Source organism: Arthrobacter sp. 01L42, assembly GCF_056400005.1.
In genome coordinates this window covers 56335-171677 of record NZ_JBFTSL010000005.1, presented here as the reverse complement: position 1 = coordinate 171677, position 115343 = coordinate 56335, and the positions used below count along the sequence as shown (strand labels likewise).

The 115343-nt window shown below is 68.3% G+C and carries 95 protein-coding genes (2 of these 95 only partly in view); 36 read left to right on the top strand and 59 right to left on the bottom strand.

Annotation, left to right across the window (positions count from 1 at the left end; all coding sequences use genetic code 11):
* The 5 genes from uvrA to AC1DN2_RS06090 form a co-directional block, all read right to left on the bottom strand.
* On the bottom strand, positions 1 to 412 hold the start of the coding sequence (uvrA, locus tag AC1DN2_RS06110; RefSeq protein WP_476849613.1) for an excinuclease ABC subunit UvrA. 2537 nt of this gene lie to the left of the window's left edge; 412 of the gene's 2949 nt are visible here — the first part of the coding sequence; its start codon is at positions 410 to 412; the stop codon falls past the left edge of the window.
* A gap of 67 nt (positions 413 to 479) precedes the next feature.
* Positions 480 to 872, bottom strand: a complete 393-nt coding sequence (locus AC1DN2_RS06105) for a GntR family transcriptional regulator (protein ID WP_476849612.1) — start codon at positions 870 to 872, stop codon at positions 480 to 482.
* Positions 869 to 2710 (bottom strand): ABC transporter ATP-binding protein, encoded by a 1842-nt coding sequence (locus tag AC1DN2_RS06100; RefSeq protein ID WP_476849654.1) that lies wholly within the window; start codon positions 2708 to 2710, stop codon positions 869 to 871. The genes AC1DN2_RS06105 and AC1DN2_RS06100 overlap by 4 nt, the downstream gene beginning before the upstream one ends.
* A gap of 113 nt (positions 2711 to 2823) precedes the next feature.
* Positions 2824 to 4614: an ABC transporter ATP-binding protein gene (locus AC1DN2_RS06095; RefSeq protein WP_476849653.1), complete on the bottom strand. Its 1791-nt coding sequence runs from the start codon at positions 4612 to 4614 to the stop codon at positions 2824 to 2826.
* A 134-nt stretch (positions 4615 to 4748) separates the two neighbouring features.
* Complete coding sequence (locus tag AC1DN2_RS06090; protein ID WP_079549556.1) at positions 4749 to 5528, bottom strand: trans-aconitate 2-methyltransferase; 780 nt, start codon at positions 5526 to 5528, stop codon at positions 4749 to 4751.
* A 156-nt stretch (positions 5529 to 5684) separates the two neighbouring features.
* On the opposite strand from AC1DN2_RS06090, the gene AC1DN2_RS06085 reads away from it, so the two are divergent.
* From AC1DN2_RS06085 to AC1DN2_RS06075, 3 genes are all read left to right on the top strand, one after another.
* Positions 5685 to 8231, top strand: coding sequence for a DEAD/DEAH box helicase (locus AC1DN2_RS06085; RefSeq protein WP_476849611.1), 2547 nt, complete (start codon positions 5685 to 5687; stop codon positions 8229 to 8231).
* Positions 8232 to 8343: 112 nt separating this feature from the next.
* On the top strand, positions 8344 to 8892 hold the full coding sequence (locus AC1DN2_RS06080; protein ID WP_476849610.1) for an N-acetyltransferase family protein: 549 nt from the start codon (positions 8344 to 8346) through the stop codon (positions 8890 to 8892).
* Between the two features lie 19 nt (positions 8893 to 8911).
* Entirely contained in the window at positions 8912 to 10270 is a 1359-nt protein-coding gene (locus AC1DN2_RS06075) for an alpha/beta fold hydrolase (protein ID WP_476849652.1), read from the top strand.
* A 151-nt stretch (positions 10271 to 10421) separates the two neighbouring features.
* Here the strand turns inward: AC1DN2_RS06075 and AC1DN2_RS06070 are convergent, their stop codons facing one another.
* From AC1DN2_RS06070 to coaE, 3 genes are all read right to left on the bottom strand, one after another.
* Entirely contained in the window at positions 10422 to 11450 is a 1029-nt protein-coding gene (locus AC1DN2_RS06070; RefSeq protein ID WP_028276830.1) for a TerC family protein, read from the bottom strand.
* 163 nt (positions 11451 to 11613) lie between these two features.
* Entirely contained in the window at positions 11614 to 13695 is a 2082-nt protein-coding gene (gene uvrB, locus AC1DN2_RS06065; RefSeq protein WP_476849609.1) for an excinuclease ABC subunit UvrB, read from the bottom strand.
* Positions 13696 to 13735: 40 nt separating this feature from the next.
* The gene (coaE, locus tag AC1DN2_RS06060) at positions 13736 to 15037 is read right to left on the bottom strand and encodes a dephospho-CoA kinase (protein ID WP_476849608.1); all 1302 of its coding nucleotides are present in this window, start codon (positions 15035 to 15037) and stop codon (positions 13736 to 13738) included.
* A 22-nt stretch (positions 15038 to 15059) separates the two neighbouring features.
* On the opposite strand from coaE, the gene AC1DN2_RS06055 reads away from it, so the two are divergent.
* Together AC1DN2_RS06055 and AC1DN2_RS06050 are read left to right on the top strand one after the other, a co-directional pair.
* The gene (locus AC1DN2_RS06055) at positions 15060 to 15761 is read left to right on the top strand and encodes an IMPACT family protein (protein WP_476849607.1); all 702 of its coding nucleotides are present in this window, start codon (positions 15060 to 15062) and stop codon (positions 15759 to 15761) included.
* A 4-nt stretch (positions 15762 to 15765) separates the two neighbouring features.
* Positions 15766 to 16395: an N-acetyltransferase family protein gene (locus tag AC1DN2_RS06050; RefSeq protein WP_476849606.1), complete on the top strand. Its 630-nt coding sequence runs from the start codon at positions 15766 to 15768 to the stop codon at positions 16393 to 16395.
* Between the two features lie 524 nt (positions 16396 to 16919).
* Here AC1DN2_RS06050 and rpsA read toward each other — a convergent pair.
* From rpsA to polA, 3 genes are all read right to left on the bottom strand, one after another.
* Entirely contained in the window at positions 16920 to 18395 is a 1476-nt protein-coding gene (gene rpsA, locus AC1DN2_RS06045; protein ID WP_018773018.1) for a 30S ribosomal protein S1, read from the bottom strand.
* Between the two features lie 238 nt (positions 18396 to 18633).
* Positions 18634 to 19920 (bottom strand): GNAT family N-acetyltransferase, encoded by a 1287-nt coding sequence (locus tag AC1DN2_RS06040; RefSeq protein WP_476849605.1) that lies wholly within the window; start codon positions 19918 to 19920, stop codon positions 18634 to 18636.
* Between the two features lie 85 nt (positions 19921 to 20005).
* Positions 20006 to 22900 carry a DNA polymerase I gene (polA, locus tag AC1DN2_RS06035; RefSeq protein ID WP_476849604.1) on the bottom strand — a complete coding sequence of 965 codons (2895 nt, stop codon included), beginning with the start codon at positions 22898 to 22900 and terminating at the stop codon, positions 20006 to 20008.
* On the opposite strand from polA, the gene AC1DN2_RS06030 reads away from it, so the two are divergent.
* Positions 22899 to 23363: a hotdog fold thioesterase gene (locus tag AC1DN2_RS06030; protein ID WP_476849603.1), complete on the top strand. Its 465-nt coding sequence runs from the start codon at positions 22899 to 22901 to the stop codon at positions 23361 to 23363. The genes polA and AC1DN2_RS06030 overlap by 2 nt on opposite strands.
* A 47-nt stretch (positions 23364 to 23410) precedes the next feature.
* Here the strand turns inward: AC1DN2_RS06030 and AC1DN2_RS06025 are convergent, their stop codons facing one another.
* From AC1DN2_RS06025 to AC1DN2_RS05995, 7 genes are all read right to left on the bottom strand, one after another.
* A complete protein-coding gene (locus tag AC1DN2_RS06025; protein ID WP_476849602.1) occupies positions 23411 to 23959 on the bottom strand; it encodes a dihydrofolate reductase family protein in 549 nt (182 codons plus the stop codon).
* A 74-nt stretch (positions 23960 to 24033) separates the two neighbouring features.
* The gene (locus tag AC1DN2_RS06020) at positions 24034 to 24255 is read right to left on the bottom strand and encodes a hypothetical protein (RefSeq protein ID WP_028276822.1); all 222 of its coding nucleotides are present in this window, start codon (positions 24253 to 24255) and stop codon (positions 24034 to 24036) included.
* Entirely contained in the window at positions 24252 to 25457 is a 1206-nt protein-coding gene (locus AC1DN2_RS06015; protein WP_230010221.1) for an inorganic phosphate transporter, read from the bottom strand. Before AC1DN2_RS06015 ends, AC1DN2_RS06020 begins: the two co-directional genes overlap by 4 nt.
* Before the next feature lie 265 nt (positions 25458 to 25722).
* Positions 25723 to 26409 carry a hypothetical protein gene (locus tag AC1DN2_RS06010; RefSeq protein WP_476849601.1) on the bottom strand — a complete coding sequence of 229 codons (687 nt, stop codon included), beginning with the start codon at positions 26407 to 26409 and terminating at the stop codon, positions 25723 to 25725.
* A 103-nt stretch (positions 26410 to 26512) separates the two neighbouring features.
* Positions 26513 to 27382, bottom strand: a complete 870-nt coding sequence (locus tag AC1DN2_RS06005; protein WP_223917390.1) for a universal stress protein — start codon at positions 27380 to 27382, stop codon at positions 26513 to 26515.
* A 33-nt stretch (positions 27383 to 27415) separates the two neighbouring features.
* Positions 27416 to 28732: an erythromycin esterase family protein gene (locus AC1DN2_RS06000; RefSeq protein WP_476849600.1), complete on the bottom strand. Its 1317-nt coding sequence runs from the start codon at positions 28730 to 28732 to the stop codon at positions 27416 to 27418.
* A complete protein-coding gene (locus AC1DN2_RS05995) occupies positions 28729 to 30111 on the bottom strand; it encodes an MBL fold metallo-hydrolase (protein ID WP_476849599.1) in 1383 nt (460 codons plus the stop codon). The genes AC1DN2_RS06000 and AC1DN2_RS05995 overlap by 4 nt, the downstream gene beginning before the upstream one ends.
* A gap of 339 nt (positions 30112 to 30450) precedes the next feature.
* Between AC1DN2_RS05995 and AC1DN2_RS05990 the strand changes: the two genes are divergently transcribed.
* Positions 30451 to 32190 (top strand): long-chain-fatty-acid--CoA ligase, encoded by a 1740-nt coding sequence (locus AC1DN2_RS05990; RefSeq protein ID WP_476849598.1) that lies wholly within the window; start codon positions 30451 to 30453, stop codon positions 32188 to 32190.
* A 43-nt stretch (positions 32191 to 32233) separates the two neighbouring features.
* On the opposite strand, the gene AC1DN2_RS05985 is transcribed toward AC1DN2_RS05990, so the two are convergent.
* The 3 genes from AC1DN2_RS05985 to AC1DN2_RS05975 all read right to left on the bottom strand — a co-directional run bounded on the left by AC1DN2_RS05985 (position 32234) and on the right by AC1DN2_RS05975 (position 40328).
* On the bottom strand, positions 32234 to 33118 hold the full coding sequence (locus AC1DN2_RS05985; protein WP_476849597.1) for a hypothetical protein: 885 nt from the start codon (positions 33116 to 33118) through the stop codon (positions 32234 to 32236).
* 1 nt (position 33119) lies between these two features.
* Positions 33120 to 34829: a multicopper oxidase family protein gene (locus AC1DN2_RS05980; protein WP_476849596.1), complete on the bottom strand. Its 1710-nt coding sequence runs from the start codon at positions 34827 to 34829 to the stop codon at positions 33120 to 33122.
* A gap of 120 nt (positions 34830 to 34949) precedes the next feature.
* On the bottom strand, positions 34950 to 40328 hold the full coding sequence (locus tag AC1DN2_RS05975; protein WP_476849595.1) for a peroxidase family protein: 5379 nt from the start codon (positions 40326 to 40328) through the stop codon (positions 34950 to 34952).
* Between the two features lie 570 nt (positions 40329 to 40898).
* Here AC1DN2_RS05975 and AC1DN2_RS05970 point away from each other — a divergent pair.
* On the top strand, positions 40899 to 43247 hold the full coding sequence (locus AC1DN2_RS05970) for an FdhF/YdeP family oxidoreductase (RefSeq protein ID WP_476849594.1): 2349 nt from the start codon (positions 40899 to 40901) through the stop codon (positions 43245 to 43247).
* Between the two features lie 193 nt (positions 43248 to 43440).
* On the opposite strand, the gene AC1DN2_RS05965 is transcribed toward AC1DN2_RS05970, so the two are convergent.
* Together AC1DN2_RS05965 and AC1DN2_RS05960 are read right to left on the bottom strand one after the other, a co-directional pair.
* Positions 43441 to 43758: a DUF6457 domain-containing protein gene (locus tag AC1DN2_RS05965; RefSeq protein ID WP_028276814.1), complete on the bottom strand. Its 318-nt coding sequence runs from the start codon at positions 43756 to 43758 to the stop codon at positions 43441 to 43443.
* 116 nt (positions 43759 to 43874) lie between these two features.
* The gene (locus AC1DN2_RS05960; protein WP_476849651.1) at positions 43875 to 44864 is read right to left on the bottom strand and encodes a LysR family transcriptional regulator; all 990 of its coding nucleotides are present in this window, start codon (positions 44862 to 44864) and stop codon (positions 43875 to 43877) included.
* A gap of 131 nt (positions 44865 to 44995) precedes the next feature.
* Here AC1DN2_RS05960 and AC1DN2_RS05955 point away from each other — a divergent pair, with 131 nt between their 5' ends.
* Genes AC1DN2_RS05955 through AC1DN2_RS05915 form a run of 9 tightly spaced genes read left to right on the top strand, consistent with a single transcriptional unit; the run spans position 44996 to position 54576 of the window.
* Positions 44996 to 45877, top strand: coding sequence for an FAD binding domain-containing protein (locus AC1DN2_RS05955; RefSeq protein ID WP_476849593.1), 882 nt, complete (start codon positions 44996 to 44998; stop codon positions 45875 to 45877).
* 5 nt (positions 45878 to 45882) lie between these two features.
* Positions 45883 to 46434, top strand: a complete 552-nt coding sequence (locus tag AC1DN2_RS05950) for a (2Fe-2S)-binding protein (protein ID WP_476849592.1) — start codon at positions 45883 to 45885, stop codon at positions 46432 to 46434.
* Complete coding sequence (locus AC1DN2_RS05945) at positions 46431 to 48824, top strand: aerobic carbon-monoxide dehydrogenase large subunit (protein WP_476849591.1); 2394 nt, start codon at positions 46431 to 46433, stop codon at positions 48822 to 48824. The genes AC1DN2_RS05950 and AC1DN2_RS05945 overlap by 4 nt, the downstream gene beginning before the upstream one ends.
* Positions 48824 to 49807, top strand: coding sequence for an XdhC family protein (locus tag AC1DN2_RS05940; RefSeq protein ID WP_476849590.1), 984 nt, complete (start codon positions 48824 to 48826; stop codon positions 49805 to 49807). The genes AC1DN2_RS05945 and AC1DN2_RS05940 overlap by 1 nt, the downstream gene beginning before the upstream one ends.
* On the top strand, positions 49791 to 50441 hold the full coding sequence (locus tag AC1DN2_RS05935; protein WP_476849589.1) for a nucleotidyltransferase family protein: 651 nt from the start codon (positions 49791 to 49793) through the stop codon (positions 50439 to 50441). The genes AC1DN2_RS05940 and AC1DN2_RS05935 overlap by 17 nt, the downstream gene beginning before the upstream one ends.
* Complete coding sequence (locus AC1DN2_RS05930; RefSeq protein WP_476849588.1) at positions 50438 to 51361, top strand: AAA family ATPase; 924 nt, start codon at positions 50438 to 50440, stop codon at positions 51359 to 51361. Before AC1DN2_RS05935 ends, AC1DN2_RS05930 begins: the two co-directional genes overlap by 4 nt.
* The gene (locus AC1DN2_RS05925; protein ID WP_476849587.1) at positions 51354 to 52661 is read left to right on the top strand and encodes a vWA domain-containing protein; all 1308 of its coding nucleotides are present in this window, start codon (positions 51354 to 51356) and stop codon (positions 52659 to 52661) included. Before AC1DN2_RS05930 ends, AC1DN2_RS05925 begins: the two co-directional genes overlap by 8 nt.
* A complete protein-coding gene (locus AC1DN2_RS05920; protein ID WP_476849586.1) occupies positions 52651 to 53439 on the top strand; it encodes an SRPBCC family protein in 789 nt (262 codons plus the stop codon). The genes AC1DN2_RS05925 and AC1DN2_RS05920 overlap by 11 nt, the downstream gene beginning before the upstream one ends.
* 9 nt (positions 53440 to 53448) lie before the next feature.
* On the top strand, positions 53449 to 54576 hold the full coding sequence (locus AC1DN2_RS05915) for an XdhC family protein (RefSeq protein WP_476849585.1): 1128 nt from the start codon (positions 53449 to 53451) through the stop codon (positions 54574 to 54576).
* Positions 54577 to 54781: 205 nt separating this feature from the next.
* Here the strand turns inward: AC1DN2_RS05915 and AC1DN2_RS05910 are convergent, their stop codons facing one another.
* Entirely contained in the window at positions 54782 to 55327 is a 546-nt protein-coding gene (locus AC1DN2_RS05910) for an NAD(P)H-dependent oxidoreductase (protein WP_476849584.1), read from the bottom strand.
* Positions 55324 to 56193, bottom strand: coding sequence for an SDR family oxidoreductase (locus AC1DN2_RS05905; RefSeq protein WP_476849583.1), 870 nt, complete (start codon positions 56191 to 56193; stop codon positions 55324 to 55326). The genes AC1DN2_RS05910 and AC1DN2_RS05905 overlap by 4 nt, the downstream gene beginning before the upstream one ends.
* Positions 56194 to 56402: 209 nt before the next feature.
* Between AC1DN2_RS05905 and AC1DN2_RS05900 the strand changes: the two genes are divergently transcribed.
* Positions 56403 to 57023: an L-threonylcarbamoyladenylate synthase gene (locus AC1DN2_RS05900; RefSeq protein ID WP_476849582.1), complete on the top strand. Its 621-nt coding sequence runs from the start codon at positions 56403 to 56405 to the stop codon at positions 57021 to 57023.
* Between the two features lie 79 nt (positions 57024 to 57102).
* Here AC1DN2_RS05900 and AC1DN2_RS05895 read toward each other — a convergent pair whose 3' ends face one another.
* The 3 genes from AC1DN2_RS05895 to AC1DN2_RS05885 form a co-directional block, all read right to left on the bottom strand.
* Complete coding sequence (locus AC1DN2_RS05895) at positions 57103 to 57366, bottom strand: hypothetical protein (protein ID WP_476849581.1); 264 nt, start codon at positions 57364 to 57366, stop codon at positions 57103 to 57105.
* Positions 57367 to 57547: 181 nt separating this feature from the next.
* Complete coding sequence (locus AC1DN2_RS05890; RefSeq protein WP_476849580.1) at positions 57548 to 58486, bottom strand: AfsR/SARP family transcriptional regulator; 939 nt, start codon at positions 58484 to 58486, stop codon at positions 57548 to 57550.
* Between the two features lie 355 nt (positions 58487 to 58841).
* On the bottom strand, positions 58842 to 59825 hold the full coding sequence (locus tag AC1DN2_RS05885) for a S1C family serine protease (RefSeq protein ID WP_476849579.1): 984 nt from the start codon (positions 59823 to 59825) through the stop codon (positions 58842 to 58844).
* A gap of 184 nt (positions 59826 to 60009) precedes the next feature.
* On the opposite strand from AC1DN2_RS05885, the gene AC1DN2_RS05880 reads away from it, so the two are divergent.
* The gene (locus tag AC1DN2_RS05880; RefSeq protein WP_476849578.1) at positions 60010 to 60513 is read left to right on the top strand and encodes an HtaA domain-containing protein; all 504 of its coding nucleotides are present in this window, start codon (positions 60010 to 60012) and stop codon (positions 60511 to 60513) included.
* A gap of 24 nt (positions 60514 to 60537) precedes the next feature.
* On the opposite strand, the gene AC1DN2_RS05875 is transcribed toward AC1DN2_RS05880, so the two are convergent.
* Positions 60538 to 61287, bottom strand: coding sequence for an ABC transporter permease (locus AC1DN2_RS05875; protein ID WP_459384844.1), 750 nt, complete (start codon positions 61285 to 61287; stop codon positions 60538 to 60540).
* Between the two features lie 166 nt (positions 61288 to 61453).
* Between AC1DN2_RS05875 and AC1DN2_RS05870 the strand changes: the two genes are divergently transcribed.
* Together AC1DN2_RS05870 and AC1DN2_RS05865 are read left to right on the top strand one after the other, a co-directional pair.
* Positions 61454 to 63379, top strand: a complete 1926-nt coding sequence (locus AC1DN2_RS05870) for an alpha-amylase family protein (RefSeq protein ID WP_476849577.1) — start codon at positions 61454 to 61456, stop codon at positions 63377 to 63379.
* A gap of 346 nt (positions 63380 to 63725) precedes the next feature.
* Entirely contained in the window at positions 63726 to 65198 is a 1473-nt protein-coding gene (locus tag AC1DN2_RS05865; RefSeq protein ID WP_476849576.1) for a sensor histidine kinase, read from the top strand.
* Here AC1DN2_RS05865 and AC1DN2_RS05860 read toward each other — a convergent pair.
* Both AC1DN2_RS05860 and AC1DN2_RS05855 read right to left on the bottom strand, forming a co-directional pair.
* Entirely contained in the window at positions 65146 to 65856 is a 711-nt protein-coding gene (locus tag AC1DN2_RS05860; RefSeq protein WP_230008877.1) for a response regulator transcription factor, read from the bottom strand. The genes AC1DN2_RS05865 and AC1DN2_RS05860 overlap by 53 nt on opposite strands.
* 95 nt (positions 65857 to 65951) lie before the next feature.
* The gene (locus tag AC1DN2_RS05855) at positions 65952 to 66197 is read right to left on the bottom strand and encodes a hypothetical protein (RefSeq protein ID WP_230008878.1); all 246 of its coding nucleotides are present in this window, start codon (positions 66195 to 66197) and stop codon (positions 65952 to 65954) included.
* 307 nt (positions 66198 to 66504) lie between these two features.
* Between AC1DN2_RS05855 and AC1DN2_RS05850 the strand changes: the two genes are divergently transcribed.
* Positions 66505 to 66807, top strand: a complete 303-nt coding sequence (locus AC1DN2_RS05850; RefSeq protein ID WP_028276793.1) for a DUF4193 domain-containing protein — start codon at positions 66505 to 66507, stop codon at positions 66805 to 66807.
* 219 nt (positions 66808 to 67026) lie between these two features.
* Positions 67027 to 69318, top strand: coding sequence for a putative bifunctional diguanylate cyclase/phosphodiesterase (locus AC1DN2_RS05845; protein WP_476849575.1), 2292 nt, complete (start codon positions 67027 to 67029; stop codon positions 69316 to 69318).
* A 38-nt stretch (positions 69319 to 69356) separates the two neighbouring features.
* On the opposite strand, the gene AC1DN2_RS05840 is transcribed toward AC1DN2_RS05845, so the two are convergent.
* Entirely contained in the window at positions 69357 to 70304 is a 948-nt protein-coding gene (locus AC1DN2_RS05840) for a cation diffusion facilitator family transporter (RefSeq protein WP_476849574.1), read from the bottom strand.
* A gap of 202 nt (positions 70305 to 70506) precedes the next feature.
* Between AC1DN2_RS05840 and AC1DN2_RS05835 the strand changes: the two genes are divergently transcribed.
* From AC1DN2_RS05835 to AC1DN2_RS05825, 3 genes are all read left to right on the top strand, one after another.
* A complete protein-coding gene (locus AC1DN2_RS05835; protein WP_476849573.1) occupies positions 70507 to 70872 on the top strand; it encodes a cupredoxin domain-containing protein in 366 nt (121 codons plus the stop codon).
* 44 nt (positions 70873 to 70916) lie between these two features.
* The gene (locus tag AC1DN2_RS05830) at positions 70917 to 71327 is read left to right on the top strand and encodes a hypothetical protein (RefSeq protein WP_476849572.1); all 411 of its coding nucleotides are present in this window, start codon (positions 70917 to 70919) and stop codon (positions 71325 to 71327) included.
* 114 nt (positions 71328 to 71441) lie between these two features.
* Positions 71442 to 72278 carry a CDP-alcohol phosphatidyltransferase family protein gene (locus tag AC1DN2_RS05825; RefSeq protein WP_476849571.1) on the top strand — a complete coding sequence of 279 codons (837 nt, stop codon included), beginning with the start codon at positions 71442 to 71444 and terminating at the stop codon, positions 72276 to 72278.
* Here the strand turns inward: AC1DN2_RS05825 and AC1DN2_RS05820 are convergent.
* Both AC1DN2_RS05820 and AC1DN2_RS05815 read right to left on the bottom strand, forming a co-directional pair.
* Positions 72275 to 73777, bottom strand: coding sequence for an FAD-dependent oxidoreductase (locus AC1DN2_RS05820; RefSeq protein WP_476849570.1), 1503 nt, complete (start codon positions 73775 to 73777; stop codon positions 72275 to 72277). The two genes, AC1DN2_RS05825 and AC1DN2_RS05820, sit on opposite strands and share 4 nt — an antisense overlap.
* 28 nt (positions 73778 to 73805) lie before the next feature.
* Positions 73806 to 75245, bottom strand: a complete 1440-nt coding sequence (locus AC1DN2_RS05815; protein ID WP_476849569.1) for a DUF2252 domain-containing protein — start codon at positions 75243 to 75245, stop codon at positions 73806 to 73808.
* Between the two features lie 324 nt (positions 75246 to 75569).
* Here AC1DN2_RS05815 and AC1DN2_RS05810 point away from each other — a divergent pair, with 324 nt between their 5' ends.
* Together AC1DN2_RS05810 and AC1DN2_RS05805 are read left to right on the top strand one after the other, a co-directional pair.
* Positions 75570 to 75899: a carboxymuconolactone decarboxylase gene (locus tag AC1DN2_RS05810; RefSeq protein ID WP_476849568.1), complete on the top strand. Its 330-nt coding sequence runs from the start codon at positions 75570 to 75572 to the stop codon at positions 75897 to 75899.
* Positions 75900 to 75980: 81 nt separating this feature from the next.
* Positions 75981 to 76559: a TMEM175 family protein gene (locus tag AC1DN2_RS05805; protein ID WP_028276784.1), complete on the top strand. Its 579-nt coding sequence runs from the start codon at positions 75981 to 75983 to the stop codon at positions 76557 to 76559.
* A gap of 30 nt (positions 76560 to 76589) precedes the next feature.
* On the opposite strand, the gene AC1DN2_RS05800 is transcribed toward AC1DN2_RS05805, so the two are convergent.
* The 3 genes from AC1DN2_RS05800 to AC1DN2_RS05790 all read right to left on the bottom strand — a co-directional run bounded on the left by AC1DN2_RS05800 (position 76590) and on the right by AC1DN2_RS05790 (position 79454).
* Positions 76590 to 76937 carry a GNAT family N-acetyltransferase gene (locus tag AC1DN2_RS05800; protein ID WP_476849567.1) on the bottom strand — a complete coding sequence of 116 codons (348 nt, stop codon included), beginning with the start codon at positions 76935 to 76937 and terminating at the stop codon, positions 76590 to 76592.
* A gap of 97 nt (positions 76938 to 77034) precedes the next feature.
* Positions 77035 to 78099: a pirin family protein gene (locus tag AC1DN2_RS05795; protein WP_476849566.1), complete on the bottom strand. Its 1065-nt coding sequence runs from the start codon at positions 78097 to 78099 to the stop codon at positions 77035 to 77037.
* A gap of 71 nt (positions 78100 to 78170) precedes the next feature.
* Positions 78171 to 79454: a class I SAM-dependent methyltransferase gene (locus AC1DN2_RS05790; RefSeq protein WP_476849565.1), complete on the bottom strand. Its 1284-nt coding sequence runs from the start codon at positions 79452 to 79454 to the stop codon at positions 78171 to 78173.
* 212 nt (positions 79455 to 79666) lie between these two features.
* Between AC1DN2_RS05790 and AC1DN2_RS05785 the strand changes: the two genes are divergently transcribed.
* Complete coding sequence (locus AC1DN2_RS05785; protein WP_043436051.1) at positions 79667 to 80014, top strand: hypothetical protein; 348 nt, start codon at positions 79667 to 79669, stop codon at positions 80012 to 80014.
* 210 nt (positions 80015 to 80224) lie between these two features.
* Positions 80225 to 80491, top strand: a complete 267-nt coding sequence (locus tag AC1DN2_RS05780) for a hypothetical protein (RefSeq protein WP_476849564.1) — start codon at positions 80225 to 80227, stop codon at positions 80489 to 80491.
* On the opposite strand, the gene AC1DN2_RS05775 is transcribed toward AC1DN2_RS05780, so the two are convergent.
* Together AC1DN2_RS05775 and ligD are read right to left on the bottom strand one after the other, a co-directional pair.
* On the bottom strand, positions 80481 to 80618 hold the full coding sequence (locus tag AC1DN2_RS05775) for a hypothetical protein (RefSeq protein ID WP_164468558.1): 138 nt from the start codon (positions 80616 to 80618) through the stop codon (positions 80481 to 80483). The genes AC1DN2_RS05780 and AC1DN2_RS05775 overlap by 11 nt on opposite strands.
* 67 nt (positions 80619 to 80685) lie before the next feature.
* Entirely contained in the window at positions 80686 to 81711 is a 1026-nt protein-coding gene (gene ligD / locus AC1DN2_RS05770; RefSeq protein WP_476849563.1) for a non-homologous end-joining DNA ligase, read from the bottom strand.
* Positions 81712 to 81781: 70 nt separating this feature from the next.
* Between ligD and AC1DN2_RS05765 the strand changes: the two genes are divergently transcribed.
* Positions 81782 to 82471 carry an alpha/beta hydrolase family protein gene (locus AC1DN2_RS05765; RefSeq protein WP_476849562.1) on the top strand — a complete coding sequence of 230 codons (690 nt, stop codon included), beginning with the start codon at positions 81782 to 81784 and terminating at the stop codon, positions 82469 to 82471.
* A gap of 23 nt (positions 82472 to 82494) precedes the next feature.
* On the opposite strand, the gene AC1DN2_RS05760 is transcribed toward AC1DN2_RS05765, so the two are convergent.
* The 4 genes from AC1DN2_RS05760 to AC1DN2_RS05745 all read right to left on the bottom strand — a co-directional run bounded on the left by AC1DN2_RS05760 (position 82495) and on the right by AC1DN2_RS05745 (position 87885).
* Positions 82495 to 83718, bottom strand: a complete 1224-nt coding sequence (locus AC1DN2_RS05760) for a macrolide family glycosyltransferase (protein WP_476849561.1) — start codon at positions 83716 to 83718, stop codon at positions 82495 to 82497.
* 187 nt (positions 83719 to 83905) lie between these two features.
* The gene (gene hrpB, locus AC1DN2_RS05755) at positions 83906 to 86602 is read right to left on the bottom strand and encodes an ATP-dependent helicase HrpB (RefSeq protein WP_476849560.1); all 2697 of its coding nucleotides are present in this window, start codon (positions 86600 to 86602) and stop codon (positions 83906 to 83908) included.
* A 63-nt stretch (positions 86603 to 86665) separates the two neighbouring features.
* Positions 86666 to 87382: an anti-sigma factor family protein gene (locus AC1DN2_RS05750; protein ID WP_476849559.1), complete on the bottom strand. Its 717-nt coding sequence runs from the start codon at positions 87380 to 87382 to the stop codon at positions 86666 to 86668.
* Positions 87379 to 87885: a sigma-70 family RNA polymerase sigma factor gene (locus tag AC1DN2_RS05745; protein WP_230011359.1), complete on the bottom strand. Its 507-nt coding sequence runs from the start codon at positions 87883 to 87885 to the stop codon at positions 87379 to 87381. Before AC1DN2_RS05745 ends, AC1DN2_RS05750 begins: the two co-directional genes overlap by 4 nt.
* 537 nt (positions 87886 to 88422) lie before the next feature.
* Between AC1DN2_RS05745 and AC1DN2_RS05740 the strand changes: the two genes are divergently transcribed.
* Complete coding sequence (locus tag AC1DN2_RS05740) at positions 88423 to 89094, top strand: hypothetical protein (RefSeq protein ID WP_476849558.1); 672 nt, start codon at positions 88423 to 88425, stop codon at positions 89092 to 89094.
* 130 nt (positions 89095 to 89224) lie between these two features.
* Entirely contained in the window at positions 89225 to 89491 is a 267-nt protein-coding gene (locus AC1DN2_RS05735; RefSeq protein WP_476849557.1) for a hypothetical protein, read from the top strand.
* A gap of 70 nt (positions 89492 to 89561) precedes the next feature.
* On the opposite strand, the gene AC1DN2_RS05730 is transcribed toward AC1DN2_RS05735, so the two are convergent.
* Both AC1DN2_RS05730 and AC1DN2_RS05725 read right to left on the bottom strand, forming a co-directional pair.
* Positions 89562 to 89903 (bottom strand): YegP family protein, encoded by a 342-nt coding sequence (locus tag AC1DN2_RS05730; protein ID WP_476849556.1) that lies wholly within the window; start codon positions 89901 to 89903, stop codon positions 89562 to 89564.
* A 264-nt stretch (positions 89904 to 90167) separates the two neighbouring features.
* A complete protein-coding gene (locus AC1DN2_RS05725) occupies positions 90168 to 90323 on the bottom strand; it encodes a hypothetical protein (protein WP_476849555.1) in 156 nt (51 codons plus the stop codon).
* Between the two features lie 320 nt (positions 90324 to 90643).
* Here AC1DN2_RS05725 and AC1DN2_RS05720 point away from each other — a divergent pair, with 320 nt between their 5' ends.
* A complete protein-coding gene (locus AC1DN2_RS05720) occupies positions 90644 to 91711 on the top strand; it encodes a quercetin 2,3-dioxygenase (protein ID WP_476849554.1) in 1068 nt (355 codons plus the stop codon).
* 116 nt (positions 91712 to 91827) lie between these two features.
* On the opposite strand, the gene AC1DN2_RS05715 is transcribed toward AC1DN2_RS05720, so the two are convergent.
* From AC1DN2_RS05715 to AC1DN2_RS05650, 14 genes are all read right to left on the bottom strand, one after another.
* Positions 91828 to 93069 carry a DUF3500 domain-containing protein gene (locus tag AC1DN2_RS05715; protein ID WP_476849553.1) on the bottom strand — a complete coding sequence of 414 codons (1242 nt, stop codon included), beginning with the start codon at positions 93067 to 93069 and terminating at the stop codon, positions 91828 to 91830.
* On the bottom strand, positions 93047 to 94795 hold the full coding sequence (locus AC1DN2_RS05710; protein WP_476849552.1) for an FAD-dependent monooxygenase: 1749 nt from the start codon (positions 94793 to 94795) through the stop codon (positions 93047 to 93049). Before AC1DN2_RS05710 ends, AC1DN2_RS05715 begins: the two co-directional genes overlap by 23 nt.
* On the bottom strand, positions 94795 to 95640 hold the full coding sequence (locus AC1DN2_RS05705) for a fumarylacetoacetate hydrolase family protein (RefSeq protein WP_476849551.1): 846 nt from the start codon (positions 95638 to 95640) through the stop codon (positions 94795 to 94797). The genes AC1DN2_RS05710 and AC1DN2_RS05705 overlap by 1 nt, the downstream gene beginning before the upstream one ends.
* A 125-nt stretch (positions 95641 to 95765) precedes the next feature.
* Positions 95766 to 96629, bottom strand: coding sequence for an alpha/beta hydrolase fold domain-containing protein (locus AC1DN2_RS05700; protein WP_476849550.1), 864 nt, complete (start codon positions 96627 to 96629; stop codon positions 95766 to 95768).
* A gap of 97 nt (positions 96630 to 96726) precedes the next feature.
* Positions 96727 to 97713, bottom strand: coding sequence for an alpha/beta hydrolase fold domain-containing protein (locus AC1DN2_RS05695; RefSeq protein WP_476849549.1), 987 nt, complete (start codon positions 97711 to 97713; stop codon positions 96727 to 96729).
* On the bottom strand, positions 97710 to 99608 hold the full coding sequence (locus AC1DN2_RS05690) for a glycoside hydrolase family 3 protein (protein WP_476849548.1): 1899 nt from the start codon (positions 99606 to 99608) through the stop codon (positions 97710 to 97712). Before AC1DN2_RS05690 ends, AC1DN2_RS05695 begins: the two co-directional genes overlap by 4 nt.
* The gene (locus AC1DN2_RS05685; protein WP_476849547.1) at positions 99605 to 100624 is read right to left on the bottom strand and encodes an alpha/beta hydrolase fold domain-containing protein; all 1020 of its coding nucleotides are present in this window, start codon (positions 100622 to 100624) and stop codon (positions 99605 to 99607) included. Before AC1DN2_RS05685 ends, AC1DN2_RS05690 begins: the two co-directional genes overlap by 4 nt.
* A complete protein-coding gene (locus AC1DN2_RS05680) occupies positions 100621 to 103308 on the bottom strand; it encodes a family 78 glycoside hydrolase catalytic domain (RefSeq protein ID WP_476849546.1) in 2688 nt (895 codons plus the stop codon). Before AC1DN2_RS05680 ends, AC1DN2_RS05685 begins: the two co-directional genes overlap by 4 nt.
* Positions 103309 to 103314: 6 nt before the next feature.
* Entirely contained in the window at positions 103315 to 105813 is a 2499-nt protein-coding gene (locus tag AC1DN2_RS05675) for a beta-glucosidase (protein ID WP_476849545.1), read from the bottom strand.
* Positions 105814 to 105917: 104 nt separating this feature from the next.
* Positions 105918 to 108245, bottom strand: a complete 2328-nt coding sequence (locus AC1DN2_RS05670; protein ID WP_476849544.1) for an alpha-L-rhamnosidase — start codon at positions 108243 to 108245, stop codon at positions 105918 to 105920.
* Positions 108246 to 108337: 92 nt separating this feature from the next.
* A complete protein-coding gene (locus AC1DN2_RS05665; RefSeq protein WP_476849543.1) occupies positions 108338 to 109345 on the bottom strand; it encodes an oligopeptide/dipeptide ABC transporter ATP-binding protein in 1008 nt (335 codons plus the stop codon).
* A complete protein-coding gene (locus AC1DN2_RS05660) occupies positions 109342 to 111480 on the bottom strand; it encodes a dipeptide/oligopeptide/nickel ABC transporter permease/ATP-binding protein (protein WP_476849542.1) in 2139 nt (712 codons plus the stop codon). The genes AC1DN2_RS05665 and AC1DN2_RS05660 overlap by 4 nt, the downstream gene beginning before the upstream one ends.
* Positions 111477 to 112430, bottom strand: coding sequence for an ABC transporter permease (locus tag AC1DN2_RS05655; RefSeq protein WP_476849541.1), 954 nt, complete (start codon positions 112428 to 112430; stop codon positions 111477 to 111479). Before AC1DN2_RS05655 ends, AC1DN2_RS05660 begins: the two co-directional genes overlap by 4 nt.
* A gap of 62 nt (positions 112431 to 112492) precedes the next feature.
* Entirely contained in the window at positions 112493 to 114049 is a 1557-nt protein-coding gene (locus AC1DN2_RS05650) for an ABC transporter substrate-binding protein (protein ID WP_476849540.1), read from the bottom strand.
* Between the two features lie 250 nt (positions 114050 to 114299).
* On the opposite strand from AC1DN2_RS05650, the gene AC1DN2_RS05645 reads away from it, so the two are divergent.
* Entirely contained in the window at positions 114300 to 115145 is an 846-nt protein-coding gene (locus AC1DN2_RS05645; protein WP_476849539.1) for an IclR family transcriptional regulator, read from the top strand.
* A 196-nt stretch (positions 115146 to 115341) separates the two neighbouring features.
* Positions 115342 to 115343, top strand: a 2-nt sliver of a protein-coding gene (locus AC1DN2_RS05640; RefSeq protein WP_476849538.1) for a hypothetical protein. 295 nt of this gene lie beyond the right edge of the window; a 2-nt sliver of its 297-nt coding sequence is all that appears in the window; its start codon straddles the right edge of the window (only 2 of its three bases are visible, at positions 115342 to 115343); its stop codon lies beyond the right edge, outside the window.

Genomic DNA, 115343 nt, shown 5'->3' with positions numbered 1-115343 from the left:
TGATGGTGCCCACGGTCGAGCGAGGGTTCTTGGACGTGGACTTCTGGTCGATGGACACCGCCGGCGAGAGGCCCTCGATGAAGTCGACGTCGGGCTTGTCCACCTGGCCCAGGAACTGCCGGGCGTAGGCGGAGAGGGATTCGACGTAGCGGCGCTGGCCCTCGGCGAAGATGGTGTCGAACGCGAGGGAGGACTTTCCGGAGCCGGACAGGCCGGTGAACACGATCATGGCATCGCGCGGCAGGTCCAGGTCCACGTTGCGCAGGTTGTGCTCGCGGGCGCCCTTGACGACGAGGCGCGTCATGTCCGGACGCTTCAGGACGGGGCGGGACGGGGCCGCATCCCGGACTGCCAGCGGCTCGACGGCGGAATGGACTTCAACGGCTGGATCTTCAGCTACAGCTTTAGGCACGAATCTAATGCTAATCGAAAACTTCTTCGAAAAACTATTCCGCGCGCCACGGGCGGCGCCGGATGTGCTATTGGCGGTCGTAGGCGGCGGCCAGCAGCTGCACGGCCTCGGCGAAACTGGCGCCCTGGGCTTTGGCGGCCGCGGCGAACTCGGCGGCGGCGGCGGACAGCGAACTCCAGGCGGCATCGCGGGCACACACAACGGTCCCGTTTCGGCCCTTCGTCACTACGACGCCGGCGGCCTCGAGTTCCTTGTAGGCCCGCGCCACGGTGTGCGGGGCCACGCCCAGTTCGCCGGCGAGGCTCCGCACGGCCGGAAGCCTGGTGCCCGGCGCGAGTGTGCCGTTGTCGGCGCGTTCGATCACGTAGAGCCGCAGCTGTTCGAAGAGCGGGACGGAGCTGGCCGGATTGGTCCGCCAGGATCCGGGAAAACGCTCCCCCACGGCGTCCGCGGGGCTCACTGTTCGGCCTCCTGGACGGCCGGGACCTGTTCGCGGCCGGCGAACTGGGCCTCGTACAAATCCTTGTAGAGCCCCTGCCGGGCCACCAGCTGCTGGTGGGTGCCGTGTTCAACGATTCGTCCGTGGTCCATGACGAGAATTAGATCAGCGTCCCGGACCGTGGACAAACGGTGCGCGATCACGAAGCTCGTGTGACCGGCCCGCAGCTGCTCCATGGCATGGCGGATCTGCACCTCAGTGCGGCTGTCGACGGAGCTCGTCGCCTCATCGAGCACCATGATGCTGCGCCCGGCCAGCTGCGCCCGTGCGATCGAGACGAGCTGGCGCTGGCCCCGGCTCAGGGAGTCGCCGTCGTTGCCGAGCATCGTGGCGTAGCCGGCCGGCAGGGACCGGACAAACTGGTCCACGTGGCTGGCGCGGGCCGCCGCGACGATATCGGCTTCGGTGGCGCCGGGCCGGCCGTATTCGATGTTCTCCCGGATGCTGCCGGTAAACAGCCAGGCATCCTGCAGGACGATTCCGAAGGCGCGCCGCAGCTCGTCCCGCGGGATGGTGGCGATGTCCGTCGAGTCCACCAGGATCCGGCCGGAGTCGAGTTCGTAGAAGCGCATCAGGAGGTTGACCACGGTGGTCTTGCCGGCACCGGTGTGTCCCACGATCGCCACGGTCTGTCCCGGGTCCACCGTGAAGGAGAGGTCCTTCACCACGGGGGTGCCGGGGCTGTAGCTGAAGCTGACGTGCTCGAACGTGACCCGGCCCGCCACTGCGCCGGGATCCAGCAGGTCGCCGGGCGTGCCCGGGGCAGGGGCTTTGCGTCCGTTGGAGGATTTGCGCGGGACATGGAGCTTTCGCGCGGCCGTGAAGCCTTGCAGCTTGCCGGCGCCGTTCGCCGAAACGGCCGGCACGGCGCTGTCCGCAGGGATCTCCGGGGCGTCCAGCAGCTCAAACACACGCTCCGCCGAGGCCAGGCAGGACTGCACGAGAGTCAGCATGCCGCCGATCTGGCTCACCGGCTGGCTAAAGAGACGGGAGAACTGGACAAAGGCCTGGATGCCGCCGATCGTCAAGAGCCCCGCGGTGACCTGCAGCGCACCCACAACAGCAATTGCGATGTAGTTGAGGTTGGCGACAAACACCAGCAGCGGCTGCACGATGCCGGACAAATACTGGGCGCGGGTGCTCGATCGGGTGAGCTTCTCGTTGCGCTCCCGGAAGCTCGCCGCCGACTCTTCCTGCCGGCCGAAGGCCTTGACCACTTCATGCCCGGTGAAGAACTCCTCGAGTTGGGCAGTCAGCGCCCCCGTGCTGCTCCACTGCTCCTTGAAGTGCGCCTGGGAGTGCCGGGCCACGAGCACGGTGATCATCGTGGACACAGGCACCGAGAGGATCGCGATCAGCGCCAGCAGCGGCGAGAGCCACAGCATCATGGCGAGAGCGGCCGAGAGCATCAGGACGGCCATGATCAGCTGGTTGAGGAGCTGGTTGAGCGCCTGGGAGATATTGTCGACGTCGTTCGTGGCCCGGCTGAGCACGTCGCCGCGGCGCTGCTCCTCGAAATGGCTGGACGGCAGCACATGGAGTTTTTGTTCCACGGAGCCGCGGAGGCCGTAGCTGAGGCGCTGCACCGCGGTGGCGGTCAGGCTGCCCTGGATCCAGCTGAACAGCGACGCCCCGACGTACATGGCCGAAACGGCCAGCAGCCGCCCGGCCAGCTGTTGCTCGTCGAGGGAGCCGCCCAGGAAGCCGTCGACGACGACGTCGGTGGCGTCGCCCAGCACCTTGGGCGCCGCCACGTTGAGTGTCACGAACGCGCAGGTCGCGGCGATGACGCCGGCCATCCGCCACTTCAGCGGCAACAGCAGGCCAAGCAGCCGGGCGGCGGTGTGCCATTTGATGCGCTCCGGCACGCCGGGTCCCGCAACGGTCCCGGCGCGGTGTGCCCGCGCGCGGCTCACGGGGCTTCCTCCAGCACCAGCTGGGACGCGGCAATTTCCTGGTAGCTGGGCGAGGACTCCATGAGTTCGCTGTGCGTGCCCTGCGCGACCACCCGGCCGCCCTCCAGGACGAGGATCAGCCCGGCGTCCACGATTGTTGACACCCGCTCGGCCACGATCAGCACGGTCGCCGAGCGCAGCAGCGGCTCGATCGCCGCCCGGAGCCTGATGTCGGTGCCGTAGTCCAGAGCCGAGAAACTGTCGTCGAAGAGGTAGGCGGGGGCCCGCTTGAGCAGGGCCCGCGCGATGCACAGGCGCTGCCGTTCGCCGCCGGAGAAGTTGGTGCCGCCCTGGCTTACGGGCGTGTCGAGCCCGAGCGGCAGGGCGCGGACAAAGTCGGCGGCCTGGGCAGCTTCAAGCGCCTGCCATATTTCGGGCTCGCTCGCGGCGGGCGCCCCGAACCGGAGGTTCCCCGCGACCGTGTCCGCGAACAGGTAGGACTGCTGCGGGACTATTGCGATCAGGCCGCGCAGGTCGTCCAGGGGCATCGCCCGCACGTTCTCCCCGCCGATGCTGATCTCCCCGGCCGTCGCGTCGAGGAAACGCGGCAGCAGATTCAGGAGTGTCGTCTTGCCGCTGCCGGTCGCGCCGATGATCGCCGTCGTGGTACCGGCCCTGGCGGTGAAGGAGACGCCGTCCAGCACGGGTGCTTCGGCGCCGGGGTAAGCGAAGGACACGTTCCGGAACTCGACAGCGCCGGAGCGGCCCGGGGCGCCGGCGACGGCGGGCGCACCGGCGGTGCCCGCCGCACTGGCCCCGCCGGCCGGAATGGTGGCAGGGGTGGCCCCGGCGGGAACGGCCGGATCCGCGATGGCCGGTTCCGTGTCCAGCACCTCGCGGATCCGTTCCGCGCAGGCCGCCGCCCGGGGGGCGGTCATGAAGACGTACATCGCCATCATGATGGCAATCAGGATCTGCAGGATGTAGGCGATGAACGCCGTCAGCGCCCCCAGCCGCATTTCGCCGGCGTCGATGCGATGGCCGCCGAACCACACCACGAACACGGAGGAGATGTTGACCACGAACATGATCATCGGCATCATCGCCGCCACCAGGAGGGCGGATTGCAGATTGTTCCGGGTGAGGTCCTTGTTGGCTTCATCGAACCGGCGGACCTCGTGGTCCTGCCGGACAAAGCCGCGGATGACATTCGCGCCGATGATCTGCTCCCGCAGCACCCGGCCGATCCGGTCCAGGAGGCCCTGGCCCTGGCGGTACAGGGGAATCAGGCGGCGGACGATCACCGTCATGATCACCGTCAGGACCGGGATCACCACGACCACAATCCAGGACAGCACCACGTCCTGGTGCACGGCCAGCACAATGCCGCCGATGAAGATCGCCGGTGCGGCAATCAGCATGATGAACACCAGGACGGCGAGGTTTTGGATCTGGGCGACGTCGTTGGTGGCCCTGGTCACGAGGCTGGGCGCACCGAAAAGGCCCACCTCCTGGGAGGAGAAGGACTGCACCTTCGCGAAGAGCTCCCCGCGCAGCTGGCCGCCAATCTCCATGGCGACCACTGCGCCCAGATATCCGGCCGCGACGGCAGTGATCACCTGGACGGCAGCGATTCCAGCCATCCAGACCCCGAGGTGGAGGATCTCCCCGGTGTCCCCGCCGATGATGCCGTCGTCGATGATCGCGGCATTCAGGGTGGGCAGGAGCAGGTTGGCGGTGGCTTGCACGAGCTGCAGCACAACGATGGCCAGCACGGTCCCCTTATGCGCGGACAACAGCCGCGACATCAGGCCTATAAGCACTGAACCTCCATTACTAGCCCAGGGCCCGGAATGGTGATCAGCCTAACGGCCGCCCCACACCGCCACGTCATTGTAAGCCCCATTCCGGAGTGCTTCGTGTCATGCGGCTGACACGCCGCCTACCCGGTCTTCTGCGCCACCGCGAACGTGCGGCGGAACGGGAAGACCGTCCCGTGACGGCCTGCCGGATATGCGTCGTCCAGCCGTGCCGAATACTCGGCCTCGAACTCCCTGGCCTCGTCGTCGGGGAGGGCCGCGAGGACCGGCCTGAGTCCGGTTCCGCGGACCCACTCCAAAACGGGGTTGGCGCCTGGGAGCAGCTGAAGGTACGTGGTCTCCCAGGCGTCGGCGGCACAACCGGCGTCGAGCATGATCTCCAGATATTCCGCTGCCTCCCCCACCACGTCGTCGTGGCGGAGCACCCCGGCGAGCCGCCCCGCCCAGGCCGGAGAGTCGGCCAGCTCCCGCATCAGGGTGTGCGACGGGGCATTGAAGTTCCCCGGCACTTGCAGCGCGAACCAGGCGCCCGGTTTGAGGGCATCGAGCCATAGGGGCAGGAGCTTTCGGTGGCCGGGCACCCACTGCAGGGCCGCGTTGGTGACCACCACGTCCGTGTCCCCGGACGGCAGCCAGTGCTCAATGTCGGCCAGCTCGTAGGAAAGATTGGCCGCCGCGGCTGCGTGGTCCTTGGAAGTGGCCAGCATTTCCGGCGACGAATCCAGACCCACCACCTGCGCGCCCGGCCAGCGGTCCGCGAGCGTCGCGGTCAGGTTGCCGGGACCGCAGCCGAGGTCCACCACGTGCCGCGGGGCTTCGGCGTGAATCCGCCCGGTCAGATCAAAAAATGGTCTGTCCCGGTAGTCCCCGAACTGCACATATTTCTCCGGATCCCACTTCATGGCTGCCTCCAGTTCCCGGCACGTTGTCCTAACCGAAGCCTAGTCCCGGCCCGTGGGCCAGCCAAGGAAGCACGCCTGCGCTGCGGGCGGCTCACGGCGCGCGCCCGCACTGCCTGCGGTGCCGCGGCTACCACGCGGGCACTAAGCTGGACAGCAATGAAACTCGTTGATCAGCTCCCCGCCCCGGCCGCCCGTATCCCCGGCAGGACGGGCCTGGACCCGGACGAGCTCTACACCCGGTTTGTCGAGTGGACCGAGACCCGCGGCCTGGCCCTGTACACCGCCCAGGACGAGGCCATCATGGAGCTGGCCGCCGGCTCAAACGTCATCCTGGCCACCCCGACCGGGTCCGGGAAATCCCTCGTGGCCATTGCCGCGCACTTCCAGGCCATGGCCCGCGGGCAGCGGAGCTACTACACCGCCCCGATCAAGGCCCTCGTCTCGGAAAAGTTCTTTGCCCTCTGTGAGATCTTCGGTGCCGACAATGTCGGCATGATCACCGGCGACTCCGGCGTGAACCAGGACGCCCCGATCATCTGCTGCACTGCCGAGATCCTGGCCAACATCGCCCTGCGTGAAGGTTCTGCGGCGCAGCTCGGCGCCGTGATCATGGACGAGTTCCACTTCTACTCGGACCCGCAGCGCGGCTGGGCCTGGCAGGTGCCGCTGCTTGAACTGCCCCAGGCGCAGTTCCTGCTGATGTCGGCGACGCTCGGCGATGTCAGCCGGTTCGAGGACGGCCTCAGCGACCTGACCGGCCGCACGACGACGACCGTCAGTTCCGCGGAACGCCCCATCCCGCTGCACTACTACTACGAGCAGACTCCGGTCCACGAGACGCTTGAGGAGCTGCTCGCCACCAAGCAGGTCCCGGTCTACGTGGTCCACTTCAGCCAGGTCGAGGCGATCGACCGGGCCCAGAACCTGATGAGCATCAACGTCTGCACCCGCGAGGAAAAAGACAAGATCGCCGAGCTCATTGCCGGGTTCCGCTTCGCCGCAGGCTTCGGCAAGACCCTCAACCGCCTGGTCCGGCACGGGATCGGCGTTCACCACGCCGGCATGCTGCCGAAGTACCGTCGGCTGGTCGAACAGCTTGCCCAGGCCGGTCTGCTGAAGGTCATCTGTGGCACGGATACGCTCGGGGTGGGCATCAACGTGCCCATCCGCACCGTGCTGCTGACGGCACTGAGCAAATACGACGGCGTCCGCACCCGTCTGCTGAACTCCCGTGAGTTCCACCAGATCGCCGGGCGCGCCGGCCGCGCCGGCTATGACACCGCAGGAACCGTGGTGGTCCAGGCCCCGGAGCACGTGACGGAAAACGTGAAGGCGATGGCCAAGGCCACGGCCAAGTTCGGCGACGACCAGAAGAAGCTGCGCCAGGTGGTCAAGAAGAAGCCCCCGGAAGGCTTCGTATCCTGGGGCGAACCGACGTACAAGCGGCTGGTCGAGTCCGTTCCGGATCCGCTGACGTCGAGTTTCACCGTGACGCATGCGATGCTGATGAACCTGATGGAACGCCCCGGCGACCCGTTCCAGGCCGCCCGCCGCCTGCTCACCGAAAACCACGAGACCCGTCCGGCCCAGCTGCGGCTCATGAAGAAGGCCCTGGGAATCTACCGCGAGCTGCTCGCGGCCGGCGTCGTGGAGCGGATCCCGGCCGGGGAGCAGGGTGCTGACGGCCGCACGGTCCGGCTCACGGTCCATCTGCAGGCAAACTTTGCCCTCAACCAGCCGCTGTCCCCGTTCGCGCTGGCGGCGCTGGAGCTGCTGGACCCGGAGTCGCCGTCGTACGCCCTGGACGTGGTGTCGGTGATCGAGGCGACCCTGGAGAAGCCGCGGCAGATCCTCTCGGCACAGCAGAAGAAGGCGCGCGGCGAGGCGATCGCGGCGATGAAGGCCGACGGCATCGAGTACGACCAGCGGATGGCAATGCTCGAGGAGGTCACCTACCCGCAGCCGCTCGCCGAGATCCTCGGCGAGGCGTTCGACGTCTACCGCAAGGCCGCGCCCTGGGTCGGCGACTTCGAGCTCGCGCCCAAGTCCGTGGTCCGGGACATGTACGAGCGCGCCATGAACTTCGGCGAGTTCGTCCAGTTCTACGGCCTCGCCCGCTCGGAGGGAATCGTGCTGCGCTACCTCGCCGACGGTTTTAAGGCGCTCCGCCAGACGGTCCCGCAGGATGCCCTCCGTGAGGACCTCGAGGACCTCATCGCCTGGCTGGGCGAACTGGTCCGGCAGGTGGACTCCAGCCTGCTGGACGAATGGGAAGAGCTCACATCCGGCGCGGCGCCCACACCGCATGACGCTCCGCCGCCCCCGCCGCCGTCGCTGACCTCCAACATCCGGGCCTTCCGGGTGATGGTGCGCAACGAGATGTTCCGCCGCGTGGAGCTGTTCGCCGATGAGGCCGCCACCGCCCTGGGCGAGCTCGACGCCGGCTCCGGCTGGGACGCCGAGCGCTGGGAAGATGCCCTCGATGACTACTTTGATGAGCACAACGACATCGGTACCGGACCGGACGCCCGCGGTCCCGGGCTGCTGATCATCACCGAGGAACCCGGGGTGTGGAAGGTGCGGCAGATCTTCGATGACCCCGCCCGCAACCACGACTGGGGCATCTCCGCCGACGTGGACCTGGCGGCCTCGGACGAGTCCGGGACCGCCGTCGTCCGCGTCACGGACGTCAACCGGCTCTAGGCGGGACGGCACGGGGGGCTGGCCTGCACGAGGGCGGACGCCGGGCCTGGACGGCGCCGGGCCGGCGCCGTCGCCCCAGCCTGGGCCTTCGCGCCGCGGGTAAACTCGGACAATGAGTGTAATCCGGCCTGCCACAGCGCATGACGTCCCTGCCATCCTGCAGATGATCCACGACCTCGCCCTCTACGAGAAGGAACCGGACGCAGTCCGGAACACCCCCGAGATGCTCACCGAGGTCCTTTTCGGCGAGCATCCCAAGGTCTTCGCCACCATGGCGGAGAACTCCGCGGGCGAGGTCCGCGGCTTCGCCCTCTGGTTCCTGAACTACTCCACGTGGGAGGGCGTCCACGGGATCTACCTCGAGGACCTCTACGTCCGGCCGGAGGCCCGCGGCGAGGGCCACGGCAAGGCACTGCTGCAGCACCTGGCAGCGACCGCCGTCGACCGGGGCTACGCGCGCGTCGAATGGAGTGTCCTGGACTGGAACGAGCCCTCCATCAACTTCTACAAGAACCTCGGCGCTTCGCCGATGGAGGAATGGTCCACCTTCCGCCTCACCGGAGCGGCGCTGACGGCCTTCGGCAGCCGCCCGGCAGTTGCCGGCGCCGGCTCCCCTGCCGGCTCCAGCTCCAGTTCCCGCGAGGCGGCCACCCGTGGCTGATCTCCCAATGACGGGGCTCATGGGAGCCTCCCTGCTGGAGACTGCAACCAGCGCCGGGCGCAAAGTTCCGCACAGCGTCCGGGCACGACACACCTACCGGGGAATGCGGACCGCGGAACACTACTTCCAGGTCCCCCTTGACCACTTCAGCGAGGCGGGGCGCCGCGGCGAAACCATCTCCGTGTTCGCCCGCGAGTACGTGTCCACCGAACACAGCGAGGCAGAGGCCGCCGGGCTGCCCTGGCTGCTTTTCCTGCAGGGCGGTCCCGGCGGGCGTGGAAACCGGTTCCCGTCGCTGGGCGGCTGGAGCAAGGCCGCCGCGAAGGACTTCCGGATCCTCATGCTGGACCAGCGCGGCACCGGCCTGTCCTCGCCCGTCGACCGCAACACGCTGCCGCTGCGCGGCACCGACGCGGAGCAGGCTGACTACCTGACGCACTTCCGCGCCGACTCGATCGTTGCCGACGCCGAAGCGATCAGGGCAGCCCTGGACTCCGCCCCCTGGACCATCTACGGCCAGAGCTACGGCGGTTTCTGCGCGCTCAGCTACCTTTCCTTCGCCCCCGAGGGGCTGCGCGAGGTCCTCGTGACGGGCGGGCTGGCCCCGCTGGGCGGCTCCGCCGACCGAGTGTACCGGGCCACGTTCCAGCGGGTCGCGGCCCGGAACGCCGAATACTTTGACTGGTATCCCGAGGACCGGGCCGCCGTCACCCGGATCGCCCGGCACCTGCGGGAAACGGAGGAGGTGCTGCCCGACGGCGGCCGGCTCACGGTGGAACGGTTCCAGATGGTGGGCTCGTTCCTGGGCGGCAACACCCGGGTGGACGCACTGCACCACCTGCTCGAGGACGCCTTCGTGGCCACACCGGGCGGCGACCGTCTCTCGGACACCTTCCTAGAGCAGGTCCGGGGCCTCGTGTCCCGGGCCGCGAACCCGTTGTACGCGTTGATGCACGAATCCATTTACGCCCAGGACGGTGCCACCAACTGGGCCGCCTGGCGCGTGCTGGAGGAATTCCCCGAGTTCCGCCCCGACGCCGGCGAACCGCTTCTGACCGGGGAAATGGTGTACCCCTGGTATTTCGAGCAGGACCCGGCCCTGCACCCGCTGCAGGACGTGGCCCGGCTCCTGGCCGAAATGGACGGCTGGGCACCCCTCTACGACCCGGAGCGACTGGCGCTGAACACCGTGCCCGTCGCCGCGGCCGTCTACACCGACGACATCTACGTGGACCGGGAGCTGTCCCTGGAGACGGCGGCCGCGGTCCGGGGCCTGCAGGTCTGGGAAACCGGCGACTTCCACCACGACGGCATCGCGGACGACGGCGAGGCGATCTTCGGGCGCCTGCTGGGGATGGCACGTTCCGCCCGACGGTGACCCGGGCGCGGCCAGGCACGGGCCCGGGCCGATGGCGCCCGGCTTAGCAGGTACTGCTTAAACAGGTACGGCGCCGGACCCGTGAGGGTCCAGCGCCGTACTGCTATGTGCCGCGAGGTGTGTCCTGCACTCTCACCCCGGCGGTTTGGTACTAGTCGACGTCGCTCAGGCTCTTGCGGGAGTCCTCTTCCAGCCGGGCATCCAGCTTCGACTTGGACGCCTTGGAGCTCATGAGGCTGGCGACCACCGCGACGACGATGGTGCCGATGATCACACCGAGCGAGACGTAGGTGGGGATCTCGGGGGCCCATTCGATGTGCTGGCCGCCGTTGATAAAGGGCAGCTCGTTGACGTGCATGGCGTGCAGGACCAGCTTCACACCGATGAACGCCAGGATCACGGACAGGGCGTGCTTGAGGTAGATGAGCCGGTTCATGAGGCCGCCGAGCAGGAAGTACAGCTGGCGCAGCCCCATGAGGGCAAAGATGTTGGCGGTGAAGACGATGAAGGCGCTCTGGGTGAGGCCGAAAATGGCCGGAATGGAGTCGACAGCGAAGAGCAGGTCCGTCATGCCGATGGTCACGAAGACGATCAGCATCGGGGTGAACACCTTCTTGCCGTCAACGACGGTGCGGAGCTTGCCGCCGTCGAACTTCTCGGACATCGGCAGGACCCGGCGGATCCGGGCGATCAGCGGGTTTTCCTTGTCTTCCTCGTCCTCGCCCTCGTCCTGGGCCTGCTTCCAGGCGGTCCAGAGCAGGAAGGCGCCGAAGATGTAGAAGACCCAGCTGAACTGCTCGATCACGATCGCGCCGAGCATGATGAAGATGCCGCGGAGGATCAGGGCGATGATGATGCCCACCATGAGCACTTCCTGCTGATACTTTCTCGGTACCGAGAAGCGCGCCATGATGATGATGAAGACGAACAGGTTGTCGATGCTCAGGCTGTATTCGGTCACCCAGCCGGCGATGAACTGGCCGCCGAATTCCGGGCCGGTGAAGGCGAACATGGCGCCGGCGAAGACCAGGGCCAGGGCCACGTAGAACGCGACCCACAGTCCGGCTTCTTTCATGGAGGGCTCATGCGGGCGTTTGAGGACCATCAGCAGGTCGATGGCCAGAATGACGCCGAGGACGACAAACGAGCCGATCTCGAACCACAGGGGAAGCTCGGGCACGGGGGAAATACCTTTCGTAGGGTACAGCTCAGCGGTGTAAGTCTCTCCGACCGCCGGCGCATGACGCTGCCTGGCTGCCCGCTACGCCCGGCGCGGCATCGTAGCCGTGCGTGTTGACGATCGTAGCGTTTGGGATACTCCCCTACGTTTGACCGAGTTTACCCTAGGCGTGCCCCGCGGATTGCATTTGCCGCAGTTCCTTCTTCAAATCCCCCACCTCGTCGCGCAGCCGGGCGGCCAGTTCGAACTGCAGCTCCCCGGCTGCGGCGTGCATCTGTTCGGTCAGCTGTTCAATCAGCCCGACGAGGTCCTCGGCCGGCGCGGCGGCGAGCCCGTCCGCACGGATGAGCGAGGTGCCCTTGCCCTTGCCGCGGTTCTTCCCGGCCGCGGCCAGCAGCTCGCGGGTGTCCGCGTCTTCCTTGGCCAGCTGGTCGGTGATGTCCGCGATCTTCTTCCGGAGCGGCTGGGGATCGATCCCGTTCTCCGTGTTGTAGGCCACCTGGATGGCGCGGCGGCGGTTGGTCTCGTCGATGGCATGGGCCATCGAATCGGTGATCCGGTCCGCGTACATGTGCACCTGGCCGGAGACGTTTCGGGCGGCACGCCCGATGGTCTGGATCAGGGATGTCGAGGAGCGCAGGAAGCCTTCCTTGTCCGCGTCCAGGATGCTGACCAGCGACACTTCCGGGAGGTCCAGACCTTCACGGAGCAGGTTGATGCCGACGAGGACGTCGAAGACACCCATCCGCAGTTCGCGCAGGAGTTCCACGCGGCGGAGGGTGTCGACGTCGGAGTGCAGGTATTCCACCTTCACGCCATGGCCCAGCAGGTAGTCCGTCAGGTCCTCGGCCATCCGCTTGGTCAGGGTGGTGACCAGGACCCGCTCGTTCTTCGCGGTGCGGGTCCGGATTTCGCCCAGCAGGTCATCGATCTGCCCCTTCGTGGGCTTGACGACGACCTCGGGGTCGATCAGGCCGGTGGGGCGGATGATCTGTTGGACGAAGCCGTCGGACTTGCCGAGCTCGTACTTGCCCGGCGTCGCGGACAGGTAGACGGTCTGGCCCACGCGGTCCTGGAACTCGTCCCATTTGAGCGGGCGGTTGTCCATCGCCGAGGGCAGCCGGAAGCCGTGGTCCACGAGGTTCCGTTTGCGGGACATGTCGCCCTCGTACATGGCGCCGATCTGCGGCACGGTGACGTGGGATTCATCGATCACCAGGAGGAAGTCGTCCGGGAAGTAGTCGATCAGGCAGTGCGGCGCGGTTCCGCGGGCCCGGCCGTCGATGTGCGAGGAATAGTTCTCGATGCCGTTGCAGAACCCCATCTGCTGCATCATTTCCAGGTCATAGGTGGTGCGCATCCGGAGCCGTTGGGCCTCGACCAGCTTGTTCTGGTTTTCCAGCACGGCGAGGCGCTCGGCCAGTTCGTCTTCGATCCGCTTGATCGCCCGGCCCATCCGTTCCGGACCGGCGACGTAGTGCGAGGCGGGGAAGACGTACATTTCGTTCTCGTCCCGGAGCACTTCGCCGGTCAGCGGGTGCAGGGTCTGGATATTCTCGATCTCGTCACCGAAAAACTCGATCCGGATCGCCAGTTCCTCGTACATCGGGATGATTTCCACGGTGTCGCCGCGGACCCGGAACGTGCCGCGGTGGAAGTCCATGTCGTTGCGGGTGTACTGCATGGAGACGAACTTTCGGAGCAGGTCGTCACGGTTCATCTCCGCCCCCTTGCGGAGGGTCACCATCCCGGCGATGTATTCTTCCGGGGTGCCGAGGCCGTAGATGCAGGAGACGGTGGCAACCACGATCACGTCGCGGCGGGTCAGCAGCGCGTTGGTCGCGGAGTGGCGGAGCCGTTCGACTTCCTCGTTGACGGAGGAGTCCTTCTCGATGAAGGTGTCCGTCTGGGCGACGTAGGCCTCCGGCTGGTAGTAGTCGTAGTAGGACACGAAGTATTCCACGGCGTTGTTCGGCAGCAGTTCGCGGAATTCGTTGGCCAGCTGCGCGGCGAGGGTTTTGTTCTGCACCATCACCAGGGTGGGCCGCTGGACCTGCTCGATCAGCCAGGCCGTGGTCGCGCTCTTACCGGTACCGGTGGCGCCAAGCAGCACGACGTCTTTTTCGCCGTTCTGGATGCGCTCAGTCAGCTCTGCGATGGCGGCCGGCTGGTCACCCGCCGGCTGGAACTCACTGATGACCTCGAAGGGCGCCACGACGCGGTTGATTTCCTGGGCAAGACTCATGTACCTAATCTACCGCCGGGCTGTGACAGGATGCCCTGATTCAGCTTTGGGCAGTACCGGGGCCGGCGGCAGGTGCCGTTGCGGTGGCGCCGCCGCCGGTGCCGGCACCGGCGTCGTCTGCTCCGGCGTCGTCCGCGTACGACGGCGGTTGCCATCCCGTGCGCTGCACCCACGCTTCCATCCGGGGCCAGGCATACTCGGTGAACCAGCCCTCCTTGTCGGCCGCGTAGCCGGCGGTGGACTTGTCGACGCCGTGCAGCCCGGCGACCCGTTGCTTTTCGGCCACATAGTCCGCCCGGGCCTCGGGATCGGCGCGCAGCCAGTCGCGGAAGCACAGCGCGTACCGCCAGCCTGGCGAGCCGGCCGCGCGGAGGTGGAGATTCACCGGCCGGCCGGGGTCGGCGTTGCCGTGCAGCCTCTTGCCCCAGTCGGCAGGGTCCGGGTGCGAGGGTTTCGGGTTGTCGGCGATGATGCCGGGCCAGCGCGGGAATCCTGCGTTGGCCAACAGCGGCGCGATCCGGTCCGCGGTGTCGAGGTCCCAGACGCTGAGCTGGAGGTCGATCACATCTTTGGCGTCGAGGCCAGGGACGGCCGTGGACCCGAGGTGGTCGACGGCCAGGACATCCTGCGGGACCGCTGCCCGCAGCCTGGCGATCAGCCGCGCGGCCTGCGCTGCCCAGGCCGGATCGGCCGGGGCGAGGACCGGCCCCGCCGTCCGCGGGGCGATCCTTTGCTCCTTGAGGTTCAGTGCGAACGGCATCAGCCGCTCCTCCCACAGCGCGTCGACCGCGTGCCGGAGGTCCTCCGGGGTGCCCGAGTTGTCCAGCACGACGTCCGCGGCGGCCAGCCGGTCCCCGCGGCCCGCCTGGGCTGCCATCCGGGCGCGCGCCTCGTCGGCGGTCATGTTGCGGTGTTCGGCCATGCGGCGGACCCGGACGTCGTCGGGGGCATCCACCACGACCACCAGATGGAAGTTCTTCCCTTGCCCGGTTTCGACCAGGAGCGGGATGTCCTGGACCACGACGGCGCCGGCCGGGGCGGCGGCGACCATCGCCGCGGCGCGCTCCCGCACCAAGGGGTGGACGATGCCGTTCAGCGCGGCCAGGCGCTCCGGATCACCGAAGACCAGGGCACCGAGTCGGGCCCGGTCCAGCCGGCCTTCCGGGGTCAGGACGGCGGCACCGAAGGCTTCCACCACACTAGCCAGCCCGGGCGTACCCGGTTCCACGACCTCCCGGGCCAGCGCGTCGGCGTCGACAAGCACTGCTCCAAGGTCGCGCAGGCGCGCGGCAACCATGGACTTCCCCGAGGCGATTCCGCCGGTCAACCCGATCTTCAACACCTCACCAGACTAAACTGAACCGGTGGCAGATGCGGCGGAATCCCCCGAGAGCAGGACGGCCCTCTACACCACCCTCGCCGCGGGGCCCGGGTTTCGGCACGAAATCGAGGTCAAGCGGTCCCGTTTCATCACCGTGCTGGCCCGCACGGCGGACGAGGACGCCGCCCGGGCCGTCCTGGGCGGGTTGCGCCGGGAATTCCATGACGCCCGGCATCACTGCTTCGCCTTCGTGCTCGGCCCCGACCGGGACATCCAGCGTTCCAACGACGACGGCGAGCCGTCCGGCACCGCGGGCATCCCCATGCTCGAGGCCCTGCTGAAGCGGGAAACCGCACCCGGCGTCGCCGATCTCAGCGACGTCGCCGTCGTCGTCGTGCGCTATTTCGGCGGCATTCTCCTGGGTGCCGGCGGCCTGGTGCGGGCCTATTCCGAATCGGTGTCCGGAGCGCTGGAGCTGGCTCCCCTCGTGCGGCGCCGCCGGCTGCGCATTTGCTCGGTACCCGTACAGCACGCCGTCGCCGGCCGGCTCGAGAACGATCTGCGCGCCGCGGGGTATGTCATGGCCGAAACCCGTTACGAGGCGCAGACTACTGTCCTGAGGCTGGCGCTGCCGGATGATGCGGAAGAACTTGCCCGGGCCGCGGACCGCGTGGCCGCCATGTCGGCTGGCAGCGCGTCGCTGCTGCCCGGAGAAACGGAGTGGATCGATGTGCCCATCAGCTGAGCCCGTGCCCGCGGTCGCGCTGCTTGACGTCAGCGAGGACGTTCTCGAACAGCTCCTGGAACTTGGGCTCCGGGACGCCGACGCCGACGAGGTCACCCCGCCGCTGGGCACGACCGCCGGCTGGAACACCGACCGGATCAGCTGGTTCCGCGAATTCCACCGCGCCGCCGCAGCCGGCCTGGACGGTCCCGCGGGGCAGAAGACGTGGGCCATCAGCTGCGACGGGCAGATGGCAGGGTCCGTGCGGCTCAGGCGGATGGACACGGAGCCGGCAGCAGCGGATGAGGGCTGGGCCGGTGGTGGCGGCTGGGCTGTTGGTGCCGCCGGGGCTGGGCCAGGTGGTGACGCCGGGGCTGTTGGTGCCGCCGGGGCCGTTGCGGGGGGTGGCGGCTGGGCGCTGGAGACCGGAATCTGGCTCGCCCGGAGCTTCCGCGGCCGGGGTGTGGGCCGCGAGGCGCTGCGCCTCGTAAAGGCTCGCGCCGCGTCGGCCGGGGCAGGCGTCCTGGTGGCCGAGACGACGGCCGGCAACGTGGGAGCCCTCGCGTTGCTGAAGTACGCGGGCGCCGAACTGGTGACCGGTGCCGCCTCGCAGACACAGACGGTGCCGGTCATAGCGAAGATCCCGCTGCGCTGAAGGCATGGCATCCTGGGCCCGGTCCAGGCTCCCTTCCATCATTGGACATGCCCCCCGTCGTCAGCGCCTGGCTGCCGTCAAGGAGCCTACATTCCATGGCGCGGCCCTTGCTTGTCCTGACGAGCGGGAAACGTGTGCAGCGGCAGCCCGGTGCCTAGGGCCAGGACTGGGCACAATCCACAAATGTCCACGGCCCGGCTCGAAAAATAGGCATGTCCCCGGAGGGAGGGCTTCAAAAATGGGCATGTCCGGTGGTCCGGGCAACCGCGGGGCATGTCCGGCGCCAGGGCATGGCGCGGACCTCCTCGCACTGGACATGTCCCGCGCCCGGGGCCAGGACTGGGCACAATCCACAAATGTCCACGGGCCGGCTCGAAGAATGGGCATGTCCCCGGAGGGAGGGCCTCAAAAATGGGCATGTCCCCCGGGGCACACAAAAAGGTGGCCGCCCCCGAGGGGACGGCCACCTTCAAGCTACAAACTGCCTGGCCTCAGGGAGCTGACTCCTTGAGGATCACGGGCAATTAGTTGCCGGTCAGCTTCTCGCGCAGAGCGGCAAGAGCCTCGTCCGAAGCAAGCGTGCCTGCACCGGTCTCGGCTGCAGCCGGCTCGGAGGAGTAGCTGGTGGTGCCGGAATCGCTCTCACCGGACGTTGCAGCTGCAGCGTCGTCGGCAGCGTGCTGGGCAACCTGCTTCTTGTGTGCTTCCCAGCGGGTCTGGGCGTCAGCGTACTGCTGCTCCCAGGCTGCGCGCTGGTTCTCGTAGCCTTCAAGCCACTCGTTGGACTCCGGGTCGAAGCCCTCCGGGTACTTGTAGTTGCCCTCTTCGTCGTACTCTGCGGCCATGCCGTAGAGAGCCGGATCGAATTCGGTGCTGTCGGCGTCGACGCCCTCGTTGGCCTGCTTGAGGGAGAGCGAGATGCGGCGGCGCTCGAGGTCGATGTCGATGACCTTGACGAACAGCTCGTCACCAACGGAGACAACCTGCTCGGCCAGCTCAACGTGGCGCACGGCGAGCTCGGAGATGTGGACCAGGCCTTCGATGCCGTCTTCAACGCGAACGAACGCGCCGAACGGAACGAGCTTGGTGACCTTACCCGGAACAACCTGGCCGAGGGCGTGGGTGCGGGCGAAGGTCTGCCACGGATCTTCCTGCGTAGCCTTGAGCGACAGGGAGACGCGCTCGCGGTCCAGGTCGACCTCGAGAACCTCGACGGTGACTTCCTGGCCAACTTCGACAACCTCGGACGGGTGGTCGATGTGCTTCCAGGACAGCTCGGAAACGTGAACCAGGCCGTCTACGCCGCCCAGGTCCACGAAGGCACCGAAGTTGACGATGGAGGAAACGACGCCGGGACGGACCTGGCCCTTTTCCAGCTTGTTGAGGAACGTGGAGCGGACCTCGGACTGAGTCTGCTCGAGCCATGCACGGCGGGACAGCACAACGTTGTTGCGGTTCTTGTCCAGCTCGATGATCTTGGCTTCGATCTGCTGACCGATGTACGGAGCGAGGTCGCGCACACGGCGCATCTCGACGAGGGATGCGGGCAGGAAGCCGCGCAGACCGATGTCGAGGATAAGACCACCCTTGACAACCTCGATGACGGTACCGGTGACAACACCGTCTTCTTCCTTGACCTTCTCGATGTCGCCCCAGGCACGCTCGTACTGAGCACGCTTCTTGGAGAGGATCAGGCGGCCTTCTTTGTCTTCCTTGGTGAGCACCAGGGCTTCGACCTGATCGCCAACGGAGACGACGTCTCCGGGGTCAACGTCGTGCTTGATGGAAAGCTCGCGGGAGGGAATGACACCTTCGGTCTTGTAACCGATGTCGAGCAGGACTTCGTCGCGGTCGACCTTGACGACGGTACCTTCGACGAGGTCTCCGTCGTTGAAGTACTTGATGGTGGCGTCGACAGCTGCGAGGAAGTCCTCAGCGGTACCGATGTCGTTAATGGCGACTACGGGGGTACCGGGCTTCTCGGTGGAGGTGATGGTCATGTAGTAGGGGCTCCGTTGTGGATAGTGAGTCGGTCAGGCAAACCGCTTCGCCGGCATTATGGAATGCAGGCCAAGAGCACGGCGTCACAGCAAGCGTTCCGCCGGGTCATCCTGATTTTGTGGATTGTAGATGCGCGCACGTAGTACGCGCCTGTTTAGTCTAGTCGTTTACGCGAACGCCGGTCAAAGCGCACGGGGCCGTCCGTGTCGCCTTCGGCGCCGAAATCGGACCGGAGGCCTAGAAGTGCGTGAGGCAGTGCGGTGAACGTTCGACGGCGAACATGAGCCGCGCCGTCAGCGCCGCCCCGGCGGTGTGCTCTGTGATCCGGCCGGCAGCTTTCAGCGTCACGGGACAAACGGCGCCCAGATAGATGGAGCCGAGGTCCGCGACATCAAGGGAAAGGTCCGGCTCAGCCCCCGGAGCCGGCCTCACCGTGGCCTCTCCCCCGCTGACTGTGAGCGCGAAGGTGCCGGCCGCGAAGCCGAGACTGTCCCTGACCGCGAGAACGACCGTCCCGTCGGCCGAGTAGCGCCGGGCCCCCAGCACCCGGGCCGGGTCCAGGACGCGCAGCCACAGCATGTCGCGGTGGTCCGATGCCTCGACGCATCGCGGGTCCTCCAGCGCCCAGGTCAGGGGGTCGTCCACCGGTGCATCCTGCCAGCTGATCCTGTCCACGAGGTCGATGCTGCCCAGGAACTGCCAGAGTTCCAAGTACGCGGCGTCATTCGCGGCCACGAGGTCCACGATCTCCATGGTGTACGGCTTGGCGTCCCACCCGGCGAATTTATAGGACACGTAGCCGTCCACGGTTCCGGCGGCGTCGTAGTGCAGGGCGCAGCGGATTGCCTCGTCCTGGCTGCCGTCCCGGCCGAGCATGCCCGAAGACCGCAGCCGGTACGCTTCCTGCCGCGAGATCGATCCGGGCATGGACGCGTGGACCCGGCCAAAAACCTCGGGGGCCAGTTCCAGCAGGGCCTTGCGGTCCGCAATCTCCACGGTGCCGGCGGGCGCATGGCGCAGCCGGAAGCGCGGCCCGGTGTCGACCTTGATGCTGCGCTCGAAGGTGGCCACACCGTAACCGAACCGCCCGTAGATCGAGGCCTCCGAGGCGGTCAGTGCCGCCAGCGCGACGCCGTCCGCCTTCGCCGCGGCAAGGTCCTCGGTCATCATCCGCCGCAGCAGTCCCTGCCGGCGGTGGGTCCCGCGCACCGTGACGGCCGTGACCAGCTGGGCTTCGAGCTGACGGCCGTAGCCGATGTTCAGGTCCTTGCGCAGGGTGGCGAAGGTCGCCACCGGGACGTCGGCAGCCAGCGAGTGGGCCGCGACGCCGTCGGCCTGGTAAACGCCGGTCATTTCACGGTTGTCCACGCGATACATGGCCATGATCTTGTCCGCGAAGTCGTCTTTGCGCGGCTCGTCGTAGAAGCCGATCCCGACCCCGCGCAGCCACGCCGTGCCTTGCGCGTAATCCGCCTCGTCCTTCGCGACCGCGCGGAACCGCCTGAGCTCGTACTTATCTGCCACGTACTTCTCCCCCTGAGAATCCCGGGTCCCGGCATAGCCGGAACGAATACTGCCGGACCGAAACCTTGCCGGTTCCGGTCCAGCTTTAGTGCCCCGCCTCGTACCAGCTGGAGCCGATGCCGATCTGGACGTCCAGCGGAACGCTGAGGTCCGCGGCCGAGCCCATTTGCTCGGTCACCAGCTGCTCCACGGCCTCGCGCTCACCCGCGGCGACTTCGAGGACAAGTTCATCATGGACCTGCAGGAGCATGCGCGATTTCAGGCCCCGTGCCGCCAGTTCCGCGTGCACACCCAGCATGGCGCGCTTGATGATGTCAGCCGCCGATCCCTGGATGGGCGAGTTCAGCGCGATGCGCTCCGCATTCTCACGCAGCTGGCGGTCGGTGCTGGTCAGGTCCGGGAGGTAGCGCCGGCGCCCCTCGATGGTGGCGGTGTAGCCGTCGATCCGGGCCTGGTCCACCACGCCGCGGAGGTAGTCGCGGACGGCGCCGAACCGGTCGAAGTAGTCCTTCATGAGGGTCCGCGCCTCGTCAACGGAGATCTCCAGCTGCTTGGACAGACCGAACGAGGTCAGCCCGTACGCGAGGCCATAGGACATCGCCTTGACCTTGGACCGCATGGCGCTGGTCACCTGGTCGGTGGGCACATGGAAAATGTTAGAGCCCACGAACCGGTGGAGGTCTTCGCCGTCCTTGTAGGCCTGGATCAGCCCGGCGTCGCCCGAGAGGTGCGCCATGATGCGCATTTCGATCTGCGAGTAGTCCGCGGAGAGCAGGCACTCGTAGCCCTCGCTGACCACAAAGATGCCGCGGACGCGCCGGCCTTCCTCGCTGCGGATGGGGATGTTCTGCAGGTTGGGGTTGTTGGAGGAGATCCGGCCCGTGGCTGCGACGTTCTGCGCGTACGTGGTGTGGATCCGGCCGTCTTCCGTGACGGACTTCTTCAGCGACTCCAGCATCTGGCGCAGCTTCGACGACTCCCGGTGCGCCATGAGCTGGACCAGGAACTCGTGCCCGGTCTTTTCCAGCAGGTTTTTGAGTGACGCGGCGTCGGTGGTGTAGCCGGACTTGATTTTCTTGGTCTTCGGCAACTGCAGTTCGTCGAACAGCACGGTCTGGAGCTGCTTCGGCGAACCGAGGTTGACCTCGTGGCCGATCGCGGCGAACGCCAGCTCCTGGGCGTTGTCGATCACCTTGGCGAGATCCGACAGCTGCTCGTCCATGCGGGGCATGTCGATGGCGATTCCCGCGAGTTCCATATCGGCCAGCACCCGGCTGACCGGCAGTTCCAGGGTGGTCAGCAGGTCCTGCGCTTTGCGTTCCGTCAGTTCTGATTCGAAAAAGCGGCTCAGGGCCTGCACGACGGCGGCGACGTGGACCAGCGCGCCCGCAGCGGCGGCGTCGTCGCCGTCGAACGCCAGCTCAAGCTGGCCTTCCTTGGCGGCCTCCGTGGAAACCGCGATGTTGAGGTGATGCTGTGCCAGCTCGGCTAGTTCGTAGCTGCGGCGGTCCGGCTGGATGAGGTAGCCGGAGATCGAGGTGTCATCCACCACGCCCTCCAGTTCCAGGCCGCGCGCGGTCAGGGCCTTCAGGGCAGCCTTGAACCCGTGCATGACCTTCGGTGCGTGGGCGTCGCGGAGCCATGCGGCCAGAACGTTTTCGGCGGCGGCGTCCTGGCTGGCCAGGTCGATATAGACGGCAGCGTCGTCGCGGACGATCGCCACCGCTGCGGCGTCCTCGCCGATCCGGCCGGGCACAACGCCGACCGCCACAGCGGAGCGCTTGCCGGCACCGGCCTCGAGGAACGCGCCAAGTTCGGCTGCGTCCGCCGGGATCACGAAGTCCGGGATGTCGAGGCTTTCCCGCTCGGCTTCGGTGACTTCACTGCCGTAGAGGGCGAAGAGCCGGGTCCGGATGGTCTTGAATTCCAGGGCGTCGAACAGCTCCTCGAGGGCTGCCTGGTCCGGCCGCGGGTCCGCGAGCTCGTCCAGCGTCACTGGCAGATCCAGGTCGGTGTGCAGCCTGTTGAGGCGCCGGTTGCGCTTGACGTCGTCAACGTATTCGCGCAGGGAGTCCCCCACCTTCCCGCCGATCGCGTCGAGGTTCTCCAGGACCCCCTCCAGTCCGCCGTAAAGGTTGATCCATTTCGCTGCCGTCTTGGGGCCGACGCCGGGAACACCGGGGAGGTTGTCCGCGGATTCCCCCACCAGGGCGGCGAGGTCCGAGTACTGGGCCGGGCTGACGAAGTACTTCTCCTGGATGGCGTCCGCGTCCATGCGGGGAATATCGCTGACACCCTTCTTGGGGTACAGGACGAAAACGTTGTCGGTGATGAGCTGGAAGGCGTCGCGGTCGCCTGAGACCAGCAGCACTTCGTAACCGGCCTTTTCCCCCATTGCGGCGAGGGTGGCCAGAATGTCGTCAGCTTCCCAACCGGGCATTTTGATGGTCTTGATGCCCCAGGCGCCCATGACCTTGTCGATGAGGTCGATCTGGCCGCTCATTTCCCGCGGGGTCTCGTTGCGTCCGCCCTTGTACTCGCTGTACTCGGCCTTGCGGTGCGTCGTGTCATCGGAGACGTCGAAGGCGACCGCCACGTGGGTGGGCTTTTGCTCCTTGATCAGGTTGATCAGCATGGACGTGAAGCCGTGGACGGCGTTCGTGTGCTGGCCCGTGGCGGTGGAGAACTTGTCCGCGGGCAGGGCGAAGAACGCCCGGAACGCCATGGAGTGCCCATCGAGCACGAGTAGCCGCGGCTGGTCCGTGATGGGAATCACGGGGGCCTCGGTGGCGGAAACCGACGCCGCGGCCCGGCTGGATTTTCCGGCACGCTTGGCCGCAACCCCTGAATCCGGCTCAGCTGCCAGGAGTTGGTCTGCGGCAGTGTCCGCGGAAAGGGGGGCAGCATTTTGGGAGGCTGCATTCTCGAGGGCAAGGGCCGGTTTGGTAGTTTCACTCACAGGTGCCAGCCTAGTTCCCATGATGGACAATTTCACGCCCGGCCCGTACGCGGCCGAGCTCGCTGCGGCCGGTGTTCCCGAGGACATGCACGATTGGCTGGGCCAGTACGGCGTCGGAGCCCTTGTGGTGAAGATGGGGATCCGCTTCCTCGAGATGAGCCCGGAGCGCACTGTGGCCACCATGCCGGTGGCGGGGAACACCCAGGTGGCAGGCATCCTGCACGGCGGGGCCCACGTGGTCCTGGCCGAAACCCTGGGTTCGTTCGCGGCCGGCATGCATGCCGGACCGGACCGGCAGGCGCTCGGGATCGAGGTCGGGGCGACGCACCACCGGGCGATCTCCGAGGGCACCGTCACCGGCACCTGCACGGCCATTCACCTCGGCCGGACGCTCGCCACCCACGAAATCGTGATGACCGACGAACTCGGCCGGCGGCTCTCCACCGCCCGGATCACGAACCTGATCCGCGATATCGCGCGCTAGGTCCGCGATAACGCGGAGGGCGACCGGCCCGGCGGCGCCGGATCCGGCTAGGGCCGGGCCGGGAAGCGGTAGCGCAGCTCCACGATGCCCCGGCCCAAGGTGCGGGAAGATGTCAACTCGAGCGGCGGCGTCGGGCCCGCCATAGGCAGCAACTGTTTGCCGCCGCCCAGGACCACGGGAATGACCGAGACAATCAGTTCGTCCAGCAGCCCGGCGTCAGCGAACTGCGCTGCGAGCACGCCTCCACCCACAACCCAGACGTTTCGGCCGCCGGCCGCTTCTTTGAGGTCGTCCACGAACTCGCCTACCGCCCCGCGCACGAACGTCACATCCGCGCCCTTCGGGGCGGCGTGCTCGTGACGGGTGAAGACCCAGGAGGGTGTGCCCGGATACGGCCAGGTGTCCGGTTCGTGCTCCCGAAGCCACGCGTACGTCTCGCCGCCCATGACGATGCAGCCGACGTCGGCCATGAACGCGTCATAGCTGTCCTGTCCGCCCTCAAAGCCGTTGAACTGCAGCAGCCAGGCGAGATTGTCGTCGGCAGTGGCGATGAACCCGTCGAGTGAGGACGCCACGAAGTATTGGAAGCTCACCATGGCCCCAGCCTAGCCACTGCGGTGGCCGGTGTCCCATCCCCCGAACGCAACGGCTGCACGGCCGCGGGGACGTCTTATTTGTGGAAGTAAGGAATGATCAGGTAGAGCCCGAAGAGAATGGCGGCGCCGCACAAAGCGAAGCACGTGTAAGCGAGCGGTCGGGTCCAGGCCGCCGGGGAGGTCCGGGTGTCCCCCGCGATGGCCGTGAGCCGGACGCCGAGGGAGTAGAGAACTACCACGGTTACAGCGGACACAAGCGTGGCACTCGCCACGCTGAACAGTTCCAGCCATTTCATCGCTGGGCACCGCCGTTCTTGATCGACTTGGTGGCGGACTTTTTCTTGCGGAACTGCACGGCCTGGCCGACTTCCTCGATCTCGACGGCGTTGTTGCTGCCCACAGGCGACTTCCGTGAGCGCACAAACATGTAGGCCACTGCGGCGGTGCCGGCTGTTGCCGCGATGATCACGCCTACGACCCCGGTCTGCACGAGCAGAGCCGTCAGCGCGCCCATGATTCCGGCGGCCGGCAGCGTGAACAGCCAGCCGATGGCAATCCGGCCGGCGGTTCCCCACCGCACCGTAGTGCCGCGGCGTCCCATGCCGGAGCCCACGACCGAGCCGGAGGCCACCTGCGTGGTGGACAGGGCGAAGCCCAGGTGCGAGGACGCCAGAATGGCTGTGGCGGTGCTGGTCTCGGCGGCAAAGCCCTGGGCGGGCTTCACTTCGGTGAGCCCCGAGCCCATGGTGCGGATGATCCGCCACCCGCCGGAATAGGTGCCGATCGCGATGGCGAAGGCACAGGCGGTGATAACCCACCACTCCGGACCGGAGCCGGCAGGCTGCAGGCCGGCGGAGATCAGGACCAGGGTGATGATGCCCATCGTCTTCTGGGCGTCGTTGGTGCCGTGGGCCAACGCCACGAGGCTGGACGTGAAGACTTGACCGGTCCGGAATCCGCCGCGCTTCTGCGTGAGCTTGTCCCCGGTTTCGGGGTCATGGCGGGCGGTCAGGCCGTACGCCAGCCGCGTGCACAAGTAGGCTACGCCGCCCGCGATGATCGGGGCGAACACCGCGGGAAGAATGATCTTTTGGAGAATTGACTCGAAGTTGATCGCGTGGATGCCGATACCGGCAATCGCGGCCCCGATCAGGCCGCCGAAGAGGGCGTGGGAGGAACTGGACGGCAGGCCCTTGAGCCAGGTGATCATGTTCCAGAGGATGGCGCCCATCAGCCCGGCGAAGATGATGTCCGGGGTGATCTGGACCCCGTCCGAGCCTTCCTTGATGATGCCGCCCGAGACGGTCTTGGCGACTTCCGTGGAGAGGAACGCTCCCACGAGGTTCAGCACCGCCGCGAGGGCAACTGCTGTTTTCGGTTTGATGGCGCCGGTCGCGATGGGGGTAGCCATGGCGTTCGCGGTGTCATGAAATCCGTTGGTGAAGTCGAAGAACAGCGCCAGCGATATCACTAGCGCCACCATTACGGTGATTTCCACCTGTTGCCCAATCTGAAGTGTTCACGGTCGGCAGTTCCACATCCCCGTTGCTGCATGGCCACGACGTCCATTCGATGCCTGATCAGATGAATTCGGTGGCGCTAACGCGATTTGAAACCTTATCGATGGTACGTGGGAAAGACGGCTGGGCAAAACATGCCAGAAGTCCCTAAATTCAGTCCTCCTGTGCGGCACGGGCCTTCACGGTGGCGGTGCGGTGCCGGTCACAGCGGGCACCGCCCGGCTCCGCCGGCTGCGGCCCAGCTCAGACGGCCCGGCGGACGTCCGGCGCCGGGCCCGCGCCGAGCATCGAAGCGATCCTGTCCTCCAGCGCCGCTAGCGTCGCCTCGGGCAGCACGATGAGCCCGTCGAGTTCCCGGCGGGCGCGGCGGTAGGCCGTCTGCCGCTCGGCGGGAGTTGCGGCCGCGTCCGACGCTATCCGCAGAAGTTTCCGGGCTGTCTCGAGCCGCTGGCGTTCGGGACCGGTGAACTTGCTGTCCCTGATCCGTTTGGCTTCCCGTTCGGCGACGTCGAATGCGAGCTCAAAGCTGGTCACGGCCGCACGGTACTCCGCAAGCCGCGCGGCGGTCCTGACTTCCGCCGGGGCGCCGGGGCGCAGCCCGTCGGCCTCGCGTTTGGCCCGGAGGAAGGCCACGGTGAGGGGCTCCCGGACATCCGTCATGACCGGGTAGTCGATCAGCTTTCCCACGTCGAGTTCGTAATCCAGCCAGCGTTGGTTGACGGTGTCGTGCGCCTTCATGAGGGCCAGCACGTCGGCCTGGCTGGCCTGCTCTGCCTGCGCCGCCTGGTTCTTGAGCGTATAAAGCTCCACGCGGCGGCGGTGCCGGCGTTCGGCGGCTTTGGACCAGGACCGCGCCCACCCCCCGGCCAGTCCGCTCAGGGGAAAGACGAGCCACCAAAAGTGGGTGATGAAATTGAAGAAGGGGTCCACGGCATCATCCTCCCATCCGTTGGCGGCGCCGGAAAGCCCCCGCCAAAAGGGGGCTCTCCGGCCCGTTCCGGGACCTTGCCGGCACGGGTTGCTTGCCGGGCGGTCAGTCGCCGTGCTTGACCTTATGCACCTTCGTCACGATGGTGGGGCACGGCACGTTCAGGAGTACAGCGTGCGCGGTGGAGCCGAGCACGGTCCGGGAGAACCCGCCACGTCCGCGACTTCCAATCACCAACTCCCTGGCGTCGGCGGCGATATCCACGAGGGCCTTCGCCGGTTCGGTGTTCGTCTCAAGGCGCTGATGGACCACCAGGTCGGGGTATTTGTCGCCGAGCCCGGCGACCGACTCGGCGAGAACAATCCGGTCCTCTTCGACGATGCTCTCGGCGAGACCACTGGTCGGCAGCTGCTTCTCGACCCACCGGGCAGGGCTCTTGAACGCGAGGACCACGGTGAGCTCGTCTCCACCCCGGTCAGCTTCGGCGGCCGCGAAGGCGACGGCCTGCAGCGACTCCTCGGAGCCGTCCACGCCGACCACGACGCCCTTTGCCCCGGTGGCCGGTTTCGCCGGCACGACGGCTACCGGGCATTCCGAGGCCGAGACAACCTGCAGGGCCCGGTCCGTCATGGGACCGCCGCCCATCCAATGTTTGTCATGGCCGCCAACCACGATCATGGCTGCCTCCTTGGAGACTTCCCGGAGCACCGAGCCGCCGCTGCCATGACGGAGCTGGATGTCGACAGTGACGTCCGGGGCCTGTTCACGGGCGGCCGTCTCAGCGTCCCGAAGCAGGTCCATCCCCGATTCCCGGATGATCTCGTGGTACTGAAAATCCGGTGACATCCAGCGGTCGTCCACCGCGTGGACGACCGTGACCGGGAGCTTGTCCCGGGCGGCCCGGTCAAGGGCCCAGGCCAGGGCGGCGCTGCTGCCCGCGGACCCGTTGATGCCGACGATGATTGCTTTGCTCATGCTGATTCCTGCTTTCCTGGAATGCACACCGGCCTAGAATCCGGTGGGCTCGGTCTCGAACTCCGGTTCGCGGGGCGGGCGTTCATGGTGCACCGGACGCAGCGCTGCGGTGTGTTCCAGCCAGATGAGGGCGTCGTAGCGCTCCCCCATCCGGGTCGGAACGTAGTTTCCGGCGTCCCGTTCCGGGTGGTAGACGACGCCGATCGCCCGGTGTCCGAGCCATGTCGAAAGCCACGGCCCGGTCCTGTCGTCGCCGAACACCAGCACTGAGGGCACCCCCAGGGCCTGATGCAGGAAGTCTTCGTGGCTGCCCGGGCGCGCTTCCGGCACCGTCAGGATGCGTTCGGGGCGGCCCCACCCGTCGGAGGCGAGCACGGAGCCGCGGTGGGATGCGAAGCCGACCAGCAGCACGCCTTCGCCCGCGTGGCGTTCGCGCAGCAGCTGCCCGACGTTGACCAGGCCGTCCTGCGCCATGTCGGTGGCCCGGGCATCGCCGATGTGTGTGTTGTGTTCCCAGATCAGTCCCTTCGACGCCGGCCCGAGGTGCCTGCTGACCCGGTCGATGGTGTCGGCCATATGGTGGTCGCGGACGTTCCAGGACTGCCTGTCGCCGCGGACCATGATGCGGTAGTAGTGCTCGGCGTTGGCCGCGACTTCAGCGTTCTGGACGGCGTCGAAGGCGTCCTCCTCCTGCCGGCCGGGGCTGAAGGCCCGGTTCCTGACCTCGGTCAGGAGGGCCACGACGTCGGGCTCGCAGGACTGCGGCACCAGCCGCGTGCTCCAGGCGTACTGGTGCGGGTCCTCGTGGTGGGGCAGGAAGCACTGCCAGGCGCGCTCCGCCGCGGGGACGGCGTCGGGAACGTTCGCCTGCAGCCAGCCGATGATTTCGCGCAGCGAATCCCAGAGCGAGTAGACATCCAGCCCGTAGAAGCCGACACGTTTGTCCAGCGGCCTGGCCAGGTTCCAGCTGCGCAGCCAGTCCAGGAACGCCGCGACTTCCTCGTTGGCCCACATCCAGGTTGGCCAGCGTTCGAAGCCGGCCAGCAGCGCGTGGACGCCCTGGTCCTTCCCCTCCTGGCCGCGGACCCATCGGTTGATCCGCCGGCAGTCGGGCCAGTCCCCTTCCACCCCAATCCAGTTGTAGCCCTCCTCCGCGATGAGCCGTCTGCTGAGGGTGTCGCGCCAGGTGTAGAACTCGTGGGTGCCGTGGGAGGCCTCGCCGATGGCGACAAAACGGCAGTCGGCCGCGCGCCGCACGAGGCCGTTGAGGTCCCGATCGGTTTTCAGCGGCCGGGCGAGATCGTGGACCTCCTTCAACACGGTGGTCCGGGTGACGGCCTCGGGGTTCATCGCGGATCCTCGATGTCGATCGTCTCCAGGTATTCGGGCACCCTGGCCCGCCAGCCGAGTTCGCGTTTGATCCTGATACGCAGGGCGTCGGACGCGTCCGGGTCACCGTGCGTGATGTAAGTCATGCGGGGCGCTACTTCTGACGCCCTCATCCACGCGATGATGGCGTCGCCGTCGGCGTGCGCGGACAGGCTTTCCATCTGGATAACCTCGGCCCGCACCATGACGTCTTCCCCGTAGATGCGCAACTCGCGTTCACCGGCAGCAAGGGTGGCCCCCCGCGTGCCGCTGGCCTGGTAGCCGCTGAGGATGATGGCGTTTTTCGGGTCGGGGCCGTACGCCGCGACGTGGTGCAGGATCCGTCCGCCCGTCAGCATGCCGCTGGCCGAGATGATGATCATGGGGCCGCCGCGCAGGTTCAGCAACTTGGATTCGTCCACGGTGCGGGTGAGTTTGGCCAGTTTGTACATGTCCACGTATTCCTCCCGCTTGAGCCGGTGTTCTTCGGGGTGGCGCTGGTACATTTCGGAGGCGTCGATGGCCATGGGGCTGTTGAGGTAGACCGGGATCCGAGGAATCGCGCCCTTGCGCAAGAGCCGGGACAGGTACAGCATCAGCGTTTCGGCCCGGCCGACGGCGAACGCGGCAAACATGATGACCCCTCCGCGTTTCGCGACGCGGTTGATGATCTCTCCCAGCAGCTTCTCCGGATCCTCAGTGGAGTGTTTCCGGTTGCCGTAGGTTGATTCGGTCACCAGGATGCCGGTTTCGCCGAGCGGGCGGGGCGGATACATGAACGGGTCATCGGCCCGGCCCAGGTCCCCGGTGAAGTGCACCGACTGGGAGCCAACCCGGACGTGCACCTGGGCGGCCCCCAGGATGTGCCCGGCCGGCACGAACGTCAACTCCATGCCACCGCCAAGGTCAAGGGGCACATCAAACTCGACGATTTTGAATCTGTTGAGGGACGCGACGGCGTCCGCAGCCGTGTAGAGGGGCAGGGCGGGATCATGCGCGGATGACCCCCGCTGCGAGGCATACCGGGCCTCCTCCTCCTGCAGGTGGCCGCTGTCCGGCAGGATGAGTTTGCATAGGTCTGTGGTGCCGGCCGTGGCGTACACGGGGCCGCCGAACCCGCCCCTGACCAGAGCAGGGACATATCCGGTGTGGTCCAGGTGCGCGTGGGTCAGCACCACGCCGTCGATGGACCGCGGCGGCACCGGAAAGGGCGCCCGGTTGCGCTCGCGGCTGCGCTTATAGCCCTGGAAGAGTCCGCAGTCCACCAGCACGCGCCCGCCGCCGGCGTCGATCAGGTAACGTGACCCGGTCACGGTGTCGGTGGCACCAAGGAAGTTCAGGCTCGGCTGCTGCTGCTTCATGGCGCCACCGTGGACCTTCTTCTTGCGTAAATTGTGCGTTAATTGCGCGCGAACCTGTGACCAGCGCAAACCTGTGACCAGCGCGAACCTGTGTCCTGAACGACCCCAGAGAAGTGCGCGGACCCGCGGCTCGCGGTGTACGCCCCAGCTTCCGCCCGGGCCTGCCGGGTGCCAAGGGCCAAAAGTCACCTCCGGGCCGGCGCCGGCCGCCGCCGGGGCCTACGCGGCACGCGTCCAGGCGGGCAGCCCCCGGTAGGATTTCTTGATGGGCCCGGCCGGGCCCGAGGCCGGCAGCCCGGCACCGCCCAGCACAGCGCAGCCCAGTCGCAAGGACACACCATGAGCACCAAATCCGCAGGGCCCAGGCGTCCCGACCGCCCCTGGACCCGCCATTACAGCCCCGGGGTTCCCGCCAGCCTCAAGCTCCCCGAAGGGTCCCTCGTCGACCTGATGGACTCGTCGGTCCGGCGCTACGGGAAGAAGACCGCCCTGGAATTCTTCGGAGCGCCTACCAGCTACCGGGACCTCGGCACCGCCATCAACAGGGCGGCCGCGGGTCTGAGGAAGCTCGGCGTCCGGGCCGGTGACCGGGTGGCGCTGGTCCTGCCAAACTGCCCGCAACACATCATCGCGTTCCACGCGGCACTGCGCCTGGGCGCCGTGGTCGTCGAACACAACCCCTTATATACGGACCGTGAGCTGCGCCACCAGTTCGAGGACCATGGCGCCACCGTCGCCGTTGTCTGGGACAAGGCCGTGGACAAGGTCCGCCAACTGCCGGCCGACGTCGGGCTGCAGAGCATCGTCTCCGTTGAGCTGATTCCGGCGATGCCGCTGCTGCAACGGGTCGCGCTGCGGCTCCCCGTGCCGGCGGCCCGCGCCGCCCGCACCGCCTTGACCGCCGGAAAGCACACGCGCCGGCCCGTGGCGCAGCCGGCGCGCCGGACGGTGCTGGCGTGGAAAGATCTCCTTGGCTCAGGCGACCTGAAGAAAAAGCATCCGCGCCCGGCCGCCTCTGACCTGGCTGTCATCCAATACACGAGCGGCACCACGGGCCGGCCCAAAGGCGCCATGCTGACCCACGCCAATCTCCAGGCCAATGCCGCGCAGGGCCGCGCCTGGGTGCCGGGGCTCAAGGACGGCCGGGAAACCGTGTACGCGGTGCTGCCCATGTTCCACGCCTACGGCCTGACGCTGTGCATGACGTTTGCCCTAAGCATCGGCGCGAGGCTGGTGCTCTTCCCTAAGTTCGACGTCGACCTCGTGCTGAAGGCCCACAGGAAGTCACCTGCCACATTCCTGCCGGCGGTGCCGCCGATCTACGACCGCATCGCCGCCGCAGCCGCCGAGCGCGGTATCGCGCTGGACAGCATCCGCTTTTCCATCTCGGGGGCGATGAACCTGCCGACGGCGACGGTGGACACGTGGGAGAAGGCGACCGGGGGCTACCTGATCGAGGGCTACGGGCTGACGGAAACCTCGCCCATCGCCTTGGGCAACCCCTTCGGTCCCAGCCGGAAACCGGGAACCGTGGGGGTCCCGTTTCCTCTGACGGACATTCGTGTGGTGGATCCGCGGAACGTCCTCCTGGACCGCGCCCCGGGAGAGGAGGGCGAGCTCCTGGTCCGCGGCCCGCAGGTCTTTGCCGGCTACTGGAACCGGCCGAAGGAGACCGAGGAGGCGCTGCTGGAGGGCGGCTGGTTCCGGACCGGTGACATCGTCTCGGTAGATAAGGATGATTTTGTGACCGTCCGGGACCGGATCAAGGAACTGATCATCACGGGGGGCTTCAACGTCTCCCCCACGGAAGTTGAAGATGTCCTCTCCGGGTACCCCGGTGTCCGGGACGTGTGCGTGGTGGGACTGCCCCGCCCGGGCGGCGGCGAAGACGTGGTTGCCGCCGTCGTCCCGTCCGCGGGCTCCGGCCTGGACCCGGAGGCGCTGCTGGCGTTTGCCCGGGAGAACCTGGCCGCCTACAAGGTGCCGCGCCGCGTTGCCGTGGTGGATGAGCTGCCGCGTTCGCTGATCGGCAAGGTCCTGCGCCGCGTGATCCGGGACACACTCGTGGCCGGCCGGTAGCTTGCCCCCGGCCGGCCACTGGTGCGCTCAGTGTCCGGACTCCTCAGTGTCCTGAATCGTCGGGGCCTGGGGTCGTCGCGGTTGTGCCGCTGCCCGAATCATCGCCGCCTTCCTCATGCGAGTGCGTCCCGCTGTCCCCCGCGGACGGTTCAGGCTCCGCCGGTTCCGGTTCGCGGGACATGTCCACTCCCTCCCCCGTGGTTGAACGGGGAGCCAGCGTCACGTCCGCTGGCTGGACCCCGGCGCCGCGGGCCATGCCGTTCCGCACGGATTCCACCAGCGAGTCGCTGAGCAGTGGTCCCGTGTACGTGAACGTCAGGGCTCCGCCATCCACCGACGTGCCATAGTTCCCGAGCGCGTCCGAGAGAATGCCTTCCTCGGCGATGGCAGCCGCCAGGGCTGCCGGATCGGCGGCAGCGACGCTGAACTTGAGGTCGTGGACGAGGACTGAGGCGACGTGGACATGCTCCACGCCGGGGTAGCTGCCCTCCGGGCCGAAGGCGCGCTCCGCCAGTTTTTCGGCGTCGTCGCTGGTGCTTCCGGGCGGAAGCGCCAGAATCAGTTCCGGCGCGAGGTGCTCCAGGATCGCTGGTTCGAGCACATCCGGGGGGATGTCGGAAAGGACGATGCCGCCGGCAGCCGCGGTCTGCTCGAGCCGTGCGCGCGGCGCGCCCGGCTTTCCGCCCTCGGCGGGGTGGATGGCAATCACCGCACGGCGTCGAACCATCAGCCCGTCGTGGCTCACGGCCGGGCGGCCGTTGCCGACGTCGGTCCCATTCTCCAGGGACACGGGCGCCGCGCTCTGCACGGCGCCGGCGGTCGGCGCTGCCGTCGGAGAGAGCTGGGCCGGTGACGGCGCTCCGCCTGTGCAGGCGCTCAGCGCCAGTACAAGCAGGGCCGCCGCGCCCAGCGCCCCAACGCGGCCCATCTCAGGTCCCCGCCGGCAGTCCGGGCCGGTACACCGGCGGGAACGCGTCCAGAGCAGTGGTGTCCAGGGTCGGCGGGTCGGAAGTGATGGGGTCGTTGGTGCGGAGGTCACCGACGGAGAACTGCACCATCATGTCGTGGTCCTCATGGACCAGGTTGTGGCAGTGGATCATGTAGCGGCCGCCTCCGCCGGTACCTGTGTCGAACTGCATGAGGGCAGTGACGGACTCGTTCTCGCCGGCGTAGAAGACATCCTTGGGGCCCTTTTCCCAGGCAAACGGCTGGCCGCCGTTAGTGTTCCTCGCGATGATCTTGGCGTCAATGAGGTGGATGTGTACTGGATGGAACCATCCCCCGGACGCGTTGATGATGGTCCATTGCTCGACGTCGAATGGCTGGGGGTTGCCGAACAGCTTGGTGAACCCGGACTTCTCCACGTCGGCCCACGTGACGCCGTTGACGGTCCACTGTCCATGGTCCCGGAAGAATTTCAGTTCGCGCTTCGCCTTCGCCATCGCCGGGGTGAGGCTCATGGTGGGGATGCCGCCCCTAGAGGCGTTGACGGAGCCGCCGTCGTCCAGGGTCGTCGGAATGCTGGAAATGGAGCCGGCCCCGGACCCGGAGTCGGCCACCACCTGGAAGCGCATGATCTTGTTGGTGTTGGCGAAGTCGATGTTGTTCTTGTTGCTGAGGTTCCGCAGCTCGATCAGCTGGCCGGTCCGGTATTTCCGGAAATCGATCAGCACCTCATAGCGTTCCGCTGTGCCCTGCCGCCAGGATTTCACAGCCTGCACTTTGGGCGTCATGCCGGCGTCGGTGCCCACCACATAGATGGGGTCTCCGGTGGACAGCGTGGGCCGGTAGGACCGCGAGATCGAGGCGTCGAGCACCCGGAAGCGGTAGATCCGGGGCTTGACCTTCATGGTGGGCCACGGCACGCCGTTGACCATGATGATGTCGCCCCAGAGGCCCTTGACGTCGTTGTCGTTGTAGGCGAGGGATCCGTCGGCGTTGAACATCGCGTCCGAGATCATGAGTGGTACGTCGAATTCGCCCTGCGGCAGTTGGGCACGCTCAAACTTGTCGGACAGTGGATAAAAGGCCGCGAGCCCGGAATACACGTTCTGGGCGGTGATGTGGTGCTTATGGTCGTGGTACCAGAGGGTCCGAGCCGTCTGAAAGTTGGGGTACCGGTAGTTCTTGACGTTTCCCGGGACGGTGATGTCGTTGGCGTAGCCGTCGTATTGCGGCAGCGACGCTGAGCCGTGCAGGTGGGTGACGGTATCAAAGCGGGCGGGCTGGACCAGCCCGGCGGCGGGCAGCGCGTTGCGGATCCGCACCTCGATCCGGGTGCCCTGAATGGCCCGGATGGTTGGGCCGGGGAAGATGCCGTTGTAGCCCGCGACGGTGGTGTTCAGTCCGGGCACGAACTGGGCCTGGCCGAGCTTCTGGGTGAGGGCGTACCGGGCGAACGGACGCGCCGGGTCGCCGCCGTCGAAGCCCGTCTGAAAGGGGACCAGCTCCGGCGGGCGGCGGAACACTCCCGCATAGGGAACAGGCATGTTCTGCGGTGAAAGTTGGCTGGCGGTGACCGGCGTCGCGGCCGGCGCGGCGGTGCCCGTCGTCGGGACGTCGTCGTCGCCGCCTTTGAAACCAGCAAGGCCGAGGGCGCCGACAGCGCCCAGTTTGAAGATCTCTCGTCGTGTAGTCATGGCCCCTCCAAGTGGGCAATTGAACTGAATACCGTGTCGAAAAGCTGAAATTTTCGACGAATTGAGGAAGCCGGCTGACGGGCCGCAGTGGGTCCGCCAGCCGGCGATCTCGTGCTGCTGTTAGAGTGCTGCGCCCGTGGTGAATGTCCAGACACGGCTTGTCAGCGGGTTGCCGGCCAGGTCGCGGACGCCAGTAGTGCCACCGGTGACGGTGACCCGATACTGGGTGTTCGCGAGCAGGCTGGTTCCGGGGTTGATCGTCAGCACCCTGGTGGTGGTGTTGAACGTGATCGCCGAGGTGACCACGGCCCCGGTAGAGACACGCTCAATCCGGACCTTGCCGGCAACCGCGAAGCCGGTAATGGCCTCACTGAACGTGGCGGTCACGTTGCTGTTGCGCAGCACGCCCGTGGCTCCCGTTGCAGGAGTCGTGGCGGTGATGGTCGGGTTCGGGCCCGTGGTGAATGACCACGTGCTCGTCGCCATCGTGTTGCCCGCGAGATCACGGATGCCCGAGAGGGTCGCCGTGTAGACGCGGTCTGCCGTCAGCGTGACGCTCGGGTTCAGTGTCGCAACCCGGGTGAGCGGGTTGTAGGACACGACGGCGGGGACCAGCGTGGTGCCGAGCCGCAGCTGGAACGTGGTTCCGCTGACTCCCGTCACCGCTTCGCTGAACGTTGCAGTCACGTTGGCGCCCTGGCTGACCGAGAGGGCACCGGATGCCGGTGTCCGCGCCGTCACGGTGGGAGCCACGAATTCCGTCCGTGGCGTCACCGCTGCGGTGCGGGCCGAGAACCCGCCCGTACCCACTGCGTTGACGGCCGCGACGTCGAACGTGTATGCCGTCCCGTTGGTCAGGCCCGTCACGACGACGCTTCCGACGTTTCCGGTGACCGCCTGCGTCCGTGCCAGTACGGTTCCGGCGAAGGCCCGCACCGTGTAACCGGTGATGGCCGATCCGCCGGTGTTCGCCGGTGCGGTCCACCTTACGGTCACCGAGGCATTCCCTGCCGTGGTCGTCCCGATGGTGGGCGCTCCCGGTACGGTGGCCGTCGTCGGGCTCACCGTGTTGGAGAGTGCCGAGAACGGGCTGTCACCGAGGGCGTTGCTGGCCAGCACCTGGAACCGGTACTGGGATCCGTTGGTCAGACCGGTTACCACCAGGCTGGTGGCGCCTGCCGGGGCGGTGCGCAGGGCACCGATCTGGACGCCGGCCGGGTTCGTCGTCACGTCGAGCACCTTCACGGAGAAGGAGTCGGCAGGGCCGACCGTCGGGGCCGTCCAGCGCACCGTTGCCTGCCCGGGGCCGGCGGTTGCCGTGCCGATGACCGGAGCGCCTGGCAGTACGGTGTCGGAGAACTGCAGGAACTCGATGTTGCGGATCGTGTCCGTGCCGTCGACTCCAACGTTGTCCACCACCGTGGTGGTTGAGCCAGCCGAACCGATAGTGCCGGTGCCGCCTGTAGTGGTGATGGTGTAGTTGGCCCGCGGTCCGGAGAAGATCGCGACGTCCCGGTTGCCCGCGGTTTCGAGGGCGGTGGGGGTGACGAGTTCGCGGACAGCCACCAGGTTCCCCGGGTTGACGACGCCGGCCGCTACTGCGGCCGCCAGGGTCTGCGGGTTACCTGCCTGGTACGGACGCTCCATGAGGTCGGTGGTCCCGATCTCTGCGCCCGCGTTGTCCCGCACGCTGATGCGGATCTTCAGATACCGGTCGCCGTCGATGACGTCGTTGCCGCCCCGGCCTTCGAGCTTGTCGCTGCCGAGGCCGCCGACGAGGATGTTGCCGTCGCCCCAGACCGGACCGGTCAGGGGGCAGACGCCCATCGGTGAGAGTGCCTCGACCGGTGCAAGCGGGGTGGTCGGTGCCGGGAGGATAGCCTGCAGGCCGGCGATCCGGTTGATGCCCGTCTGGTCGAGGACGTCGCAGCCACTGAAGCCTGCACCACCTACGGTGCTGGGCACTGCGTCGTCGCCACGGATGACGTCGTCGAACTTGGAACCGGAGTTGGCTTCCACTTCCTGCCACCGGTCGCGGTTGACCACGACGGGAAGCGGGAGTCCGATCAGGTTGTTGTTGATCTTCATGTCGTCATCGGCTGCCACGGTGTCGTACTGGTGCGTGGCCCAGTCGAAGCCGGCAGCACCGGCGTAGCGGTCGATGGCCGCGTTGGACGTCATGATGTCGTCGCCACCTTCGGCGTCGTAGTCGTTCTCGCCAACCTGTCCGACGAAGATGTCGTTTCCGGGCTTCGTCTGGGCCGGGTCGTCGAAGAACGGTGCACCGTGATCGCCGATCAGCAGGTCCTGGCCGGAACCGCCTTGGATCCAGTCATCGCCGCCGTCACCGAACGTCGCATCGGCACCGTCACCGGACTGCACGAAGTCGTTTCCTTCGCCGGCAAAGGTTTCGTTGTCGTTGGCGCCGCCGTTGGTGAAGTCCTGGCCGTCGCCGCCCATGTTGATGTCATCGCCGATGCCGGAGTTGAGGTAGTCGTTGCCCGGACCGCCCTTGAGGACGTCGGCGCCGGACAGATCGGTGATCCGGTCGTCGTCCGCGCCGCCGAGTGCGATGTCGTCGCCGCCGTTGCCTTCAATGACGTCGTTGCCCGCGTTGCCGAGGAACGTGTCATTGTCGTTGCCGCCGGTGACCCGGTCGGCGTTGGCGGTGCCGTTGTACACGGACTGGCCGTTGATGCCGCTGGGATCGACTGTGTTCTTCTCCATATACTGGATGGTGCCGTCCGGCTTGCGCAGGAGAACCAGGTTCTCCTTGCACTCGCTGGTCGGGTCATCGGCGACCGTAGCCCCCGACGCCGTGAAGCCCGCCGGCGTTCCGGCCAGGTTGCCCAGCTGGAACTTGCAGTCGGCGGTGCCGAAGGCATCAGCCTTGAGTGTGTGCGCATTGGTGTTGCGCATGATCATCTCTGCAAAGGAGTTGCTCTCCAGCTGCGACCGCAGGTTCATGCCCGGAGTACGCGCCAGGTAGTAGAGGCGGTCACCGTTCTGCAGGTCGGTCAGCTGGTTCTCGAACACGTAGTTGAACGTGCTGCCCAGGAGTCCGCCGAAGAGGTTGGTCTTCTCCGCCAGGCCGCCTACCCAGAGGTCGACCCTGTTCAGGCCGGTCTCCTGCGTCGCCCACGGGCCGGCACTGTTCATGAAGTCCGTCATGTCAGCCGTGGGAGGGGTCGCCAGGGTGCCCGGATCAACGATCGCCTTGGCCGCTGCCCGCTTACCCGCCAGCGTGGTTTCGCTGGTGATGGTCGGGTAGGTGCCGTATGCGGCGACAAAGTTGATCAAGGATTCCGGGTGCTTGAGGTTCTGCCCGAAGTCCGCCCAGCTCGTGTACGGAGCCAATTGAGCGTCGCCCGTGGCGTCGTTGATCTGGCGCCGCAGCTCATTGAGCGGCGGAACGCCTTCTGAACGTGCACGCGTCATGTTGATCGTCGCCAGGTCCAGGGGAAGACCCAGCAGGTTGTTGCGCAGGGTGCCCGTCACGAACTCGTCGAGTTCGTTGCCGACCTGGTCGCTCATGCCCATGACGACGCTGCCGGCGGCCTCTTCCGAGGTCAGCGACCCCGCCGATCCGCCGTTGGTGTACTCGGGCGGGTTCAGGAAGCCATGGAGCAGGGAAATGGAGTTGTCGGTGCCGTCCGCGTTGGTGCGTGCGATCGTCTCCGTGAGCATCGAGTGCCCGAACCGGTAGACCGCGTGGGCGAACTCTGCCCTCACGGCCGCGTTGACGTCCGTGTGGTAGACGTGGAAGGGCTGGACCGCAGGCTGGACCTTCCGGGCGAATTCCTCGAAGACCAGGTGCTGGTACTCCATTTCCGTGACGAACCGTGCCGCCTGGAACAGGCGTTCACCGTTCCAGCCGTTGGCACCGGCGGCCAACTTCCACTCCGCCAGCGCAGCGACGCCCTTGGCCGAAGTGTCGTTGGTCAGGGTGTTCTCGATGTCCGCGACGAGCCGGTCATGCTCGGAGTGGAACACCTGGTGGATGGTGGTCAGGCCGATATTTTCGTTGACGCGGCCGTCACCGGCACAGAAGTGCGCGTTGAGCATTTCGTCGTCGTAAGTCCCGGCGGGCTGGTTCGCAAAATCTGCCGAGGCCGTGTTGTCGGTGTCCGGGGTGGGCGCGACGGGCGGCGTGAGCGGGTTGTGGTCCGTGTCCTGCGGCGACGGGTCGGCGTTGTGCGCGATGTCGGTCAGGAACGGGGTGTCGAAGAACCGCACGTTTGCCGGCACCGGGACGGGACTTGCCGTGTTGCCCTCAACGAGTCCGGTCAGCGTAACGTATTGCGGCAGGCCCCGGGCGGGGCCAGGGATGAACTTGCCGTACGGGTCAGCTGCGATCATCGGGATGTTGGTGACGTCCTTGTCCTCAAGCTTGAGGCCAAGGAAGATCGCTGCTTGCGACTTTACGTCCGCCCACGTGGCCATGCCGCCGGCGGTGGGGCCGGCAGGACCGCCCAGGAGCTTGCCGGTTGAAACCGGCCTGCCGGCGGCGTTGTTGATGTATTCCCGCAGGAACACCTGGTGCGAGGGGTGGGACGTGTAGGTCTGGGACTGGTCCACGTAGGGCGAGTCCGTGTTGGCGGCTTCCTGGACGTCATCCGCTGTACCAAGGATACCGTCGTTGCCGGGCTGGTTCTGGGCCCGGGTGAGGACCATGAACGCGTTCGGGCTGTTGGGTGCCACTTCGTCACCCGTACCGGCCTTGCCGTCAGGGCCCACGGTAATCAGCGGGTCGTCGGCCTTGAGCGGCACGAACACCGTTCCGCCGCCCTTGACCGTCTGGTCCACGCCGTGGTCGAAGAACTGACCGAACAGGGTAAACAGGGAGTTGTACGGCGGGGAGAGTCCGACGTCGGTGGTGACGTTGGGGATGAACAGCGTGTCACCCGTGGGGACGCAGCCGGCCGGCACAGCCTCGACCGGCGGAGTCGCCAAGGGGTCAGGATCAGTGGTGCAGGGGAACAGTCCGGGGTTGCCCTGGGTCCGGACCGGGAACCCGGCAGCAGCCACGGCGGCTGGATTGGTGGAGGTCTGGTCCACGATCAGATTGCTGATCTGGCGGGGCTGGGAGTCGAACACGTTGCCCGACTTCTGCGCGTAGGAGGACGTGCCGGCAGGGCCGAACCCGGCGGGGACGGCGTCGGCGGTGTTAAACGACGGCGTCGCGTGACGCGGGAATAGCTGATCGGCGGCCCCATACGTTTCGCGGCCTTTGATCAGGTTGTTGCAGGAGCCGTCAACCGTACGGAGGCCGTAGGAGGTGAGGGCGTCCGGGATCTGGTTGGGGCCAGGCCCGACCAGCGCCCCGCAAGGGCCGGTCGCCGACGTCGTATTCGCGACGTGCGCCTCGGCGATCTTGATCTGCTTGAGGATATAGGCCAGGTCGGCCGCGGTGACGGTGAAGCCTGCGCCGACGGGTGCCGGCGCGGCGCTGGCGCCAAGCGCCGTTGTGGTAAGTCCAACAAAACTGAGCAAGGTCATCGCTGTCCCTGCCGCTACTGCGCGGGTTGGCCGGCTAAAGGCACGTCTTTGGCCTTCGACCTTCCTGCATGCGAACAAATTCATTACACACCTGCCTCTTAGAGTGAGTGATGGTGCAAGAGTGCTGGGTGATTCCTTGGGGAAAACTGGGACCGGTCAGTAACTTCGGATCCGGACCGCAGTCCGGTGCTTGCCGGGGCCTCTGGCTACCCGGATCACGAGCCGTGACCACGTGCGCGGATGCTTTGGGCTACTCGACCTGCGCTCAACGGCGCTGGCGCGGCCTACGCGGGAACTACTGCACGGGCGTGCTGTCGACGAATAACAGCCGGGTAACGGATACCCCTCGAGGACCCGAATTTTTGGCCTCCGCTACCTGAGGCCGGCGCACAGTAGATCCCCAGCTTGCGCCAAGGTGGTGCTGGTATTGGGGGCGCGCGCAGTGCAGGGACGGGTGCCGGGCAATTGCTTGCGGCGCTCCGATCAAGCTGATAGGCCTGACGGTAAGGTGCAGAGTGGCAGATCAGCACGCCGCCCCATCCGGGTGGTGGTTGCAGAAGGGAAGTTCACGTGACTCGCAAGACCCCTCATATTGAGGAACCGTCCGAAAAGGATCTCGTCGTCGGAGACGGGCCGAAAAGCTGGGCCGCCGGCGTCCCGGGCGTGTACCACTCCATGAAGCCGGCCATCGAACAGATGGGGCTGAACCGGACCCGCAAGACCGTCATGGCGATGAACCAGAAGGACGGCTTCGACTGTCCGAGCTGCGCGTGGCCGGATCCCCACCACCGCAAGGCATTCGAGTTCTGCGAGAACGGGGCCAAGGCGGTCACCTGGGAAGCGACCCCGGTGGTGGTTCCCGAAACTTTCTGGGCCGAGAATGCCGTCAGCGACCTGCGCAGCCAGACCGAGTACTGGCTTGGCATGCAGGGCCGCCTGACCGAACCGGTGTACAAGGCCGCCGGCGAGGACCACTACAAGGCGGTCAGCTGGGACGAGGCGCTCCGGCTCGTGGCCGACAAGCTCAAGGGTCTGGACTCCCCCGACCAGGCGGCGTTCTATACGAGCGGCCGGACCTCAAACGAGGCTGCCTTCCTCTACCAGCTCATGGTCCGCGGCTACGGCACCAACAACCTGCCGGACTGCTCCAATATGTGCCACGAATCCTCCGGCTGGGCCATGGGCCAGACCATCGGCATCGGCAAGGCGACGGTCAGCTTCGACGACTACGCCAAAGCCGACCTGATCATCATCATGGGCCAGAACCCCGGCACCAACCACCCCCGGATGATGACCGAACTCGAGGCGTGCAAGCGCAACGGCGGTGAGATCGTAGCCGTCAACCCCCTCCCCGAAGCGGGCCTGCGCCGGTACAAGAACCCGCAGCAGGTCAACGGGGTCGTCGGTCACGGCGTCCAGATCGCGGACCAGTTCCTCCAGATCCGGATCGGCGGGGACATGGCGCTGCTGCAGGCCGTGTCCAAGCGCGTGCTCGACGCCGAGGCCAAGAACCCCGGGACGGTCCTGGACCACGCCTTCCTGGCCGAACACTGCGAGGGGCTCGAGGAGCTCAAGGAACACCTCGCCGGGCTGGATGAAGGCACAGTGCTTGAGGCCACGGGCCTGCGCAGCGAGGACATCGATGAGCTGGCCGCCCGCTACCTCAAGGCCGAGAAAGTCATCATCACCTGGGCCATGGGCATCACGCAGCAGAAGAAGGGTGTTGCCACCATCAAGGAGATCATCAACCTCCTGCTGCTGCGCGGCAATATCGGCAAGCCAGGCGCCGGCGCCTCCCCCATCCGCGGGCACAGCAATGTGCAGGGCGACCGGACCATGGGCATCTGGGAGCAAATGCCGCAGTCCTTCATGGAGGCCCTCGGCGAGGAGTTCGACTTCGAGCCGCCCCGCGAACACGGCGCGGACGCCGTCGAGACCATCAACAAGATGCGCGCGGGCGAGATCAAGGTATTCGTCGCCCTGGGCGGCAATCTGGTGGGTGCCATCTCGGACACGAACGCCGCCGAGGCTGCCATGCAAAACACGGAGATGACGGTCCAGATCTCGACCAAGCTGAACCGCTCGCACACTGTGACGGGCCGCGAGGCCCTGATCCTCCCCACGATGGGCCGGACCGAGATCGATATCCAGGAATCCGGTCCCCAGTTCGTGTCGGTGGAGGACACCGTCTGCGCCGTGCACCCGTCCTGGGGCAGCGTCGAGCCGGTGTCCCACCATCTGCTCTCGGAGCCGGCCATCGTGAGCCGGCTGGGCAAACTCCTGGTGGGCGACAAGATCAGGGCCGACTGGGACGGCTATGAGAAGAACTACGACCTCATCCGGGACCATATTTCGCGCGTGGTGGGCGGCTGCAAGGACTACAACCAGCGGATCCGGCAGGAAGGCGGGTTTGTCCTCGCCCACGGTCCCCGCGACTCCCGCACTTTCCCCACGCCCACCGGCAAGGCCGTGCTGACAGCCAACGATCTTGAACTTGTCGAACGGCCGGAGGGAACCCTGATCCTGCAGAGCATGCGCTCCCACGACCAGTTCAACACCACCATCTACTCGCACAACGACCGCTACCGTGGCATCAAGAAGGGCCGCCATGTGGTGTTCGTGAACCCTGACGACATCGCCGAACTCGGCCTTGCGGACGGGCAATATGTGGACGTCCGCGGCGTTTACGACGACGGTGAGGAACGCGTGGTGCGCAAGTTCCGTGTGGTGCCGTACCCCACGGCACGCGGTTGCGCTGCCGCCTATTACCCCGAAGCCAACGTGCTGGTGCCGCTGAACCACACGGCCGAAGGCAGCAACACGCCAGTCTCGAAGGCAGTCATCGTCCGGCTCGAGCCGAGCCTGGACCAGACGCCCGACGGCGCGGCAACAGCCCCTGCCCGGGTGGCCTCACGCTAGGCACCCGCCAGCCGGGGCCGGGCCAGTCCGCACCAGCGGACATGCCCCGCCCCGGCCACGGCGAGTGGACATAACACCAACATGCCCATGCCCGCGCCCCACCGCGGAGCATGTCCAGTGGCTGCGGACCGCGCGTATGGCCTGATCCCTGTGCATCAGGTCCGGCGTGCTTCCAGGGTGCTCGCGGGGCGGGCTACTGGGCCCTCTTGGCCCAGCCTTTCTCGTCCGGGCCGCCCGACTCGCCATGTTCGCAGAGCTCGATGACCTTGTTCGACGCGGCGTGCACAGCCTCCTGCGTGCCCTTGCGGCCCTTGGTGGACGCAGTCCCCGCCGCGTAGCCCACGATGAACGCACTGATGGCGTCCGCATGCGGCCCGACGGCTTTGACCGATTCCTCCGCCACCTGGACGATCTTTTCGTGGTCGACTTCCAGGTCGAGGATCTGCAGCGCCTGGATCAGCCGGCTGCTCCAATGCCGCAGCGAGCTGTCTTCGTCTCGGGACAACGTCATTGCTACTCCTTCTCGCAGGGTGAATGGATCGTCTAACCCTCAAGGGGTAGCACCCGCCCCCGGCGTTGCGCAACGCGACACAGCGGCACGGCGGCAGGCGGCACGCAGGCGGCCCCTCAGCTCCAGAGCGCCACGTGGAACTTGGATCCCCGCCGTTCCAGCCCTCGGGAACCGCCGGGGGCGACCATGGCCGCGGTGGCGTCGGCAGTGCCGGCAAACCGTTGGAGGGTCCGCGCCATGGTGGTGGCCCGGCCGCGGTCCAGGGCACTGGCCCACCAGAGCCCGGAGATCGGCGTTCCGGCTACCGGCACACGGACCAGGGAACCGCTGCGGATTTCAGCCCGGACAATATGCCCCAGCGCCAGCATGGTTCCTTCTCCGGCCCTGACGGCGGCCAGGGCCTCCGTTTCGCTGCTCAACCGGACGATCTCCGGCGCCACCGACTGGGCAGCCAGCCAGCGGCCCTCCTCGCTGGCCGCCTGGATGCCGGCGGGCCCGGCAAACCAGGGTCTGCGCAGCAGTTCGGCCGGCGCGACCGGTCCGTGGAGGGCGGCGATCGGATGCCCGGCGGCCGCCACGACGATCCGCTGGTACCGCAGGAACGGGACGGAGTCGATGCCGACGTCGCCAGTACCGTTGGCAAGGGAGCCGTTGCGGGCGGCGGGCCTGGCCCCCAAAGCGATGTCGTAGACGCGTTCCCGCATCAGCGAGGCGATGTCCTCGGCCTCCTCCACCACCACATCGACGGAGGCCCCGGGAACCCGGCGGGTGAAAAGGTCCAGCAGGCGCCCCGCCGCGTGCTCAGCAAACGGCGCCGTCGCCACGATTTTCAGCCGCCCGGTCTCGGTCTGGGCATGTGCCACCTCCCACCGGGCACGGTCCGCCAGTCCCACGATGTCCTGGGCATGTTCGGCGAGCGCCCGGCCGCCGGGAGTCAGCGCAATCCCGCCATGGGCGCGCACGAAGAGCGGGTCGCCCAGATCCTGCCTGAGTGCGGCGAGCGCCGTCGATACTGCCGGTTCGCTGACTCCGAGCTGGACGGCGGCCGCATGGAGGGAACCCAGCTTGGCCACCAGGGCGAACGTCCGCAACTGTCCCAATGTCATCGCCACGGCTTCATAACCTTTCGCTTATGACGATATTGACAGCCCTGTCAGGCCGGGGCAAGACTGACCTCAATCCGGCGCCAGGCAGCTGCTACTCCACGCCGCCGGCCTTTCGGAGTGAGGTAGGGACTATGCAGATTCCGGCTCCATTTGACTACGTGCGCGCCACTACGGTGGAGAACGCACTGGAACTCCTTGCCCGGTACGGACCCGAATCGCGGGTGGTTGCCGGCGGCCATAGCCTCCTGCCGATGATGAAGCTCCGCCTCTCCCGGCCCGAATGGCTGATCGACATCAATGACCTATACGAGCTCGATTTCATCCTCCGTGACGGCAACAAGCTAAGGGTCGGCGCCCTGACGCGCCACACCACCCTGCTCGAGTCGGACGAGGTGGCCGGGCTGTTCCCCATCGTGCGGGACGCCGAGCGGGTGATCGCCGACCCCGTGGTCCGCAACCGCGGCACCATTGGCGGCTCGCTGTGCCAGGCCGACCCGGCCGAGGACCTCTCCACGGTGTGTGATGTCCTGGGCGCCGAGGCAGTGATCCGCGGACCGGGCGGCGAGCGCATCCTGTCCATGTCCGAGTTCCACCGCGGACCCTATGAAACCGCGGTCGGGCACGATGAACTGCTCTGCGAACTCAGGTTCGGCATCCGCCCCCGGTCGGGCAGTGCCTACGAAAAGGTCGAACGCCGGGTCGGAGACTGGGCAGTCGGTGCCGCCGGTGCCGCTGTCACCCTCACCGCGGACGGCACTGTCGACGACGCCGCCGTCGGGCTCACCGCCCTGGGCCTCGACCACCCCCTGGCCGGGGCCGCCGCCGTGCTCCGCGGCCGGCATCCGGACGAGGAGCTGTTCGCCGAGGCCGGCAGGCTGGCGGCCGCCGCCTGCGATCCGGTGCCGGACCAGCGCGGCCCGGTCGACTACAAGCGGCATCTCGCCGATGAGCTCACCCGGCGGGTATTGCGGCGCGCCTGCGCCCGCGCCGCCGCCCAGATGCAGGAAGGCTGAACCCGATGCAGATCAGCATGACCGTCAACGGCAGCGACGTCACGAGCGAGATTGAGCCCCGCGTGCTGCTGGTCCACTACATCCGCGAGGTCTTGGGCCTCACGGGCACGCACTGGGGATGCGACACGAGCAACTGCGGGACGTGCGTGGTCCTGATGGACGGCCAGCCCGTGAAGTCCTGCACCGTCCTCGCCGCCATGGCCGCGGGGCACGACATCCGCACCGTCGAGGGACTGGCCACCGGCGGAACCCTCGACCCGGTCCAGCAGGGCTTCATGGAGGAACACGGGCTGCAATGCGGCTTTTGCACCCCGGGGATGATGCTTACGGCCCGCGCGCTGCTGGATAAGAATCCGCACCCGGACGACGCCGAGATCCGGCAGGCCATTTCCGGGCAGATCTGCCGGTGCACGGGCTACGCCACGATTGTCCGCTCAGTTCAGTGGGCCGCCGCCCATCCGGCCGGCTCCGGCCTGGGCGACACGGACACCGCCGTCCCGGATGCCCGCGTCCCGGATGTCACGGCGGAGACAGAAGACACGGAGGTGAAGGCATGACCGTCATCCATGACCGGCCGTCAAACCCGGCCGCAGGCGATGAGGACCGTCCGATCGGCTATGGCCGCATCCAGCGGAAGGAAGACCCTCGCTTCGTGCGCGGCAAGGGGCACTACGTGGACGACATCGTGCTGCCGGGGATGTTGCACGGCGCCATCCTGCGCGCTCCGGTGGCGCACGCCCGGCTCGTGTCCATCGACACCACCAACGCCCTCGCGCATCCGAAAGTGGTCGCAGTCATCACCGGCAAGGACCTGCTGGGCCTCAAGCTAGCGTGGGCGCCGACGCTATCGGCGGATGTCCAGGCCGTGCTGGTCACCGACAAAGTCCGGTTCCAGGGGCAGGAAGTCGCGTTTGTCGTGGCCGAGGACCGTTACGCCGCACGGGACGCCCTGGAGCTGATCGACGTCGAATACGAAGTCCTTCCCCCGCTGGTGGACGCCCGCAAGGCGCTGGACCCGGACGCCCCGGTGATCCGCGATGAGATCGAGGGCCGGACGGACAACCGGATCTTCGACTGGGAGATGGGCGACAAGGCCGAAACGGATGCGGTGTTCGCCTCCGCGGATGTTGTGGTCAGCCAGGAGATCGTCTACCCGCGGGTCCATCCCGCACCGATGGAGACGTGCGGCGCCGTCGCCGATTTCGACGCCGTCAACGGCAAGCTGACGCTCTACGAGACCACCCAGGCACCGCACGCGCACCGGACCCTGTTCGCGATCGTCGCCGGCATCCCCGAGCACAAGATCCGGATCGTCTCCCCCGATATCGGCGGCGGTTTCGGCAACAAGGTCGGGATCTATCCCGGCTACATCCTCGCCGTCGTCGGTTCGATCGTCTCCGGCCGCCCGGTCAAATGGGTGGAGGACCGCTCCGAAAACCTGATGTCAACCTCGTTCGCCCGGGACTACATCATGCAGGGCGAAATCGCGGCGACCAAAGACGGCAAGATCCTCGCCCTGCGCACCCACGTGCTGGCCGACCACGGCGCGTTCAACGCCACGGCCCAGCCCACCAAGAACCCGGCCGGATTCTTCTCCATCTTCACCGGCAGCTACGACCTCGCGGCCGCCCACTGCTCCGTCACCGGTGTCTATACCAACAAGGCGCCCGGCGGGGTCGCGTACGCGTGCTCGTTCCGGGTCACCGAGGCCGTCTACCTCGTGGAGCGGATGGTCGACATTCTTGCCCGCAAGCTGGACATGGACCCGGCGGAACTGCGGCTGAAGAACTTCATCAAGCCGGAGCAGTTCCCCTATGCCAACAAGACCGGCTGGGTCTACGACTCGGGCAACTACGAGGCCGCCATGCGCCTCTCGATGCAGCTCGCCGGATACGAGGACCTCCGCCGCGAGCAGGCCGAGAAACGCGAACGCGGGGAACTCATGGGCATCGGGGTTTCCTTCTTCACGGAAGTCGTCGGAGCCGGGCCAAGGAAGCACTTCGACATTGTGGGCCTCGGCATGGCCGACGGCGCTGAACTGCGCGTCCACCCCACTGGCAAGGCCGTGGTGCGCATCTCGGTGCAGAGCCAGGGCCAGGGCCACGAGACCACCTTCGCCCAGATCGTGGCGGAAGAACTCGGCATCCCGCCGGAGGACATCGAGGTGGTGCACGGGGACACCGACCAGACGCCGTTCGGCTTGGGCACGTACGGCAGCCGTTCGACGCCGGTCAGCGGCGGCGCCGTGGCCCTTGTAGCCCGGAAGGTGCGCGAGAAGGCGAAACTGATCGCCGGGGCGATGCTGGAGACCCGCCCCGAGGACCTCGAATGGGAAAAGGGCCGCTGGTTCGTCAAAGGCGATCCGAGCGTCGGCAAGACCATGGCCGAGATCGCCATGGGCGCCCACGGCACCGTTGCCTTGCCTGAGGGCGTGGACGGAAACCTCGACGCCGAGGTCACCTACGACCCGCCGAACCTGACCTTCCCGTTCGGCGCCTACATCTGCGTCGTCGACATCGATCCCGGCACGGGGCAGGTCAAAGTGCGGCGCTTCATCGCGGTGGATGACTGCGGCACCAGGATCAACCCGATGATCATCGAAGGCCAGGTGCATGGCGGGCTGACGGACGGTGTGGGCATGGCCCTGATGGAGATCATCGAGTTCGACGAGGACGGCAACTGCCTCGCCGGGTCCTTCATGGACTACCTGATCCCCACGGCCATGGAAGTGCCGGACTGGGAAACCGGATTCACTGTCACGCCCTCCCCGCACCACCCGATCGGGGCGAAGGGCATCGGCGAGTCCGCCACAGTCGGCTCACCGCCGGCGATCGTCAACGCTGTTGTCGATGCCCTGGCGCCGTTCGGCGTCACACATATGGACATGCCCTGCACCCCGGCCCGCGTCTGGGCTGCCATGCAGGGCCGGGCCCGGCCGCCGATCTGATGGCCTCCACCGCAGGATCCCTGGCCGCCAGGGCCGATGAACTCGCCAGCCGCCGCGAGCCGTTCGTCCATGCCACGGTGGTCCGCGCCCAGCATCCGACGAGCGCCCACGCCGGGGACACCGCCCTGGTGCTGCCCGGCGGAGAGATCCACGGCTTTGTGGGCGGAAACTGCGTGGAGGAGTCGGTGCGCGAGTACAGCCGGCAGGTCCTGGCCACCCAGGAACCCCTCCTGCTGCGGGTGCTGCCCGGAGAACCGTCCCGCACCGCGGAGGAAGGCGCCGTCGAGGTCACCAACCCGTGCCTGAGCGGCGGGGCGATCGAGATCTTCCTCCAGCCGCGGATTCCGGCGCCCCGCGTCGTGGTGGTGGGCACGACGCCGGTGGCGCAGGCCCTGGAAACGCTCGGCTCCGGCGTCGGCCTCGAAGTCGAACTGACGGACGGCGAATCCGCAGATCCCCGCGGGGACGACGCGGCATTGATTGTCGCCTCGCACGGCAAAGCGGAAGAGCGTGCCCTGGAAGCCGCCCTGCGGGCCGGTGTCCCCTACGTTGCCCTCGTGGCCAGTAGAACCCGCGGCGCCGCCGTCCTGGAATCCCTCGACGTCGACGACGCCCTGCGGCGGCGGGTTTTCACACCGGCCGGGCTGCAACTCGGCGCCCGGACCCCCGGGGAGATCGCCCTGTCCATCCTCGCCCAGCTGGTCGGTGAACGGTCCAGGGCGCGGCGCGCCGCCCCGCCCCTGGCGTCCGCTGCCGCGGCGGCCACGAGCTTCGGCACGGAGCCAGTACCATCGGAGCCAGTTCCATCCGAGCCGGCACCACCGGGGCCGGCGAGCGCGGTCGACCCGGTGTGCGGCATGTCTGTCCCGGCCCTCGAATCGTCCCTGCACCTGGTTCACGAAGGGGCCGCCGTCTACTTCTGCTCGCCCGGCTGCCGGGCCGCCTTCCGCAAAGATCCGGAACGCTATGCCGTTACGACCTGACCCGTTGCCGGCGGCAGAAAGCCCCGGGCCCCGGACCGCCGGCATCATCCTGGCCGCGGGCGGTTCCCGGCGACTGGGCCGGCCGAAGCAGCTGCTGCCCTACGGCGCCGGAGTGCTGCTCGATGCCGTCCTGGCGACTGCCCGGGACTGTGGCTTCGGCCAGACGGTGCTGGCCCTGGGCGGCGCAGCGGCCGACGTGGAGCGCACTGTGGACACCAGCGGCTGCGATGTGGTGCTCAACCCGGACTTCGGCGAAGGGTGCGCGTCCTCGATCGCCACGGCGCTCGCCGCCCTCCATCCGGGCACCAGCGCCGTCGTCCTGCTGCTCGGCGATCAGCCCGGTGTCCGGGCCGCGAGCGTCCGGGCAGTGCTTGGCGCCCTGCAGCCCACTCCTGCGCACACTGCCGGCATCGCGGTGTGCCGCTACGACGACGGCGTGGGCCACCCGATGGCGTTTGCCCGGCGCCTGCTGCCGGACCTGGCCGCCCTGCACGGGGACAAAGCCGTCTGGAAGCTCCTGGCACAGCGGGCGGACGACGTCGTCGAGGTCCGCACAGCCGGCCCCGTCCCCCCGGACGTCGACACCGAAGACGACTACCGGCGCCTCCTTGCCGGGCTGCTGGGGGCCCTATGACGGCGGCGGCGCGGGCTGGCGCGGAGGAGGACGTGCGGCGCCGGGTCCCGGATGTCGGATCGCTGATGGCCGCGCTGGACCGGGCCAACTACCTGGCCGACGTCGGACTGGCGACGGCCCTGTTCCTGGCTGTCCGCCTGCCGCAGCCCATCCTGCTCGAGGGCGAGGCGGGGGTCGGGAAGACGGAGGCCGCTAAGGCGCTGGCCGAGCTCCTCGACACCCCGCTGTACCGGCTGCAGTGCTACGAGGGAATCGACGCCGGTGAGGCCCTCTATGAGTGGAACCACCAGCGCCAGCTGCTCGGCATCCGGCTGGCCGAAGTCCGCGACACCGAGGTCACGGAAACGGACCTGTTTGCCTCCCAGTACCTGCTGCGGCGCCCGCTCCTGCAGGCGCTGGAACATCCCGGCCCGCGGCCTGCCGTGCTGCTCTTGGACGAGATCGACCGCGCCGACGCCGAATTCGAGGCCTTCACCTTTGAACTGCTGGCCGAATCCGCCGTCACCATCCCGGAGCTGGGCACAATCCGCGCCACCCATCCCCCCATCGTGATCCTGACCTCCAACCGGACCCGGGACCTTCACGACGCCCTGACCCGCCGCTGCCTGTACCACTGGATCGACTACCCGGGACCCGCCCGGATTGCCGAGATCGTGCGCCGCCGGGTTCCTGCCAGCAGCGGCCCACTGGCCCTCCAGGCCGCTGCCGTCATCACCCGGCTGCGCACCCTGGACCTCGCCAAGCCGCCCGGGATCTCCGAGGCAATCGACTGGGTCTCGGCCCTGGCCGTGCTGGGGGTGGAACGGATCGACCCCGGCACCACCGAGCAGACGTGGGGCTCCATCGTCAAGAACCGCGACGACCTCGAACTCGTCGGCTCCCGCGGCGCGGCCTGGCTCGTGGACGGCACCGATGGCTGAAGACCACGGCCCCGCCCAGAACAACAGTGCCACCGATCAGCCGCCGCAGCCGCCACTGGTCGAGGCCGCCGCCTTTTCCGCCGCGTTCGTCACGGCCATCCGGAGGGCCGGCCTGGCGACCTCGCCGGACCGGGCGGCGCGGCTCGCCGAGGCGCTCCACCTGATCCCCCCGGCCCGGCTTGAGCAGCTCTACTGGACCTGCCGCGTGGTGCTCGTGTCCGCCCGCGAAGAAGTGCCCGTGTTCGATGCCGTCTTCGCGGCCGTGTTCCGCGGGAACGCCGCCCCCGCCCAGCCGGGCAGCGTGCCCGGGGCGGCAGCGGCGCCGCCCGCGCCGGCCCTCCGGACCAGGCCCGCAGCGCCAGGGAGCCAGTCGCCGGGCCCGGCCCCCGGCACGCCGCAGCGGCCGCGCCTGGCCTTCCCCGGCCGGGACGGCTCCGCGGAGGACGGCCGCACTGACCGGGAGGCCGTCCTTGCCATGGTTTCCACAGACGAACACCTGCAGGCGACATCCTTCGCCGAGCTTTCCGCCGATGAAGTAGCGGCGGTACGGCGGCTGGCGGCGGCGCTGCAGCTCGCGACGCCGCTGCGCCTGAGCCGCCGCACGCGCACGTCGGCCCACAGCACGGCGAGCCTGGACGTCCGGGCGACAGTGCGCGCTGCCCGCCGGTCCGGGACCGACGCCCCGCTGCTGCTCTATGCCCGCCGGCGCGAGCAGCGCCGCAAACTGGTATTGCTCTGCGATGTTTCGGGATCGATGGAACCCTACTCCCGGGTCTTCGTATCCTTCCTGCAGGGCGCCGTGACCCGGGCCGGGGCGGAAGCCTTTGTCTTCTCCACCAGGCTGACCCGGCTGACACGGCAACTGGCCCTGCGTGATCCGGACCAGGCCCTGGCCCGCGCCGCTGTCTCCGCGCCGGACTGGGCCGGCGGAACCCGGATCGCCGAATGCCTCCGGCGCTTCGTCGACGACCACGGCCGCCGCGGACTGGCGCGGGGCGCTGTGGTGGTGGTGTTTTCCGACGGCTGGGCCTACGAGGATCCGGAACAGGTCGCGGCGCAGATGGCCCGCCTGCGCCGGCTCGCCCACCGGATCATCTGGGTGAATCCGCGCAAGGCAGCCCCGCAGTACCGGCCCCTCGTGGGCGGCATGGCGGCGGCCCTGCCCTACTGCGACGCCTTCGTCAGCGGCCACAGCTACCGGGCCTTGGCGCAGGTGGCTGCCGCCATTCGCGGCGAGGGGCCGCCTTCACAGGACACGCACGAACGAGCGAGAGGCAAGGAACCAGCCCATGCACATTGACAGCACGTTCTCGGTGGTCGCACCAATAAGCCAGGTGTGGGACACGCTGATGGACTTTGAACGGGTGGCCGGTTGCCTTCCGGGGGCCAGGATCCTGAACAAGCTCTCGGACGACGCCTACCAAGTGGGCATGACGGTAAAGCTCGGCCCGGTCACGATGCAATACAAGGGCTTGCTGAACGTCATTGAACGAAACGCCCCGGAACATCGTGCGGTCCTTGGCGGCAAGGCCCAGGAGACCCGCGGACAAGGCACCGCCGAGGCCACCGTCACCCTGGTGCTGGCCGAAGACGGAGCGGCCACACGGGGTTCCGTCAGCGCAGACCTGGCGCTGTCCGGCAAGGCAGCGGCCATGGGCAAGGGGGTGATCGGCAGCGTCACGGAGCAGATGATGTCGCTCTTCGCGAAAAATCTGCAGGCCATGCTCACTGAGGCAGCACCCCCTGCGCAGGAAGCCCCTGCGGGACCGACCCCTGCGGCGGTCCCCGAACCCACCCCGGCTCCGGTCTCTGTGCCTGTCTCGGCGGCGGCCGCGCCGGAACCGGCCCCTGTGCCTGTCTCGACAGCGGCCGCGCCGGAACCGGTCCCTGTGCGTGTCTCGGCAGCGGCCGCGCCGGACGGCAGCCTGGATGCGCTGAGCCTCGCCAAGGGAATCGCGGCGGAGCAATTGTCCAGCCCGGTGAAGGTCCTCGGCGTTGTCGCCGTCGTGGCGTGCATCGCGTACTGGGCCGGCCGGCGTTCGGCGTTCCGGCTGCTCCGGCTGTGCGGCAGGCTCTGAGGAGCGCCGATGCGTGATGTCCTCGCGGCCATGTTGCCCGACTGGCGAAGCGGTGCCACGGCAGGCCTGGCCACCGTCGTGAGCACATTCAGATCTGCGCCCCGGCTCCCCGGGGCCGCCATGCTGGTGACGGCCGGCGGCGAAGCCGTGGGCTCCGTCTCCGGCGGCTGCGTCGAAGGCGCCGTCTACGAGCTCGCCACCCAGGTCAAGAACGACGGCGAGCCGGCCCTGGTGCGCTACGGGATCAGCGACGACGACGCCTTTGCCGTGGGCCTGACCTGCGGTGGAATCATCGATATCTTCGTCGAACCTGTCTCCCGGCAACACTTTGCCGAACTCGACGCCGTCGCCCAGGACATCGCCGCCGGGCGCCGCGTGGGGGTCGCCACGGTCATTGAACACCCTGATGCCGGCCGTGTGGGGCGGCACCTGGTTGTCAGGCCGGACGGTTGCGAGGGTGACCTGGGCTCGGACCGGACCAGCCGCGCCGTCGGCGACGACACCCAGGGTCTTCTCGCCGCCGGCCGGACGGGCATCCTGAACTACGGCGTGGACGGCGAGCGGCTGGACACCGGCATGCGCGTCTTCTTTGCCAGCTATGCGCCGCCGCCGCGCATGCTCGTCTTCGGCGCCATTGACTTTGCCGCGGCGCTGGCGCGGCTGGGCGCGTTCCTGGGCTACCGGGTGACCGTCTGCGATGCGCGGTCCGTCTTCGCGACGCGGGCGCGATTCCCTGACGCCGCCGAGGTGGTCAACGCGTGGCCACACCGGTACCTGAGCGAGCAGTTTGCCCAAGGGCTGCTGGATTCCAGGGCTGTGCTCTGCGTCCTGACCCACGACCCGAAGTTCGACATCCCCGTCCTTGAGGTGGCCCTGCGCGGCAGCCCCGTGGCCTTTATCGGCGCCATGGGATCCCGGCGCACGCACGAGGACAGGATGGCACGGCTTCGGCAGACGGGACTGACTGAGGCCCAGTTGTCCAGGCTTCACAGTCCTGTCGGCCTGGATCTGGGCGCCCGCACCCCGGAGGAAACGGCGGTGTCCATCGCCGCAGAGTTCATCGCCCAACAGTGGAGCGGCAGCGGGGAGCCGTTGCGGCAGCTCGGCGAACGGATCCACCACGACGAGCAGTTGTGACTGTGTGGCCATGACGGCGGACGACGCCCTGGGCTGGACGCTGGCGGTGCTGCTGCCGGCGGCAACGGGCTACTCGGCCGCGCAAAACTTTCGTGGAGCCGGGCCGGCGGGTCTGCATATATCTTCGCCGCCCGGGCCGCCTCGCCGCCCAGGCCGCCTGACCGCCGCTCCCCCTTTGCGTCTGATCCGACGCACCGGATTCCGACTACCGCGCGGCGACCGACGCGGGAGCCAGCAGTTCGCGGTACCGGGCGGCGTGCCGGCCGAGTTCGTTGGCGTCCACCCGGGGTGCCGAATGCAGGATGAGTGGCTGGGCCATCTCCAGGCCGCACAAGTGCGCGGTCGCGTCGAGGGGGCGCAGGAGCTCCTCCATAGTGAAGCGGTTGTGTCCTGCCGGCGCGTAGGACGATTCAGGGCCGCCGGTCGACAGCACCAGCTGGAGCCGCTTTCCGTGGAGGGCGTCGCCTCCGGCGCCGTACGCGAAGCCGTACGTAAGCACCTGGTCCATCCACTCCTTCAGGACCCCCGGGACGGAGTACCAGTGCCACGGGAACTGCCAGACGATGGTGTCGTGCGCGCGCAGCAACTCCTGTTCCCGGGCGGTGTCGAACCGCCGGTCCGGGTGGGCGGCGGAGAGGTCATGCACCGTCACGTGCTCCAAGTTCATGATGGCTGAGGTGAGGTGCGCGGTGATCCGCGAGCTTTCCAGGTCGGGGTGGGCAACAAGGACGAGCGTGCGCTGTGGGGTCATGGGAGGTTCGTGCTTCTTTCAGAGTCGGATTCAAGGCCGACCAGGGCCGAGCTGACCTGCCAGAGGCGGTCGATATCGGACTGGCTGTAGCTGCGTTTTGATGATTTCTTCGGAGTGCTGTTGGCAAAGTACTGGCCGGTGACGTTTTCGAGCTCCGGCGCCGAGGCAAGGTATATGGAGGTCCGGGAGCCCTGCTCCGGGGTCTTCATCCACCGCCGAACCAGCGGTGTCAGGAACTCTTGCAGCCGGCCCGGATCTTCGGCTCCGAACGCCGTCGCCACGACTCCGGGGTGGAGCACATTTGCGGTGACGTGGGTGCCGGAGAGACGTGAGGCGAGTCCGTAAGTGAACAAGACGTTGGCCAGTTTCGACTGGTTGTACGCTCGCTGCCCCGAGTAGGACCGTTCGGCCAGCAGGTCCGCGAAGTCCATCCGGGCCATGGCCTGGGCGCCGGACGAGACCGTCACGATCCGCGCCGGTCCGCTCTCCTTCAACCGTTCAAGGAGCAGGTTGGTGAGCAGGAAAGGAGCAAGGTGGTTAAGGGCGAAGGTGTACTCAAGTCCATCCACGGTGACGCGGCGGGTGTTCCAGAATCCGCCCGCATTGTTGACCAGCACATCGAGGCGGTCCAAGGTATTCAGCACCTCCTCGGCCAGCCTGCGGACTTCCCGCTGGGAGGAGAGATCGGCGGTGAACACCTCGACGGGGGCCGACGCCACAGCGCGGATCTCCTCAGCTGCCCGAGATGCCCTGTCAGCGTTGCGGCCGGTGATGGCAACCCGCGCACCCAGGGCGGCCAGACCCAGAGCCGTGGCCTTGCCGATCCCGCCGGTGCCTCCGGTGATCAGAACTGTCTTTCCTGCCATTGACAGCATTCGGTTCTCGCTCTCGGTGTTCGTTGCCGCAAAGCTGCATGAGTGGGGTGTAGACAGGTTTGTCTACATCGGGAACGAAGGTATCAGACAGAACTGTCTGTGCACAAGCAGCGGCCGGCCCTGCCCGCCGCGGGGCGTTCGGGTCGGCTGACGGGCTCCGCAGTGGCCGTCCGGGCGGCCGCCGGGCGTATGCTCTTGGCATGGCGAGATACTTCGATGTGCACCCCGAGAACCCCCAGCACCGTTCGATCCTCCAGGCGGTGGACATCGTGCGCTCAGGCGGCCTGATCGCTTACCCCACGGATTCCTGCTATGCGCTGGGCGCTCAGCTGGGTAACCGGGAGGCCCTGGACCGGATCCGGACCATCCGGCAGTTGGACGGCAAACATCATTTCACCCTCGTCTGCAAGGACTTCGCCCAGTTGGGCCAGTTCGTCCAGATCGACAACGATGTGTTCCGCAGCATCAAGGCCGTCACGCCGGGCAGCTATACCTTCATCCTGCCGGCGACCAGGGAGGTCCCGAAACGGCTGCTGCACCCGAAGAAAAAGACTGTTGGCGTGCGCATCCCGGACAACCACGTCGTGCAGGCACTGCTCGCTGAGCTCGGCGAGCCGCTGCTGTCGAGCACTTTGCTGCTTCCCGATGAGGAAGAGCCACTCACTCAGGGGTGGGAGATCAAGGAACGCCTGGACCACGTGGTGGACGCCGTGATCGATTCCGGCGACTGTGGTGCCGAGCCAACCACGGTGATCGACTACTCCAGCGGCGTCGCGGAAATCGTCCGGCGCGGCATGGGTGATCCGGCGCGCTTCGAGTAACAGTCGCGCTTCGGTTAACAGACGACGCCGGCAACGGCATGGCGCCGGCCGGGCGCCGGGGCGGACCAGGCGGGGCGGACTAGGCGGATTCCGCCGTGGCCGCCTGCCGGTTCCGCAGCCACCGGCGCACGAGGTCGATGGCGGCGACAAGCCCGGCCAGGGGCGAGAGCACCGCTGCGGCGTAGACGAACATCATCCACGTCAGGGTGGTCACCGGGCTTTGGCGGGTGCTCAGGAGGGACAATCCGCCGAAGAGGCCCAGGACCCAGAACAGGATGACTCCGGACAGCACAGCGGTTGCGGGGAAGTACTCGTTCGTGACGACTTTCTTCAAGGTTTCCATGGGCCCTCCTCACACCTGGCGGTGGGACTGCCCGCCGGGGATATTCCCAGTATGGGGCCCGGCGCGGCGGAATTCCCCGAGAATCCCGGCCACGTGACGAAGCTAACGCCCGCGTCCGGTTGGCGGCCATCCCGGTCATCAATTGGGCGCCGCCGGTCCACCGGTGGCGGCCCCGCGGGGGTCAGACCGCGGCCCGGACGCGCTGGAGGAAGGAATCAAGCACCCGCCCGGCGTTCTCATGCATGCGCCGGGACTCGGCCGCCGGCAGCTGCCGGCTCTTGGGCCCGTTCAACCGCTCGCCCAGATAGAGCAGCGCCGCCAGTACCTCGGAGAGTTCGGAGTTGCTTTCCGCACGCTGCCGCAGGAGCCGCAGATGAGCTTCCTGGAGGGCCGGACCGGGGCTGCAGCCAAGGTCGCGGTCGAAGAGCCGCCGGCAGCGGTCATAGGCCGAGAGGCCCTCCGCCGGCAGGCCTGCCTGTTCATAGGCCGTCACCAGCACCGTCCAGGCCCGCTCGTTCAGGGGCTCCGCGCGAATGGCAGCCTGGACCAGGTTGACGGCATCGTCTGGTTTGTCCAGCAGAGCCGCCGTTTCTGCCGCGAGGATCTGCAGCGCCACCTTTTCGGCTGTATGACGTGCGCGCGCCTCTTCGGCCCAATCGGAGGCAAGTTCGAACCCGAGCAGCGGCTCGGCGGAAATCTCCAGGGCCTCGAGCATCAGGGGGTAGGCCTCCGCCGGAGGCAGCTCACCCGCGTCGCGGACCAGGTCACGGAACCGGAACAGATCGAGGTCCACGAGCGTAGGGTCCAGCACGTAGCCGCTGTTGGCCGTGCGGAGCGGGCCGGTCTTAGTCTGCCCCGGCTGGATGGCACGGCGGATACCGCTGATATAGCTCTCGAGGGTCGCTACGGAGCCGTCACTGGCTCCTGCTCCCCAGAGAAGATCGATCAGGCGGGTCTTGGACACGGGCGTGCCAAGGTTCAGGAGAAGGATTTCCAGTATGTGCCGGGGCTTGCATCCGCCCATGTCGGCGGCGGTGAGCGCCACGCCGTCCCGGCGCACTTCGAATGATCCGAAGAGGCGGACCGAAATGGAAGGTGCTGTTTCCTTTGGGCTATCCACGATGTTCTCCGATTTCCCCAGGTAAAACGAACTCAATCGTCTATGGAGAGCCGGATCAACATTGAAACCAGGCCGTACTGAGGCTCTGTTCCCTCCGGCTTTCCAATGACACCGTGACACGCCCGGCGGGGCGCAACAAGGCATGCCGCTACCCGATCTTTCGCCCAAAGAAAGACGCGTACAGGGGTCAGTACCGCTGAGTAAGCGGGCGGAGCGGAGGGCAGGTGATTGCGGCGCCAACCAAGTAATTCCGCGGGCCGCCGCCATGCGGACCCAAGTAGTTTAGGCGGGCAAGGAATTGGCCCCCGGCGGCCAAATTCCAGCACGTTGAACCGCGGGTCCGGACCGGGTTTCCCTACTGGTTATCGGTCATCTCGGCGGGCACAGCCACCAGTCGCAGATCCGCGCCGTCCCGGAGCACGGCAAGGTCCAGCGGCTCCCCGATCGCTTCGGCGAACAGCAGTTTCTGCAGGCTCTCGGCGTTGGACACATACATGTGTCCAACCTTCAGGAGGATGTCGCCGGCCCGTAGCCCGGCCCGCTCGGCGGGGGAATCCGGGAGGACTTCGACCACGAGCAGGCCCTCCCTGCGGCCCGTCCGGACGACGGCGCTCGGCTGCAACTGGATGGGTGTGTTGACCAGGCCCAGGTAGGCCCGGCGGACGCGGCCGTCCTTGAGCAGCGAAGCGATGATCCGCCGGGACGTCGCGTTGATGGGAACGGCCAGGCCGAGCCCAACACCGGCCACGGCCGTATTGATGCCGACGATCCGCCCGCGGGCGTCTGCCAGCGCCCCGCCGGAGCTGCCGGGGTTGAGGGCCGCGTCGGTCTGGATGACGTCCTCGATCACGCGCCGGCTCCGTCCGGACCAGACCGGGATCGAACGGCCCAGCCCGCTGACCACCCCGGCGGTGACGGAGCCGGCGAGCCCGAGCGGATTGCCCACGGCGATGACCAGCTGGCCGACCCGGAGGGACTCGGCATCGCCGAGTTCAGCCGGTGCCGCGATGGGTGCCCTGCCGTGGACCACGGCAAGATCGGAGAGCGGGTCGGCGCCCACCACGTCAACAGCCGTGCTGGTGCCGTCGGCGAAGACTGCGTGGCCGGACTGGGCGCCTCCCACCACGTGGGCGTTCGTCAGCAGATATCCGTCCGTGGTGAACAGCACGGCCGACCCCGCACCGACCCTCAACCTGCCGTTGCGCCCGTTGCCGGTCATCTCGAGCGCGGCGACGTGCTGGATGACAGCCTCGGCCACGCGGATGACCGTTGTGGAATAGGAATCCAGCGGGTCTTCGGACACATCGGATCCGGATACCCTGCTGATGGACGCGGCCACGGTGCACCTCCTGCTAAACGGTACTCATCCAAGTCAACCACCGCCGTCCCGGGAGTAGTCCTGGCGGGCCTACGCCGTCAGAGAAATACGCAGGATGAAGCGGCGGCGGTGCAACAGTTCAGCCCGGCGCGGATCCGCGGCTAGGCTCGGACGTAGATCCGCCCGACAGCCCAGGAGAACCTACGTGACACCAACGTCCGCCTCCCCCGCCCCGCTGCCCCTGCCGGGTCTGACCTGGGGCATCAAGCGCAGCTTTATGGATTACATTTCGGGACTCCCGGACGGTGCTGTTTCCGCGGCCGACGGCGCCACGGTCACGGCGTCCGGAGAGTTCTGTTTCGCTCCCGCCGGTTCCGAGTACGATCCCGCCAGTGGCACCGGGGTGCTGCGGTTCCGCGGCGATGTCCGCGTCGCCGGTCACCACGGAATGATGTTCGTCCGGCTGCTGGACCCATGGGTCGAGTTCGCGGCCGGACACGGGGTCCTGTCCATCAGCACGGGCGACGGCGGCGGGACCGAGCGCTCGGATGTCGGCACCCTGCGCACTGCCGCGCCCCGCAACATGGAAGGGTTTCTCGTCTGGGAGCGCGTCGAGGTCGCCATCTCCCAGGCCGGTTCGGAACTGTTCGACGGCCAGTACGCCGACGGCCAGGCGATGGACCCCCTCGTCATCCGGGTGCCGGCGTAGTCAGGACGGGCCACGGCGCGGACGCTAGCGTGGACGCACCGGACGCACCCTCACCGGCGCGATGATCCCGATCAGGGCCACGGCGGTCATGGAACCTGCCGCCATGATCGAGGCGAGGACGACGATCTGGAAGCGGCCCGCTTCCAAGGGTGAAAGGCCGCCGAAGATCGCACCCACAAACGCCCCGGGCAGGGTGACGAGTCCCGTCGTCTTAGTCTGGTCGGTCGAAGGGATGAGGGCTGAATAGACGGCGCGCCGGGCCAGCTCCAACGTCGACTGACGCCGGGTCGCCCCCAAAGCCAGCCACGCTTCAACCTCATCCCAACGTTCATTCACCGACTCGGCAAAGTGCCGGCCGGCCAGGGTGGCGATGGTCATAGCATTGCCGATCACAATCCCCCCAATTGCCAGCGCGTAGCGGGGCGTCAGGGCTATCGCGCCCGTGCCGAAAACGATCGCCAGGGTCACCAGGATGCCGGCCGCCATCGAGCCGCCCACTACCGCCAGGCGGCCCCAACTCCACCCCAGGCGACGCGCGGCCGTCACTGCGGCCACCGAAAACATCACGAGAAGTGCGGCGCCGACCCAGACCGGACTGGTGATGACAGTGCCCAGTATGAGGCTGATGACAGCGAGTTGCACAGCCCCGCGCAGGATGGCCAGCGCCGGCGCCGTTCGGTGCGGGATCCGGAAAACCGCAAGCAACCCCACGGTGACCAGCATCAGGAGCCCGACGCCCAGCAGCGTGGGCAGGAGATCAGTCAGGGCGGTCATCACGCCAGCCTATAGACCTTCCCGGCAGCACCATGGGCGGCATCGGCTGTCGGCTGCCTTCCCCCGCCGGACACGGCTGCCGTGCTGGGCACCCGCGCGTCCGTCTGCAAGGATGTGAACGGTCGTCGCGCCGTCGGGGACTGAAACTGGTCAAAGGAGATGCTCCATGGTTGAACCCGCCCTCTTAGCCGACGGCGTCGACAGCGAGGCCCGCCGGCATGTGCTCCGGGCCTTAGCGGCGGGCACGGGCATCGGGTGGGACGGCGCGGACCGGGCCGTCTTCGAAGAGCGCTTCGACCGTCATTTCCCGGCCTTGTTCCGGCTGTTCCACGATCTCTACGGCGCACGGCCGGATTGGCTGGAGCAGCTCACCGACCTTGTGATGCAGTCTGCCCGCTCGTGGGCCGAGAGGCCTGCCGCGCTCAAGGGCCTCGACGCCGAACGGGAACACAACAGCGGCTGGTTCCAGTCCAACACCATGCTCGGCGGCGTTTGCTACGTCGACAGATACGCCAGGGACCTCGAAGGCGTCCGCGCCCGGATCCCCTATTTCAAAGAACTGGGCCTGACCTACCTGCACCTGATGCCGCTGTTCCTGGCCCCCGAACCGCACTCCGACGGCGGCTACGCCGTTTCCAGTTACCGGGACGTCAATCCCGGGCTGGGCACCATGGAGCAGCTGCGTGACCTCGCCGCCGAGCTGCGGGCGAACGGCATCAGCCTCGTGGTCGACTTCATCTTCAACCACACCTCCGACGAGCACGAATGGGCCCGGAAGGCGGCCGCGGGCGAGCCGGCCTACAGCGACTACTACTGGATCTTCCCGGACAGGTCCATGCCGGACGCGTTCGAGCAAACCGTGCGCGAAATCTTCCCGGACGACCATCCCGGCTCATTTGTGGATTTGCCGGACGGACGGTGGGTCTGGACCACGTTCCACACCTTCCAGTGGGACCTGAACTACTCCAACCCGGACGTGTTCCGGGCCATGGCGGGCGAGATGCTGTTCCTGGCCAACCAGGGCGTGGACATTCTCCGGATGGACGCCGTCGCCTTCATTTGGAAGCAGCTCGACACGCCCTGTGAGAACCTTCCCGAAGCCCACACGCTGCTGCAGGCGTTCAACGCCGTGTGCCGGCTGGCGGCGCCGTCGCTGCTGTTCAAGTCCGAGGCGATCGTCCACCCCGACGAGGTGGCCCGCTACATTGACCCCGCCGAGTGCCAGCTCTCCTACAACCCCCTGCAGATGGCGCTGACCTGGGAGGCGCTGGCCACCCGCGACGTGTCCCTGCTCACCCAGGCCCTGGAGCGGCGCCACAATATTCCGGACGGCACGGCGTGGGTGAACTATGTCCGCAGCCATGACGACATCGGCTGGACGTTTGCGGATGAGGACGCTGCCGAGCTTGGCATCAATGCCTTCGAGCACCGGCGGTTCCTCAATTCCTTCTTCGTCAACCGTTTCCCTGGCAGCTTCGCCCGCGGCGTGCCTTTTCAGGACAACCCCCGCACCGGCGACTGCCGGATTTCCGGCACAACGGCGTCGCTCTGCGGGCTCGAGGGCGGAACCGCTGCGGCGGTGGACCGGATCCTGCTGGCCCACTCGGTGGCCTTCAGCACCGGGGGCATCCCGCTGCTGTATCTCGGTGACGAGGTCGGCCAGTTCAACGACTACGGGTACGCCGCCGAGGAAGGCCACGGAACGGACAGCCGCTGGGTGCACCGGCCGCACTACCCGGCCGCAGGGTACGCGCGGCGCGCGGAGCCGGAAACCCCCGCCGGGGCGGTCTTTGCCGGGCTGCGCCGGATGGTGTCCGTAAGGTCCGCGACGCCGGAACTGGCCGGGACCCGGCTGGTCGGGTTCGCCACGAACAACCCGGGAGTCCTGGGGTATCAGCGTCCCGGAAATGGAACGCTGATCCTCGCCCTGGCCAACTTCAGCGACGGCCCCGAGGAGGTAACGGCGTTGACGCTCTCCGGCTTCGCGGCCGGCGCCGTCGACGTCCTGACCGGCGCCCACGTGTGCCTCGACGCGGGACTGGTCCTGGACGCTCGGCAGTTCCTCTGGCTCCGGGTGACGCCCCGGCCTTGAGGCGCTGGCCCGCGGCTCATCGGCATGGAATACCGGTAGCGGCTGTTGTCGGCGCCTGCTGCGCCGCTTCGCCCGGGTGCCGTGTCCGGCCGCACACTGGTTGAGGAGAGCGTGCGGCCGGAATCTGTGGACGAACGGCCCCGTGGCGGCCGGCGGCCGGTCTTATGCGGCCTATTTCCACTCTCCCCCATCCCGCTGAGAAGAGACTGAGAGCAGCCTCTCCCTGGGGACGTGCGCGCATGCAGGAGCGCTCCGGCCACCGCCGGGGGTGCCGGCCGGGGCGGGCGGCGTCGGCAATGCGGCCGCGGTGGTTGTCCCGAACCGCGCATTGACGCATTCTTGGAGCATGGCACTGGGCAAACGGGCCCCCACCGGCCCCGGCACGGGCGAGATTCGATGGGGCGTGCGGAAGCGCTCGACGGCGGTCGCCGTCGGCGTCGTAGCCGTGGCGCTGCTGTTCGGCGGTGTCGTCCTTCTGGTCCTGCTGCAGGCGTCCCTGGCGCGGTCGAGTGACGCCGCAGCCCAGCAGAAGGCCCTGGACGTGGTTGCCGAGATGGAGGACATGGACATCGAGGATGCCCGCGCCTACATCATTGACACCGCGCATGCGGGCCAGTTCGTCCAGGTGCTGGATGCCGAAGGGTACGTCCTGGCCAGCTCGGACCCCGAGGTCGCCAACGCCCCGCTGTCAGCCCAGCGGCCCAGCCCGGGCCAGACCATGGCCCAGGACGTCTCGAGCCTTCCAAGCATCGGGGACACCGACGACTACCACATCGTCACCGTGGGAGCACGGACCGGCACGTTGAGCTATACCGTGGTGGTGGCCCAGGCATCACAGATACAGGCGGACACCATTTCCACCGTCGCGTGGTTCATGCTGGGAGCCACGCCGCTGCTGCTCGGGACCGTGGCCGTGGCCGTATGGCTCCTGGTGGGGCGTTCCCTCCGCCAGGTTGAGCGGATCCGTGGCCAGGTGGCCCGGATCAAGGCCGAGCGGCTGGACGGGCGCGTCGACGTCCCGCCCACCAACGACGAAATCCACGCCCTGGCGCTGACCATGAACACCATGCTGGACCGGCTGCAGGCCTCGGACACCGAACAGCGCAGATTCGTCTCGGACGCCAGCCACGAGCTGCGCAGCCCGCTGGCCACGCTGAGGGCCGGGATCGAGATCGCGGCGGCGGACCCGACCGGGGCGATGTGGCTTCAGATGAAGGATGTCCTCTCCGAGGAGACGGCCCGCATGAGCTTCCTCGTGGAGGACCTGCTGACACTGGCCAAAGCTAACGACGGCGGCCTGCGCGTGGAGCAGAAGGACGTCGATCTTGACGACGTGCTGGACCAGGAAATCCGCCGGCTGCGGTCCACCAGCCGGCACCAGATCTCGGTCGAGCTCGTTCCGACCCGGATCCGCGGCGACGCCCGGCGGCTGGCGCAGGTCCTGCGGAACGTCCTGGACAACGCGGACCGTCACGCCCTGTCCCGGATCGCCGTGGACCTGCACACCGCCGCGGACCGGGTCATCCTCACTGTCGACAACGACGGCGACCCCATCCCGGAGGCGGACCGGGAACGGATCTTCGAACGGTTTGTCCGGCTCGATGGCAGCCGTTCCCGGGAAGGCGGCGGCAGCGGACTGGGCCTGGCCATCGCGGCTGGAATTGTGGCCGCCCACCATGGGAGCATCCGTCCGACGGACGGACCGGCGGGTCACTGCCGCTTTGAGATCACATTTCCCCTTCCGGAACCTGTGGAGCCGGCCGACGTCACTCCTCGGAACTCCCGGCGGCACGGGGTTCAGGGGTCGGGTCGGCGCTGAGCAGATAGCCCATGCCACGCACCGTGGTCAGGCTGTGGATCCCGAACGGGACATCAATCTTGCGCCGAAGGTAGCCGATGTACACCTCCACCACATTGTTCGCGCCCTCGAAAGCCGGATCCCAGACGTTTTGCAGGATTTCCGCCTTTGAAACGATCTGGTCATGCCGGCGCATCAGATAATGCAGGAGCCCGTACTCCCTGGCCGTGAGGCTGATGAGGGTGTCGCCGCGGCGCACACTGTGGCTGACGGGGTCCAGGGACAGCGTGCCAAGTGTCATGATGACAGGCCTGGCGGGCGCTCCGCGCCGGATCAACGCCCTGATCCGGGCCACCAGCACCAGGAAGCTGAACGGCTTGGTGAGGTAGTCATCAGCGCCCAGGTCGAAGGCATCGGTCTGGTCGTATTCGCCGTCCTTGGCCGTGAGCATCAACACCGGAGTCCACACCTTGCGTTGCCGCAATTCCTTCAAGACGTCGTAGCCGTTCATCCGCGGCAGCATGAGGTCCAGCAGGATGGCATCGTACGCGTTCTCCAGCGCCGCCGCGAGTCCCCGCACGCCGTCGTGGGCGACGTCGACGACGAACCCCTCGTTCTTCAGCCCGCGGCGGACTGTTTCCGCCAGGGCATGCTCATCCTCCACCATCAGGATCCGCAATCCAGCCCCCTCTCTTTGGGCCAGTATGGCCCTTCCGGGGCCGTGCTGGAAGGAACCTGGCGGGTCCAGTGGGAGGGATGCCCGTCGCTGTTCGGTCAGGCCTGTTGGGGAGGACCGAACAGCCACCCCGAAACGTCGCTGCGCAGGACCACGTGCGGTCCGCCGGTGGAACTGACGCTCCCGTTGGGGACGTAGTAGCCGCGCCCGGCTCCGGGGCCGCCGGCTGCGCGGTCGATGGCGTCGGTCAGGCGCCGGGTCAGGTGCCCGCTGGGGCCCAGGGACCGCAGTTCATTGAGTTCGTCCTGCGTGAGCCGTCCCAGCACTGCAGCAATATCGGCCATGGTGAATCCTCCCGACGGATGGTGCGGATGGTGCCCAAGGTGGATGGTGCCTAAAGAATCAGGCTAGGGCACCCAAATTAACGGCGCGTGACGCCCCGGTGACCAGTGGCGAACAAAGCAGGAAGGCCGGCGTCGGGGGCGTCCGCCTCCGGGTGTCATGAGCGTCACTGCCGCGACTGCCCCGGTCCCCAGCATTTACACGGCGTCATGCTGTACGGTTCAATCCCGGAGATCCGGAGATACAGAGATAAGTAGATCCGGAGAGACTCCGAATCACACGCCCAGCAACTGAAATGAGTATCACCAGGTGGCAACCGATTATGACGAAGTACGCTCCGACGTCGCGGAATCCCGCAACGCTTCCCTGGAGGCGCTCCGTTCGGCGAATGCGCCTGACGCGCGAAGCGTTGTCCGCGAACTCGACGAGGCGGATACCTCCGAAGGCGTGGAACTGCCGGGGGCAGACCTGTCCGGCGAGGAACTGACCGTCACGGTCATCCCGCAAAAGGAGGACGAATTCACCTGCTATTCCTGTTTCCTGGTGCGGCACCGGTCCCAGCTGGCCAAGGAGAAGGCCGGCCACGCCTACTGCGCAGACTGCCTCAGCTAGAGCCCCCGGCAGGACCGGCTCAGCCGGTCCTGGGACGTTCAGCGCGGCAGGTGTGGTTCCGGCACCGGACACTACCCGCCGGGCCACCCGTCGAATACACTTCTGTCACATGCTTCACAATAGTGTCGGGAGGCGGCCGGACATGACCAGCCGGGGCACGTTCGGCTACGCTCCTGTTTGACGATGCGGCGATTGCCGGCACACGGCCGGAGGCTGATCATGCGTAAATCCACCAGCAGCTTGGCTGACCCTGCTGCTGTGCCGCCGTCGGCCGCCGCCAACGACGCCAGTGGACCCGAACGATCCGACGGGCCGGCCATGCCGTTTGAAGGGCCGGCGGGCACCCGTACCCCCCGCACCGGCAAACCCGCCCGCGCAGGGAGCCTGCAGCGCGAATGGTCCAGGGCATTCATCCTGGTGATCCTTGCCCTGCTCGCAGGGGCCGCGGTAACTCTGGTCGGCGTCCGTTTTGTCACGGACCAGATCCAGCACGCCGCCGCACAGCACCGCGTCGAGTCGGAGGCCATCTCCGAGCTCCGGACCGGCATCGAGACCCACGAACAAGCCGGACTCCAGCTGTTGTCCGCAGGACCCGCAGATCCGGCCGCCTTTTTGCTGCAACAAAAGGACCTCTCCGCCCAGTTCGATGCCACCGCCCGGATCCTGCCGGAGGCGTACGGCATGCGGGCCACAGTCCGCGGGGCCCGGGCCGCCTGGCAGGAGGGACTGTCCGCGCACAATCTCTGGGGAAGCCAGGTGGCCACTCTCCACGGCAACCGAGTGGCGGAGGCGCCGGCGTTCGCCGAATCCAGCGCCAAGGCCCGCGCCCTGCTCGCCGACGTCCGTCGCGCTTCGCTCGACGCGCTTGACGACGGCGTCGCCCGTGGGGCCGGGCTTCAGCAGATGGTATCGACCGTCCGCACGGCCCTCTTTGCCCTGGCCGCGGGCGGGGTGTTCTTTTTCCGCCGGCGGATGACCAAGTACCTGATGCGCCCTGTGGAGGGTCTGTACCGCGGGGTCGTGAAGCTGCAGTCCGGTGATTACAGCCACCGGATCAGCGTTGTCCGCAATGACGAACTTGGTCAGCTGGCCGAGGCCTTCAATTCCATGGCCGCAACCGTGCACGACAACCACCTGGAGCTGACCTTCCGCGCCACCCACGACCCGCTCACGGGACTGGCCAACCGGGCAGTCCTCACCGAACGCCTCACCGCCGCGTTCGACCCCGGGGCAAAGAACCCGGAAACAGCTGGCGCCGAGGTCTGCGACGGGCGTGAAGGCCTGCTCGTCATCGACGTCGACGACTTCAAAGATGTCAACGACTCGCTGGGCCATGAGGGCGGCGACGCGTTGCTCATCCAGCTGGCCCAACGGCTGCGGGGCTGCGTGCGCGGACATGACCTCGTCGCCCGGCTGGGCGGCGACGAATTCGCGATCGTCGTGACGGATGAGGGCGGCACGGCGACAGACGACGTCGCACGGCGCATCCAGGACACACTGCGGGACCCTTTCTGCATCGATGACGTCCGGCTGAAGGTAACCGTCAGCATGGGCGCCGCCCAGCGCAACGCCGGCACTGCAGATCCGGCCGAGTTGATGCGGCAGGCGGACTTCGCCATGTACATGGCCAAGCACGGCGGCAAAGGCCGCTACCAGCTCTTCGATGCCCGGGGATATGACGAAATGACCTACCGGGCCGCTCTCCGGGCGGACCTCGCCACAGCCGTGCAGGCCGGGCAGTTGCGCCTCGACTACCAGCCCGTCGTGAATCTCGGCACCGGCGAGATCGCCGGGGTGGAGGCCCTGGTCCGCTGGGAGCACCCGACCCTGGGCCGGCTGGGACCGGCCGACTTCATCCCCTTGGCCGAGGAAACCGGCGAGATAGGGCCCATCGGCTGCTGGGTCCTGGACACCGCAAGCCGTCACGTCGCCGGCTGGCGCCGGTCCCCCGGCACTGCCGAAGACTTCTGGGTCTCGGTCAATCTTTCCACTCTTCAGCTATCGAGTGACCGGAACCTGGCAGCCCTGGAGCGCATCCTGGCCCACCCCGCCTCGCAGGCCGACAAGGTGATCCTCGAGGTCACCGAATCGGCCCTGGCCACGAGCGCCGACGGCGGGGTCGCTGCCCTGAACCGGCTGAAGAGCTTCGGCGTCCGCATCGCAATCGACGACTTCGGGACCGGCTTCTCCTCGCTCAGCACGCTCGCTGCGCTGCCCGCGGACATTCTCAAGATCGACCGTGCCTTCCTGTCCGGGCTGCCTGGGGACGCCCCGGCCGCGGCGATGCTCGAGGGCATTCTGGAAGTAGCCCGGAAACTGGACCTGGCTGTCATCGCCGAGGGCATCGAGCACACCGGGCAGCTGGATCTCCTGCGCTCGCTCGGCTGCGACATGGGCCAGGGCTTCTTTCTGGCCAGTCCCAGCCCGTCCCCCGTTCTCGAGGCGCTGCTGGCCTCCGGGGCCCGCCTGCAGCCACCGGCCGGCATGGACGCGACGGCGGCCGGCACCTGAGCCGGCCGAAGGACCGGACCCGGCGGTCGGCGTTGTGCTCAAACGGCGGGGAAGACCAACGAGGGCTCGTCCGCGGTGGCGAGTGTCAGGACGGCCTCTTCCACCGTTTCGTGGTCCTCAAGTTCGCGTTCAACGCGGCGTAGGGCCACGGCGACGTCGTGTTCCCGGAGGTCCCCCTGTATGTCCACGGCCGCCACGACGTAAAGCTTGCGCGGGCCGACGTATTCGAGATGCAGGTACGTGATGCGTTCGATCGCTGGGTGCTCGAGGAGGCGGCGGGCCATGGTGCCCTCGATATCGCCGGTCACGGCTTGCCCCACCAGGAAGCGCCGGTTCCGGTCGATCAGCACGACGGCAACCACGGCCAGGAGGATGCCCACCAGAATGGACCCCACGGCGTCCGGCACGGAGGACCCCGTGACCTGGTGCAGGAATATCCCGGCGAAGGCGATGAGCAGGCCAACAAGCGCTGCCCCATCCTCGGCGAAGACGGCGCGCAGCGTGGGGTCGGAGCCCTTGAGGACCTGCTCCAGGGTGTTCCGGTCCAGCTCTCGCGCCGCCTTCCGGTTTTGCCGGAACGCCTGGATGAAGGACACGCCTTCAAGGACGAACGCGATGGCCAGCACCAGGTAGGCGATCCCATAGTCACCTGGCGGTTCCGGGGTGATCAGCTGCTGGATGCCGTGCATCACCGACACCACCGCGCCGGCCGTAAACAAGCCAAAGGCGGCGATCATTGACCATACGTAGGCCTCGCGCCCGTAACCCATGGGGTGGGCTTTGTCGCGTTTCCGCGCGGCTTTCCGTTCGGCGATGAGCAGGAAGACCTGGTTGCCGGTATCGGCCCAGGAGTGGGCCGCCTCGGCAGTCATGGACGCCGAGCCAGAGACAAGAGCGGCCACTGTCTTGGCTGCCGCGACAAGGACGTTCGCTGCAAAGGCAATCAGCACCGTGAGCGATGCGGACCAGGGCTTCTTACGCTTCACGCCATTTTCCTCCCTCGGCTGCAGGATGCATGCCAGGGACTACGCTATCTCCCCGGGCTGTCCCGGACCGGCGTTCGACGCAGACTGGTTCCATTCGTGCCGGTCAGGCGCACAATATAGCTAGTACGTTCATCCGCTCGTTTCCTCAAGCCGCTCGGGGTGGTGCGCAATGAATGCTCGTCGGAAGCTGTCATCGCTATGGTTGCTCCTGATCTTGCTGGGCGCCGGCGGGTGCGCCGGCGGCAGCGGATCGCCGGCGTCGACGTCGGCGCCCCCACCCGGCCCCGCCTACGGGGCCGGCCCGACGGCGGGCACCGCCGCCGCCACCACCATCACCATCAAGGACTTCGCCTACGGCGACCCGCTCACCGTGGCCCCCGGCGCGGCGGTCACCGTAACCAACATGGATGCCGCGGCGCACACGGTCACGGCTGACGAAGGCTCAGCGTTCGATGCCCAGGTCAAGGGCGGCGGCACTGCCACCTTCACCGCGCCGACGAAGCCCGGATCCTACGCGTATCACTGCACCTACCATCCGGGCATGCACGGGACGCTGGTGGTCAAATGAGCGCCCAGAGCCCCGGACGGGCCGTGCGGGTCCATACGGCCGGCATGACACTGCGAATCCTCACGGCCGTTGCCCTGTTCATTGACGCAGCCGTCCACATCCACCTGGCCCCGGGCTACCAGGCGGGCAACTCCGCGGGAATCGGCCAAGGGAACCTGTTCCTGCTGGAATCAGCTGCCGCTGTGCTGGCCGGGTTGTACGTGCTGCTGCGCGGCAGCAGGGCGGCCTTCGCCGTCGCATTCGTCGTCGCGCTGAGCGCCTTCATGGCCGTGGTGGCATACCGTTATGTGAATATTCCCGCGTTCGGGCCTTTCCCGGCCATGTACGAGCCCATCTGGTTCTTCGAAAAGTCTGTCAGCGCCGTGGCTGAAGGCGCCGGAGCCGTCCTGGCAGCCATCGGTTTCGTCCGGGCCGGACGGCGGACGAACGGGCAGGGCACCCAGTCCAAGCATTGACCAACCCCGGGCCGCGGACTTGCTAGCATGTGGGCGGGGTGGTTCAGGCTGAAGTCGTTTGCAGAAGGCACGAAACAAGAGGACACGGCGTCTACAGGCACGGGGTCGGCAAACGTGCCTGGAATCCGGCCTGCAGAACCGACGAGGGGCACCGCTTCCCCGGCGCCAGGGCAGACCGGGCCGGGATCGGCAGCCGCCCGCCGTGCCGTGGCGGATGCCGGCACCGCCGTCGGCGCCTATCTCGTGGTGTGGGCCTGGCTCGGCGCGGCGGTCCTCACGGATCCTGTTCCCTGGCTCCTGGCCCTGGCGGCGGGGGCCGCGGTGATCTCCCGGGCCGCCAGCTCCGTTCTGCGGCGGAAACCCCGTTTTTCCACCCCCGCGGACCGCGTCACCCTCGGCAGGGCCGGCATCGTGGCCTGCTGTGCCGCCGAAACGGTGGTGGGGTTGATCGCCGGAGCCGGAACCGGACCAAGCCTTCTGGTGGTGGTCCTGGGCGCGGCCGCATTCCTGCTCGATGCCGTCGACGGACGGGTGGCCCGGTTCACGGGTTGTGCCACGGCCGAGGGTTCACGCCTGGATTCGGATACGGACGCCGCGCTGGTCCTGGTGCTGTCCTGCGCGGCGGCGGGAAAGTTGGGCCTGTGGCCCCTGGGCATCGGCCTGATGTACTACGCGTTCCTCGCAGCGGCCCGGTTCCGGCCGTTCCTGAAGAACCCGCTGCCGTCCAGCACCGTCCGCAGGGTCATCGGAGCCGTCCAGCCGGCCGCCCTGCTGTTCGCCCTGTTGCCGGGGGTGCCTCCGCCGCTGGGAGCCATGGTGCTCGGGCCGGCGCTTGGGCTGCTGGCCTTTTCATTCGGGCGGGACGTGGTCAAGCTGGAACGGCTCCGGGCAAGCCGCGCTTCGGCCGCCGGCTCCCCCGCCATACGGGCCGGAACACCGGCAGGAACCTAACGCGGTGCGGGTCTCGGCGCCAGGTCCATCGTCGCCGGGCCCTGGATGACGGCGCCGTCGGCGGAAAACCGCGAGCCGTGGCAGGGGCAGTCCCACGTCGAATCGTCCGCGTTGAACGCGACCGTGCAACCCAGATGCGTGCAGATGGCCGAGACGGCGAGGATCCCCCCGGCAGCGCCAGCGTAGACGGCGGTCATTTCGCCGTCGATCTCCACGACGGTGCCTTCGCCGGGTCGCAGCCCGGCGACGGCCGGTTGATCCGGCAGCCGGTGTGGGGGCGGCTGGTCCGGTTGCTGCCGCACCCCGCCGGCCTGGCCGGCGGAAGGGCGGTTGGTATCGAATACCGCGGCCCAGGGGTTGTGACGGCCCGACAGGGTGTCGGCCAGGATCAGGGCGGCCGCGGTGCCGTTGGTCAGGCCCCATTTGCGCAGGCCGGTGATCACATGAAGGTGCGCCGCCGTCGGAGTCAAAGTCCCGGCGTAGGGCAACCCGTCGACGGGCATGTTGTCCTGCGTGGACCAGCGGAAGCTGGTCTCCCCGGTGCCGAGGCGTTCCCGGGAGAAAGCCGCGAGGCGGCGGTACCGCTCGGCGGCATCGCTGGCCTCGGCGGCACGGTGCCCCTCGCCGCCGGTGAGAACGAATCGGGAACCCTCAATGTCGATCGCCAGGATGGAGCGCATCGGCCCGTCGACGCTGATGAAGGTCCCCTCCAGGGGCACGGCGGGCGCCAGGCTGGCAACGACGTAGGAACGGTGCAGGTAGCAGCGCTCGGCAAACAGGCCGGCGTCGCCAACGGGGACGTTGGTGGCAATGATCACCTCGCGCGCCCGGACGGTGCCGCTCCCGGTCCCGACGGCGGCGGGCACCCCGTCTTGGACCGAGGTGACGCGCGAGTCCTCCAGTACGTGGCTTCCGCTCCCGTCCACGGCGCGGGCGAGGCCTTGGAGGTACTTGACCGCGTGAAGTTGCGCCTGGCCGTCGAACCGGACTGCGCCCCGGGCACCGAACGGCAGCGGCACCTCGGAGGTAAAGACGGCTGGCAGGCCGAGCCGCCCGGCCAGGGCCGCCTCGCCGCGGACCCGGGCGAGGGCGTCGTCGGATTCTGCGTAGGTGTAATTGGATACCCTGCGGAAGTCGCAGTCGATGCCCTCCTCCGCGACGACACGCGCAATGTGCTCGATGGCGGCCTGGTTGGCCTGCCCGTACGTGCCCGCGACGTCCGGTCCGTGCCGGTCCGCGAGTTCGGTGTAGGCCAGCCGGTGCAGGGAGGTGACCTTTCCGGTGGTGTGCCCAGTGACGCCGGTGCCAATGCGCGCTGCCTCCAGGACCGCGACGGTGCTGCCGGCGCGCTTGAGGGCCAGCGCCGCCGTCAGGCCGGCGATCCCTCCCCCGACGACGGCGACGTCGACCTCAAGATCCGTGTCCAGGGAGGGATAGCGGGTGGTACCGGTTGTGGCGATCCAGAGCGAAACCTGCCGTCCTTCGAGCCGTTCACCCACGGCGGCGCCTTCTGCTGAACATCCGGAATCAGAGGCCCTCAGTAGCTTCCAGACGGCCGGAGCGAACCGCGTCGGCGAAGGCCTGGTAGTCCTTTTCGTTCTGGTCCGCGTACCGCTCGGAAAAATCGCTGATGGAGCGTTCGAACTTGTCGCTCTTACCGAGGTAGGACGCGATCGCGATGGGGTCGCCGGACCGGGCGTGGGCCCGCGCCAGCGTCCAGCCGCAGGCGTCGGCATAGAAGGTCATGCCGAGCGGCTTCATCCCTTCCACAACGGCTGAGCCCTTCATGTCACGCAGTTGGCGCCAATACAGGTACCGGTTGTCCTGTACCCCCTTGGTCCACCCCAGGAAGATGTCACTCGCGGCCTGCATCATCCGCTGGCCCTGCACCACGCGCTCGCCCGGCTGCTTGAACTTGCTCTTCGGCAAGTGGTCCTCGAGCACCGACCTCGTCGCCTCCTTGACCTGGAGGAACAAGGGGTCCTGTTGATCGCGTCCTTGGAGCAGGACGATGAAGGCCCGGGTGCCGACGCTGCCGACGCCCACGACCTTGCGGGCGACGTCGATGACTTCGAATTGCTCGAGAAGGTGTCGCCGGTCATCCGGCAGTGTGGCCCGGTAGGACCGGAGCTGGTCACGAACAGCCTTCTCAACCTCCTCGCCTGACATACCGTACGTATCTGCCAGTTCCCGGACGGGGATGACGATCGGCGGCTGACTGACGATCTGGTACTTACCGTCCACGCGCTCGCCGAGCTTGGACAGTGCCTGAAGGCTGTCCCGGGTGTGGGCCTTCGCGACGTTCGCCTTTGCCGCTTTTTCCATGCCCTGGGCAGTCTTCTTGAGGGCCTTGCCCTTCTGGGTTGCGACGGCCAGGTCGATGGTCTCCATCAGCTGTTCCTCGGACAGGCGGGCGTACCAGATGTCCAGGGTGCCCATCTGTGCGAACTCTGCCATCGCTTCGCGGTAAGCACGAACGGCGGTGAGTGTCGCGTCGTGCGTTTCTTCCTTGGTGAACGCGTTGTTCCGCGCCGCGATGGTGAAGCTCGCGGCCATGCGTTTGACGTCGTACTCGAATGGGCCGGGCAGAGTTTCGTCGAAATCGTTGAGATCGAACAACAGGGTCCGCTCTGGTGAGGCGAAGACGCCAAAGTTGGAAAGATGGGCGTCCCCGCACAGTTGGGACACCAGGCCGGCCCGGGGAGTGTCTTTCAGATCGGTTGCCATGATCTTGGCGGCGCCCCGGTAGAACGTGAACGGTGAGACCAGCATCCGGCCGTGACGCACCGGCACGAGGTCTTGTTCGCGGGTGAGGTTCTGTTCCTCAAGCAGCGCGACCGGATCCGGGCGATCGGACGCGGGTTTCCACCCAGTGTGGGCGGAGACGGGCGTCTTTTCCCGGCGGCCCTTGCCCTTCGCAGCACGCTCCTCGACACTCGGATGCTTGACTTTTTTGGTCTCGGCCATGATCGGCGACCTCCCTGTTAGGTCCGGAACCGCCACCGGCACTGCTTGCCTGGGTCAGTCCCCGCCGAGCGCGCCACTGCGTCTCGGCTCAAGCTACTGCGATTCTGGCCCCGAACCGGCCCATCGTCAACGCATCGCTGATGGATCCCGCAGCGCAGGCTCAAAACGCCATCTGTTCCGCAGCCGGGCCACTGACCAATCGATTCATGCGGTTCGGGTGATGCCACCCCTGGTCGTGGCGGGTTACGTTCATGACGAGTCGGGCCGATCCGCTCACGTCGCGTCACTCGGCGCACAACACTGAAACCAGATGGAGACATAACCATGGCCGAAGAAGAAGCACCTGTTCTCGCCGTCCTCGCCGACATCACCGCCGTTTCGCTCGAACGCTCCACCCTTGAGCCTCGCGAACTGATGCTGGCCCGGATTGCGGCGCTCGCGGCAGTCGACGCCCCGGGCGCCTCCTACCTGTTCAACGCCGGTACCGCCGTAGACGTCGGCATCACCTTGGAGGATGTCCGGGGCATCCTGATCGCCGTTGCACCCATCGTCGGCACTCCCCGGATCGTGGCGGCGACCACCAATCTCGTCCAGGCGCTGGGCTTTGCCCTCGAAATGGCGGAGGAAGAACTCGAAGCAGGGACCCCGGACTAGTACCCTTACTTACGAACCGCACGTCACGGCGTCGGCAGTTCCTCGTTGCATCTGCCACGATGCCCTGACTAAAGGCGGCCCATGAACAAGAACCGGCTGGAGGCGTTCAGCGACGGCGTGCTGGCGATCGTCATCACCATCATGGTGCTGGAGCTTCACGTCCCCGCCGAACCGACCTGGCCGGCCCTGCTTCACGAGCTTCCAACGCTGCTCAGCTACCTGCTGAGCTTCATCTATGTCGGGATCTACTGGAACAACCACCACCACATGCTGCATCTGGCCGGGCGGATCAACGGTGGGGTGCTCTGGGCAAACCTGCATCTGCTGTTCTGGCTCTCCCTCATCCCCTTCACCACCCGGTGGATAAATGACACGGGCCTGGCGGAGGTACCCGTCCTCGTCTATGGGCTGGACCTGCTGTTCGCCGCCATTGCCTACTACATCCTGAAAACAACCCTGATCCGCCAGCAGGGACGCGGCGGCGCGCTGGACCGGGCCATGGGGCAGGACTGGAAGGGCAAGGGATCGCCGGCGCTCTACATCGCCGGGATGGGGCTCAGCCTGGTGAACCCGCTCTTGGGGATCGCCGCCTATTCGGTGGTCGCCGCGATCTGGCTCATCCCGGACCGGCGTGTGGAGCGGTTCATCGCACACACGTGAGTCCAGAGGCGCAGGTGTGTCCCGGAGCGGCTACTGCCGGACGCGTTGGGCCAGCGAGGCGCTCAGGAACCGCAGATGCGCCGGGGCCGGCGGTACCACGTGGGCCGCATAGCCCGGGTGCTTGCCCAAGTACTTCTTGATGTAGGGACACACCGGAACGATCGTGAGGCCCGCGGCGATAGTCTCATCGAGTGCCTGCTCGGCCAGCACCCCGGCCAGCCCGCGGCCGCCATATTCCTCGTTGATCTCCGTGTGGTAGAAAATCCGCTGGCCCGCCCCGACGTCGTCCACGTAAGAGGCCTGGCCGATCACGGTGCCGGCGTCGAGCACTTCGAAACGGCTGCGCTGCGGGTTGTTACTGATGGTGATCGTGGTCAATATGGTCTCCTTGAGCGGGCCGGATTGGCCAGGCAGTCGGGCTTACGGGTGCAGGGCTGGCTGGGCTTGCCAGTATGGGCCTGCCGGAATGAACAGGTCAGCCGCGGGGCCGGATGCGGGCATTCGGCAGGGCCGGGGCAGGGAGAGCGGCGGGGCCGCCGGGCGGGAACGGGCCGAACCGCAGGTCGGATGCTCGCCCGCCGGCGTCCGCGCCGGAGTCCTCAGTGCCGGCGCCCGCGCTGGAGTCCGCAGTGCCGGCGTCCGCGCCGGAGTCCGCAGTGCCGGCGTCCGCGCCGATCTCGGACTGCCACTGGTCCCTGTACGCGACGATCTCCTCATGGCTGCGGCCGACGAAGTTCCACCACATCACGATTTTTTCGCCCAGCGGCTCTCCGCCAATGAGGAGAACGCGGGCTCCCTCGCTGCCCGCGACCAGGGTCAGGGACCCGTGGCCGACGGGCAGGTACGCGAGGTTGTCCGTCGGGACCGGCTGCCCGTCCAGGGCAAGGTTGCCCGAGTCCACGAGCAGGCCGTGTTCGAAGGACGCATCTGTTGCGAGCGTCAGCTCCGTCCCCGCTTCGAGCAGGAGCTCGGCACCGAGCAGGGGCGTGTGGGTGGTGACGGGCGAGACGGACCCGGCGAGTGCGCCCAGGAAGACGCGCATGGTCCAGCCGTTTCCGCTGACCGGCTCCGGACGGTAGTGCTCAAAGGTGGGCGCCATGTGGCGTGCCGTGTCCGGCAGCGCCACCCACAGCTGCGCCCCGTGCAGGACGGTGGTGTCCGGGGTGGAAAATTCCGAATGGCTGATGCCGCGGCCGGCGGTCATGAGGTTCACTTCACCGGGCCGCACCGCTGCGTGGAAGCCGGCCGAATCCCGGTGCTCGATTTCGCCTGTGAACAGCCAGCTGACGGTTTGAAGACCGGTGTGCGGGTGGCGCGGGACTTTCATGCCGCCGGAATCGCCGACCTGGTCCGGGCCGTAGTGGTCCAGGAAGCACCACGCCCCAATGAGGCTGCGCTGGCGCTGCGGAAGGGTGCGCCGCACATCCATCGCGCGCGGGCCGCCCAGCGGGACCTGCCGCGGAACCAGGAGTTCGACGCCGGCGCAGGTCCTGTCCGTTTCGCAGAGGATTTCCTGGGGCGCGACTTCGGTATTGCTCATGATGACAGCCTAGCTTCGTGCGGTCCGCGGGTCAGCCTTCGGCACACGGCCTGAACGTCCAGGACCGGGCCTCACATCCAGGCCGAACGGCGCAATGGGGGTTCCGCGCCGCCCGGGCGCTGGACCAGGATCTGGTTCACGCCCGTGATGCCAGCCTCGAAGCCGAGTGCGCTCGCGGCCATGTAGAGCCGCCACACCCGGGCCCTTCCCAGCCCGGCCAAGCGCACGGCCTCGTCCCAGTGCTCCTCCAGGTTCCGCACCCAGGCCCTGAGCGTCAGGGCATAGTGGGGCCGCAACGCCTCGACGTCCATGATCTCCAGGCCGGCCGATTCGAGTGCCGCGACCATCTCCGAGAGGCTGAGCATCTCGCCGTCCGGGAATACATAACGGGGAATGAAGGAGTCAGGGTCCGGCGGGGTCGCGCCGGCGTTCCAGGAAATCGCGTGGTTGAGCAGCCGTCCTCCCGGGCGGAGCAGGCCCTGCAAGAGGGAAGAATAGTGCTGGATCTGCTCGCGCCCTACGTGCTCTGACATGCCGATGGAGCTGATCGCGTCGAACGGCCCGTCGTCCACGTCGCGGTAGTCCTGCACCCGGATGTCCACCCGGTCCGTGAGTCCGGCGTCGGCCGCCCGCTTGCGGGCCCGGGCCGCCTGTTCGACCGAGAGCGTCACCCCGACGACGTCGGCCCCATAGTGTTGCGCGGCATGCAGCGCCAGGCTGCCCCAACCGCATCCCACATCCAGCACCCGCATGCCCGGCTGGAGCCCCAACTTGCGGCAGACCAGATCGAGCTTGGCGTTCTGGGCGGCGTCTAGCCCGGTCTCGTCCGACTCCCAGACCGCGCACGAGTACACCATGGAAGGGCCCAGGACGAGGGCGTAAAAGTCGTTCCCGACGTCATAATGGTGGGAAATGGCCGCGGCATCGCGCCCCTTGGAATGCCGCCGGCCGTGCCGGCTCACGCGCGCTTCCTCCGGCGGCGGCGCCGGGTTCGTTCCGAGCGCGCCGAGCCGGACGGCTGTTTTGACCAGCGCGAACACCTCGCCGGGCGTCGGCGGCCGGAACGGGCCGGGCTCGGCGAACTTTCCCGCCGCACTGATGGCCGCGAAGGCGGCGAAGATGTCGCCGGGTGCCTCGATATCGCCGGCCACGTAGGCGCGGCTCAGTCCAAGCTGCCCCGGGGACCACAGCATCCGTCGAAGTGCCCGCCGGGACCGGAAAACGACGACTGGAGCGTCTTCCGGTCCCGCTTCCGAGCCGTCCCAGGCCTTCAGCCGCAGGGGGATGCCGTCGGTGCCAAGGATGATCGCCAGCGCGTCAGCCAGCCGTGAAGCCGCATTCGTGGATGCCGTCATGTCCAGTGCCTCAATTCCAGTGCCTCGTCTCCGGTGCTGCGGGCTGAGCCCGCCAGTTCCAAATCTAAGGGCATGACACGCCCGGCAACCAGAGCTTTGGTTCCGATTCCTTTCCCCGCCCCCTCCCGTCTTCCCTGCACACCACGCCTGCCCAAAGCATCAGCGGCGGACGCCTCTGGCGCGTGGGGGTGCTGTTGCCTATGGTGTGTCCCATGTCTGAGTCTTTCTCGTCCCTCGTGGACACGTTCAAGAATGTCGGTGTGTCCCGGGCCTACGGGCCCGCCGTGAACATCGCAGGAGAAGAGATCGTCCCGGTAGCGGTGGTGTCCTTCGGCTTCGGCGGAGGCAGCAGCCCGGAAGACGCCCAGCCCGGCAGCGGCGGAAGTGGAGGCGGGGGCGGCGGCTTCGTCTTGCCCCTGGGCGTCTACGCCAAGGGCTCCTCCGGCCGCATGACGTTCCGGCCCAACACCGTCGTCCTTCTGGTGGCGCTGGCCCCTCTGGTGTGCGCCGTTGGCGTTTCGATCCGCGGCATTCTTCGCACTGTCCGTTCCCACCGCTAGCACCGCGGCCGCAGGGCCAAGGATTCCCCAAGCCCGTCCGGGCATCGTTGGGTCTGGCAGCCTGGGTCTCGGGCAGCCCTGTGGTCGGGCGTCGGACGGACTTGATCGACGATGAACTTATTCAGAACTGCATGTGCAGCAAGCCTGGGCGCGGCGCTCCTGATGACGGGTTGCGGCGCTCCCCCGGCCATACCGGGCCCCACAACCACGGTGACGGCGACAGCCCCGCCGTCGGTGGTGGTCTTCGATCCGCAAACCAGCGGCAAGGTTCTGGCCGAGCGGATCAAGGCCCGCGCCAAACCCACGGACCCTGGTGTCACGATTTCCGAAGTGGAGTGCAAGAACTTCCCGGATATCAAAGTCAACACGCATACGGATTGCCAGATGGTGGTTAACGGGGTCAAACGCGGGTACCGGGCCACGTTCACCGAGCGGGACGGCCACTACGTAATAAAGGCCCAGGAACTTACCTGGTAGGGGTCCCGGCGTAGGACATGGCGGGTTCCCGGTCGTCGTCGGCGTCGACCCAGGCCGCGAAGTCCTTCAGCGACATGAAGCAGTAGTAGTCGCAATACCGCAGGTTCTTCTTCTCCGACTTGCTCATGCCGGTAATTCGATGCAGGAGCGGCCACGGATGGGCCGGCGGGTGTTGCCCGTCCGCGCGGGCAGCCTCAGCCGCTGTTGCGCGCCCGGCTCGGCTGCACCCGCGGCGGTTCCCCCGGCATCTTCGGGAAGTCCGGCGGGAACGGCAGCTCCCCCAGCCCGGCTTCGAGGTCCCTGTTCCACCATTCCAGCAAAAGATCGACGGAGCCGGCGCCGCCTGCATGCATGCCCTCCCACGGATCGCCGGAAACTTTGAGCCGCTCCGGAACGGTGGCGATCGTGAAGTCAGCCGGGTCGACGGTCCCGAGCTCTTCCCAGCGGATCGGGCACGACACCGTCGCGTTGGCGAGTGCGCGCGGGCTGTAGGCCCCCGCGATCGTACGGTCGCGGTTCGCCTGGTTGAAGTCGACGAAGATGCGGGCGCCGCGTTCCTCTTTCCACCACGCGGTGGTGACCTGCGCGGGCATCCGACGCTCGAGTTCGCGGGCTGCCGCGATGACGGCGTGACGCACGTCCAGGAACTCCCGGGTCGGCTCGATCGGGGCAAAGACGTGAAGCCCCCGGTTCCCCGAGGTCTTGATGAAGGCCTCCAGCCCGGCCTCCGCGAGTACGCGCCGCAACTCCCGTGCAACCGGAACGGCATCGACGAACCCGGTACCGGGCTGCGGGTCGAGGTCGATCCGCAACTCGTCCGGATAATCCGGTTTGCCGGCCCGGGAGGCCCAGGGGTGGAAGACCACCGTATTCATCTGCACCGCCCACACCGCGGCGGCGATTTCGTCAATGACCAGCTGGGGATGCGTACGTCCGCTTGGATAGACGACGTCGACCGCGCGGATGAAGTCCGGGGCACCCTTGGGAGGGTTCTTGGAGAAGAATTGCTCGCCGTCCACCGTGTCCTTGAACCGCTGGAGCGTTACCGGCCGGTCCCCGTTCGCGGCCAGGAAGGCGTCCCCGACGTCCACCAGGTACCGGGCCAGGTCCAGCTTGGTCAGTCCCGGGCCGGGCCAGAGAACTCTCGCCGGGCTGGACACCCGCAACTCCCGGTCGCCGTGCGGACCGCTGACGGTGAGGTGGACTTCTTCCTTGGCCATGGGGACAACCTACCCCGGCGGCGTGGACAGTTGAAGAGCGGAACAGCTGTCCACCCGGCATGATGGACACATGACAACGCCCGAGTTCCCGATCACCCTTGAAGTCGGCGACGCCGCAGTGTCGGGCGTCTTTGCCGGCCCCGAGGACTCCTTCGCAACCCTGGTTGTTGCCCACGGCGCCGGGGCGGGAATGGACCATCCGTTCCTTGTGGGCTTCACCCGCGCCCTGAACGAACTCGGCGTCGCCACCCTGCGCTTCAACTTCCCCTACCGCGAGGCAGGACGAAAATTCCCGGACCGGCCGCCGGCTGCCATCGCCACCTGGCGGGCTGCCATGGCCGCCGCCGCGTCCCGTTCCGCGGGCCGGCCGCTGTGGGCCGCCGGGAAATCGTTCGGCGGACGCATGGCCTCAATGGCCGTCGCGGAAGGCATGCCTGCCGCCGGGTTGGTCTATCTGGGCTACCCGCTGCACCCGCCGGGGAAACCGGAAAATCTCCGCGACGAGCACCTCTACGGGCTGACGCTGCCGATGCTGTTCCTGCAGGGCACGCGGGACACGTTCGCCACCCCGGAACTGCTGGAGGCCGTGGCGGCCAAAATCGGGCCGTCCGCGACCGTGGAGTGGCGCGAGGGCGGGGACCACTCCTTTGCCGTTGCCGGCGCGAAGCGCAGTGCCGACGAGGCGGGCGCGTCACTGGCGGCGACGGTCGCCGACTTCCTGAAAACACATGGCGATAATCCCGCGGCCGCGCTCCCCTGACCGGTCTGGCGTCACGGCCCGGCCTAACCGACGTCGCCGAACCGGCCCGCCCCGTGCTGCACACGCGCCTCGATGGCGTCGGCGGCAGCCACGGCCCCTCCCGCGCTGCGGACAACATCGCGCATCGCGGCCAGGTTGCGCCGGACCTGCTCGTCCGTATGGACCGCGGTGACCGCGGCCCGGAGCGCGTCGGACCCGACGTCCTCCGGCGCAAGGCGCCTGCCCAGACCCAGTTCTTCCAGCCGGCGGCCGGTGGCCGCCTGTTCCGGCTGCTGGGGCACGGCCACCATTGGGACGGCGTAATACAGCGCTTCCATGGTCGAATTCATGCCGGCGTGGGTGATGAAGACTGCGGTTTGGCGCAGTACCTGCAACTGCGGGAAGAACGGCCGGACCCGGACGTTCGGCGCAATCGTGCCGAGATCGGCCACGCTGGTCTGGTCCCCAACGGCCATCGCGACGTCCCACTCGCTTCCGCCGAAGGCATCAAGGCACATCCGGAAGAAGTCCGGCCGGCGGTTCAGCGGGGTGGTGCCCAGGGAAATGAACAACAGCGGTCCCGTTCCCTCACGCTCCCATTCGCCGTCGGTATCCCGGCCGCCGACGCTGGGACCCACAAACCGGAACCGGTCATCGAAGGTCGCCCCCATGGGCTGGAATTCGCGGGGTAGGAACACGATGTTGAACGGCGCAGGCGGACCATCGAACATCCGCGGTGTCCGCACGCCCTGCCCGGCCGCGAACTCCGCCAGCAATCGGCCCATGGCCAGCGCAACCTTGGCCATCTCATCGGCGCCGTCCGGTGGCGGGGCAGGCATCAGCGATCTCAGCGAGAAGTGCTCGTTGGTGGCATAGGTGGGCATGAGGGCAATGGCCGGGGCACCGATCTTTTCCGCCGCCATGCTGCCGCTAAGCGTCATCGCGTCAAAGCAGATAGCGTCCGGCGGGTCCTGGCGGAGTTGATCGACCAACGCCGGAAAGCTGGTTCTGAGGTCCTCGAACACGCGGTGCATGATCGGCAGCATCAGGTGCGCCTGTGCCCGCTGCCCGGGCCCCAGGGCGGGCAGCGATGCCATCCAGTTCCCGCCGGACGCGTGAAAGTTCGCGCCGGCCTTGCGGATCAGCGGTCCGAAGTCGGCGGACGTGAAATATGTGACCCTGTGCCCCCGGGCCACGAGCTCCGCCACCAGCGGCAGGGTCGGGTTCACGTGTCCGTAGGCGGGAATGGAGACGAACGCAAGGTGCATGGCCATCACTCTTCATCGCGTGGCTGATTTTTGTTTGACCGGCCCGTTTGACCGGCCTGTTTGCCCGACCTGTTTGCCCGACGTCCCGCGGGCCGGGAGGCCCGCCGGTGTCGTGCTCCTTCATCATGCCCCTGTTGCCCGGGCGGCGCGAGTGGTCAGTTGGCAGCGCCGGGCTGCCGGTCCGGCGTCAGTTCCGCGGCTTGGTCCGGGCTGTCGCGGGCGCTGTCCATGGGTCTTCAGGCCACGGATGCCGTGGATAGCGGCCGCGCATTTCGGCCCGGACCTGGGCGTACGGCCCGGACCAGAAGGATGCGAGATCGTCTGTCACGGCCAGGGGCCGGCGGGCCGGCGAGAGCAGATGGAACAGCACCGGCACGCGCCCGTCGGCCAGCCGCGGCGTCTCGGCCCAGCCAAAGCACTCCTGCAGCTTGACGGCCACTACGGGCCGGCCGGTGGCGTCTGCCGCGTCCGGGTAGTCGATCCGGATCCGGGATCCGCTGGGGACCGCCAGCGACTCGGGTGCCAGTTCGCCCAGCCGGGCCGCCTCGGGCCACGGCAGCAGCCGGCTCAGCGGGCCTGCGAGGTCGATCCCGCCCGTCGATGCCCCGCCGGCCAACGCCGCGAGCTCCGGGGCCAGCCAGTCCTCAAGCCGGGCCAGCAACGCCGGCTCGGAAACGTCGGGCCATGCCCCGCCCAGCTCCCGGTGCAGCAGGGCAAGACGGCGGCGCAAGCCGTCCGCCGCGTTCGACCATCCGATGGTGGCCAGCCCCTCGCTGGCCAGGGCGCGGGCCACGGCTGCGCGGCCCTCCTCCGCAGGAGGCCGTACCGGGGTGGACGAGAGCACGATCGCGCCCAGGCGGCGCTCCCGCCGGGCCGAGACCCGGCCCTGGCTAAACCGCGCCTGCAGCGTGTCGCTCAGGAGGTTGCCGGCGGCGGCCTCTGCGGTGTCCGCCGTCAGCGGCGCCGCAGAGCGGATGACGGCACCGGTCCCCGCGGCGTCGCGCCCTTGTGCGCGGGACACTTCGGCCACTCCCAGCCATTCGTGCCCGGACAGGGCGCTGCCGGCCGGCAACCCGGCCCGCGTTCCGGAGGTCAGCAGGTATTGCGCCGGCCCCTGGCCCGGAACGCGGCGCGCCACCCGGTCCGGGAAAGCCAGGGCGACGACGAACCCGACCGCCTCCGCGGCACCAACGGCCCCAGCAGACGCAACCGGCGCGGCGCCGGATGGCTTCTGGTGCCCGCCACCGGTGGATTCCTGCCTGGCGATTGACTCCATCCGCCGGACGTCCTCCGACCAGCGCCGGGATCCGGGATCCCGGCCCGTCCGCAGCGCGGCAAGCAGCCTGGTGAGGTCTGCGCCCGGTGCGCGCTGGTCCCCCGAGACCAGGGCAACGGCCTCGGCCGCCGTGCCGTAGCCCACCGTCGCGGCGCCGTCCAGCAGGGCGCGGGCCAGCCGGGGATCAGTCGGGACCCGGGCCAGGATCTTGCCCACCTCGGTTGCGTGACCGTCCGCGGTGACGGCGCCGAGTTCCCGCAGCACTTCGACGGCCTCGTCCATCGCGGCCCGGGGCGGCGCGTCCGGCAGCGCCAGTCCCCGGCCGCCGGGGGCTCCCCAGCAGGCCAGGACCAGGGCGGCGCCTGTCAGGTCAGCTGCCGCGATCTCCGGCGTCGGGTGCGCCGGCGCAGCGCCAAAGGCCCGCTGGTCATAGCAGCGGATCACCGTGCCCGGGCCCTGGCGTGCGGCACGGCCGGCACGCTGGTCCGCGGACGCCCGGGAGCAGGACACCGTCACGAGTCCGGACATTCCGCGGCCGGCGTCGCGCCGCGGCTCGCGGGACAGCCCGGAATCGATAACCAGCCGGACGCCCGGAACAGTGAGGGAGGACTCGGCGAGTGCGGTGGAAACGATGATCCGGGCAGCCCCGCCGGGCTCACGCCCGGAGACGGCGCGGTCCTGCTCCGCCGGCGGGGCCTGGCCGTGGAGTTCAAGAACCTCGGCGCGGCTCCGGCCGCGGAGCCGCGCAGCCACGTAGGAAACCTCCCAGGCGCCGGGAACAAACACCAGGGCGTCCAGATCCCGTCCGCCAGCCAACGCGGCCGCGTGCCCGGCCGCTGCCGTGTCGGCCACATGGTCCAGGAAGGCCCGGGCCACGCCCCGCTCATCCAGCCGCGGCGCCGGCGCGGGGGCCCATTCCACGTCCAGCGGAAACAGCACGGACGGACAGTCGATGACCGGTGCCGGGCCGCCGCCGTCGTCGTCGTTTCCGTCCGCCGCCCCACCGATCGGTGCGTCTCCAATCAGGGCGGCGAAGCGGGGGGCATCGAGGGTGGCCGACATGGCGACGAGGGCGAGGTCGCCGCGCAACTGGCGGACTTCGGCGAGCATGCCAACGAGTAGGTCGGTCTCCAGCCCGCGTTCGTGGACCTCATCGAGGATCACGGCGTCCGTGCCCTCGAGCCCCGGGTCCGCGAGGAGGCGGCGCAACAGGATGCCGGGGGTAACGAACTCGATCACGGTACCCGGGCCGGTCTGGCGTTCCCCGCGGACCGTGTAGCCCACGCGGTCGCCGAGCCGGGTGCCGTCCAGGGCGGCCATGCGCCGGGCGGCCGCACGGGCAGCGACGCGGCGCGGCTGGGTGACCACGATCCGCGGGCGCCCGCCCCCCACGCCGGCGGCGATGTTGGCGAGCAGCGGCGGCACCAGTGTTGTCTTGCCTGTCCCAGGAGGCGCCTGCACCACCGCGGACGCCCCCGCACCGCCGGCCTGCAATGCCGCCGCGAGGGCTCCCAGCGATTCAGCAAAAGCCAGGCCCGCCCCGATGGCGCCGAGATCGAAAAGCCCCTTCGCGCAGGCTGGGTCCAGGGGTGCGGTCGCGGAAGTCACGCCTCCATTGTCCCTGCAATGGAGTCCTGGCCATCCATCCGGCGCCGCGCCGCTGATCCGGCGCTACGGGTGCGCAGCCAGCAGCGTCTTGCCGCTCGCGACGGCACGGATTTCAATGCTGCGGATATCGGCTCTCGGGACAACCGTGGTGGCCGTCGGCGTCGCCACTGTCCCCGGCGTTGCTGTCCAAGTGGCCACCTGGGTCGTGGCGCCGCGGGAGTCGACAACCACCAATCCGTACTCCTCCGGCGTGCGGAGACCGCCCGGCAAAGCGTAGTCGGCCGGGGACGGCGTGTACGTGCACTGCCAGTCGATCTGCGTTCCCCACGGCTGCGTGGTCAGGGATCCGGTGGCCACCATGGCGCTGTCGGCGACCGGCGTGAAGTTCAGGGCCGTCGCGGATGCGGCCTGGACCTGGGCAGCCGGGGGCGGCGAGGCCGTGACCTCAACGTAAACCGCGCCCGCGGCGGCAGCGGCGCCCAGCATGATCCCGGCGACAGCCAGGCGGGTGCGCCGGCGGCCGCGCTGGACCTTATGCGCCAGCCCGGGCTGCAACGTCGGCGTCCGCCGTTCGCCGTCCGTCCGCTCGAGGGACTGGGCTTCCTCGGGTGAGAGTGCTGCCAGCAGCGACGGCAGTCCGGCAAGGTCGGCGACGGCGGCCCTGCAGCCCGCGCAGCCGGACAGGTGCTCCTCGAACTCGCGCCGCTCCGAGGAGATGAGGGAACCCAGCACGTACGCGGCATCCCAGCGGCGGTACTCATCGGTTCCGTTCTGGTTCATGGCGTCACGCCTCCCTCCTGCAGGGCCAGCCGCATCGCCCTCAGCGCGTAGTGCAGGCGCGACTTCACCGTTCCCTCGGCCAGTTGAAGATTTTGCGCGATCTCGGCGGTCGTCTCCCGCAAATAGTACGAATGAATGACGACGGCCCGGTGCTCGGCGGACAGCCCGGCGAGCGCATCCGAGACAAGCCACCCGTCCAGGATCCTGTCGACCCGGTCCGCCTCCGGAATCTCAGGCAGCTGATCGGTTCCCGTTTCGTGCCGGCGCCGGGCGCTGCGCCGGTCATCAATGACGAGGTTGCGGGCAACCGTGTAAAGCCAGGCCCGCACCGCCGTCTCCGGGCGCCGCAGAATCGCCGGGTGTTTCCACGCGCGGATCAGCGTCTCCTGCACGACGTCATCCGCCAGGGCGCTGTCACGGGTCATCCCCATGACGAACCGCCATAGCGCCGGGCCGTAAGCCTCCTGCAGCGATCGCAGTAACTCGGCCTCCTGATCGGACATTTCCGCCTCCTTGGAGGTAGGACGACGCCGGGCGGCAAACAGTTCACTTACGCCCGGCGCGGTCGATGGCCGCAGCCCGCGTTGAACCTGCAGGCTGCCGGAACCGTTGTAGGGACAGGTCCGGCCGCCCCTGGCCGGCCATCCCAAAGGAGAGCACAATGAAGATTCTTCGCCCGGCGACTGCCGCCGCGGCGTTGGGCGCCATCCTGCTGCTGGGGGCCTGCTTCGCCGGGCGCACAGCGACGCCGGCACCGGCCCCCTACACAGTCCCGTCAGTTCCTGTGACGGGGACCCCCACGCCGTCGCCCAAGGACCCAGCCGGTAACGCGGCTCCGCCGTCGACCGTTGCCCCGCCCGTTGTGCCGGCTCCGCCGTCGACCGTTGCCCCGCCCGTTGTGCCGGCTCCGCCACGGTACGCTGCCCCGCCCGCCCCGGCGCCCATGATCCGGCCGCCGGCGCCCGCCCCGCGGCGCGTCGTTCCACCGGCGCCGCGGCCCATGGTTCCGCCGCCCGCCCGCGTGCCTGCCGGAAACGATCATGATGCCGACAACAACGGAGGACCGGACGACGGTGACGGCAACAGGTAGCAGCCACGGGGCGCTTGGGCCGGGCCCCGGCAGGGGGCTCCTGTTCGGGGTGCCGGCGGCGCTAGCGGCTTTGGCCCTCAGCGCGTGCGGCAGTCCGGCCGGGAACCAGCCGGCGGCGCCTGCCTCCGGCCCCACCCCGTTCGCGTGGTTCCGTGCCGGACCGGCCCCGGCAGGATGGCAGCCGCTGGAGCTTCCGGACACCACAGCCGTGCTGGCCATCCCACCTGATGCCGCTCCCGTGCCGGGCGACCCCGGCAGCGTGTCCGCGACCGTCACCGCCCCCGACGGGGACCTCCAGATCTATCTCAACGCCACGCCGCAGCAGGGCGACGAGTCGCTGGCTAATTGGCCCGAATTCCGGCTGGCCCATCTCACGGGCGAGAACGCCGCATCCGCGAGCCGGCTGCAGTACCGCGCCGGAATGGGGTTCCGGGGAGGCAACGGTTCCTGCGTGGAAGACACCTATGTAACGCGGATCGGTGCCCACAAATACCGTGAAATAGCCTGCCTCGTTGCAGGAACCCGGGGAAGCAGCGTCCTGGTTGTGGCCACGCCGGCCGATTCCTGGGACCGCTTCAGCCCCGTGCTGCAGCAAGCGGTGGACGCGTATGCCCCCGAATAGGGGCACGGCCCCATCCCCATCGAGCAGGGTGGCCTGGACCGTCGAAGGAAGCCGGCTGGTCCTGGCCGGTTGGTTTAGTCACAACGAAGGCGGGAGACTGGATCAACTCGATCACGAAAGTGGGAACCACATGATCAATCTCAAGCAAGACGCCGAGGGGTTCATCCGCATGAACCGGCACTTCCCGGAAAAATCGCTCATCAGCATCACGTTCACCGATGGCTCAGAACACGTCTATTCCGGGCACCGGCTCAACGGCATCTACGACGAGGCCCTGGCAGAGTACCGGGCGCAGAACCACCTGGATGCCAAGGGGTTCTCGCGGGCGCCCAGGAAAACGGTCCAGCCCGCGAACAAGATCGAATTCGTTCCGGTGCACGCCGGAATGGACCCGTAGCGGCGCCCCTGGCCACCCAACGTCCGCCTTGGCCGTTTGCCGCGGCCGGGTCGCCGTGGGCCCGGCCGGATCAGCCGACGCCTACCGCGCCCGGCCCGTGCGCCGGGCGGCGGAGGGCGCGGGCGCGGATCCGGAGGTCGTTGTCGTGCACCCGCCGGTCGACGCCGGGCACCGGAGTGGGAGTGCTTCTCGGCCGCGGAGCCGCCGGAGCCGCCGGACTTGCCGGCGGCTCCGGGCACAGATCACTGATCAGCCCCATGCCGGCGTACTCGCGCACCGCGGTGATGCCGGCAACCGCTGCAGGCTTGTCCGCGAAGCCCTTTGACACGGCCAGTACTGCCCCGTCCGGTGCCCTGAGCCGAAACCTGAAGCAGGCATCGGCGTCAACGAAGAGTTCAAATGTGCCGGCCATGACGATCCTCCCGATGCGCGGGCTCCCCGTCCGGGCATCATTGCCACGGGGTGAAGAGGAAAGCGTCGCTGCTGCCCGCTGGTTTGGTTTGTCCCTGAGGGCTGAACGGATGATGTCAGCCCGTCATTAAAGTCTCGCTGCGTCCGTGGAACGCCCACAAGGCAAGTCACGTAAATCCCAGGTAAATAAAAGCCAACAGCCGTGCGCGGGCAGCCGCCGTCTGGGTCCGCCGCGGGCAGGAACACTGCGGCCTCCGCGGTACCCCTACAGGGGCGGCCAATGGTCGCGGCAGTAGTCACCGCGGCTGGCGCCGGGAGACCCTTGCGGGATGACGCGGTCCCAGGAGGGGGCGACGGCCTCGCTCCGCTCTGAAGGCTCGGCTGCCGCGGTGCGGCCTGCGTCGCCGGGAAACCAGGTCATGACTGAATCGTTGGACAACGTACCCCCCATTGTTCTTGGCTGGAGGCGCACCGGCTCGCATTACGGACCGCCATGCGCCTCACGCAAGACTAACCGGGAGCACTGACACCAAAACAGGGACTTTGGACCGTATCGGCGAAAGGCGGCGGGCGCCTACCCGTGACCGCCCCGCAGGCCGCCGCCAACGGCTTCCCGGCGCCCAACAGCCCGGAGCGACGGGCAGAAGTGTTTCATCCATTGGAAATGGAAGTCGCAGCGGCGGAGAATCAGGGGCAGTCTTGGGGGCAGCCCGCGCTCCACAGACAGGAAAGAAGGATGCGATGTCCCTCAGCGTTGAGGAAATGAACAAAGAGCTCCCGTTGGCGAATGTGCTGCCGGGCGACGCCGTCCCGTACTACATGGCGTCGGGCGAAGGCGCCCGCTATGAGATCAACGGCCAGCTGGTCACGGTGATCGCCCGTGCGGCGGACACCGGCGGCATTTTCAGCGCCGCCTACATCTCCGGCGGCATGGGGGCCGAATCGCCGTTTGTGAGCCACGCGGTGGAACACAAAACGCTGTATGTCTTCGACGGCATCCTGCACGTCTGGCTGCCGGGCGAAAGCCGCATCCTGACTCCCGGGGATTCCGTGGTGATCCCGCCGGGAACCCCGCACGCGTACCGGATGGCAAGCCACTACACCCGGTTCCTGAACTGGATGACCCCGGGCGGCGCCGAGGCCTACTACGAACGCGTCGGCACACCCATCGATTCGCACGTCCCGCCTGTCACCCCGGGCCGGAAGCCCAGCCTGCAGGAGTGCGCGGCGGTGGGCGCCGAATTCGGCATGACGTTCCCCGACGTCGAACGCGTGGCACCGTCTTTCCGGCAGGACGCCGGGCTGCCGGCGGCCCAGAGCCCGTACTTCCTCAGTGCCGGCGAGGGCGAGCGGATGGTCAGCTACCAGACCATGTTCACTTACCTGTCCCGGCCGGCGAACACGGGATCGAACTACTTCGCCGTCCACACCAAGGGCGCCAAGTCCCCCTACATTCCGCTGCACTTCCACGAACAGCACACGGAAAACTTCCTCTGCACCGAGGGCCGGATGTGGATCTACGCCAACGGCCGCGAAGTGCTGCTCACCAAGGGCGACTTCCTCCACGCCCCGGCCGGGACCATCCACTCCTTCGCCTTCGATTCCCACAACACCCAGATGGTCGGGTTCCTGACGCCGTCGGTCTTCAACGGCTTCTTCGAGTACTTCAACAAGCCCACGGAGGACTACATGTACACCGAGGGCGGCGAGCCCTACATGGACATGGAGGGCTTCGGCCGGGCGCAGGCCGAGATGGACCTGACCGTGGTGGGTCCCCCGCCGCAGCGCAGGGCTGCGCTGGACATCTAGCCGGACCTGGGCATCTGGCCCGGTTTTCCGGTCCGGCTGCAGGTCCCACGCGAATGGCCCGGAACCCTTTCGGAGGGTTCCGGGCCATTCGCATCGGTGGACGGCTTGTCAGCGGTTCATGATGCGTGCAGAGCCTGGCGCACCAGCTCGCGCCCGTAGTCGTTGCCGTTCGGGGTGCGCAGCACCGTGTGCATGTGGAACGGGGCCGGGGTGTCATTGCTGAGGAAGACGCCTGTGTGGTGGTCCAGTTCCATGACCAGCACGGGGCTTTGCAGCCGGAAGTAGAAGGCGTCCTGCGCCTCCCATCCGCCGATCCAGCAGAACCAGGTTTCGTCCCAGTGGGCCGCGATCTCCCGCCGGCGGGCGGTCCGCGGCCCGTCGGGGAGGAACGCGATGAAGTCTGCCACGAGCTCGTCCAGGATCGCGCGTGCCGCGGCGGGCATCGCGTTGACCGGGATGCCCTCGTAGGGAATCACGCGGTTGTCCTGGAAGCAGCCGGCCAGGTGCCGTTCGTCCCCGGGGTGCAGCCTGCCCTCCGGCATGGCCGGGTCCTGCATGTCCGCGAAAAGCGTGGCCTCGTCCCGCAGCGGCCCGGGCAGGGATTGCATCAGGCGCCGCGCCAGGGCGATCCGCTCCTTGAAAACGGCCACGCCCTGGTGCGGGCCGGCGTCGATGACGTCCGGTTCGGCGCCGAGGAACACCGGCGAGACCACCAGCTGGGTCCCGGCCACCAGGACGTTGAGCGCCACGTGGTGTCCGAAGAGCTGCCAGCCCCACGGGGCCGTCTCCGACGGGTCACCGTAGAGGGCGAAGTTGTAGCTGAACTCGTTCATCAGCTCCGGCAGCTCCACCAGGCCGCCCAGGAATCCATTGATCCGCATCAGGTTCCGGACCAGCCCGTAGCCGGCCGGACTCAGGCTCGCCGCAACGATAGCCAGGATCTGTTCGCGCACGCCCTGGTCCAGCTCGTCCAGGCGCAGGCCCGTGTCATGCTGCAGGAATTCCGGGTTGGCCCAGCTCTGCCATTCGTGCGCGTCCACCCCGTAGCGGAGCTGTTCGGCCTGGGCCGGCGTGAGTCGTGCCAGCAGGTCCCGGGCGGCGGCTGTCATGGCGGCCGCCGGCGCCTCCTCCCCCGCCGGCGCCGGTTCAAGGGGGTACAGCCCGGCCCGGTGGACACCGTCGCTGGTCACCCCGGTGAAAGGCTCGGGGTATTGGGCGGCCCAGCCCTGGATCATGGGACCCGCGAAGGGATCGGTCTTTGCCGCCTCGGCATAGCCGCGGGCATCCAGGCCACGGATCTGCGCCACCCGCGGATGGTCGGGCGGGTAGAGATAGTCACGGAAGGACGGCACGGACACGTGTTCTCCTGTCGGGGTCTTCGGATGGTGTTGCCAGCGGCCAGCCGGCGGCCACGCCAATGGCCGCGGCGGCCCCCGCGGGGTCGGTCCCCCGCCAGGCGACGTGCTGGTCCGGGCGGACCAGCACCGCGGCGGCCTGCCAGTGCGTGGTCATCGGGGTTCCGTGCTGATCGGGTCCGACGTCGACGACGGACAGCGGGATTTTGTGGATCGCGGCGGCGGCCAGGACCGCCGCGTAGGCCTGTCCGGCGGCCGCGCCGCCCAGGCTGTCGCGGTCCACCAGGAGGGCGAAGCCGGTGTCCAGCAGGTCATAGAGCGACGTTGTCGCGTCGAGCCAGGCGTGCGGCAGCAGCGATCCCGGGCTGGCGGAGGGGACGTAGCTGACGGGGTCCTCGGCGGGGACGGGCAGTCCATCCGGGACCACCAGAGGCGAGGAGCCGTACGTGTAGCCCAGCACCAGTCCCAGCGAGTCGAACTCGCTTTGTTTGACGGCCAGCGCCTCCTTGGCGACCCGCCGGGCTGCCTCGCCGTCCGCATCCGCCCGGCCCAGGGCCGGGTCCGCGAAGTGGTAGGCCAGCGACTTCCCGTTGGCGGCGGCGTCGCGGATGGTCCGGGCCGCGACGGGCCGGCGCTCCAGCTCGTAGCTGCCGGGCAGGGCCGGGCCAGCCCAGCCCGCCAGGGCGGCGGCGATCTTCCAGGCCAGGTTGGCGGCGTCGCCGATGCATGTGTTGAACCCGTGCCCGCCCCAGGGCGGATTCAGGTGCGCCGCGTCCCCGATCAGGAACACGCCGTCGTGCCCGTATCCCGGGGCGAGCAACATGCGGGCCGTCCAGGGGTCGGTGGCGATGACCTCGACGTCGACGTCGGCCCCGACGAGCGAACGGACCAGGCGTCCGGCGTCGGGTGATGCGCTGCCGTCCACGCCCTGGATGATGGCCCACCAGGTGCTGCCGAGGTCCAGCCGCCCCACCATGCCCGAAACCTCGGGTCCCAGGACCCAGTACTGGACGGCCGGGTCCAGGGTGATCGCGGCGGCGAGGGTGTCGGAACGGAACAGGACACTGATGTTGGAGAGCTCGGCGGAGCCCCCGGCGAGGCGGATGTTCAGCCGGCGGCGCACGGTGGAGGAACCGCCGTCGGCCGCGGCGACGAAGCTGCAGTCCACGGCCTTGCGCAGCCCGGTTGCGTCGGACACCGCCACGCGCGAGCCGAAGCGCGGCCGGCCCGGGCCCGGCGTGCCGCCGCACTGGTTGATGTCCAGGTCTTCCACGCTCAGGCCGGTCAGCAGCGTGATGAGCGGGGATTCGGCGGCGGCCTCCCGGAGCACGGCCTCCATGACGGGCTGCGGGACCTGCTGCCCGCATTCCGGCTGGGGGCCATACCGGCCAGGGACGAGCTGGAAGGCCTGGCGGAACCGGGTGACTTCGTGGCCGGTGAGGGCGGAGCAGAAGATGACGTCCTGGGCGTAGGCGACCGGCAGCGGCGCGGCGTCGCGGAGTTTGTCGGCAAGCCCGAGCCGGCGCAGGTGCGTCATGGTGCGGGCGTTCGTGGTCTTGGCGCGCGGCCGGTCCTGGTCAATGGTGGTCCTCGGCTCGATGACGAGGCTGCGGATGCCGCGGTGCGCCAGGTCCAGGGCCAGGAACAGCCCGCTGGGTCCTCCGCCGGCGATCAGCACCGGCACCCGCTCCGGCAGGTCGCCGAGGGCCGCGTTGTTGACGGCCGTCATCAGGCCCGTGCCCGCAGTGACGGGCCGCCCACGGGCGTGGTGAGCGTTCCCAGGGTGTCGATTTCCACTTCGACCGTGTCGCCGGGCTGCAGGAGCCACGGCGGGGTCCGGACGTAGCCGACCCCTTCCGGGGTTCCCGTGGCGATGACGTCACCGGGATGCAGGGTCATCGTCTGGCTGATCAGGGCGATGATGGCCGGGACGGAGAAGATCATGTCCCGGGTGTTGCCGTTCTGGACCTCGGTGCCGTTGACCCGGGTCCGGACCTGCAATCCCTCGCGAAGGTCCCCGGCCTCGTCGCGGCTGACCAGCGGGCCGAGGGGGCCGCTGAAGTCGCCGTTCTTTCCCAGGGTCCATTGGGCGGTGAGCTTTTGGGCCCGCCGCGCGGTGAGGTCGTTGAAGGTGGAGTAGCCGAAGACGGCTTCCGCGGCGGTGGCCTCGTCCGCGGATTCGACCCGCCGGCCCACGTAGGCGGCGACTTCGCCTTCCCAGTCCAGCCCCGCCTCGCCGGCGGGCACCGGCGCGGGGACATTGCCGACCGAAAGGGACGCGGTCCACCGGCCGAACAGCGTGGGGTATTCGGGCACGGAGAAGGAACCCTCGGCGGCGTGGGCGCGGTAGTTCAATCCCACGCAGATCACGCGGGCGGGGGGCGGGACCAGCGGGACTTCGGTGACGTCCGCCCGGTTCAGCGACGCGCCGCCGGCCGTCAGGGACAGGGACTTTTCCTGCCAGCCGGCGGCATCCGCCCAGAAATCCTGGACCGGAGCCAGCGGGTAGACCCGGCTGTCGGCCAAGGCCGCAACCCAGGCCGCGCCGTCGTGGGTGATGCCGATGTACTGCATGTGAAGGGCCTTTCAGGTTCCGCCCGGACGGGCGCGGTGAGGGAAATGGTGATCGTGGAAAATTGGCACGGCAAAGCTGCCCTGGTCAGGCCGAGGCCTGCACTGGCTTCGCGGGGACGGGTCTGTCAGGGTAGGTGGGCCTGGCGGAGGAAGAAGTCGACGGTGGCATCCATGGCCTTCTGCGCGGCCGCCTGGCTGTGATCGGGCAGTACCCACATGTGGTCCGCGTCCTCGATCAGGAGCAGTTCGACGTCGGTACCGGCGGCTTCCAGCGCCGCCCCGAGGGACGTCGACTGAGCCGGCGGGACGAAGCGGTCGGCGGTCCCGTGGACCAGGAGGAAGGGCGGCGCCGCTGGGGTCACATGGCCCATGGGGCTGGCGGCAGCGGCCTTGCCGGGGGCCTCGGCCAGCACCGCTCCGATGAGCAGTTCTTCGCGTGAGGCGGGGTCGTCGGCACGGGCGACGGCGTTGGGCAGGCTTTGTTCGGCCATCGTGGCCAGGTCCGCGGGCGCGTACCAGGCTGTCACGGCAGCGACCGCGGCGTCGCCGGTGTCGCCAGGGGTGAGCCCCACGAGGCTGGCGAGATGCCCGCCTGCGGAGTCGCCCCACGCGAAGATCCGGTCAGGATCCACGCGGAACTCCGCCGCATGGTTCCGAAGCCAGTCCACGGCGGCCTTCGCGTCCTCCAGCTGCGCCGGGAACCGGGCGGCCGTACTGAGCCGGTAGTCCGCGGAGACCACTACGAAGCCTGCGTCCGTGAGCCGCCGGAACGGGCTGAAGCCGAAGCCGTCCAGGACCGGGCCGAGGGAGGATCGCTCCCCCGTCCGCCAGCCGCCGCCGTGGAAGTGCACGATGGCGGGGAACAGTTTCGGGGACGGCCCTTCGGCGGGGTGTTCTTCGGCGGCGGGGAGGTAGACGTCCAGCAGCAGGGGTTCGGCGCCCCCGGGGCAGGCGAACTCGATCCCTTCCAGGATCTGTTCTGCTGTCATCGTCGGCTCCATCTGCTGCTGGCCGGCCTCTCGAGGTGTTCCGGCGTCTGAATCAAGGGTGTCGGATACCGGGCCGTGCCGGCACCGGGCATTTCAATCATTGGAACGGCTTTGCCTCCACCAGGGCCCGGGCCAGGAAGGCGAGGCCGTCCTGCACGATCCTAAGCCCCGCGGAATGGTTGAGATAGCCGTGGACGGCACCGGCTTCGAGGCGGAAGTCGACGTCGGTTCCGGCACGCCGGAGCCCTGCCGCGAAAGCCTCTGCCGAGTGCCGCAGGTCGTCGTATTCGCATGCGATGATCGCCGCGGGCGGCAGCCCGGAGGGGTCCGCGTTGCCGGGCATGGCATAGGAGGACGCCATGGCGACAGGACCGCCGATGTAGTTCTCCACGAGGGCGCGGCAGTCATCGGCAGTGAAGCGCAGCAGCCGCGGAAGCCCCTCGAGCACGCCGGGTAAGGATCCCGGGATGGAACCGGTGTTGGATCCGGTGCTGGGCGCTGGCAGGTCGGCGTGCAGGAACGGGTACGCGAGCAGCAGTTTGGCCGGCAGCGGCAGGCCGGCGTCCTTGAGGAAGAGCGCGGCCCCGACGGCGAGATTGCCGCCCGCGCTGGCGCCGCCCAGGCACACGCGGTCGGGGTCGGCGCCCAGCTCCGCGGCGTGCTCCACGGTCCAGAGCCAGGCGGCCAGGACGTCCTCGTGCGGGACGGGGAAGTGCACGCCGTCGCGGGCCAACCGGTAGTCCACGGACACCACCACGCCGCCGCTGCGGGCGGCGACTTCCCGGGCCAGTTGGTCCGCTTCGCGCATCTCCGGCCCGCCGCCGGCAAATCCCCCGCCGTGCATCCACACGAGCGCGGGACCGTCATGGCCCGGGGCGCCGCCGTAGACCCTGACAGGGACGGTCCCGTTCGGACCGCGGGCCCCGGTTTCCCGGAAGCGGACGGCTGGAGCCTGGTAGGGCACGGCGCCGCCGCTGAAGGCCTCGAGCCGGTCCAGGCCGCCGGGCTGGCCCAGGAGGTCAGTGATCGAGCCCGCTCCGGCCAGGTGGTGCAGGGCGCCGGCCAGGTCCGGGTCCAGGCTCATGGCCGGGACCCGGTCGCGGTCCGTGCCCAGGCCAGCGGAGCCCCCAAGTCGACACTGTCAACCGTGTCGGCAGAGTCGGCAGTGTCGGCAGTGCCGGCAGCGTTGGCAGTGCCGGCAGCGGCCCCGGCCGCGCCGGCGCGTCCGGACCGGGGCAAGGACAGTCCATGGCCAAAGCGGAAGATGGGGTCCTCGGTGTCGAACGGCATGTCTTCCCGGGAGGCTTCGACGGCGGCCATGGACCGCGGGAGGTCGAACGGCAGACGGCCTTCCGGCACGGCACGCCCGGTGAGGATGTCCGCCAGGGCATCGGAGTCGGATCCGTAGTTGGCCAGCAGGGCCGCGGCGTGGTCGGCGAGTTCGGGCAGGACGGCGGGCCGTTCCAGGTTGATGTCGATGACCGTGGGGACGGCCCGGCAGATGGCGGTGACGCGTTCGATCTCCTCCGGCGCGAAGGCCAGGTTGCCGCAGTGGAAGAAGGATTCGAAGCCCTCGCCGCGGACTTCGAACGGGGTCCGCAGCCGGAGGATGGCGAGGTCCGCGGCCTCCGGCGTCGGAACCGGGATGAAGCCCGGCCCCAGGTCCGCGGCCGTGATGCCTTCGAGGTAGACCCTGGCGCCGGCGGCGAGCGGCAGGACGGGGCCGCCGTCGACGTCCTTGTTGGCCAGGAGCGTGTAGGAGCGGCGCTGCATGGCCCGGCCCGCGGCGCGGAACTGCGGGGTCCCCACTGCGGAGTCGGAGGCGGCCGCGTCCACGAGGGCGTTCTCGAAGAGCCCGAGGAGGAACTTCTCCTCCAGCAGTTTGCGGACGGAGACGTCGAGCCGGTCTTCGCTGAGCTTTCCCGCCCGGACGGCGCCGGTCAGGAGGTCGACGCAGCTTTCGCCGCCGATCTGGTCCACGCCGGCGTCCAGCGCCTTGAGCAGCCGTTCCTGCGGTGTCAGGTGTTCCACGCCCCAGGCCCTGGCCGGGAACACCCTGCCAAAGATGTCGCCGTCGGTGAGGATGCCCCAGTCCGAGCAGACGATCCCGCCGAAGCCGAGTTCTTCGCGCAGGAGTTCCGTGAGGATGCGCTTGTTGAAGGCGAAGCCCACTTCCTCGTATTCCGTGCCGACCGGCATGCCGTAGTACGGCATGACCTGCCGTGTGCCGGCGGCGACGGCGGACCGGAAGGGCAGCAGGTGATAGTCGAAGTTGCCGCCGGGATAGACCTGTTCGCGGCCGTAGCTGAAGTGCGGGTCCTCGCCGTCGAGCTGGGGGCCGCCGCCGGGGAAATGCTTGGTCATGGTGGACACGGACGCCGTCCCGAACGCGTCGCCCTGGAAGCCGCGGACGTAGGCGCCCACCAGCTCCGCCGCGAGCTCGGCGCTCTCACCGAACGTGGCCGCGCCGCGGGACCAGCGCGGTTCGGTGAAGACGTCCACCTGCGGGTGCAGGGCGGCCCGGATGCCGACGGCGAGATACTCCTGCCGGGCGATATCGGCGAACTCTTCCACGGCGTCGGGGTCTCCGACGGCGGCGAAGCCGAGCGCCTCGGGCCACTGCGAGAACGGCCCGGCCAGGGCCCCGGTGCCGGGGTTGTCCGTGTAGGCGTGGCGCGGGTCCGTGGAGAGCGTGACGGGGATGCCCCAGCCGGTGTCCAGGGCGAGACGTTGGATGCTGTTGTGCCATTCGGCGAGTTCCCTGGCCTGGGTTGCGGCGCCGATGATGTTGAAGTGGTTCATCCGGCGCCCGCCGATCAACTCCACGGCCGGGCCGGTGCCGAGCGCGAACGGCAGCGCGCCCTGGAACATCAGGCCCGCCTTGTCCTCGAGCGAGAGCCGGGAGAGCAGGTCCTGGACGCGTTGCCCGACCGGCAAAGTGGCGTCCTGGTACGGGTACCGGGCGGTGGCGGGGGTCATGGCTGGCTCAATTCGTTGGAGAGGAAGGTGATGGCTGTATCCAGGATGCTGTCGATCCGGTCTTCTGCGCCGAAGAAGCAGTGGTCGGCGCCCTCGATGACGACGACGTCGTTGCGGACGCCGGCGGCGCTGAGGGCCTGCGCGAGGAGCTCGCTCTGGGACAGGGGCACGAGGGCGTCGCTGTCGCCGTGGATCAGCAGGAACGGCGGCGCCCCGGCGCTGACGTGGCCGAGCGGACTCGCGGCCGCCAGCCGGTCCGGGTCGCTGGAGCCGCCAACGAGCATGGGTCCCGGTTCCATGCTCATGCCTGCCGGAACGGCGGCCACCATGGGTCCGGTGAGGAGGCCGGCCGGGAGCTGCATCGGGGGCATGAGGGGCAGCGAGGACACGCCGTAGAAGTCCACGACGGCGCTGACGGCACTGGAGTGTCCCTGCGCCCCGAGTCCGCCCTCGAGGTCTTCCCGGCTGCCGGTCAGACCCAGCAGCGCGGCCAGGTGGCCGCCGGCCGATTCGCCCCAGGCGCCAAAGCGTTCCGGATCGATCCGCAGCTCCTGTGCGTGCGCGCGGAGGTAGCGGACCGCCGCTTTCAGGTCATGCAGCTGGGCCGGGAAGGCGGCTTCGAGGGCCAGCCGGTAGTCGACGGTGGCGCAGGCGATCCCTGCCGCGTTGAGCCGGGAAAAGACGGAGTCCGCGGGGAACGTGGGCGGCAGCTCACGGCGGTCCCCCAGCTGGAAGGCGCCGCCGTGGACCCACAGCACCAGCGGAACCGGCCGCGGCACCGGACCCCCGGCCGTCCGCGGAAGCCAGATGTCCATGCTCAGCGGCCGGAACCCGACGGTCCTGGCGTAACTGACTTCGCGGTGGACCGCGGAGACCTCGGATACCTGCACGGCCATGCCCGGGCCATCGAAGGCAGGGAACGCCGGTAACGCTGGACCAGAAGGAGGGCCGTCCTTCCCTGCGGCGGCGTCGGGGCGTGCCTCGGTGTCAGTCGTTGGGGATTCGATAAAGGTCATGGTGCGCTCCTGGTGAGGTGGGGCAGGGATGCCGGGACGGCCGGGCCATACGGGACGGAGAAGGTGTGCGTTCCGGGCCCGACGACGGCCCCCGCCCGGCCGGGCAGGCGGACTTCGGCGCTGGTGCCGGCCGGGACGACGGCGTTCAGGGTCAGCTCGCCGTCGTCGATCCGCCAGCTGGCCGAAACCAGGCCCTGGGGGCCGCGGTGGGATGTGCTGGCGGATGAGAGGCCGGCGCCCGGGCGCGGTTCGATGATGATTTGTTCGTAGGCCGCGCTCCCCGGCGCCTGCCGGAGTCCGGCGGTGTAGCGGTGCAGGAAGGACACCACGGCGCCCTTGCTGTAGTGGTTCAGGGACTGCTGCGCTGTGCCGTCCGGGCCGATGCCGTTCCAGGCTTCCCACATGGTGGTCGCGCCGCGGTCCACCATCACCAGCCAGGACGGTTCGGTGTCCTGCATGAGCAGCTCATAGGCCAGGTCAAGGTGGCCGTTGTCGGCAAGGACCGGCAACAGGTCTGCGGTGGCGAGGAACCCGGTGCCCAGGTGGGTGCCGGCGTCCCGGATGAGGCCGGCCAGTTGCGCCGCGACCGCCGCCCGGTGCTCGTCGGCGACAAGGCCGAAGGCGAGTGCCCGGACACAGTTTGCCTGGCTGGGGTCGAACAGTTGCCCGGTGTCATTGACGTATTCGCGGGCCCAGGCGTCGCGGACATTGGCGGACAACTCTGCCAGGGCGGCGGCCTCCGTGTCCTTGCCCAGGACGGCGGCGATCCCGGCCATGATGGCGGCGGAGTGCCGGTAGTAGGCGGTGGCCACGATGCCGTGGTCGGCGGACCTGGCCGCGAACAGGTCCGGTTCCGGCCCGTCGGGTTCGAGCCATTCACCCCAGTGGAAGCCGGTGTCCCAGAGGAACTGCTCGTGTGGTTCCGGCGTAGGTCGGGTGACGGCCCGGGCCGGGTGCCGGGCGCCTCCGGCCGCGCTGCTGATGAACCCGAGCCAGCGGTTCATGGCCTCCCAGTTCTGTTCCAGGATGGCCGTGTCACCCGTGGCCCGGTAGATCTCCCACGGCACCAGGACGATCGCGTCTCCCCAGCCGGCCGAGCCGTTGACAAAGGCCATGTGATCGGCCGCGGTGGCGTCCGGGCCCGCCGACGGCGAAATGTTAACGATCACTCCGTTGTCCCACTGATCAGCCCGGACATCATTGAGCCACTTTCGGGAGAAGCCGGCAACGTCGAAGAGGTAGGCCGCGGTGGGCACGAACACCTGCCAGTCGCCGGTCCAGCCGGCTTTCTCCCGCTGCGGGCAGTCCGTGGGGACCTCGCAGGCGTTGCCGCGGAAGCTCCACTCGACGATCCCGTGCAGCGTGTTGAGCCGGTCATCGCTGCAGCTGAACGTGCCCACGCGTTCGAGGTCGGTCTGCACCATCCGGCCCACGAGATCCCCCGGTTCCAGCGGGTCCGCCAGCCCGCGGACCGAAACGTACCGGAAGCCGTGCGTCGTGTGGCGCGGCTCGAAAATTTCGCCGGGCGCGCCGGAGGACACCACGGAGTCGATCTGCCCGGCGGACAGGAACTGGCCCGGGTTGCGGAAATCGTGCGGCCGCAGGTGCTCCTGCGTGACCTCGCCCGCGTCGTCCAGGGCTTCGCCGTACACCAGCGTCACGGCGTGGCCCGGGGCGCCGAGCCGGGTCAGGCGCACCCAGCCGTTGATGTTCTGGCCCAGGTCCACCACCTGGTGGCCGCTGGCCAGCCGGGTGATGGACACCGGGGCGATGTCCTCCACGGCGCGGGTGGGCGGTGCGACGGGACCCGTCAGTGTTTCGAAGCTGCCGTCACGGAGCACAGCGTGCCCGCGACGGCTTCCGGAGCGAACGCCTGCGGCACGGAAGTCGACACGCTGCCCGGCCATGAGGTCCGCGCTGACAATTTCGGACGGCTCCACCAGCCAGGTGTCATCGGTCCCGACCACCGTCCGACCCGCCGCGGATGCCAGCTCGATCTGTACCAGCAGCGCCGTCGTGGTTCCGTACATGTCGGCGTCGCGCGTGTACCCGAACGTGCCGCGGTACCAGCCGTCGGTGAGGACGCCCGTGACGGTGTTGCTGCCGGTCTGCAGCAGCGTTCCGACGTCGAACGTCTGGACTTGCAGGGTGCTGTGGTAGCTCGTGGAGCCCGGGGTGAGCTCCTGGTCGCCTACCCGGTGGCCGTTGATGAAGAGCTCGTAGATCCCGTGGGCGGTGGCGTACGCCCGGGCCGAGTCCGGGACCGCGTCCAGCTCGAACGTGGTGGACAGTGCGTAGCCCGGGCGCTCGCCGGCCGCGGGGATGGCGGCCTCGCGCGGGCCGATCCACTGTGCGGCCCAGTCGGCGGGGTGCAGCAGGCGCAGTTCGACCGGCATCGGGTCCGCCCACCTTGAGGCTGACTCGCTGCCGTCCGCGGCAAGGTCCCAGGTCCGCACCGTCCATTCAAAGTGGTCCCGGGAGCCCAGCGCCGGGCCGCCGTAGGGCACCAGGCGGTGGGTTCCCGATTCCACCCGGCCGGTGTCCCAGCCGTTGCTGGCGGTGATCTGGTAGGCGCTCTGCCGCACCGTCCCCTCCGGCGGGGTCCAGCTGAGCCGGGGACGGGTGGTGGTGATGCCGAAGGCCTCGCTGAGGTGCTCAACGCGCAGGTGTGTGGGCTGGTTCACGGCTGCCTACCTCGTCCCGTCGAGGGCGGGGACTGACGCCGCCGGCCTGACGGAGGCCGCGAGGGGTCCGGCGAGCGCGTCGCGCGCGTCGCCGGCGTGCCCGGCGGGCGCGATCCTGAAGGTTGTCTCCTCCCCGCACCAGCCGCGCCCGGCGTCCCAGTGCTGGAAAGACCGCCCGGGCAGTGTGACCCGGATGTCGCGGCGTTCCCCGGCGGGGATGAGGGCCGTCGCGAAGCCTGTCAGCCAGAACCCGGGCCGGTCCACGTCCGTTTCCGGGGCGTCGGCGTAGATCTGCGCCAGGTATTTTCCGGCCCGGGCACCGGTGTTGCGGACCGTCAGGACGGTGTGCACGTCCTCCCCGGGTGCCGCTTCCTCCAGCTGCGCGAACCCCTCCACGGCGAAGGTGGTGTAGCCCAGTCCGTGGCCGAGCCAATACGCCGGAGCGGCAGCCTGCGTGGATTGCGCGGCTTGTCTTGCCCAGCCGCGGTAGCCGACATCCAGCCGTTCTGTGTACTCGAGCTGGCCGTTCCGGGGGTGCGTGTCGCGGACGGGAGCATCGGCCAGGGCGGCCGGCCAGGTGGTTGGCAGGTGGCCGCCGGGCTCGGCGTCGCCGAACAGCACATCGGCCAGGGCGTTTCCGAATTCCATGCCCGGGAACCAGACCAGGAGCACCGCCGCGGCGTCGTTCCGCCAGGGCATCTCCACCGGGGCGCCGGCGTTGACCACCACCACGGTGCGTGGGTTCGCTTCGATGACGGCGCGGACGAGGTCGTCCTGCCGGCCCGGCAGCGCCAGGGAGGTTCGGTCAAAGCCTTCGCTTTCGACGGCACCGGAGGTCCCGACCATCACGACGGCGACGTCGGCGGCGCCGGCCGCGGCAGCCGCCTTGGCGATCTCGCGGTCCGCCGATTCCCGGGGTTTGTCGATGGCCAGCCCTATGCGGAACAGAGTGGCCTCCGGATGCCAGGTGTAGCGCAAGGTCAGTCGCACCGGGGTTCCGGCGGTCAGGACGACGCCGGCTGATTCGTCCGGCGCGCCGATCAGCACGGCTCCAACGTCGGCGTAGCGGTCCCGCGAGTCGGCGGCCGCCACGGCGTCGCCGTCGACCTCGAGGCTGGCGCGGCCGATGCCCTTGAATCCCAGCTTCCAGGTGCCGGAGACGTCCGGCGTGAAGATTGTTGCGATGTCGACGGCGGTGGCGCCGGCGGGGATGGCGCCCGGGCCCCGGGTTAGCGTGGTCCGGGGACCGTATTCCTCCGCAACTGTGCCGGCGGGCCCCCGCCAGGTCAGCCGGACGCTGCCCTCACCCTGGCCCGGGGCGTGGCATTCCGCGTTCCGGGGTTCGCGAAGGCCCTCGGAGAGCCAGGCACCCTGGACGGTGGTGAGCCGGACGCCGTCGCCGGCACGTGCGCGCAGCCCCGCAGCGGGCGCCACCGTGTAGGCCGGGAACACCGAGGCGCTGCCGCCGCCCTGGGTCCGGGGATCCAGCGCCGCCGGTCCCACCACGGCGATGGAGGTGAGGTCCCCGGGTGAGAGGGGAAGGACGCCGGCCGGATTTTCCAGCAGCACGAATCCTGCCGCCGCGGCCTCCCGGGCCACGGCGGCGCCGGCTTCGGGTGCCGCGGGTTCGTTCCGGCGGCCCTCCTCGACCCGGCGGCCCAGGGTGACGAGCCGGCGCACTTTCTCGTCAATCACGGCCTCGGGGACCAGACCGGCGGAGATGGCTTCGACGAGCCCGTCACCCCACAGCTTCTCCGGTCCCGGCATGGCGAGGTCCGTGGCCGAAAGGGCGGAGTCAACGGTGGAGTACACCGCGTGCCAGTCCGAGACCACGGCGCCTTCGAATCCCCATTCGGTCTTGAGCGGGTTCTCCGTGAGGGGATTTTCGGTCATGGCCTTGCCGTTCACGCCGTTGTAGGCCGCCATGATCATCCAGGGCCGGGCCTGCCTGACGACGCGTTCAAACGGTGCGAGGTACACCTCATGCAAAGTCCGTTCGTCGAGCACGTTGTTGACGGTGGTCCGCTCGGTCTCGGCCTCGTTGGCGACGAAGTGCTTGGGGCAGGCGCCGATGCCCTGGCCCTGGATGCCGTCCACGTACGCGGCCGCCAGTTCACCGGTGAGGAGCGGGTCCTCGGACAGGCACTCGAAGTTCCGGCCCGCCAGCGGTGAACGGTGCAGGTTCATGGTGGGTCCGAGCACCACGTCCACCTGCTGGCGGCGCGCCTCGGCCGCCAGCAGCTTCCCCACCCGCGCCATCAGCCGCCGGTCCCAGGAAGAGGCCAGGCACGTGGCGGACGGCAGGTTCACCGAGCCGGCTGCCTCGGTGTCGCGGTGGCCGCGGACGCCGACGGGCCCGTCGGAAACCGTGATCTTCGGCAGTCCCAGGCGCGGCTCGGCCTGGGTGTGCCACAGGCCGGAGCCGCTCAGGAGCCGGACTTTCTCAGCCAAAGGCAGGGTGCGGATCGTTTCTTCGACGTCGGCGTCAAAGCTCGTGGAGGTCATTCGTTGGTGCTCCTGATCGTTGGTTTCGTCAGCTATCAGCATGGGTTTGCGGCGGCGCGCCCGGACAGCGCAGTTTCATTGGTTGACACGGCGCTGGGTGGAATTTAGGAGGCGACGGCTGCTGAGGTGGCGGCGGCGGTCAGGCGGTGGGTGCCGGCCCCCACGCTTCGGCCGTCCTGCCCCGGCAGCCTGATCTCCGCCTCCACGCCGTCGGGGATTGTTGCTTCGACTTCCAGCACCCCGTCGCCGGTGGTCCGCCACTCGACGGCGATGGTGCCGTGCGGGCTGCGCAGGCTGGTCTTGGCCCAATCGATGCCCTCGCCGGGCAGGGGCGCGATCAGCACCCTGGAGTAGCCCGGGGCGAGCGGCCGGATTCCACCGACGTACTTGTGCAGCCAATCAGCAATGGCGCCGAGCGCGTAGTGGTTGAAACTGGTCATTTCGCCGGGGTTGATGGTGCCGTCCGGGAGCATGGAGTCCCACCGTTCCCAGACGGTGGTGGCCCCCATGGTCACCGGGTACAGCCATGAGGGGCATTCCTGTTCGAGCAGGAGCCTGTACGCCGCGTCAGTGTGACCGGTATCGGCCAGGGCGCCGGTGATGAAGGGGGTCCCGGCGAACCCGGTGGAGACGCGGTAGTTGTTGTTCCGTACCAGTTCGGCGAGTCGGTTGCCGGCAAACTCCCGCTGCCGGCCGGTCTGCAGGATGTCGAAGGCGATGGCGAGGGCGTAGACCGTGGTGCAGTCGCTGTGCACGGTTCCGTCGGCGGCCACGTAGTGGGTGTTGAAGGCCGCTTTGACCCGTTCGGCGAGGCGGCCGAACGCGTCGGCGTCGGCGTCGTGTCCCAGGAGCGCAGCCGTCCGGGCGGTGATGGACGCGGTGCGGTACAGGCACGCTGTGGCGACGACGCCGGTGTCCGCCTTGGCCGCCCACGGCTGATCCGGCGCGGCGTCCGGGTCCAGCCAGTCGCCGAACTGGAAGCCTTCATTCCAGAGCCCGTCGGGCGAGAGCAGTCCCTCTACCCGGCGGGTGTGGGAGGCCATCGAGTCGTACTGGTCCTTCAAGACGGTGTCGTCGCCGTACGCCTCCCACAGCGCCCACGGAACCCACACGGATGCCTCGCTCCAGATGGCAGAGGATTCGGGTGCCGGGAATTCCGGCGGCTGGGGGCAGTACTTCAGTGCGTCCGGCACGGTAATGGGAACGAGTCCGCCGGCAGCCTTTTGTTCCGCGGCGAGGTCCAGGAGCCAGTCCTGCAGGAAGCCCTTGACGTCGTAGAGGAAGGCGGCCGTGGGCGCGAACACGGCGATGTCCCCGGTCCAGCCGAGCCGCTCATCGCGCTGCGGGCAGTCGGTGGGGAGGTCCAGGAAATTGCCCTTGAGGCCCCAGACGATGTTGCGGTGCAGCTGGTTCACCAGCGGGTTGGAGCACTCGAAGCTGCCGGTGCGTTCGAGCCCGGAGTGCACCGCCACGGCTTCGAGGGATTCCGCCGTCAGCCCGCCGGGCCAGCCGGATACTTCCGCGTAGCGGAACCCGTGGAAGGTCTTGCTGGGTTCGAAGAAGTCCTTGGCGCCGGAGAGGATGAACGTGTCGGTGGCGGCGGCCGAGCGCAGCGGCCGGGTGCCCAGCTCACCGTCCTCGAGGACTTCGGCGTGGCGCACGGTGATGGTGGCGCCGGCGTCGCCCTGGACGGTGAAGCGCAGCCAGCCGACCAGGTTCTGGCCAAAATCCACCAGCGTCTTGCCGGCCGGTGAGGTGAAGACCTCCACCGGTTTGATGACCTCGTTGCGCACCACCGGCGGCCCGACGGGATCCGCCAGCCGGCCGGCATCGAACTCCAGGGCATGGACCCCAGTCCAGGCGCGGGCCCCCACAGCGGCAGCGTAGGCCTCCGAACCGGCTGCGTCCGCGGCGAAGCCCGGCCGGGCCCAGCCTGCCGGTTCCCGCCGCGCGTCGATTCGCTGTCCGTCGTAAAGATCGTTGGCCGTGGTGCCCGAGGGCCCTGACTGCCAGGACATGTCCGAGGCGACCGACTGGACGTGGCCGTCGGCGAATTCGATGTCCAGCTGCCCGAAGAACCCGAGCTCATCGCCGTACAGGCCCGACTTGCCGTGCCAGGCCAGTCGTCCGCGGTACCAGCCGTTGCCGAGCGCGACGCCGATCACCGTGGCCGGCCCCACGAGCGCGGTCACATCGTAACTGCGGTAGCGCAGGCGCCATTCGTACGAGCTCCAGCCCGGACTCAGCACGTCCTCACCGACCGGGACGCCGTTGATCTGCGCCTCGTAGATCCCGAACGCCGTGGCCCGCAGGAGCGCGCGCTTCACGGGTCCGTGGCCTTCGTCCAGCCGGAATTCCTTGCGCAGCAGCGGGGCGCCGTCGAAGTCTCGATCCGGCGCGATCATCGTGGCGGACCAGGGTGCGGGGGTCATGTGGTGTCGTCCATTCTTGTGGGGAGTTGCCATGCTGTGGGATTTGGTCGGTACCGCTGGTGCCGCGGGATCAGGTTCGGGACCGGTGCCGTTCAGGCGTAGTGGCAGGCGACGTCGGACGCGCCCACCTTCCGCAGGGCCGGCCGTTCGGTCCGGCACAAGTCCGTGGCCAGCGGGCAGCGCTGGCTGAAGGGGCAGCCGCCGGGAGCGGCAGCGGCGGCCGCCGCGGTCCGCACGCCCAGCGCTTCGCGTTTTTGCCGCCGCTCGGCCTGCTCCGCCGGGCGGGGCACGGGCGAGGCCGCCACGAGCGCCTGGGTGAAGGGGTGTTGGGGCGCCTCCGTGACGGCTGCCGCCGGGCCGCTTTCCATGACCTGGCCGCGGTAGAGCACCACGACGCGCTGGGCGAGGAACTGGACCACGGAGATATCGTGGGCGATGAACAGGTAGCTCAGCCCCCGTTCGTCCCGGAGGTCGGCCAGGAGGTTCAGGACCTGGGCCTGCGTTGAGAGGTCAAGGGCGCTGACCGCTTCGTCGCACACCACGAGTTTCGGCTCGCAGATCAGTGCCCGGGCGACGGCGATCCGCTGCCGCTGGCCGCCGGAAAACTGGCCGGGAAAGCGGTCCACGGCCTCGCGCGGGAGTCCCACCCTGGCCAGCATGTCCTCGGCGCGCTGCCGGGCTTCCCGGGCGGCCACGCCACGGATCCGCAGCGGTTCGGCCAGTGAGGTACCGATGCTCTGCCGGGGGTTGAGTGAGGAGTTCGGGTCCTGGAACACGGCCCGGAGTTCGCCGCCCAGTTCACGCCGCCGTGCGGGGCTGGCATGGGTGATGTCCGTGCCGTTGTAGCTGACCGAACCCCCGCTGCTCTTTTCCAGGCCGAGGATGGCTTTGCCGATCGTGGACTTTCCGGAGCCGGACTCCCCCACCAGGCCCACGGTCTCCCCGGGCCGGATGCTGAAGCTCACGCCGTCCACCGCGGCCGGTCTGGCGGCGGCCTTCCGGCCCCGGCCGTAACGGACCACGAGGTCCACCACGTCCAGGAGCGGCTGCTCGGGAGCCTGCGCTGTTCCGCCCTGGCGTACCGCTGTTTCGATGCTCATGTCCTGTCCTTCTCAACTGTGCTGTCCATCTCAACTGTGCTGTCCATCTCAAGAATGTCGAGGACACGGTGGGCGGGTACTTCGGTGGCCACCCAGACCAGGCCTTCCACGGCCAGTTCGTCGGCCTTGACGCAGCGCACCACGCCGTCGTCCGAGCCCGAGGGAACCAGCGGGACCGGCGCCACGCAGGCCGAGCCGGCGAACTGGCAACGCGCCATGAACCGGCACCCGCCCGGCCAGTCCTTGGGCTGCGGCACCTGGCCGTCGATGGTGGCGAGCCGCTCGGGCATGTCCTCGGCGGTGTTGGCGTGCGGGTCGGCGGCCAGCAACGCCAGGGTGTACGGGTGGCGGGGGTTGTCCAGGATGTTGGCGGTCCGGCCGCTTTCCACCACCTGGCCGGCGTACATCACGGCCACGGTGTCGCAGATGTCGGCCACTACGCCTAGGTCGTGTGTCACCATCACCACGGACATGCCTGTGTCCTTGACCAGTGCCCGCAGCAGCGAGAGGATTTCGGCCTGTACTGTCACGTCCAGCGCTGTGGTGGGTTCGTCGGCGACCAGCAGCCGGGGACGGCCGGCCAAGGCCAGGGCGATGGCCACGCGCTGGGCCATGCCGCCGGAGATCTGGTGCGGGTAGGAGGTGAGGATGCGCGCGGCGTCCACGATGCCCACCTTTTCGAGCAGGCTCAGGGCTTCGGTGCGTGCTTTGGCTTTGCCCATGCCCCGCAGGCGCCGGATGGCGGAGACCAGCTGGTAGCCGACCGTGAACATGGGGTCGAGGGCACGCATGGGTTCCTGGGAGATCAGCGCGATCTCCCGTCCCCTGACGCCGGCCAGCTCATTTTCCGTGGCGGCCGCGAGGTTCCGGCCGTTCCACAGGATCTGGCCTCCGGTGACGGATACGCCCGAGGGCAACAGGCCCAGCAGGGACAACGCCGTCATGGTTTTGCCGCAACCGGATTCGCCCACCAGCCCGAGCACGGTGCCCTGTTCGACGTCGAAGGAGACCTCCGTGACCAGGGGCGTGCCGGCGTCGACGCCCACCGAGAGCCCGCGGACACTCAGCCGGCCGGCCGCGTCCGGCGCGGCGGAATCGGTGGACGGCGCGGCGGCATCTGCGGACGGCGCAGCCGCGGACGCAGCGGCCCGGCGTCGGCGGTCAGCGGCGGAGGGCAGGTGGGAGGCGGCCGCGTTCGGGCTTTTCCCCAGGGCGTTGCCGATGGCATTGGCCGCGAGGACCGTCAGCGCCAGGACCGCACCGGTGGGGACCATCAGCCAGGGGGCGTCGTAGACGTGCTGGGATGCGCCCTGGATCATGCCGCCCCAGCTGGGCTGCGGGATGGGCGGCCCGAATCCGATGAACGCCAGACCGGCCTGGATCAGCATGCCCACCGCGAAGATGAGGGCGGACTGCACCACGATCGTGGTGTTCAACCCGGGCAGCACGTGCCGCAGGCTGATGCCGAGCGTGCTCACGCCGTCCACCTTGGCGGCGTCGACATAGAGCTGTGACTGCAGCGCGGTGGCCTGGCCCAGCATCACGCGGTAGATGCCGGCCGAGATGAGGACGCCCAGGATCGCCATGACGACGGGAATGTTCGTGCCCACGGCACCGATGACCGCCAGGATGATCACCGTACCGGGCAAGGACATCATGACCTCGGTGACGCGGCTGATCGGCCCTTCGGTGCGTTGTCCAGCGGCGGCGACCATCGCCAGGACGGTGCCGAGTCCGACGCCGACAATCACCGTGATGAGCGATGTCCCCAGGGTGCCGGCGGCCGCGGCGAAGATGCGGCTGAGCAGGTCCCGCCCCAGTTCGTCGGTGCCCAGCCAGTGGGCGGCAGTGGGGCCGGACAGGATGGCGGCGAAGTCCTGGTCCTCGGTCTTGTACGGCAGCCACCACGGCGCCGTGAGGGAGGCAAGCACCAGGACCGCCAGCCAGAGCACTCCGGCCACGGCACCTGGCGCCGCGAACAGGCGGTGGGCAGGCCTCCGGCCGACGCCAGTTTTGGGACCGGGGCCGGGACCGGGCCGGCCCGTGGCGGTGTTCGCGGGTGGGGCTCCGCCTGTGCCTGTATCTTCCGCATTCGCGGTGGCGGGGACGGGCGCGGGGGCAACGGAAGGGATCATGAGGCACGCAACTTCGGGTCGAGAAACTTGGTGGCGAGCTCCAGTACGAGGTTCACGGCCACCACCACAACGGTGGCGACCACCACAACGCCCTGCACGGACGGGGCGTCGTGGGTGCTGACGGAGGTCTGGACTGCCTGGCCAAGGCCCGGCATGGCGAAGAGCTGCTCCGCGATCACCGAACCGCCGAACAGCCCGATGAACTGCAGGGCGATCCCGGCCACGATCGGCAGGCTGGCATAGCGCAGGGCGTGGACGTACAGGATCTTCCAGGTGGGGGTGGCCGTTGCGCGCAGGGTCCGGATATGTTCCTGCTGCAGCGCCTCCAGCATGGATGCCCGGGTCTGGCGGGCGATGAACGCCGCACCGCCGACGGCGAGGGTGATCACCGGCAGGGCCAGGGACAGGGCCCAGTCCTGGGGTGAGACCTCGAAGGGGACGTAGCCGGTGGCCGGAAAGACCGAGGACTGGACGGCGAAGAGGTACACAAAGATGATGCCGATCCAGAAGGCCGGCAGCGCCACGGCGAGGCCGCAGACGGCTCCGACGATCCGGTCGACCACGCCGCCGCGGACGGCTGCCGTGACGCCAAGACCGATGCCGAGCACGGCGCTCAGGACCGTGGCCCCGGCCGCGAGGGCCGCCGTCACCGGCAGCCTGCTGGCCAGGTCGGCGCTCACGGACCGGCCGTCGATCAGGGACACCCCGAAGTCTCCCTGCGCGGCGCTGCCGAGCCAGCGGAAGAACTGGACGGGGAGCGGATCGGACCAGCCGAGCCGGCTGTTGACCTCGTCAATGGCTTGCTGGGTGGCGCCGGCGCCGAGGGACACGGCGCCGGGGCTGCCCGGCATTGCGTGCACCAAGAGGAACGCCAGCACCGCGACCACCAGTACGGTGGCCAGCGCCATGAGCAGGCGCTTTGCGACGTAAATCGCCATGATGACCTCCATCGGTCAGGTCCTGCCGGACGGCCTTCGCCTTAGGGGTGAAGGCCGCCCGGCAGGGTGGGGGGTCAGTTGGCCGGGGCGTAGGACGAGAGCAGCGGGTACACGTTGCTGCCGGCGAACTCCACCGGCTTGACCTTCTTGGTGTTGTAGCCCTGGTTGGTGAGGGATTCGAAGAGCGGGATCATCCAGCCGGATTCGACGAGCCGGGTGTTGAGCTTGGTCAGCGCGGCTTTCCGGGCGGCATCGTCCTTGGCGGCGGCGACCTCGCCGGTGGCGGCGCTGAGCTGGTCGTCCGTGGCCTTCTGGACGTTGGTGAAGCCGTTGAGGATCGCGCCGTACATCAGGCCCACAGGGTTGTCCCAGCCCAGCGGCGCGTAGCCCAGCGGGGTCGTGGCGACGGCGGCGAACGCCTCATCTGTCGACGTCGCCATCTTGACCTGCATGGTGATGCCGACGGCGGCCAGGTCCTTCTGGACCGCCTGGAGGTCGGTCTGGGTGGTGGCGCTCGCGACGATGGTGAATTCAAAGCCGTTGGCGTAGCCGGCTTCCGCCAGCAGGCTCTTGGCCTTCGCGGGGTCGTAGGCGAACTGTGAGTTCAGTGCCTCCGTGAAGCCGGCCGAATCCTTGGGCAGGGCGTTCCACGCCGGGATGTCACCCTTGTGCAGGGCATCGACCAGTGCCTGCCGGTTGATGGCGTACTGGAACGCCTGGCGGACCTTTTCGCTGGCGAAGGCCGGCGACGTCTTGCCCGTCTTGTCGAAGGCGACCATGGTCTGGACCGTGCCGCCGATCTGGGAGACGCCGACACCCTTGGCCTTGACGAAGTCAACGGTGGGTGAGGTCAGCTGGGCGACGTCCACCTGGCCGGAAACGAGGGCGTTGGCCCGGGCCTGCGGATCCTGGATGACGCTGAAGACGATCTTGTTGTAGGGGTATTTCGCGGCGTCGGTGCTCTTGTCGTTCTTCTGCAGGACGTACTTGTTGCCCTTGACCGTGGTTCCGGAGTCCAGCGTGTACGGTCCGGAGCCGTCCGGCTTGGCGGCCAGGCTTGCCGTGTCCGCGGCCCCTGCCTTGCCAACGATCATGCCGAGGGTGGAGGTCAGGTTCTTCTCGAAGCCCGGCTGCGCCTTGGCGAACTTCAGCGACACCTGGGTGGGGCTGATGACGTCCACGGAAGTCAGTTCCTGGGCGCCGCCCTTGGCGATGGCTGAGTACGCCGAAAGGGCGGGATCCGTGCGGCGGTCAAAGTTGGCCTTCACCAGTGCCGCGTCTAGCGTGGACCCGTCCGTGAACGTCACGCCCTGCTTGAGCGTCAGGGTCAGCACCGTGTTATCGGCGTTGTATCTGAAACCGGTGGTCAGGCCTGGCCCCACGGAGCCGTCCGCCTTCAGGGTCATGAGGTTCTCGTAGAGGCCTTCGAAGAACTGACGCTGCGCGTCGGAGACCCGCAGCGGGTCGAATCCGAAGGACGCGCTGTCACTCTCGACGCCGATTGTCAGGGTGGTCTTATCCACGGTGGATGCCGCCTGGCCGGAGCCGCCGCAGGCGGTCACGGAGCTGAGCATCAGGACGCCGGCCAGAACGGCCGCGCTCCGTCGGGCGGTGGGGTTCAGAAGTTTCATGTAGTGCGCCTTCGCATTCGTTCCAAAACAACGGGGGTTTTCGGCATCTGGTGGTGGTCGGGACTGGAGCGGACCGGCCGGACGGTGGCCGCCCGGCGCCGGTGCGTTCCGGGCCCTTCCCCCAGATGCGGTCGGGTGGACCGGCTCCATCAAGAGTCGTAGGCGGACGCAATGACGTCACACGAGAATTTCATTGGTTGGAACACTATTGTGGTGAACGTCACTGGCGACGAAGAAGGAACGATGACGAATGACAGCACCCGCGGATACGCATTCCCCCGCTGAAAACCCGCCCGCCGCGCGCGGCAAGCGGCCCAAGCAGGGCGAACCGGTGATCGACCGGGCCCTGAGCCTCCTCGCTGTCTTCACGGACCGCCGCCGGGCGCTGACCCTGTCAGAGATGGCCCGTTATGCGCAGATGCCCGCCCCGACGGCGTTGCGCCTCATTGCCCGGCTGGTCGCCTGGGGCGCTCTGGAACGGCTCGACGACGGACGCTACGTTGTGGGCGTCCGGCTGTGGGAAATAGCGTCCCTCTCCCCGAGGGGCCACGGGATCCGCGAAATCGCGTTGCCCTACCTTGAGGACCTCTTCGAGGTTACGCGCCATCACGTCTTGCTCGCCGTGCGGGACAAGGACCAGGCCGTCCTGATCGAACGGCTTTCCTCCAAGCAGGCCACGGAAGTCGCCTACCGGGTGGGCGGCCGGCTCCCCCTGCGCTCCACGGCCGTCGGCCTGGTCCTGATGGCCGGCGCGGACGCGGCATTCCAGGAAAAGATCCTCAAGGAACCCGCGGAAACTGAACCGGGCGTGGCTCCCATGCCGGAAGGCCAGCTGCGGCGCACCCTGTCCGACGTCCACCGGACGGGGATTGCCATGATCCGCCGGTCCGCGCCGTCGCTGACTGTTTCCGTGGCGGCGCCCGTCTTTGATGCCCAGGGCACGGTGGTGGCCGCACTGTCGATCGTTGTACCGGACGGGACCACCCCGCCCAATGTCCTGGCTCCGGCGGTGATGGCCACCGCGAGGGCAGTCTCACGAAACCTTGGCTACCGGACTGCCCTGGCCGAGGACGTCCGGACCCTGTCGGACGGCTGACCGCGGAGCTGCCCACCGCCGGCCCTTCCAACCAGTGGAAAGGCCGGCGCGGCGTCGGGATGAAGGGTCATAATGTTGAACCTGCGGGGCGCCCGGCTCCCCGGACCGCCGCCTGCTTCCGCGAGCCCTTGACACGCCCGGTGGCGGCGTCTAGGACTGGCCTTGTCCAGTCCAATCCACCAGCCTAGGAGTTGTTAT

What these genes read in the sequence shown, in the direction of transcription:
- AC1DN2_RS05940 (WP_476849590.1), top strand. Translation starts at nt 48,824, where the DNA reads ATGGCCTCCACCGCAGGATCCCTGGCCGCCAGGGCCGATGAACTCGCC.
- AC1DN2_RS05990 (WP_476849598.1), top strand. Translation starts at nt 30,451, where the DNA reads ATGAGCACCAAATCCGCAGGGCCCAGGCGTCCCGACCGCCCCTGGACC.
- AC1DN2_RS05740 (WP_476849558.1), top strand. Translation starts at nt 88,423, where the DNA reads ATGATGCCGACAACAACGGAGGACCGGACGACGGTGACGGCAACAGGT.
- AC1DN2_RS05875 (WP_459384844.1), bottom strand. Translation starts at nt 61,287, where the DNA reads ATGACCGCCCTGACTGATCTCCTGCCCACGCTGCTGGGCGTCGGGCTC.
- AC1DN2_RS05855 (WP_230008878.1), bottom strand. Translation starts at nt 66,197, where the DNA reads ATGGCCGATATTGCTGCAGTGCTGGGACGGCTCACGCAGGACGAACTC.
- AC1DN2_RS05645 (WP_476849539.1), top strand. Translation starts at nt 114,300, where the DNA reads ATGACAGCACCCGCGGATACGCATTCCCCCGCTGAAAACCCGCCCGCC.
- AC1DN2_RS05935 (WP_476849589.1), top strand. Translation starts at nt 49,791, where the DNA reads ATGCCGTTACGACCTGACCCGTTGCCGGCGGCAGAAAGCCCCGGGCCC.
- AC1DN2_RS05910 (WP_476849584.1), bottom strand. Translation starts at nt 55,327, where the DNA reads ATGACCCCACAGCGCACGCTCGTCCTTGTTGCCCACCCCGACCTGGAA.
- AC1DN2_RS05750 (WP_476849559.1), bottom strand. Translation starts at nt 87,382, where the DNA reads ATGAACCAGAACGGAACCGATGAGTACCGCCGCTGGGATGCCGCGTAC.
- AC1DN2_RS05950 (WP_476849592.1), top strand. Translation starts at nt 45,883, where the DNA reads ATGCAGATCAGCATGACCGTCAACGGCAGCGACGTCACGAGCGAGATT.
- AC1DN2_RS05760 (WP_476849561.1), bottom strand. Translation starts at nt 83,718, where the DNA reads ATGCACCTTGCGTTCGTCTCCATTCCCGCCTACGGACACGTGAACCCG.
- AC1DN2_RS05925 (WP_476849587.1), top strand. Translation starts at nt 51,354, where the DNA reads ATGGCTGAAGACCACGGCCCCGCCCAGAACAACAGTGCCACCGATCAG.
- AC1DN2_RS05745 (WP_230011359.1), bottom strand. Translation starts at nt 87,885, where the DNA reads ATGTCCGATCAGGAGGCCGAGTTACTGCGATCGCTGCAGGAGGCTTAC.
- AC1DN2_RS05785 (WP_043436051.1), top strand. Translation starts at nt 79,667, where the DNA reads ATGTCTGAGTCTTTCTCGTCCCTCGTGGACACGTTCAAGAATGTCGGT.
- AC1DN2_RS05915 (WP_476849585.1), top strand. Translation starts at nt 53,449, where the DNA reads ATGCGTGATGTCCTCGCGGCCATGTTGCCCGACTGGCGAAGCGGTGCC.
- AC1DN2_RS05650 (WP_476849540.1), bottom strand. Translation starts at nt 114,049, where the DNA reads ATGAAACTTCTGAACCCCACCGCCCGACGGAGCGCGGCCGTTCTGGCC.
- AC1DN2_RS05945 (WP_476849591.1), top strand. Translation starts at nt 46,431, where the DNA reads ATGACCGTCATCCATGACCGGCCGTCAAACCCGGCCGCAGGCGATGAG.
- AC1DN2_RS05675 (WP_476849545.1), bottom strand. Translation starts at nt 105,813, where the DNA reads ATGACCTCCACGAGCTTTGACGCCGACGTCGAAGAAACGATCCGCACC.
- AC1DN2_RS06020 (WP_028276822.1), bottom strand. Translation starts at nt 24,255, where the DNA reads ATGAAATGGCTGGAACTGTTCAGCGTGGCGAGTGCCACGCTTGTGTCC.
- AC1DN2_RS05865 (WP_476849576.1), top strand. Translation starts at nt 63,726, where the DNA reads ATGGCACTGGGCAAACGGGCCCCCACCGGCCCCGGCACGGGCGAGATT.
- ligD (WP_476849563.1), bottom strand. Translation starts at nt 81,711, where the DNA reads ATGGCCAAGGAAGAAGTCCACCTCACCGTCAGCGGTCCGCACGGCGAC.
- AC1DN2_RS05930 (WP_476849588.1), top strand. Translation starts at nt 50,438, where the DNA reads ATGACGGCGGCGGCGCGGGCTGGCGCGGAGGAGGACGTGCGGCGCCGG.
- AC1DN2_RS05805 (WP_028276784.1), top strand. Translation starts at nt 75,981, where the DNA reads ATGAACAAGAACCGGCTGGAGGCGTTCAGCGACGGCGTGCTGGCGATC.
- AC1DN2_RS05905 (WP_476849583.1), bottom strand. Translation starts at nt 56,193, where the DNA reads ATGGCAGGAAAGACAGTTCTGATCACCGGAGGCACCGGCGGGATCGGC.
- AC1DN2_RS05655 (WP_476849541.1), bottom strand. Translation starts at nt 112,430, where the DNA reads ATGGAGGTCATCATGGCGATTTACGTCGCAAAGCGCCTGCTCATGGCG.
- AC1DN2_RS06000 (WP_476849600.1), bottom strand. Translation starts at nt 28,732, where the DNA reads ATGAACCCCGAGGCCGTCACCCGGACCACCGTGTTGAAGGAGGTCCAC.
- AC1DN2_RS05830 (WP_476849572.1), top strand. Translation starts at nt 70,917, where the DNA reads ATGACACTGCGAATCCTCACGGCCGTTGCCCTGTTCATTGACGCAGCC.
- AC1DN2_RS05765 (WP_476849562.1), top strand. Translation starts at nt 81,782, where the DNA reads ATGACAACGCCCGAGTTCCCGATCACCCTTGAAGTCGGCGACGCCGCA.
- AC1DN2_RS06075 (WP_476849652.1), top strand. Translation starts at nt 8,912, where the DNA reads ATGGGAGCCTCCCTGCTGGAGACTGCAACCAGCGCCGGGCGCAAAGTT.
- AC1DN2_RS06080 (WP_476849610.1), top strand. Translation starts at nt 8,344, where the DNA reads ATGAGTGTAATCCGGCCTGCCACAGCGCATGACGTCCCTGCCATCCTG.
- AC1DN2_RS05900 (WP_476849582.1), top strand. Translation starts at nt 56,403, where the DNA reads ATGGCGAGATACTTCGATGTGCACCCCGAGAACCCCCAGCACCGTTCG.
- AC1DN2_RS05695 (WP_476849549.1), bottom strand. Translation starts at nt 97,713, where the DNA reads ATGAGCCTGGACCCGGACCTGGCCGGCGCCCTGCACCACCTGGCCGGA.
- AC1DN2_RS05665 (WP_476849543.1), bottom strand. Translation starts at nt 109,345, where the DNA reads ATGAGCATCGAAACAGCGGTACGCCAGGGCGGAACAGCGCAGGCTCCC.
- AC1DN2_RS06005 (WP_223917390.1), bottom strand. Translation starts at nt 27,382, where the DNA reads ATGAGCAAAGCAATCATCGTCGGCATCAACGGGTCCGCGGGCAGCAGC.
- AC1DN2_RS05705 (WP_476849551.1), bottom strand. Translation starts at nt 95,640, where the DNA reads ATGCAGTACATCGGCATCACCCACGACGGCGCGGCCTGGGTTGCGGCC.
- AC1DN2_RS05895 (WP_476849581.1), bottom strand. Translation starts at nt 57,366, where the DNA reads ATGGAAACCTTGAAGAAAGTCGTCACGAACGAGTACTTCCCCGCAACC.
- AC1DN2_RS05965 (WP_028276814.1), bottom strand. Translation starts at nt 43,758, where the DNA reads ATGACGTTGTCCCGAGACGAAGACAGCTCGCTGCGGCATTGGAGCAGC.
- AC1DN2_RS05720 (WP_476849554.1), top strand. Translation starts at nt 90,644, where the DNA reads ATGTCCCTCAGCGTTGAGGAAATGAACAAAGAGCTCCCGTTGGCGAAT.
- AC1DN2_RS05815 (WP_476849569.1), bottom strand. Translation starts at nt 75,245, where the DNA reads ATGGCCGAGACCAAAAAAGTCAAGCATCCGAGTGTCGAGGAGCGTGCT.
- AC1DN2_RS05845 (WP_476849575.1), top strand. Translation starts at nt 67,027, where the DNA reads ATGCGTAAATCCACCAGCAGCTTGGCTGACCCTGCTGCTGTGCCGCCG.
- AC1DN2_RS05870 (WP_476849577.1), top strand. Translation starts at nt 61,454, where the DNA reads ATGGTTGAACCCGCCCTCTTAGCCGACGGCGTCGACAGCGAGGCCCGC.
- AC1DN2_RS06030 (WP_476849603.1), top strand. Translation starts at nt 22,899, where the DNA reads ATGATGGACAATTTCACGCCCGGCCCGTACGCGGCCGAGCTCGCTGCG.
- AC1DN2_RS05710 (WP_476849552.1), bottom strand. Translation starts at nt 94,795, where the DNA reads ATGACGGCCGTCAACAACGCGGCCCTCGGCGACCTGCCGGAGCGGGTG.
- AC1DN2_RS06085 (WP_476849611.1), top strand. Translation starts at nt 5,685, where the DNA reads ATGAAACTCGTTGATCAGCTCCCCGCCCCGGCCGCCCGTATCCCCGGC.
- polA (WP_476849604.1), bottom strand. Translation starts at nt 22,900, where the DNA reads ATGGGAACTAGGCTGGCACCTGTGAGTGAAACTACCAAACCGGCCCTT.
- AC1DN2_RS05795 (WP_476849566.1), bottom strand. Translation starts at nt 78,099, where the DNA reads ATGAGCAATACCGAAGTCGCGCCCCAGGAAATCCTCTGCGAAACGGAC.
- AC1DN2_RS05775 (WP_164468558.1), bottom strand. Translation starts at nt 80,618, where the DNA reads ATGAGCAAGTCGGAGAAGAAGAACCTGCGGTATTGCGACTACTACTGC.
- AC1DN2_RS06095 (WP_476849653.1), bottom strand. Translation starts at nt 4,614, where the DNA reads ATGTCGCGGCTGTTGTCCGCGCATAAGGGGACCGTGCTGGCCATCGTT.
- AC1DN2_RS05790 (WP_476849565.1), bottom strand. Translation starts at nt 79,454, where the DNA reads ATGACGGCATCCACGAATGCGGCTTCACGGCTGGCTGACGCGCTGGCG.
- AC1DN2_RS06025 (WP_476849602.1), bottom strand. Translation starts at nt 23,959, where the DNA reads ATGGTGAGCTTCCAATACTTCGTGGCGTCCTCACTCGACGGGTTCATC.
- AC1DN2_RS05960 (WP_476849651.1), bottom strand. Translation starts at nt 44,864, where the DNA reads ATGACATTGGGACAGTTGCGGACGTTCGCCCTGGTGGCCAAGCTGGGT.
- AC1DN2_RS05995 (WP_476849599.1), bottom strand. Translation starts at nt 30,111, where the DNA reads ATGAAGCAGCAGCAGCCGAGCCTGAACTTCCTTGGTGCCACCGACACC.
- AC1DN2_RS05975 (WP_476849595.1), bottom strand. Translation starts at nt 40,328, where the DNA reads ATGACCTTGCTCAGTTTTGTTGGACTTACCACAACGGCGCTTGGCGCC.
- AC1DN2_RS05810 (WP_476849568.1), top strand. Translation starts at nt 75,570, where the DNA reads ATGGCCGAAGAAGAAGCACCTGTTCTCGCCGTCCTCGCCGACATCACC.
- AC1DN2_RS05670 (WP_476849544.1), bottom strand. Translation starts at nt 108,245, where the DNA reads ATGACCCCCGCACCCTGGTCCGCCACGATGATCGCGCCGGATCGAGAC.
- AC1DN2_RS06100 (WP_476849654.1), bottom strand. Translation starts at nt 2,710, where the DNA reads ATGGCCGGCGTCATCGCCGCGACCTGCGCGTTCGTGACACTCAACGTG.
- AC1DN2_RS05735 (WP_476849557.1), top strand. Translation starts at nt 89,225, where the DNA reads ATGATCAATCTCAAGCAAGACGCCGAGGGGTTCATCCGCATGAACCGG.
- AC1DN2_RS05725 (WP_476849555.1), bottom strand. Translation starts at nt 90,323, where the DNA reads ATGACCTGGTTTCCCGGCGACGCAGGCCGCACCGCGGCAGCCGAGCCT.
- uvrB (WP_476849609.1), bottom strand. Translation starts at nt 13,695, where the DNA reads ATGAGTCTTGCCCAGGAAATCAACCGCGTCGTGGCGCCCTTCGAGGTC.
- AC1DN2_RS05690 (WP_476849548.1), bottom strand. Translation starts at nt 99,608, where the DNA reads ATGACCCCCGCCACCGCCCGGTACCCGTACCAGGACGCCACTTTGCCG.
- AC1DN2_RS05985 (WP_476849597.1), bottom strand. Translation starts at nt 33,118, where the DNA reads ATGGGCCGCGTTGGGGCGCTGGGCGCGGCGGCCCTGCTTGTACTGGCG.
- AC1DN2_RS05955 (WP_476849593.1), top strand. Translation starts at nt 44,996, where the DNA reads ATGCAGATTCCGGCTCCATTTGACTACGTGCGCGCCACTACGGTGGAG.
- AC1DN2_RS05700 (WP_476849550.1), bottom strand. Translation starts at nt 96,629, where the DNA reads ATGACAGCAGAACAGATCCTGGAAGGGATCGAGTTCGCCTGCCCCGGG.
- rpsA (WP_018773018.1), bottom strand. Translation starts at nt 18,395, where the DNA reads ATGACCATCACCTCCACCGAGAAGCCCGGTACCCCCGTAGTCGCCATT.
- AC1DN2_RS06090 (WP_079549556.1), bottom strand. Translation starts at nt 5,528, where the DNA reads ATGAAGTGGGATCCGGAGAAATATGTGCAGTTCGGGGACTACCGGGAC.
- AC1DN2_RS05980 (WP_476849596.1), bottom strand. Translation starts at nt 34,829, where the DNA reads ATGACTACACGACGAGAGATCTTCAAACTGGGCGCTGTCGGCGCCCTC.
- AC1DN2_RS05920 (WP_476849586.1), top strand. Translation starts at nt 52,651, where the DNA reads ATGCACATTGACAGCACGTTCTCGGTGGTCGCACCAATAAGCCAGGTG.
- AC1DN2_RS05660 (WP_476849542.1), bottom strand. Translation starts at nt 111,480, where the DNA reads ATGATCCCTTCCGTTGCCCCCGCGCCCGTCCCCGCCACCGCGAATGCG.
- AC1DN2_RS05730 (WP_476849556.1), bottom strand. Translation starts at nt 89,903, where the DNA reads ATGGCCGGCACATTTGAACTCTTCGTTGACGCCGATGCCTGCTTCAGG.
- AC1DN2_RS05685 (WP_476849547.1), bottom strand. Translation starts at nt 100,624, where the DNA reads ATGACCTTTATCGAATCCCCAACGACTGACACCGAGGCACGCCCCGAC.